The 115,343-nt window shown below is 71.9% G+C and carries 100 protein-coding genes and 2 tRNA genes (2 of these 102 running past the window's edge); 48 read left to right on the top strand and 54 right to left on the bottom strand.

The window, feature by feature from the left end:
* On the bottom strand, nt 1–2,088 hold the 5' portion of the coding sequence (mfd, locus tag P0L94_02370; GenBank protein WES64927.1) for a transcription-repair coupling factor. The gene continues 1,551 nt to the left of window position 1, outside the view; 2,088 of the gene's 3,639 nt are visible here — the first part of the coding sequence; the start codon lies at nt 2,086–2,088; its stop codon lies beyond the left edge, outside the window.
* Between the two features lie 109 nt (nt 2,089–2,197).
* Here mfd and P0L94_02365 point away from each other — a divergent pair, with 109 nt between their 5' ends.
* From P0L94_02365 to P0L94_02355, 3 genes are all read left to right on the top strand, one after another.
* Nucleotides 2,198–2,800, top strand: a complete 603-nt coding sequence (locus P0L94_02365; GenBank protein WES64926.1) for a hypothetical protein — start codon at nt 2,198–2,200, stop codon at nt 2,798–2,800.
* 207 nt (nt 2,801–3,007) lie between these two features.
* Nucleotides 3,008–3,862: a hypothetical protein gene (locus P0L94_02360; protein WES64925.1), complete on the top strand. Its 855-nt coding sequence runs from the start codon at nt 3,008–3,010 to the stop codon at nt 3,860–3,862.
* 24 nt (nt 3,863–3,886) lie between these two features.
* A complete protein-coding gene (locus tag P0L94_02355) occupies nt 3,887–4,471 on the top strand; it encodes a hypothetical protein (GenBank protein WES64924.1) in 585 nt (194 codons plus the stop codon).
* Nucleotides 4,472–4,606: 135 nt separating this feature from the next.
* Here the strand turns inward: P0L94_02355 and pth are convergent, their stop codons facing one another.
* Nucleotides 4,607–5,191 carry an aminoacyl-tRNA hydrolase gene (pth, locus tag P0L94_02350; GenBank protein ID WES64923.1) on the bottom strand — a complete coding sequence of 195 codons (585 nt, stop codon included), beginning with the start codon at nt 5,189–5,191 and terminating at the stop codon, nt 4,607–4,609.
* Between the two features lie 96 nt (nt 5,192–5,287).
* Nucleotides 5,288–5,908 carry a 50S ribosomal protein L25/general stress protein Ctc gene (locus tag P0L94_02345; protein ID WES64922.1) on the bottom strand — a complete coding sequence of 207 codons (621 nt, stop codon included), beginning with the start codon at nt 5,906–5,908 and terminating at the stop codon, nt 5,288–5,290.
* Between the two features lie 247 nt (nt 5,909–6,155).
* Between P0L94_02345 and P0L94_02340 the strand changes: the two genes are divergently transcribed.
* From P0L94_02340 to P0L94_02330, 3 genes are all read left to right on the top strand, one after another.
* Nucleotides 6,156–6,278, top strand: a complete 123-nt coding sequence (locus P0L94_02340; GenBank protein WES64921.1) for a hypothetical protein — start codon at nt 6,156–6,158, stop codon at nt 6,276–6,278.
* A gap of 124 nt (nt 6,279–6,402) precedes the next feature.
* Complete coding sequence (gene gndA / locus P0L94_02335) at nt 6,403–7,851, top strand: NADP-dependent phosphogluconate dehydrogenase (protein WES64920.1); 1,449 nt, start codon at nt 6,403–6,405, stop codon at nt 7,849–7,851.
* 41 nt (nt 7,852–7,892) lie between these two features.
* Nucleotides 7,893–8,309, top strand: a complete 417-nt coding sequence (locus tag P0L94_02330) for a VanZ family protein (GenBank protein WES64919.1) — start codon at nt 7,893–7,895, stop codon at nt 8,307–8,309.
* A gap of 81 nt (nt 8,310–8,390) precedes the next feature.
* Here P0L94_02330 and P0L94_02325 read toward each other — a convergent pair whose 3' ends face one another.
* Together P0L94_02325 and P0L94_02320 are read right to left on the bottom strand one after the other, a co-directional pair.
* Entirely contained in the window at nt 8,391–9,113 is a 723-nt protein-coding gene (locus P0L94_02325) for an ABC transporter ATP-binding protein (GenBank protein ID WES64918.1), read from the bottom strand.
* Nucleotides 9,114–9,162: 49 nt separating this feature from the next.
* Complete coding sequence (locus P0L94_02320) at nt 9,163–10,635, bottom strand: ABC transporter permease (protein WES64917.1); 1,473 nt, start codon at nt 10,633–10,635, stop codon at nt 9,163–9,165.
* Between the two features lie 175 nt (nt 10,636–10,810).
* Between P0L94_02320 and P0L94_02315 the strand changes: the two genes are divergently transcribed.
* Nucleotides 10,811–11,545, top strand: a complete 735-nt coding sequence (locus P0L94_02315) for a response regulator transcription factor (GenBank protein ID WES64916.1) — start codon at nt 10,811–10,813, stop codon at nt 11,543–11,545.
* Nucleotides 11,542–13,104, top strand: coding sequence for a HAMP domain-containing sensor histidine kinase (locus P0L94_02310; protein WES64915.1), 1,563 nt, complete (start codon nt 11,542–11,544; stop codon nt 13,102–13,104). Before P0L94_02315 ends, P0L94_02310 begins: the two co-directional genes overlap by 4 nt.
* Here the strand turns inward: P0L94_02310 and P0L94_02305 are convergent.
* The 7 genes from P0L94_02305 to P0L94_02275 all read right to left on the bottom strand — a co-directional run bounded on the left by P0L94_02305 (nt 13,098) and on the right by P0L94_02275 (nt 21,397).
* Entirely contained in the window at nt 13,098–14,663 is a 1,566-nt protein-coding gene (locus tag P0L94_02305) for an FAD-dependent oxidoreductase (protein ID WES64914.1), read from the bottom strand. The two genes, P0L94_02310 and P0L94_02305, sit on opposite strands and share 7 nt — an antisense overlap.
* A gap of 44 nt (nt 14,664–14,707) precedes the next feature.
* Complete coding sequence (locus P0L94_02300) at nt 14,708–15,565, bottom strand: FAD:protein FMN transferase (GenBank protein ID WES64913.1); 858 nt, start codon at nt 15,563–15,565, stop codon at nt 14,708–14,710.
* A gap of 3 nt (nt 15,566–15,568) precedes the next feature.
* Nucleotides 15,569–16,051 carry a hypothetical protein gene (locus tag P0L94_02295; GenBank protein ID WES64912.1) on the bottom strand — a complete coding sequence of 161 codons (483 nt, stop codon included), beginning with the start codon at nt 16,049–16,051 and terminating at the stop codon, nt 15,569–15,571.
* Between the two features lie 75 nt (nt 16,052–16,126).
* The gene (locus P0L94_02290) at nt 16,127–18,823 is read right to left on the bottom strand and encodes an HAD-IC family P-type ATPase (protein WES64911.1); all 2,697 of its coding nucleotides are present in this window, start codon (nt 18,821–18,823) and stop codon (nt 16,127–16,129) included.
* A gap of 22 nt (nt 18,824–18,845) precedes the next feature.
* Nucleotides 18,846–19,880 (bottom strand): ribose-phosphate diphosphokinase, encoded by a 1,035-nt coding sequence (locus P0L94_02285; GenBank protein ID WES64910.1) that lies wholly within the window; start codon nt 19,878–19,880, stop codon nt 18,846–18,848.
* Nucleotides 19,855–21,324 (bottom strand): bifunctional UDP-N-acetylglucosamine diphosphorylase/glucosamine-1-phosphate N-acetyltransferase GlmU, encoded by a 1,470-nt coding sequence (glmU, locus tag P0L94_02280; protein WES64909.1) that lies wholly within the window; start codon nt 21,322–21,324, stop codon nt 19,855–19,857. Before glmU ends, P0L94_02285 begins: the two co-directional genes overlap by 26 nt.
* A gap of 1 nt (nt 21,325) precedes the next feature.
* Nucleotides 21,326–21,397 (bottom strand) — tRNA-Gln (locus P0L94_02275).
* Nucleotides 21,398–21,502: 105 nt separating this feature from the next.
* Here P0L94_02275 and P0L94_02270 point away from each other — a divergent pair.
* Nucleotides 21,503–22,036: a MarR family winged helix-turn-helix transcriptional regulator gene (locus P0L94_02270; GenBank protein WES64908.1), complete on the top strand. Its 534-nt coding sequence runs from the start codon at nt 21,503–21,505 to the stop codon at nt 22,034–22,036.
* A 33-nt stretch (nt 22,037–22,069) separates the two neighbouring features.
* Here P0L94_02270 and P0L94_02265 read toward each other — a convergent pair whose 3' ends face one another.
* Nucleotides 22,070–23,869, bottom strand: a complete 1,800-nt coding sequence (locus P0L94_02265; protein WES64907.1) for an ABC-F family ATP-binding cassette domain-containing protein — start codon at nt 23,867–23,869, stop codon at nt 22,070–22,072.
* A gap of 130 nt (nt 23,870–23,999) precedes the next feature.
* On the opposite strand from P0L94_02265, the gene P0L94_02260 reads away from it, so the two are divergent.
* Both P0L94_02260 and P0L94_02255 read left to right on the top strand, forming a co-directional pair.
* Complete coding sequence (locus tag P0L94_02260; protein WES64906.1) at nt 24,000–25,685, top strand: FAD-dependent oxidoreductase; 1,686 nt, start codon at nt 24,000–24,002, stop codon at nt 25,683–25,685.
* Nucleotides 25,682–25,975, top strand: a complete 294-nt coding sequence (locus P0L94_02255) for a metal-sensitive transcriptional regulator (protein WES64905.1) — start codon at nt 25,682–25,684, stop codon at nt 25,973–25,975. The genes P0L94_02260 and P0L94_02255 overlap by 4 nt, the downstream gene beginning before the upstream one ends.
* Before the next feature lie 224 nt (nt 25,976–26,199).
* Here the strand turns inward: P0L94_02255 and P0L94_02250 are convergent, their stop codons facing one another.
* The 7 genes from P0L94_02250 to mgrA all read right to left on the bottom strand — a co-directional run bounded on the left by P0L94_02250 (nt 26,200) and on the right by mgrA (nt 32,889).
* Nucleotides 26,200–27,120 (bottom strand): ABC transporter substrate-binding protein, encoded by a 921-nt coding sequence (locus P0L94_02250; GenBank protein WES64904.1) that lies wholly within the window; start codon nt 27,118–27,120, stop codon nt 26,200–26,202.
* Nucleotides 27,117–27,863, bottom strand: a complete 747-nt coding sequence (locus tag P0L94_02245) for an ABC transporter permease subunit (protein ID WES64903.1) — start codon at nt 27,861–27,863, stop codon at nt 27,117–27,119. The genes P0L94_02250 and P0L94_02245 overlap by 4 nt, the downstream gene beginning before the upstream one ends.
* Entirely contained in the window at nt 27,860–28,555 is a 696-nt protein-coding gene (locus P0L94_02240; protein ID WES64902.1) for an ABC transporter permease, read from the bottom strand. The genes P0L94_02245 and P0L94_02240 overlap by 4 nt, the downstream gene beginning before the upstream one ends.
* Nucleotides 28,552–29,379 carry an ATP-binding cassette domain-containing protein gene (locus P0L94_02235; GenBank protein WES64901.1) on the bottom strand — a complete coding sequence of 276 codons (828 nt, stop codon included), beginning with the start codon at nt 29,377–29,379 and terminating at the stop codon, nt 28,552–28,554. Before P0L94_02235 ends, P0L94_02240 begins: the two co-directional genes overlap by 4 nt.
* A gap of 152 nt (nt 29,380–29,531) precedes the next feature.
* Nucleotides 29,532–30,866, bottom strand: a complete 1,335-nt coding sequence (locus tag P0L94_02230; protein ID WES64900.1) for a GNAT family N-acetyltransferase — start codon at nt 30,864–30,866, stop codon at nt 29,532–29,534.
* 29 nt (nt 30,867–30,895) lie between these two features.
* Complete coding sequence (locus tag P0L94_02225) at nt 30,896–31,825, bottom strand: 4-(cytidine 5'-diphospho)-2-C-methyl-D-erythritol kinase (protein ID WES64899.1); 930 nt, start codon at nt 31,823–31,825, stop codon at nt 30,896–30,898.
* Nucleotides 31,822–32,889: an L-glyceraldehyde 3-phosphate reductase gene (gene mgrA, locus P0L94_02220; protein WES64898.1), complete on the bottom strand. Its 1,068-nt coding sequence runs from the start codon at nt 32,887–32,889 to the stop codon at nt 31,822–31,824. Before mgrA ends, P0L94_02225 begins: the two co-directional genes overlap by 4 nt.
* A gap of 96 nt (nt 32,890–32,985) precedes the next feature.
* On the opposite strand from mgrA, the gene P0L94_02215 reads away from it, so the two are divergent.
* Nucleotides 32,986–34,572: a stealth conserved region 3 domain-containing protein gene (locus tag P0L94_02215; protein ID WES64897.1), complete on the top strand. Its 1,587-nt coding sequence runs from the start codon at nt 32,986–32,988 to the stop codon at nt 34,570–34,572.
* Here P0L94_02215 and P0L94_02210 read toward each other — a convergent pair.
* The 5 genes from P0L94_02210 to rsmI form a co-directional block, all read right to left on the bottom strand.
* Nucleotides 34,520–35,437, bottom strand: coding sequence for a phosphodiesterase (locus P0L94_02210; GenBank protein WES64896.1), 918 nt, complete (start codon nt 35,435–35,437; stop codon nt 34,520–34,522). The genes P0L94_02215 and P0L94_02210 overlap by 53 nt on opposite strands.
* 139 nt (nt 35,438–35,576) lie before the next feature.
* Nucleotides 35,577–36,422, bottom strand: a complete 846-nt coding sequence (rsmA, locus tag P0L94_02205; GenBank protein ID WES64895.1) for a 16S rRNA (adenine(1518)-N(6)/adenine(1519)-N(6))-dimethyltransferase RsmA — start codon at nt 36,420–36,422, stop codon at nt 35,577–35,579.
* Nucleotides 36,423–36,470: 48 nt separating this feature from the next.
* On the bottom strand, nt 36,471–37,364 hold the full coding sequence (locus P0L94_02200) for a TatD family hydrolase (GenBank protein WES64894.1): 894 nt from the start codon (nt 37,362–37,364) through the stop codon (nt 36,471–36,473).
* A 202-nt stretch (nt 37,365–37,566) separates the two neighbouring features.
* Nucleotides 37,567–39,144, bottom strand: coding sequence for a methionine--tRNA ligase (gene metG, locus P0L94_02195; protein ID WES64893.1), 1,578 nt, complete (start codon nt 39,142–39,144; stop codon nt 37,567–37,569).
* Between the two features lie 89 nt (nt 39,145–39,233).
* Nucleotides 39,234–40,058: a 16S rRNA (cytidine(1402)-2'-O)-methyltransferase gene (rsmI, locus tag P0L94_02190; protein ID WES64892.1), complete on the bottom strand. Its 825-nt coding sequence runs from the start codon at nt 40,056–40,058 to the stop codon at nt 39,234–39,236.
* A 49-nt stretch (nt 40,059–40,107) separates the two neighbouring features.
* On the opposite strand from rsmI, the gene P0L94_02185 reads away from it, so the two are divergent.
* Nucleotides 40,108–41,700: a phospholipid carrier-dependent glycosyltransferase gene (locus tag P0L94_02185; GenBank protein WES64891.1), complete on the top strand. Its 1,593-nt coding sequence runs from the start codon at nt 40,108–40,110 to the stop codon at nt 41,698–41,700.
* 19 nt (nt 41,701–41,719) lie between these two features.
* Here P0L94_02185 and P0L94_02180 read toward each other — a convergent pair whose 3' ends face one another.
* The 6 genes from P0L94_02180 to hemE are packed head-to-tail and all read right to left on the bottom strand — an operon-like array spanning nt 41,720 to nt 47,976.
* Nucleotides 41,720–43,063 (bottom strand): glutamate-1-semialdehyde 2,1-aminomutase, encoded by a 1,344-nt coding sequence (locus P0L94_02180; protein WES64890.1) that lies wholly within the window; start codon nt 43,061–43,063, stop codon nt 41,720–41,722.
* Complete coding sequence (gene hemB, locus P0L94_02175) at nt 43,060–44,046, bottom strand: porphobilinogen synthase (GenBank protein ID WES64889.1); 987 nt, start codon at nt 44,044–44,046, stop codon at nt 43,060–43,062. The genes P0L94_02180 and hemB overlap by 4 nt, the downstream gene beginning before the upstream one ends.
* Nucleotides 44,046–44,972: a hydroxymethylbilane synthase gene (gene hemC, locus P0L94_02170; protein WES64888.1), complete on the bottom strand. Its 927-nt coding sequence runs from the start codon at nt 44,970–44,972 to the stop codon at nt 44,046–44,048. Before hemC ends, hemB begins: the two co-directional genes overlap by 1 nt.
* Nucleotides 44,969–45,640: a chlorite dismutase family protein gene (locus P0L94_02165; protein ID WES64887.1), complete on the bottom strand. Its 672-nt coding sequence runs from the start codon at nt 45,638–45,640 to the stop codon at nt 44,969–44,971. Before P0L94_02165 ends, hemC begins: the two co-directional genes overlap by 4 nt.
* Before the next feature lie 4 nt (nt 45,641–45,644).
* The gene (locus P0L94_02160) at nt 45,645–46,916 is read right to left on the bottom strand and encodes an FAD-dependent oxidoreductase (GenBank protein ID WES64886.1); all 1,272 of its coding nucleotides are present in this window, start codon (nt 46,914–46,916) and stop codon (nt 45,645–45,647) included.
* Nucleotides 46,906–47,976 carry a uroporphyrinogen decarboxylase gene (gene hemE / locus P0L94_02155; GenBank protein WES64885.1) on the bottom strand — a complete coding sequence of 357 codons (1,071 nt, stop codon included), beginning with the start codon at nt 47,974–47,976 and terminating at the stop codon, nt 46,906–46,908. The genes P0L94_02160 and hemE overlap by 11 nt, the downstream gene beginning before the upstream one ends.
* A gap of 61 nt (nt 47,977–48,037) precedes the next feature.
* Here hemE and P0L94_02150 point away from each other — a divergent pair, with 61 nt between their 5' ends.
* Nucleotides 48,038–49,279 (top strand): glutamyl-tRNA reductase, encoded by a 1,242-nt coding sequence (locus P0L94_02150; GenBank protein ID WES64884.1) that lies wholly within the window; start codon nt 48,038–48,040, stop codon nt 49,277–49,279.
* 33 nt (nt 49,280–49,312) lie between these two features.
* Here the strand turns inward: P0L94_02150 and P0L94_02145 are convergent, their stop codons facing one another.
* Nucleotides 49,313–50,149 carry an aldo/keto reductase gene (locus tag P0L94_02145; protein WES64883.1) on the bottom strand — a complete coding sequence of 279 codons (837 nt, stop codon included), beginning with the start codon at nt 50,147–50,149 and terminating at the stop codon, nt 49,313–49,315.
* 64 nt (nt 50,150–50,213) lie between these two features.
* Here P0L94_02145 and hrpA point away from each other — a divergent pair, with 64 nt between their 5' ends.
* Nucleotides 50,214–54,200 (top strand): ATP-dependent RNA helicase HrpA, encoded by a 3,987-nt coding sequence (hrpA, locus tag P0L94_02140; GenBank protein ID WES64882.1) that lies wholly within the window; start codon nt 50,214–50,216, stop codon nt 54,198–54,200.
* 29 nt (nt 54,201–54,229) lie between these two features.
* On the top strand, nt 54,230–55,174 hold the full coding sequence (locus P0L94_02135) for an NADP-dependent oxidoreductase (protein ID WES64881.1): 945 nt from the start codon (nt 54,230–54,232) through the stop codon (nt 55,172–55,174).
* A 36-nt stretch (nt 55,175–55,210) separates the two neighbouring features.
* On the opposite strand, the gene P0L94_02130 is transcribed toward P0L94_02135, so the two are convergent.
* Nucleotides 55,211–56,065 (bottom strand): sulfurtransferase, encoded by an 855-nt coding sequence (locus tag P0L94_02130; GenBank protein WES64880.1) that lies wholly within the window; start codon nt 56,063–56,065, stop codon nt 55,211–55,213.
* Nucleotides 56,066–56,154: 89 nt separating this feature from the next.
* On the opposite strand from P0L94_02130, the gene P0L94_02125 reads away from it, so the two are divergent.
* A complete protein-coding gene (locus P0L94_02125) occupies nt 56,155–57,465 on the top strand; it encodes a PLP-dependent transferase (protein ID WES64879.1) in 1,311 nt (436 codons plus the stop codon).
* A 21-nt stretch (nt 57,466–57,486) separates the two neighbouring features.
* On the opposite strand, the gene P0L94_02120 is transcribed toward P0L94_02125, so the two are convergent.
* On the bottom strand, nt 57,487–58,815 hold the full coding sequence (locus P0L94_02120) for a M20/M25/M40 family metallo-hydrolase (protein WES64878.1): 1,329 nt from the start codon (nt 58,813–58,815) through the stop codon (nt 57,487–57,489).
* A 64-nt stretch (nt 58,816–58,879) separates the two neighbouring features.
* On the opposite strand from P0L94_02120, the gene P0L94_02115 reads away from it, so the two are divergent.
* The 9 genes from P0L94_02115 (at nt 58,880) to P0L94_02075 (ending at nt 68,709) form a co-directional block, all read left to right on the top strand.
* Nucleotides 58,880–59,863, top strand: a complete 984-nt coding sequence (locus tag P0L94_02115; protein WES64877.1) for a Gfo/Idh/MocA family oxidoreductase — start codon at nt 58,880–58,882, stop codon at nt 59,861–59,863.
* A 1-nt stretch (nt 59,864) separates the two neighbouring features.
* The gene (locus P0L94_02110) at nt 59,865–60,722 is read left to right on the top strand and encodes an NYN domain-containing protein (GenBank protein WES64876.1); all 858 of its coding nucleotides are present in this window, start codon (nt 59,865–59,867) and stop codon (nt 60,720–60,722) included.
* A gap of 43 nt (nt 60,723–60,765) precedes the next feature.
* Nucleotides 60,766–61,953, top strand: coding sequence for an ROK family transcriptional regulator (locus tag P0L94_02105; GenBank protein ID WES64875.1), 1,188 nt, complete (start codon nt 60,766–60,768; stop codon nt 61,951–61,953).
* Between the two features lie 29 nt (nt 61,954–61,982).
* On the top strand, nt 61,983–63,032 hold the full coding sequence (locus tag P0L94_02100; GenBank protein WES64874.1) for a substrate-binding domain-containing protein: 1,050 nt from the start codon (nt 61,983–61,985) through the stop codon (nt 63,030–63,032).
* Nucleotides 63,033–63,107: 75 nt separating this feature from the next.
* Nucleotides 63,108–63,992, top strand: a complete 885-nt coding sequence (locus P0L94_02095) for an ATP-binding cassette domain-containing protein (GenBank protein WES64873.1) — start codon at nt 63,108–63,110, stop codon at nt 63,990–63,992.
* The gene (locus tag P0L94_02090; protein WES64872.1) at nt 63,989–65,233 is read left to right on the top strand and encodes a hypothetical protein; all 1,245 of its coding nucleotides are present in this window, start codon (nt 63,989–63,991) and stop codon (nt 65,231–65,233) included. The genes P0L94_02095 and P0L94_02090 overlap by 4 nt, the downstream gene beginning before the upstream one ends.
* Before the next feature lie 247 nt (nt 65,234–65,480).
* The gene (locus tag P0L94_02085; GenBank protein ID WES64871.1) at nt 65,481–66,557 is read left to right on the top strand and encodes a substrate-binding domain-containing protein; all 1,077 of its coding nucleotides are present in this window, start codon (nt 65,481–65,483) and stop codon (nt 66,555–66,557) included.
* Between the two features lie 77 nt (nt 66,558–66,634).
* Nucleotides 66,635–67,441, top strand: a complete 807-nt coding sequence (locus P0L94_02080; protein WES64870.1) for an ATP-binding cassette domain-containing protein — start codon at nt 66,635–66,637, stop codon at nt 67,439–67,441.
* On the top strand, nt 67,438–68,709 hold the full coding sequence (locus tag P0L94_02075) for a hypothetical protein (protein ID WES64869.1): 1,272 nt from the start codon (nt 67,438–67,440) through the stop codon (nt 68,707–68,709). Before P0L94_02080 ends, P0L94_02075 begins: the two co-directional genes overlap by 4 nt.
* Before the next feature lie 48 nt (nt 68,710–68,757).
* Here the strand turns inward: P0L94_02075 and P0L94_02070 are convergent, their stop codons facing one another.
* Both P0L94_02070 and P0L94_02065 read right to left on the bottom strand, forming a co-directional pair.
* Nucleotides 68,758–69,453 carry an NAD-dependent deacylase gene (locus P0L94_02070; protein WES64868.1) on the bottom strand — a complete coding sequence of 232 codons (696 nt, stop codon included), beginning with the start codon at nt 69,451–69,453 and terminating at the stop codon, nt 68,758–68,760.
* Nucleotides 69,454–69,484: 31 nt separating this feature from the next.
* Nucleotides 69,485–71,017, bottom strand: coding sequence for an ATP-dependent DNA ligase (locus P0L94_02065; GenBank protein ID WES64867.1), 1,533 nt, complete (start codon nt 71,015–71,017; stop codon nt 69,485–69,487).
* A 101-nt stretch (nt 71,018–71,118) separates the two neighbouring features.
* On the opposite strand from P0L94_02065, the gene P0L94_02060 reads away from it, so the two are divergent.
* Nucleotides 71,119–73,995 (top strand): aminotransferase, encoded by a 2,877-nt coding sequence (locus P0L94_02060; protein ID WES64866.1) that lies wholly within the window; start codon nt 71,119–71,121, stop codon nt 73,993–73,995.
* Here the strand turns inward: P0L94_02060 and nhaA are convergent, their stop codons facing one another.
* Together nhaA and P0L94_02050 are read right to left on the bottom strand one after the other, a co-directional pair.
* Nucleotides 73,996–75,852, bottom strand: coding sequence for a Na+/H+ antiporter NhaA (nhaA, locus tag P0L94_02055; protein ID WES64865.1), 1,857 nt, complete (start codon nt 75,850–75,852; stop codon nt 73,996–73,998).
* Between the two features lie 90 nt (nt 75,853–75,942).
* On the bottom strand, nt 75,943–76,407 hold the full coding sequence (locus tag P0L94_02050) for a DUF3817 domain-containing protein (protein WES64864.1): 465 nt from the start codon (nt 76,405–76,407) through the stop codon (nt 75,943–75,945).
* 80 nt (nt 76,408–76,487) lie between these two features.
* On the opposite strand from P0L94_02050, the gene P0L94_02045 reads away from it, so the two are divergent.
* Nucleotides 76,488–77,606 carry a methyltransferase gene (locus P0L94_02045; GenBank protein WES64863.1) on the top strand — a complete coding sequence of 373 codons (1,119 nt, stop codon included), beginning with the start codon at nt 76,488–76,490 and terminating at the stop codon, nt 77,604–77,606.
* Nucleotides 77,607–77,633: 27 nt separating this feature from the next.
* Here the strand turns inward: P0L94_02045 and P0L94_02040 are convergent, their stop codons facing one another.
* A complete protein-coding gene (locus tag P0L94_02040) occupies nt 77,634–78,017 on the bottom strand; it encodes a hypothetical protein (protein ID WES64862.1) in 384 nt (127 codons plus the stop codon).
* A 62-nt stretch (nt 78,018–78,079) separates the two neighbouring features.
* Between P0L94_02040 and P0L94_02035 the strand changes: the two genes are divergently transcribed.
* Nucleotides 78,080–78,379 (top strand): hypothetical protein, encoded by a 300-nt coding sequence (locus tag P0L94_02035; protein ID WES64861.1) that lies wholly within the window; start codon nt 78,080–78,082, stop codon nt 78,377–78,379.
* Between the two features lie 106 nt (nt 78,380–78,485).
* Nucleotides 78,486–79,667, top strand: a complete 1,182-nt coding sequence (locus tag P0L94_02030) for a TIR domain-containing protein (GenBank protein WES64860.1) — start codon at nt 78,486–78,488, stop codon at nt 79,665–79,667.
* Nucleotides 79,668–79,876: 209 nt separating this feature from the next.
* On the opposite strand, the gene nrdF is transcribed toward P0L94_02030, so the two are convergent.
* The 4 genes from nrdF to nrdH are packed head-to-tail and all read right to left on the bottom strand — an operon-like array spanning nt 79,877 to nt 83,728.
* Complete coding sequence (gene nrdF / locus P0L94_02025; GenBank protein ID WES64859.1) at nt 79,877–80,854, bottom strand: class 1b ribonucleoside-diphosphate reductase subunit beta; 978 nt, start codon at nt 80,852–80,854, stop codon at nt 79,877–79,879.
* 32 nt (nt 80,855–80,886) lie between these two features.
* Nucleotides 80,887–83,043 carry a class 1b ribonucleoside-diphosphate reductase subunit alpha gene (gene nrdE / locus P0L94_02020; GenBank protein WES64858.1) on the bottom strand — a complete coding sequence of 719 codons (2,157 nt, stop codon included), beginning with the start codon at nt 83,041–83,043 and terminating at the stop codon, nt 80,887–80,889.
* Nucleotides 83,025–83,489, bottom strand: a complete 465-nt coding sequence (gene nrdI / locus P0L94_02015; GenBank protein ID WES64857.1) for a class Ib ribonucleoside-diphosphate reductase assembly flavoprotein NrdI — start codon at nt 83,487–83,489, stop codon at nt 83,025–83,027. The genes nrdE and nrdI overlap by 19 nt, the downstream gene beginning before the upstream one ends.
* Before the next feature lie 5 nt (nt 83,490–83,494).
* Entirely contained in the window at nt 83,495–83,728 is a 234-nt protein-coding gene (gene nrdH, locus P0L94_02010) for a glutaredoxin-like protein NrdH (GenBank protein WES64856.1), read from the bottom strand.
* Between the two features lie 371 nt (nt 83,729–84,099).
* Between nrdH and P0L94_02005 the strand changes: the two genes are divergently transcribed.
* On the top strand, nt 84,100–85,305 hold the full coding sequence (locus P0L94_02005; GenBank protein ID WES64855.1) for an MFS transporter: 1,206 nt from the start codon (nt 84,100–84,102) through the stop codon (nt 85,303–85,305).
* A 16-nt stretch (nt 85,306–85,321) separates the two neighbouring features.
* Here P0L94_02005 and P0L94_02000 read toward each other — a convergent pair whose 3' ends face one another.
* Together P0L94_02000 and P0L94_01995 are read right to left on the bottom strand one after the other, a co-directional pair.
* On the bottom strand, nt 85,322–85,741 hold the full coding sequence (locus P0L94_02000; protein ID WES64854.1) for a hypothetical protein: 420 nt from the start codon (nt 85,739–85,741) through the stop codon (nt 85,322–85,324).
* A gap of 58 nt (nt 85,742–85,799) precedes the next feature.
* Entirely contained in the window at nt 85,800–86,810 is a 1,011-nt protein-coding gene (locus P0L94_01995) for a TIGR00341 family protein (protein WES64853.1), read from the bottom strand.
* A 103-nt stretch (nt 86,811–86,913) separates the two neighbouring features.
* Between P0L94_01995 and P0L94_01990 the strand changes: the two genes are divergently transcribed.
* The 3 genes from P0L94_01990 (at nt 86,914) to P0L94_01980 (ending at nt 89,895) form a co-directional block, all read left to right on the top strand.
* Entirely contained in the window at nt 86,914–88,080 is a 1,167-nt protein-coding gene (locus P0L94_01990; GenBank protein WES64852.1) for an acyl-CoA/acyl-ACP dehydrogenase, read from the top strand.
* The gene (locus P0L94_01985) at nt 88,077–89,348 is read left to right on the top strand and encodes a DUF445 domain-containing protein (protein ID WES64851.1); all 1,272 of its coding nucleotides are present in this window, start codon (nt 88,077–88,079) and stop codon (nt 89,346–89,348) included. Before P0L94_01990 ends, P0L94_01985 begins: the two co-directional genes overlap by 4 nt.
* Before the next feature lie 76 nt (nt 89,349–89,424).
* Nucleotides 89,425–89,895 (top strand): histidine phosphatase family protein, encoded by a 471-nt coding sequence (locus P0L94_01980; protein WES64850.1) that lies wholly within the window; start codon nt 89,425–89,427, stop codon nt 89,893–89,895.
* 9 nt (nt 89,896–89,904) lie between these two features.
* Here P0L94_01980 and P0L94_01975 read toward each other — a convergent pair whose 3' ends face one another.
* Nucleotides 89,905–90,876: a hypothetical protein gene (locus P0L94_01975; protein ID WES64849.1), complete on the bottom strand. Its 972-nt coding sequence runs from the start codon at nt 90,874–90,876 to the stop codon at nt 89,905–89,907.
* Between the two features lie 154 nt (nt 90,877–91,030).
* Here P0L94_01975 and P0L94_01970 point away from each other — a divergent pair, with 154 nt between their 5' ends.
* Nucleotides 91,031–95,071, top strand: a complete 4,041-nt coding sequence (locus P0L94_01970) for a S8 family serine peptidase (protein ID WES64848.1) — start codon at nt 91,031–91,033, stop codon at nt 95,069–95,071.
* A 63-nt stretch (nt 95,072–95,134) separates the two neighbouring features.
* Here the strand turns inward: P0L94_01970 and P0L94_01965 are convergent, their stop codons facing one another.
* On the bottom strand, nt 95,135–95,611 hold the full coding sequence (locus tag P0L94_01965) for a YbaK/EbsC family protein (protein ID WES64847.1): 477 nt from the start codon (nt 95,609–95,611) through the stop codon (nt 95,135–95,137).
* Nucleotides 95,612–95,678: 67 nt separating this feature from the next.
* On the opposite strand from P0L94_01965, the gene P0L94_01960 reads away from it, so the two are divergent.
* Complete coding sequence (locus P0L94_01960) at nt 95,679–97,586, top strand: heavy metal translocating P-type ATPase (protein ID WES64846.1); 1,908 nt, start codon at nt 95,679–95,681, stop codon at nt 97,584–97,586.
* Nucleotide 97,587: 1 nt separating this feature from the next.
* Here P0L94_01960 and P0L94_01955 read toward each other — a convergent pair whose 3' ends face one another.
* Nucleotides 97,588–97,968: a hypothetical protein gene (locus tag P0L94_01955; protein WES64845.1), complete on the bottom strand. Its 381-nt coding sequence runs from the start codon at nt 97,966–97,968 to the stop codon at nt 97,588–97,590.
* A gap of 201 nt (nt 97,969–98,169) precedes the next feature.
* On the opposite strand from P0L94_01955, the gene P0L94_01950 reads away from it, so the two are divergent.
* From P0L94_01950 to P0L94_01910, 9 genes are all read left to right on the top strand, one after another.
* The gene (locus P0L94_01950) at nt 98,170–99,246 is read left to right on the top strand and encodes a Glu/Leu/Phe/Val dehydrogenase dimerization domain-containing protein (GenBank protein WES64844.1); all 1,077 of its coding nucleotides are present in this window, start codon (nt 98,170–98,172) and stop codon (nt 99,244–99,246) included.
* Nucleotides 99,247–99,342: 96 nt separating this feature from the next.
* Complete coding sequence (locus P0L94_01945) at nt 99,343–101,889, top strand: multicopper oxidase domain-containing protein (protein WES64843.1); 2,547 nt, start codon at nt 99,343–99,345, stop codon at nt 101,887–101,889.
* 122 nt (nt 101,890–102,011) lie between these two features.
* Nucleotides 102,012–104,153 carry an RNA polymerase recycling motor ATPase HelR gene (gene helR, locus P0L94_01940; protein WES64842.1) on the top strand — a complete coding sequence of 714 codons (2,142 nt, stop codon included), beginning with the start codon at nt 102,012–102,014 and terminating at the stop codon, nt 104,151–104,153.
* A 15-nt stretch (nt 104,154–104,168) separates the two neighbouring features.
* Nucleotides 104,169–104,585 (top strand): FdtA/QdtA family cupin domain-containing protein, encoded by a 417-nt coding sequence (locus tag P0L94_01935; GenBank protein WES64841.1) that lies wholly within the window; start codon nt 104,169–104,171, stop codon nt 104,583–104,585.
* Nucleotides 104,480–105,796 (top strand): FAD-dependent oxidoreductase, encoded by a 1,317-nt coding sequence (locus tag P0L94_01930; protein WES64840.1) that lies wholly within the window; start codon nt 104,480–104,482, stop codon nt 105,794–105,796. The genes P0L94_01935 and P0L94_01930 overlap by 106 nt, the downstream gene beginning before the upstream one ends.
* Nucleotides 105,793–106,641, top strand: coding sequence for a glycosyltransferase family 2 protein (locus P0L94_01925; GenBank protein WES64839.1), 849 nt, complete (start codon nt 105,793–105,795; stop codon nt 106,639–106,641). The genes P0L94_01930 and P0L94_01925 overlap by 4 nt, the downstream gene beginning before the upstream one ends.
* A 10-nt stretch (nt 106,642–106,651) precedes the next feature.
* Nucleotides 106,652–107,839 (top strand): cation:proton antiporter, encoded by a 1,188-nt coding sequence (locus tag P0L94_01920; protein ID WES64838.1) that lies wholly within the window; start codon nt 106,652–106,654, stop codon nt 107,837–107,839.
* A 16-nt stretch (nt 107,840–107,855) separates the two neighbouring features.
* Nucleotides 107,856–108,635, top strand: coding sequence for an alpha/beta fold hydrolase (locus P0L94_01915; GenBank protein WES64837.1), 780 nt, complete (start codon nt 107,856–107,858; stop codon nt 108,633–108,635).
* A 123-nt stretch (nt 108,636–108,758) separates the two neighbouring features.
* Nucleotides 108,759–109,940, top strand: coding sequence for an IS481 family transposase (locus P0L94_01910; GenBank protein WES64836.1), 1,182 nt, complete (start codon nt 108,759–108,761; stop codon nt 109,938–109,940).
* Between the two features lie 53 nt (nt 109,941–109,993).
* Here P0L94_01910 and P0L94_01905 read toward each other — a convergent pair.
* The 4 genes from P0L94_01905 to galU all read right to left on the bottom strand — a co-directional run bounded on the left by P0L94_01905 (nt 109,994) and on the right by galU (nt 112,621).
* Nucleotides 109,994–110,066: transfer RNA gene (locus tag P0L94_01905), tRNA-Ala, on the bottom strand.
* A 66-nt stretch (nt 110,067–110,132) separates the two neighbouring features.
* The gene (locus P0L94_01900; protein ID WES64835.1) at nt 110,133–111,023 is read right to left on the bottom strand and encodes a hypothetical protein; all 891 of its coding nucleotides are present in this window, start codon (nt 111,021–111,023) and stop codon (nt 110,133–110,135) included.
* A gap of 56 nt (nt 111,024–111,079) precedes the next feature.
* Nucleotides 111,080–111,709, bottom strand: coding sequence for a GNAT family protein (locus P0L94_01895; GenBank protein ID WES64834.1), 630 nt, complete (start codon nt 111,707–111,709; stop codon nt 111,080–111,082).
* A gap of 24 nt (nt 111,710–111,733) precedes the next feature.
* Nucleotides 111,734–112,621, bottom strand: coding sequence for a UTP--glucose-1-phosphate uridylyltransferase GalU (gene galU / locus P0L94_01890; protein WES64833.1), 888 nt, complete (start codon nt 112,619–112,621; stop codon nt 111,734–111,736).
* Nucleotides 112,622–112,666: 45 nt separating this feature from the next.
* Between galU and P0L94_01885 the strand changes: the two genes are divergently transcribed.
* The 3 genes from P0L94_01885 to mscL are packed head-to-tail and all read left to right on the top strand — an operon-like array spanning nt 112,667 to nt 114,017.
* Nucleotides 112,667–113,263, top strand: a complete 597-nt coding sequence (locus P0L94_01885; GenBank protein ID WES64832.1) for a 5-formyltetrahydrofolate cyclo-ligase — start codon at nt 112,667–112,669, stop codon at nt 113,261–113,263.
* 14 nt (nt 113,264–113,277) lie between these two features.
* On the top strand, nt 113,278–113,562 hold the full coding sequence (locus tag P0L94_01880) for a zinc ribbon domain-containing protein (protein ID WES64831.1): 285 nt from the start codon (nt 113,278–113,280) through the stop codon (nt 113,560–113,562).
* Between the two features lie 26 nt (nt 113,563–113,588).
* The gene (mscL, locus tag P0L94_01875) at nt 113,589–114,017 is read left to right on the top strand and encodes a large conductance mechanosensitive channel protein MscL (GenBank protein WES64830.1); all 429 of its coding nucleotides are present in this window, start codon (nt 113,589–113,591) and stop codon (nt 114,015–114,017) included.
* A 28-nt stretch (nt 114,018–114,045) separates the two neighbouring features.
* Here mscL and P0L94_01870 read toward each other — a convergent pair whose 3' ends face one another.
* Both P0L94_01870 and P0L94_01865 read right to left on the bottom strand, forming a co-directional pair.
* The gene (locus P0L94_01870) at nt 114,046–114,237 is read right to left on the bottom strand and encodes a hypothetical protein (GenBank protein WES64829.1); all 192 of its coding nucleotides are present in this window, start codon (nt 114,235–114,237) and stop codon (nt 114,046–114,048) included.
* Nucleotides 114,224–115,343, bottom strand: partial view of a hypothetical protein gene (locus tag P0L94_01865; GenBank protein WES64828.1) — the 3' portion only. 2,603 nt of this gene lie beyond the right edge of the window; 1,120 of the gene's 3,723 nt are visible here — the last part of the coding sequence; its start codon lies off the right edge, out of view; its stop codon occupies nt 114,224–114,226. Before P0L94_01865 ends, P0L94_01870 begins: the two co-directional genes overlap by 14 nt.

The following is a 115,343-nucleotide window of genomic DNA, read 5'->3' as shown; positions in this document are numbered from 1 at the left end:
CGCCCGCACCGCGACCTCGGTCTTGCCGAAGCCGACATCGCCGGACAGCAGCCGGTCCATGGGGATCGACTTCTCCATGTCGGCCTTGATCTCGTCGATCGTCTGAAGCTGGTCGGGCGTCTCGGCGAACGGGAAGGCCTCTTCGAGCTCGCGCTGCCAGGGCGTGTCGGGGCCGAAGGCGTGCCCCTTGGCCGCCACGCGCGCCGAGTACAGCTTCACCAGCTCCACGGCGATATCGCGCACCGCCTTGCGCGCCTTGCTCTTGGCCTGCGACCAGTCGCTGCCGCCCATCTTGGACAGAGCGGGGGCCTCGCCGCCGACGTAGCGTGAGAGCTGGTCGAGCTGGTCGGTCGGGACGAAGAGCTTGTCGCCCGGGTATCCGCGCTTGGCCGGGGCGTACTCCAGCACGAGGTACTCGCGCTGGGTCTTGACGGCGTTGCGGCCTCCCGAGGACACCTCGCGCTGGATGAGCTCGACGAACTTGCCGATGCCGTGCGTCGCGTGCACCACGAAGTCGCCGGGCTTGAGCTGCAGCGGGTCGACGACGTTGCGGCGGCGCGACGCGAGTTTCTTGACGACCCGCTGGTCGCCGCCGATCGTACGCCCGTAGAACTCCGATTCCGTCAGCACGGCGAACTTCGTCTCGGCGGACTCGAATCCGCTCTCGAGCGCGGCGACGGCCAGATGCACGACGCCGGGCTCGGGGACGCCGTCGAGATCCTCCACGCGCCGTGCGCCGATGCCGCGATCGGCCAGAACGTCGGCCGCGCGCTCGACCAGGCCCGTTCCTCCGGCGACGACGGCGACGCGCCAGCCGTCCGCCAGCAGCGCCCCGACGTGGTCGATCGCGCCGTCGACGCTGCCGTGGAACGACGGGACGGGTGCGGCTGCGACGCGGGTCATGGCCGCGTGCTCGAGGGCGGTGTCGACGTCGATGAGACCCTCGGCGGCGGCATCCGCCGCTCCGGAGTCGAAGGCGCTGAGGGTCCACCACGCGCCGCCGCGCTCTCGGGCGACCTCGCGCAGCACGGGCAGCGCGACGAAGTCGCCCGAGGACAGCCCCGTCCCGAGCACCGCAGAGGTGTCCACGGGGGTCTCGGCTCCGGCCGTGGCGGCGCTCCACGCCGCGTCGAGGAACTCGCGGTTCGTCTCGCCGAGCGTGATCGCCCGCGTGACGCAGCGTTCGGGGTCCACGACGGCGACCCCCGAGCGCTCGGGCATCGCGTGCACGAGCGTGACGAGGCCGTCCAGGACGGCGGGCATGAGCGATTCCATGCCCTCGACGGGGATGCCCTCGCCCATCTTCTCGAGCATCGCGCCCAGCCCCGGCAGCCGGTCTCGCAGCCTGCGGGCGCGCTCGCGGACGTCATCGGTCAGCAGCAGTTCGCGCGCGGCGAGCAGGACGACGTCGTCGACGTCACCGGGCAGGGATCGCTGATCGGCGACCGAGAAGGCTCGGATCTGGTCGACCTCGTCGCCGAAGAACTCCACACGGTAAGGGTGCGCGGCCGTGGGCGGGAAGACGTCGAGGATGCCGCCGCGGACCGCGAACTCGCCGCGGCGCGACACCATGTCGACGCGGTGGTACGCGAGCTCGACCAGCTGCACGACGACGTCGGAGAGCTCGGTCCCGCGACCGCCGACGCGCAGGTGCAGCGGTTCGGTCTCACCGAGTCCAGGGGCGATCGGCTGGATCGCCGCCCGCACCGATGCGGTCACCACCAGCGGCGACGAGCCGTCCCAGCGGGCGATCTCGTGAAGGATCTCGAGGCGCCGCCCCACCGTCTCGGCGGACGGGCTCAGCCGCTCGTGCGGCAGCGTCTCCCATGCCGGGAAGTGCAGCACGCGGGCGCCGGGGAGCACCGATTCCAGCGCCGGCCCGAGTGACTCGGCGCGGCGTCCGGTGGGGGCGACGACCAGCACGGCCTGCGGGCGGTCGGTGCCCGCGCGATGCTCGACGAGTGCGGCGAGGAGCGGGGCGTCCAGGCCTTCGACCAGCGAGAAGTCGGCGTCCGTGGACGCCGCGGTCACCGCGTCCCGAAACGATTCTGCCTGCTCGAGGGCGCGCACGATCCCGGGAACTGTCACCACAGAAGTCTACGGCGCACGCAACCCGCACGCCCACTCGGCGGACGCACCGCCGGCACGGCGTGCCGACGCGTCCTCGCGCGTGCGCCGCCCTCCTATGATGAGGGTCGTGACCGACCCCGCGCAGCCCTCGTCGCCTCCGCCCGGCTGGACGCCGCCGGCCGCGCCCCCGTTCGGCGGCCCGGTCGGTCCCGCCGCGGGCCCGCCCGCACCCCAGCCGGGACAGCCGGGTCGGCCGCCGTACGGTCCTCCCTCCGGCCCGCCGGGCGCACGCTATGCGCCGCCCGTGTACGGCGGATCGCCCGCGAAGCCGCCGGGCGTGCCGCGCCGGTCGCCCGTCGTCGGCGTCGTCGCGCTGATCGCGGGCCTGGTCGCGACGCTCGGCGCCTCCATGGCGGGCGCGATCGCCGCGTACCGCATCGGATTCGGCACCGGCACGGCGATGCTGACGCAGCCGTTCGCGGGCGACTTCGACTGGTCGCTGCTCTCTCCTGTGCGCGACGCCGTGCTCATGGGCGAGGTGTCGTTCTGGATCGGCACCGCACTGGGGATCTGGGCGCTCGTCCAGGGGGCGGTCGCGATCGTCCGCGGCACCGGACGCGGCTTCGGGATCGCCGCCGTGCTGGTGGCGGCCCTCGGACCCATCGCGTTCTTCACCGCGGTGCAGATAGCGCTCGCGTTCGGGCGGGCGACGAGCGGTTTCACGGGCTGAGCCCGGCCGTCGCAGCGGCGCCCGCGACGTCATCCATCGGGTGGGAGAACGTCGCCCCGGACATGCCTGTCCGGAGGGACCTTCGACCTTCCGATGCGTCTGCCCTGAAGCGTGGACTGGGTACAGAAACATCCAGGAGACGGCGCGGTCTCCGCCCGTAGCAACACCTACTCGAACCCGCGTCGTCCGATCCGAAGGAGATTGGACATGAACACCACAGCACGCGGATGGGCCCGCATGGGACTCTCGCTGGTCGCAGCAGGAGTCGCCGCCCTGATGGTCGCCTCACCCGCCTTCGCAGCGAAGGGCGGCGAACCTGGGGCCCCGTCCGGCGAGACCTTGGGCAACAACCTTTCGATCCCCGCGATCTTCGTCGGGGACATGACCGCAGCGCCCGCTCTGCGCATCCCCTGCGCCGAGGCGGCGGCGGCGGTCGCCCCGACCGGCCCGCAATCCACCGTCTACCCCGGCTACTACCTGCAGAAGACGGAAGCCATCTGGAGCGCGACATGCTCGACCGCCACGGGCGACGTCCACGTCCTCGCGGACTGGGGCGACAACCTCACCAACGATGAGGTGGGCGTCAAGGCCGGCAAGACCATCCGTGTCGAGATGGCGCTGATGGACAACAGCGGCACCTCGACGACCGGGTACTCGGTCGTCAAGCTGGAACCCGAGATGCTCGACCGGCTGTCGCCCTACGGCACCCTGGGCAACCCCGAGGCGATGACCGCCCGCGCATGGGACAGCGGAGCGCGCCTGGAGATCAAGACCGCCGACGGCGTGACGATCTACGAAGCCGCGGCGACCGCCGAGATCAACTCGACCGGCGGCGTGGTCTACGGCTACAACTGGGGCCAGAAGGGAGCCTTCCCGCCCCCCGGTGACTACGTGATCACGTTCACCGTGTCGGGAGGCACCACGTTCGACGGGACGATCGACACCACTGACCGCGCCGACGCGTCGGGCCAGACCGCGACCCTCGCCGTGACGCTGCTCCCCAAGAGCGGCGGTGCGGGTAATTCGGGCAACTCCGGCAACCACGGCAACCCGAACAAGTGAGCCACGCCCGAACGGAGCAGTGACATGAAGAGGAAGCTCCCCGCCGTCGCCGCGGCCCTGGCGCTCGCGGTGACGGCGCTGATCGCCCCGACCTCGGCGGCGCTCGCCGCGGACCACGAAGGCGGGATGTGCGCCGGCCCGAGCACGATGAGCATGGGCGTCAACGCCCACGCGAACGGCGCGGGCACGGACGTCCCGAAGTACATCCTCAACGTCTCGACCGACGAGTACGGCACCGAGTCCGGTGCCCTCGTCCTCGGTCAGGGCGGCGATCGCCTGCAGGTGACCGACTGGTGCCGGGTGTGGATGCACATCCCCGGCGAGAGCGGTCCGGGTGAGGAAGGCCTCGCGGAGGGCGGCGCGACCGTCGCCCACGCAGCCGGATTCACCTGGCAGGGTGATGGCACGCACGTGCTCGTGCGCACCGACGTCCGCGAGACCGGAAACGGCATGTCCTTCCGGGTGCGGTACCGCGCATGGCCGCCGGGAGGCGACCACGAGTCGCTCGAGGCGACGATGGAGGAAGAGGAGGGCTGGACGAAAGTTCCCGTCGAGGGGTGGTATCCCCTCACACAGCTGATCGTCCACGCGCCCGTCACCGCGGGGTGACCTGCGGCGACGCACACGAATAGAAGGCGGTCGCGCGGGAGGCGCGGCCGCCTTCGCTGTGTCCGAGGTCCCTGCACGTCGCGGGGATGAGACGTCGCGGGGATGAGACGTCGCGGGGATGAGACGTCGCGGCCCTCAGGCGCGCGGCGCGTGGTGCTTCTGCTGCGCGGCGAGCAGCCCCTCGTCGACGAGCTTCTCGACCGCGTCGGCTGCGTCCGACAGCAGGATCGGCAGGTTCTGACGCTCCGCGCCCCCGAACGGGTCGAGCACCCAGTCCGCGGCGTCCTGACGACCCGGCGGACGCCCGATGCCGACGCGCACGCGGGGGAAGTCCGGCGTGCCGAGCGCCTTGGCGACGTCCCGTACGCCGTTGTGGCCGCCGTGACCGCCGCCGGTCTTCAGCTTGATCGTGTCGAACGGGATGTCCAGCTCGTCGTGGACGATCACGACCTGCTCGGGCTCCACGCCGTAGAACCGGGCGAGGTTCGCCACCGGCCCGCCCGAGACGTTCATGAACGAATTCGGCTTGGCGAGGATCATCTTCGCGCCGCCCGGGCGCAGCCACGTCTCGGCCACGCGCGCGTTCGCCTTGTGCGCGCGGAAGGACTCGCCGCGTCGCGAGGCGATCTCGTCGAGCACCATCTGCCCGACGTTGTGCCGCGTCGCCTCATAACGCGGACCGGGGTTCCCCAGTCCGACGACCAGCCATGTCTGCGCCATGACGTCATTCTCCTCGGTTCGCGCGGCGCACGACGGCGTCGCAAGACGAAGCGAGGGGGCGCGGCATCCGCACCCCCTCGCTGAAAGTCCGTCCGATTACTCGGCGGCGGCCTCCTCGGCCTCCGCCACCGGAGCCTCGGCCTCGACCTCCTCGGTCTCCTCGGCGGCGGCCGCGGCCGGGGTCGAGATGGCGACGACCAGCAGGTCGGGCTCGGCGAGCAGGGTCGCGCCCTTCGGGAGCTTCAGCTCGCCGGCGGTGATGTGCGCGCCCTCCTCCAGGCCCTCGACGTCGACCTCGACGTGCTCGGGGATGTGCGTCGCCTCGACCTCGAGCGAGATCGTCGTGGCGTCGAGGTTGACGATCGTCCCGGCGAAGGGCTCGCCCACGACGGTCACGGGGACCTCGACGTGGACCTTCTCGCCCTTCTTGACCACCAGCAGGTCGATGTGCTCGATGACCTGGTGCACCGGGTCCTTCTGAACGTCCTTGACCAGCGCGAGCTGCTCCTTGCCATCGATGACCAGCTCGAGCAGCGCGTTGGCCCGGCGGATGAGCAGGGCGGTCTGGTGACCGGGCAGCGCGATGTGCACGGGGTCGGTGCCGTGACCGTAGATGACGGCGGGGATCTGACCTGCCGCACGCAGACGGCGGGCGAAGCCCTTGCCGAAGCTGGTGCGGACCTCAGCGGTGACCTTGGTGTCGACGTCCTGGGACATTGTGTTCTCCTCACGGGCATGCGGGCCCGTATTCCGACGGGCCCGGGGCCCGGATATTCATGGTCTGGATTCGACTCGAACGCGAGCGCGTGAGGAAGCCGTGAGCCTGCACACCCCCGTCGATCACGGATGCCGCCGCCGGCCGTCGGGCCGGCGCGGCGCATCCCTCGCCGAAGTACAGTCGCTCAGTCTACCAGCGAGACCGCTACGATGAGGAACGCCCTGCTACCGCCGACGGAGGATCTCCATGGAATACGGCTTCTTCTCGCACGTCCTGCTCTGGACCATCGGTGTCATCTCGGTCCTCGGAGTCGTCGGGACGGCGGCCGCGTTCTGGTCGATGGGCCGCCAGGCGTACCGCAAGGACTGATCCTCCCCGCGTCGCCGCCGGGACCTCACGGCCGCGACAGCGCGATGTGAGCAGGCCGCCACATCGGCGTCACACGAACGCGCCAGACTCTAGGCTGGAAGCGATCGGATGACAGGAGTTCTACGTGACCGAGGCAGCAGCGAACATCGGTGTGGTGGGTCTTGCGGTGATGGGGTCCAACCTCGCCCGCAATCTCGCCAGCCGTGAGGGCAACACCGTGGCGGTCTACAACCGCAGCCGTTCCAAGACGGACGAGCTGGTGGCAGACCACCCCGAGGCGGAGTTCGTCCCCGCGTTCTCGTACGAGGAGTTCGCGGCGTCGCTGACGGTGCCGCGCACCGCGGTGATCATGGTCAAGGCGGGCCGCGCGACGGATGCCGTCATCGACGCGCTCGTGGAGGTCTTCGAGCCGGGCGACATCATCGTCGACGGCGGCAACGCGCTGTTCAGCGACACGATCCGCCGCGAGAAGGCGGTCCGCGAGACCGGCATCAACTTCGTCGGCATGGGCGTCTCCGGCGGCGAGGAGGGCGCCCTCCTCGGGCCATCGCTCATGCCCGGCGGCTCGGACGAGTCCTGGGTCACCCTCGGCCCGATCCTCCGCTCGATCGCGGCGATCGCCGAGGGCGAGCCGTGCGTGACCCACATCGGCCACGACGGTGCCGGGCACTTCGTGAAGATGGTGCACAACGGCATCGAGTACGCCGACATGCAGCTGATCGCCGAGGCGTACGACCTGATCCGCCGTGGCACCGGCAAGACCCCGGCCGAGATCGCCGACGTGTTCGCCGAGTGGAACCGCGGCGAGCTGGACTCGTACCTGATCGAGATCACCTCCGAGGTGCTCCGCCAGATCGACGCCGACACCGGCAAGCCCCTCGTGGACGTGATCCTCGATCAGGCCGGTGCCAAGGGCACGGGCGCCTGGACGGTGCAGACCGCCCTCTCGCTGGGCGTCCCGGTCTCGGGCATCGCCGAGGCCACCTTCGCCCGGTCGCTGTCGAGCCACCCCGAGCAGCGCGCCGTGTCGCGCGACCTTCCCGGCCCCGTCGAAGGCCTGACCGTGGAGGACGCCGACGCGTTCATCGAGCAGGTGCGTCTGGCGCTGTACGCGTCGAAGATCGTCGCCTACAGCCAGGGCTTCGACGAGATCCGCGCCGGCGCCGCCGAGTACGGCTGGTCGATCGACCTCGGCGCGGTTTCAAAGATCTGGCGCGGCGGATGCATCATCCGCGCCCAGTTCCTCAACCGCATCGCCGACGCCTACGACGAGACCGCCGACCTTCCGGTGCTGCTGACCGCGCCGTACTTCGTCGAGGCCCTCGGCCGTGCACAGGACGCGTGGCGGCACATCGTGCAGCAGGCCGCCGCGGCCGGCATCCCCGCGCCGGCGTTCTCGTCGTCGCTGGCGTACTACGACGGCCTGCGCGCCGAGCGCCTGCCCGCGGCCCTCATCCAGGGCCAGCGCGACTTCTTCGGCGCCCACACCTACAAGCGCATCGACAAGGACGGCACCTTCCACACCCTGTGGTCGGCAGACCGCACCGAGGTCGAAGCGGAAGACACGCACTGACCACCGGTCTGCGATCGGTCCGTGGCCGCGGTGGCACCCTGGTGCTCGCCGCGGCCACGGCCGTCTACGTCGCGGTCGTGGCGTCGCTGACGCTCGGCCCGCAGCCCGAGGCGGCCGGCGGCGGTCTCGAGGCGATCGCGGCGTGGCTGGGCCGGTTCTCGGTGACCGCGTGGGTCACGTTCCCGGTGCTCGAGTTCGCCGCGAACGTCGTGCTGTTCCTGCCGGCGGGGGTTATCTGGGTGCTGTGGGCGGGCGGGCGCCGCTGGTGGCTGGCGGCGCTGGCCGGCCTCGCCCTGAGCACCGGCATCGAACTCACCCAGGCAGTGGCGCTCGCGGACCGCGTGCCCGACGCGCGCGACCTCGTCGCCAACACGCTCGGGGCGCTCGCCGGCGCGGGGGCCGTCGCAGGGACGGCCGCGCGGGCCGCATCACCGCGGGCGGCCGAAGCCACCCGCTGATCGCGCGCACAGGCACGAGCGCGCGCCGCGGCATCCGTCCCTTGCACGTCCGGATGCCGCGGCGCGGCACTTCGCCCCCGGTCAGATCTCGGTGACGACGCCCTTCGCCAGCCGCACCCGGCGCCCCGCGCGCTTGGCGACGGCGGAGTCGTGCGTGACGACGATCAGCGTGAGACCCTCGGCGTTCAGAGTCTGCAGAACCGCAAGGATCTCGTCGCGCATGCTCTCATCGAGATTGCCGGTGGGTTCGTCGGCCAGCAGCACGCGCGGGCGCTTGACGATCGCGCGTGCGATAGCGACGCGCTGCTGCTGCCCGCCCGACAGCTCGCCCGGCCGGTGGTCGCCGCGATCGGCCAGGCCGACGTGCGCGAGCGCCTCGGTGACGCGCGCGGTCCTCTCGGCGCTGCGCAGCCCCAGCGGCTCGAGCGCCATGTCGACATTCTCGTGGGCGGTGAGGGTGGGGATGAGGTTGAAGCCCTGGAACACGAACCCGATCTCATGGGCGCGCAGCCGCTGGAGGTCGGCGCCCGAGGCCGTCGCGAGATCATGGCCCGCGACCCGGACCTCTCCGGAGGTGGGTCGGTCCAGCGCGCCCAGCAGCTGCAGGAGCGTCGACTTGCCGCCGCCGGTGGGGCCCTGGATGGTGAGGAAGTCGCCGGGGCGGATCTCGAGATCCACTCCGGTGAGTGCCTTCACGACGCGATTCTTCTGCTGGTAGGTGCGGGTGACGCCCGCGAGCCGGATGATCGGCTCCGGGGTTTCCGTGGCCGGATTCTGCACGGCCGGTTCGGTGACGGTGGTCATGGCGTGTCCTCTCGTGTCGATGCGTGGATGTCGGTGTGCGGGCAGGGGGTCACGACACTGAGCGCAGCGCCTCGGCGGGGGCGAGGCGCGCTGCGCGCCAGCCGCCGAACACGCCCGCGACGAGGCCGCCGAGCACGGCGATGCCGACCGCCGCCGCGACCACGGAGATCGTGATGGGCGCGTTCAGGACGATGTCCGCGGTCTGTGTCGCGAACTGGCCGCTGCCGAAGCCGCCGGGCACGCCCTGCCCGCCGGGACCGGCCTGCGCCGTGGCCTCGGGTGCCGCCGAGATGGTCGGCGAGATGATGTTGATCACCACGATGCCGGCGAGGCCGACGACGAGGCCGATCGCACCGCCGATGAGGCCCTGCACCATCGACTCGCCCGCGACCTGGCCGACGACGCGGCCGTTCTTCCAGCCGATCGCCTTCAGCGTGCCGAATTCCCGGGTGCGGCGCGTGACCCCCGAGATCGTGAACAGCACCGCGAGCACGAGAGCCACGGCCAGCACGATGACCGACAGCCACGTGCCGAGGTTCGTGATGAGCGCCGAGGCGCTGGACAGCGACCCCGACACGGTCGAGGCGAGGTCCGACTGCGAGCTGACCTCGGCGTCGGGGAGCTCGTCCTGCACGGCGCTCTGCACTGCCGCGATGGAATCGGCGGAGTCTGCCTGCACGTACACGGTCGACACGACATCACCCACGCCCGCGAGCTCCTGCGCGACGTCCAGCGGAAGGTACACGTCGGCCGCGGTGTCGGCCGAGGATGACGACGAGACGATCCCGATGATCTCCATGTCGGCGCCGCCCACCTCGATGGTGTCGCCGACGGCGAGCTCCTCGGTGGTGGCGTAGGTCGCATCCACGACCGCGATGTCCTCGCCCGCGTCCGCGGACGTCAGGGCGGTGCCATCGTCGAGGGTGACCGCCGAGAGCGGCCCGACGCCGAGGGCATCGAGATCGACGCCCAGCACGCTGAACGAGTTCACATCGAACGAACCTCCACCGAAGCCACCGCCCTGGGCATCGTCCGCCGGCGCCCCGCCCCCGGGCATCTGGCCGCCCTCGGCCGCGCTCGAATCGTCGGTGGGACGCTCGGGCAGCTCGCCGGAGAAGGTCGAGTTCGTCAGGCTCAGCGCGCCGGCCGCGGCCGCGACACCGTCCACGCCGGCGACCGTGTCGACCGTCGTCCCCTCGAGAGTCGAGCGCATGCGCTCGGTCTGCAGCCGCGACTGGCTGAGCGAGGTCGTGCCGTCGTCGTCGGTCGAGCCGCCCTCCTCGTCGAACTCGAAGCTCGGTCCGCCGCCGCCCTCACCAGGCTCGGCCGCGGCGCCGGTGACGGTCAGGTCGGTGCCGACGCCGTACACCGACTCCAGCGCCTGGGCCTGCGCGTCGCGCACGCCCGCCGACAGCGAGTTCACGATGATCACGAGCGCGATCGCGAGCGCGAGGCCCGCCGCGACGATGACCGTCTGCTTCGTGCGACCGGCCAGTTCCCGCCGCAGATAGGTCCAGTACATGGGTCTCCTCCTGACCGGCCCGGATCGGCCCGTCTCCGCGAGAAGGCTAGGAATCGCGGTCAAGCGCGGCACATGAGCACGCTATGAATCCCTGATGATCGCTCGCGCCCGCTTTCACAGCAGGCGCATAGGCTACGCCATAGGAAAGGCATAGGAACGGGTACACAATGGGTCCATGACCGCAGCCAACACCGCCCCCGACCTCAAGCGCCTGGACGGGAACCCACCCCGGGTCCTCGTCGTCGACGACGAGCAGATGCTCACCGACCTGCTGTCGATGGCCCTGCGCATGGAGGGGTGGCAGGTGCGCACCGCGGCCTCGGGATTCGAAGCGCTGCAGGCGGCCCGCGAATTCGCGCCCGACGCGCTCGTCCTCGACATCATGATGCCCGACCTCGACGGCATGGCCGTGCTGCAGCGCCTGCGGCAGGCCGGCGACGACGTCCCCGTGCTCTTCCTCACCGCCAAGGACTCCGTGGGCGACCGCGTGGCCGGCCTCACCGCCGGCGGCGACGACTACGTCACCAAGCCCTTCAGCCTCGAGGAGGTCGTCGCGCGGCTGCGGGGCCTCATGCGCCGCGCGGGCACCGCGCAGGTCGCCGGAGCCGAGCCGATCCTGCGCGTGGGCGACCTGTCGCTGAACGAGGACAGCCACGAGGTCGAGCGCGGCGGCGACCAGATCGAGCTGACCGCGACCGAGTTCGAGTTGCTGAGATTCCTCCTGCGCAACCAGCGCCGTGTGGTCTCGAAGGCCCAGATCCTCGACCGCGTCTGGAACTACGACTTCGGCGGGCGCTCGAGCGTCGTCGAACTCTACATCTCATACCTGCGCAAGAAGATCGACGCCGGCCGCGAGCCGCTCATCCACACCGTGCGCGGCGTCGGCTACATGATCAAGGCACCTCAGTGACCGAGTCCCCCGGCACGGGCCCCACGGCGACCCGGACACCCCGGCCGTCGCGGTGGAGTCTGCAGTCCCGGCTCATGGTGACCGTCATCGGCATGGTCGCCCTGATCCTCGCGCTGGTCGCGATCGCCACCAGCGCGCTGCTGGGCAACATCCTCGACACGAACCTCAACGCACGCCTCGTCGCCGCGGGCAACTCGCTGCGCGGCGGGCCGACGGCCGCCGACGTGCTCGACGCGGGACGCCAGCCCCAGGGATTCCTGTTCGTCATGCAGAACAGCGAGGGACTCTCCGGCGCGTACGTCGCCAGCGACGGAGTCGTCGTCGCGCTCACCGACGGACAGCTCGAGGACCTCGTCGCCCAGATCGAGCACCCGGGGAGTGCGACCGTCGACGTCGACGATCTCGGGCGCTACCGCGTCATCGTCGACAGCTCGCCCGGCGGCAACGCCGCGCTCGTCGGGCTGCCCACGAGCGATGTCAGCTCGACGCTCGGCCAGATCCTCACCACGGTCGCGCTGGTGACCGCCGGCGGGCTTCTGCTGCTCGGGATCGCGATCGCGATCGTGATCCGCGCGAGCCTGCGGCCTCTGCGGGCCGTCGCCGACACCGCCACGCGCGTCGCCGCCGTGCCAATGGTCGAGGGTGACGTCACGATCAGCGAGCGCGTGCCCGGCGCCTACACCGACGACCGCACCGAGATCGGCCAGGTGGGTTCGGCCCTGAACACGCTGCTCGACCATGTCGACGAGTCCCTGTCGGCCCGGCAGCGCAACGAGGAGCTCATGCGGCGTTTCGTCGCCGACGCGAGCCACGAGCTGCGCACCCCGCTCGCGTCGATCCGCGGCTACTCCGAGCTGTCGCTGCGCGCCCTCCGGCGCGGCGCCACTCCCGAGGTCGCCGAGACCACCGAGTCGGCGCTCGAGCGCATTCAGACCCAGTCCCTGCGGATGACGACCCTCGTGGAGGATCTGCTGCTGCTGGCGCGCCTGGACGAGGGGCAGGAGCTCGTCTTCGGCAGCGTCGACCTCACGGCACTCGCGGTGGAGTCCGTCGCCGACGCGCAGGTGGCCGGTCCCGGACACCGGTGGCTGATCGACGTGGAGGATCGCCCCGTCGTCGTCGCCGGCGACACCGCGCGCCTGCACCAGGTCGTGGCGAACCTTCTGGCGAACGCCCGCACGCACACCCCCGAGGGGACGAGCGTGACCGTGAGCGTGCGCCACGAACGGGACGACGCGGTGATCGCCGTCCACGACGACGGCCCGGGCATCGACGACGCCATCAAGGACGACCTGTTCGTGCGCTTCACGAGAGCCGACCGCTCGCGCGCCCGCAAGACGGGCGGCACCGGCCTCGGGCTCTCGATCGCGCGCGCGATCGTCGAGGCCCACGGCGGCACGATCGTCGCCGAGAGCGGACCGGGCGACACCACCTTCACCGTGCGGCTGCCGGCCGCGCGACCGGACGATCCCGCACCGGCCGATGACGTACCCGTCACCGCCGTGCTCGAGCCCGAGGCGGTCGCGCCCGAACGCGAGCACGGGAAGAGCGCTCAGTAGCCCGAGAACGCGTCCGTCGTGATGGAGCGCGCCCGCTCGAGCGCCGGGGAGAGCTCGGCGATGAGTCCGGGAGGCCCCGAGATGTACGCGTGGCGGGCCGCGATGTCGGGGACGACCTGCAGCAGGCCGTCCGCGTCCAGCCGCACGCCCCGCGCCCACTGCCAGTGCGGGGGAAGAGCCTGCGGCTCGGTGCGGGTGAACACGACCACCCGGATGCCGGACGCCTCGATCTCGTCGCGGTAGACCAGCTCCTCGGGTTCGGAGGCGACGTAGACGAGGACGATGTCCCGGTCCTCGCCCGCGAGCCGGGCGTGACGCAGCTGCGACACGAACGGCGTGACGCCGATGCCGGCGGCGACCATGAGCACCGGCGCTCCCGCCCGCGTGGGCAGCAGGAAGTCGCCCCACACGCCCGTGACAGCCAGCGCGGTGCCCTCGGTGACCTGCGCTAGCGCCTTCTTGTACGAACTGAGAGGCGCTCTGCTCGTCGATTCGCGGAACGCCACCGAGACCAGCGGCAGGTCCTCGGGCGCCGAGGCGATGCTGAACTCCCGCCGGGTGCCGCGCGCGTCGGGGTGCCGATGCGGCACATCGAGCTCGAGGTACTGCCCGGGCGTGAAGGCGAAGCGGCGACGGGCCCGGAAGGTCAGGCGGCGCACGGTCGGGGACAGCTCGTCGCGCTCCACCAGGGTCAGCCGCACCGCCGTGCGGACCGCGAACGCGAAGGCGACCAGGTTTCCGATCAGCAGCGCCCGCTCCTGCCCGAGGCTGATCGCCCCGACCGGGATCGGCCAGCCCGCGAGCACGCCGACGACCGCGGCCACCGTCAGCTGCTGCCAGCGGCGAGGCGGCAGGGTCAGGGGCTCCGAGAGCATGAACGCGCCGAGGAACAGGAACGGCCCCGACCACAGCAGGGGCCAGAGGATGTCGGCGAGGCCGATCTCGACGCCCGCGGCCTGGTACTGCGCCGAGGTCCGCAGCACGCCCACGCCGATCGCGATCACCACGAACACCGCGACCACGCGGATCTTCTCGGTGCGCCACAGCACCGCCAGGCCGAGCACGATGACCGGAGCGGCCATCGCGGGGGTTCCCACCCACCATGACGAGCCGCCGAGCGCCGGGAACACCGCGCCCAGCAGCGTCAGGACGGTGGCGCCGACGGCCGCCGGGTTGAAGATGTGGCGGCCGCGCCACGCGAGCACGTACTTCGACAGCGACGCCACGGCGGCGCCGATGGCGATCCCCGCCAGGGCGAGCGGGTCCAGCGACGGGCGCAGCACGAACAGCAGGATCGACGCGGTGATGATCGACGACTCGATGTGCAGGTTCAGGTGCAGGACGCGGTGCGCCGCGACGTCCACGGCGACGCACACCGCCGCGAGGACCGCGGCGGTCGCGACGAGCTCGAGGGGGCCGGGGGCCACCAGATCGAACAGCGACAGCACGAACGCGATGACGGTGAGCGATGTCAGCGACAGGAAGACGAGCCGGTACATCGACACGCGGCCGAGCAGGCCGAACACGCGGGTCCAGGCGGCCGTCAGCGAACTCAGCACGCGTACTCCGGGGCGAGGGCGAGGGCAGCGGTCACCCGTCCACGCTATCGCGCCGTGAACAGCTCGGCATCGCAGCCGGGCGACCACTCGACGCGCCCGTCGGTCAGCATGCGCACCCACGCGACACCCCAGCGGGCCGCCAGGCCGGGGCCGCCGTCGAAGAACAGCGCCGTGGCCGCCGCGTCGGCATGCATGGCGTCCGGCGCCAAGGCCCACGTCGCCGCGATCGTCCGCACCGGCTCCCCCGTGCGCGCATCGAGGACGTGGTGCAGCCCCGCGCCCCACGCACGCCGGTTGACCGCCGATGCGCACAGCGCGGCATCCGTCACCGTCCACACCCCGATCGCGCGGCGCGGATCGTACGGGTGCTCCAGTCCGATCCGCTCGGAGCCGCCGCGCACCGCGATGTCGCCGCTGGCGTCGACGGTCGCGGCGCCCCGCTCGGGCGGGAGTGCCGCGAGCACGAGATCGACCAGGCGCCCCTTGCCGAGCGCGCCGACGTCGATCAGCGCGGGCGGATCGACCTCGAGCATTCCGCCGACGATCCGGACCGAGGCCTGCGGGGGCGCGGCGCGCGCGCCGCGATCGACGAGGGAGAGGGATCGGTCGTATCCGCGCGACTCGAGCGACTCCCCCACGAGCGGGTCCACCGCGCCGTGGGTCGCGGCACCGAGTTCGGCGTACGCGGCGAGCATCGCTTCGGCGTCGCGGGGCGCGGGGACCCCGGCCGCGCCGCGGGCCAGCGCCGACACGGCCGAATCCTCGCGGAACCGCGACCATGCGCGATCGAAGTCCGTCACGAGCGTCGTGACGCGCGCGCGGTCATCGGCCGTCAGCGGGACCGCCGTGTCGATCGACCACGGCACGCCGATCGCATCGAACCGCCAGGCCCCGCCGGCCACGGCTCAGCTCGCCGCTTCGGCCTTGATCGCGTCGATGGCCTCGTTGAACCCCTGGCTGGTCAGCGACGAGCCGGCCACGCGCGACACCGAGATCTCATCGATGTCCTGGCCGACGACCTCGGCGGAGATCCCGCCGATGAACTCGCCCTGATAGCGCTCCGTCTCGGCGGTCTGCGGGTCACCGCTGACCTCGACGGCCGTGATCACGTCCGCCTCGAGGGTGACCGTGACCGACACCGACTCCACCGTCTCGGGGGTCAGGTACGTCCCCTCGGCGGTGTACGTGCCGTCGGCGTACGCGCCGCTGCCGGCGTCGGCGGCATCGGTCGTCGCGCCGTCCGAGGTCGTGCCGCCCGACGTGCCGGCGTCGGGCTCGGCGGCCGTCTCGGTGCCGGCGCCGCAGCCGGCGAGCAGGAGGACGCCGGCCGCGCCGGCGATCGCGGCGCCCAGGCGGACGGGTCGCGGAGACAGGGTGAGCGGGGACATCGTGCTCCTCGGCTGGGTCGCGGGCTCTGACCCCCAACGCTAGCGGGGACGCGGGCAGTCCACGCGCGCCCGGGCCTATGAATCCGCCGCGAACCGGCGCCGAACCCACTTCATGCCCTCGATCACGAGGAACACGCCGACCGACAGCACGACGGGAGCCAGCCACGAGGCCGGGGCCAGAGGCCGCGACCCGAACAGGTCGTTCATGAACGGCAGGTAGGTGTAGCCCAGCTGCAGCACGATCAGGGCGAGCGCGGACCACCACACCACGGGATTGCCGGTGAGCACGTCGCGCGTGAGGCTCGACCGATCGAGGAAGCGGCTGTTGAACAGGAACGCGAGCTGCCCGAGGGCGAGCATCGTGATGGCCTCGGTGCGCGCGTAGTCAAGCGTGGCCCCGTACGCCAGGGCGCCGTAGAAGACCCCGAGGCTCGCCCCGCCGATGACGACGGACACCAGCAGCACGAATCCCAGCTCGCCGCCCGAGATGATCGAACGCCTCGGCGCGCGCGGCGGTCGGCGCATGATGCCGCGTTCGACGGGCTCATACGCCAGCGCGAGGGTCAGCGTGATCGCCACGACCATGTTGATCCACAGCACCTGGACCGGCGTCAGCGGCAGCGCGAGCCCGAACACGACCGCGAAGAGGATCACGAGGGACTGCGCGCCGTTGGTCGGGAGGATGAAGACGATCGACTTGCGCAGATTGTCGTAGATGCGCCGGCCCTCGCGGATGGCCGAGCGGATGGTGGCGAAGTTGTCGTCGGCGAGGACGATCTCGGCGGCCTCCTTCGTCGCCTCCGTGCCCTTGATGCCCATCGCGACACCCACGTCCGCGCGCGTGAGCGCCGGGGCGTCGTTGACGCCGTCACCGGTCATCGCCACGACCTCGTCGTGCGACTGCAGCGCGCGGACGATGCGGATCTTGTGCTCGGGGCTCGTGCGCGCGTAGACGTCGACGTCGCGCACGAGCGCCTGCAGCTGGTCCTGGCTGAGCGCCTCGAGCTCCGACCCGGTGAGGACGCGCGGCTCGTCGTCGGCGACGATGCCCATCTCCCGCGCGATCGCCACCGCGGTGCCCGCGTGGTCGCCCGTGATCATCTTCACCCGGACGCCCGCGGTATGGCAGTCGTCGATCGCCGTGATCGCCTCGGGCCTGGGCGGGTCCACGATGCCCCAGACGCCGAGGAACTCCAGGTCGTCGACGTCGTCCATGTCCACGGCGGCGGTCCCGGGCCCGACCTGGCGGCGGGCGGCGGCGAGCACGCGCAGACCCTCGCCGGAGAGCTCGTCGACGATCCGCATCCACCGGTCCGGGTCGACCGCCTCGGGGCCGTCGTCGCCGCGCTGCGACGTGCTGCGCGCGAGCAGGCGGTCGGGGGCGCCCTTGACGAGCACGGCGCGCGCGCCGTCGGCGCTCGCATTGAGGGTCGCCATGAACTTGTGCTCGGAGTCGAACGGCAGCACCGCGACGCGGCGGCTCCCGTCCGACGAGACGCCGCCCTTGGCGGCGACGACCTTGAGGGCGCCCTCCGTCGGCTCGCCGACGAGACGGTGGTGCTCGCCCTCGAGCACGATGTGCGCGTCGTTGCAGAGCGTCCCGACCGCGAGCACCGCGGCGACGTCCGGCCCGGGGACGGCGCCGTCCGTGCCGGTGATCGCACCGGACGGCGCGTAGCCGAGGCCGGTGACCTCGTAGCCGCCGAGCGGGGTGACGATGCGGCGGACGGTCATCTCGTTCTTCGTCAGCGTGCCGGTCTTGTCCGAGCACACCGTCGTCACCGCGCCCAGGGTCTCGACGGCCGTCAGCTTGCGGGTGATGGCCTTGCGGCGCGCCATCTGCTGCACGCCGATCGCGAGGGTGATCGTGACCAGCGCCGGCAGCCCCTCGGGGATGGCCGCGACGGCGAAGCCGATCGCCGCGGAAACGAGGTCGTCGAACGGCATCGCATGGATGAACCGGCCGACCGCCATCATGAGCACGGCCATGCCGAGGATCACGAGCGTGAGCACCTTGGCGAACGCGTCCAGCTGGCGCGTGAGCGGCGTCGCGAGCGACCCCGCTCCCGAGACGAGCGACTGGATGCGCCCGATCTCGGTGAACGCCCCCGTGGCGGTGACGATGCCGCGCGCCTGGCCCGACGCGACGATCGTCCCGGAGAAGGCCATCGAGCGGCGATCGCCGACGCCCGCGTCGACCTCGACCGCCTCGACGTCCTTGGCGGACGGCACCGACTCCCCCGTCAGCGCCGCCTCGTCGATGCGCAGCCGGTGCGCTTCGAACAGGCGCACATCCGCGGGGACCTTGTCGCCGGGGGCCAGTCGGACGACGTCGCCCGGCACGAGCTCGTCGGCCGGGACCGACCGCCACGCGCCGTCGCGTCGCACGGACGCGTCGGGCGAGAGCATGTCACGGATGCCGGCGAGCGCGCGCTCCGCTCGCCCCTCCTGCAGGAAGCCCACGAGCGCGTTGATGACCGTCACCCCGATGATGACCCAGAAGTCCAGCCAGTCCGCCATCAGCGCCTTGATCGCCGCGGCGGCGAGCAGGATGTAGATGAGCGTGTCGTTGAAGTGGGCGAGGAACCGCAGCACGGCGGGCCTGCGCGGCGCCTCGGGAAGCTGGTTGGGACCGGCGATCGCGATGCGGCGCCCGGCCTCGGCGGTGGTCAGGCCTGCGAGATCGGTGTCGAGTGCGCCGGCGACGTCGACGGCGGGGGTGGCGTGGGGTCGTGCGACGGTCAGTTCGGCTTCGGTGATCTGCTCGGGCATCCCGCTCCCTCGGTCGGCGGCGCTAGGCGGCGCCGTCGAACATGCTCGTGACCGATCCGTCCTGGAACACCTCGTGGATGGCCCGGGCCAGCAGCGGCGCGATCGGCAGCACCGTCAGCGACGGGAACCGCTTCTCGTCGGGCAGCGGGACCGAGTCGGTGACGACGACGTCGTCGATCGCCTCGCTCTGCAGGCGGTCGGTGGCCGGTGCGCTGAAGACGGCGTGCGTGGCGGCCACGATGACCTTCTGCGCGCCGTTGGCCTTGAGCGCTTCGGCGGCCTTGACGATGGTGCCGCCGGTGTCGATCATGTCGTCCACGAGCAGGCACACGCGGCCCTCGACCTCGCCGACGATCTCGTTGACGGTGACCTGGTTGGCGACGTTCGGGTCCCGCCGCTTGTGGATGATCGCCAGCGGTGCCCCGAGGCTGTCCGACCACGTGTCGGCGACCCGCACGCGGCCGGTGTCGGGCGAGACGACCGTCAGCTTCTCGCGGTCGGCGTCCGACAGCGTGCGCTCGAAGTACTCCAGCAGCACGGGCTTCGCGAACAGGTGGTCGACGGGGCCGTCGAAGAAGCCCTGGATCTGCGCCGCGTGGAGGTCGACGCTCATGACGCGGTCTGCGCCCGCCGTCTTCAGCAGGTCGGCGACCAGGCGCGCGCTGATCGGCTCGCGGCCGCGGCCCTTCTTGTCCTGACGCGAGTACGGGAAGTACGGGGCCACGACCGTGATGCGCTTGGCCGACGCGCGCTTGGCGGCGTCGAGCATGATCAGCAGCTCCATGATCCACTCGTTCACCGGCGGGCCGAACGTCTGGACCAGGAACATGTCGCAGCCGCGGATGGACACCTGGAAGCGCGTCAGGATCTCGCCGGAGGCGAAGGTGCGGTACTCGGTCGGCACGAGCTGCGTGCCGAGCTCCGCGGCGACCTCGGCCGCCAGCCCCGGGTGCGAGCGACCGGCAGCGACGACGAGTCGCTTCTTGGTCTTCGCGACGAGCCCGGGGGCGATGTCGTTCGCCTGGTCGAGATCAACCTTCTTGTTCTTGCGCGCCATCGTCCGCCTTCTGTGCGGACCGGGCCGCAGCGGCCGCCTGCGCCGCCGGAGTGCCCGGTCTGTTCTTCTCGACCCATCCCTCGACGTTGCGCTGGGGGGCCACGGTCAGTGCCAGGGCACCGGCGGGGACATCCTTGCGGATGACCGCCCCCGCCCCGGTCTTCGCGCCGTCTCCGATCCTAACGGGAGCGACGAAGACGTTGTGGGATCCGGAATGCACCTCGTCGCCGATCTCGGTGCGGTGCTTGGTCAGATCGTCGTAGTTGGCGGTGATGGCGCCGGCGCCGAGGTTCACGCCGCGGCCGATGTCGGTGTCGCCGACGTACGACAGGTGGGGGACCTTGCTGCCCGCGCCGATCGTGGAGTTCTTCGTCTCCACGAACGTGCCGATCTTGCCGTCCGCGCCCAGCCGGGTTCCCGCGCGCAGGTACGACCACGGACCGACCGTGGCGCCCGCGCCGATGACGGCGAGCGTGGCGTCGGTGCGCTTGACCGTGGCGCCCTCGCCGACCTCGCAGTCGACCAGGGTCGTGTCGGGGCCGATCACGGCGCCGGTCGCGACGGCCGTGGCGCCGAGGACGTGGGTGTTCGGCAGCACGGTGACATCGGGCGCGAGGGTGGCGTCGACGTCGATCCACGTCGTGGCGGGATCGACGATCGTCGCCCCCGCCAGCTGCCAGGCCCGCACCGTGCGCGCGTTGAGGATCCGCCCCGCCTCCGACAGCTGGACGCGGTCGTTCACGCCCAGCGCCGCGGCGGCGTCGGGGGCGCGCTCCGCCGCCACCGCCCGGCCGGCGGTCCGCAGCAGCCCGATGACGTCGGTGAGGTACTTCTCGCCCTGGGCGTTGTCGGTGCCGACCCGGACGAGCTGCTCGCGCAGCTCCGGGGCGCGGAAGACGTACACACCCGCGTTGATCTCGCCGATCGCGGCCTCGTCGGCGGTGGCGTCCTTCTGCTCCACGATGCGCGCGACGGCACCGCCGGCGTCCCGCACGACACGCCCGTAGCCCGTCGCGTCGTCGAGGACCGCGCTCAGCAGCGTCGCCGCGGCGTCCGCTGCGCGGTGCTGCGCCACCAGCGCCGAGAGCGTGTCGGCCTCCAGCAGCGGCACATCGCCGCTGAGGACCAGGATGTCGCCGCTGAAGTCGCCGATCGCCTCGAGGGCGACCTCGACCGCGCGGCCGGTCCCGGGGATGTCGTCCTGGTCAACCACGACCGCGCCGGGCGCCGCGGCGGCGATGGCGGCGGCCACCCGATCGCGCTCATGCCGGACGACGGCGACGACGCGCGCGGGCGCCAGCGCGTCCGCCGTGCCGAGCACGTGGCCGACGAGCTCGCGACCGCCGATGCGGTGGAGCACCTTCGGCAGCGAGGACTTCATCCGCGTGCCGGCGCCTGCGGCGAGGACGATGACGGCGAGGCCGGTGTCGGTGGTGTCGCTCATGCTCCGCCGCCAGGATTCGAACCTGGACCTCACAGCTCCAAAGGCTGTCGTGCTGCCGTTACACCACGGCGGACCGCGGCGCCGGACGGGGCGCCGCGGATCAAGTCTGCCAGGCCCGGACGCCCGTCATGGGCCGGTGCTCCCAGCATCCGCCCACCCGCGCCCGATAATGGACGGTGTGGAGCAGCAGTCGGACGAAGTCGACCGGATCGTGCAGGCGTGGGTCGCGCAGCGACCCGATCTGGACTTCTCGCCCCTCGAAGTGCTGTCGAGGGTCGACCGGCTCTCGCGCCATCTCGACCGCGCTCGCCGCGACGCGTTCCGCCGCAGCGAGCTCGAGCCGTGGGAGTGGGACGTGCTGTCGGCCCTGCGCCGCGCCGGCGAGCCGTTCCAGCTCAGTCCGAAGCAGCTGCTGACGCAGACGCTCGTCTCGTCCGGCACGATGACCAATCGGATCGACCGGCTCGTCGGGCGCCGGCTGGTGCGTCGCGAAGCGGACCCCGCGGACGGCCGCAGCGTCCTGGTCACCCTGACCGACGACGGACGCACGCGGGTGGATGCCGCCATCACCCGGCTCGTCGACGCCGAGGCCGTGCTGCTGGAGGGGCTGTCGCGGGCCGACCGCGAGCGGATCGCCGGCCTGCTGCGCAAGCTCAGCCTGGGTTTCGACGCCATGCCCCAGACGCCCGCGACGGTGCCGCCGGCGTCGTGAGCGGGGCGCGGCGACCCGCATCCGACGCGGGTGTCAGCCCATGCGCTCGGTGAGCTCGAACCACGACTCCTCCACCTCGTCGCGCTCTGCTTCGAGCCCGGTGATGCGGGTCATCTCGGCGCCGAGGCCGACGTAGTCGGACTGGTCGTGGTCGGCCAGCGCCGTGCGGGCCCGGTCGATCTGCGCCTGCAGCTTCTCGAGCCGGCGCTCCAGCGCGGCGAGCTCCTTCTGCGCGGCCCGCAGCTCGGCGCCGCTGAGACCCGGGGCCGGCTCGGCGGAGCTCGAAGCGGATGCCGGGGTCCGAGGCTCCTCGTCCTCCTCGCGTGCGCGCAGGCGCAGGTACTCGTCGACACCGCCGGGGAGGTGCCGCAGCCGGCCGCCGAGGATCGCGTACTGCTGGTCGGTGACCCTCTCGATGAAGTACCGGTCGTGCGAGACCACCAGGAGCGTCCCCGGCCACGAGTCCAGCAGGTCCTCGATCGCGGCGAGCATGTCGGTGTCGAGGTCGTTGGTGGGCTCGTCGAGGATCAGCACGTTCGGCTGCTCGAGGAGGATCAGCAGCAGCTGCAGACGGCGCTTCTGCCCGCCGGAGAGGTCCTTGACCGGCGTGGACAGCTGGGCGCTCGAGAAGCCCATGCGCTCGAGGAGCTGGCCGGGGGTCAGCTCCTGCGCCTTCGAACCGGCCCCGAAGGTGTAGGTCGTCCGGAGCCCCCCGATGACGACGCGCACGGGATCGTCCAGGTGCTCCTCGAGCTCGTCGAGGCGCTGCGTCAGCGAGGCGACCTTGACCGTCTTGCCGCGCTTGACGCGACCCCCGGTGGGCTGGACCGTCCCCGCGACCAGGCCCAGGAGCGTCGACTTGCCCGCGCCGTTGACGCCCAGCAGTCCGGTGCGCTCCCCCGGGGCGATGCGCCATTCGACCTCGCGCAGGATGTCGCGGTCGCCGTAGGAGACCGAGGCGTCGAGAAGATCCACGACGTCCTTGCCCAGCCGCGTCACCGCCAGCGACTGCAGCGCCACGCGGTCGCGGATCTCGGGGACGTCCGAGATGAGCGCGTTCGCGGCGTCGATGCGGAACTTCGGCTTGGACGTGCGCGCGGGCGCGCCGCGGCGCAGCCAGGCGAGCTCCTTGCGGGCGAGGTTCTGACGCCGCGCCTCGATCGCCGCCGCCTGACGATCGCGTTCGACGCGCTGCAGGATGTACGCCGCGTACCCGCCCTCGAACGGCTCCACGATGCGGTCGTGGACCTCCCACGTGGTGTTGCACACCTCGTCGAGGAACCAGCGGTCGTGCGTGACGACGAGGAGCCCGCCGGCGTTCGCCGCCCACCGGCGCTTGAGGTGCGACGCGAGCCACGCGATCGCCTCGACGTCGAGGTGGTTGGTCGGCTCGTCGAGGAACAGCACGTCGTGGTCGCCGCTGAGCAGCCCTGCCAGCGCCACGCGCCGGCGCTGCCCGCCCGACAGATCCCGCACCGGAGCATCCCACGCGATGCCGCCGAGGAGCCCGGCGATGACGTCTCGCGTGCGCGGATCGCCCGCCCACTCGTGCTCCGGCCGGTCGCCCACGACGATCTCGGCGACCGTGTGGGCGTCGTCGAGGACGTCGGCCTGATCCAGCACGCCGACGCGCACCCCGCCGCGGACCGTCACGCGGCCCGCGTCCGGGGCGAGACGCCCGGCCAGCATCGCCAGCAGGCTCGACTTGCCGTCGCCGTTGCGTCCGACGACGCCGATGCGGTCGCCCTCGTCGATTCCGAGCGAGACGCCGTCGAAGACGACGCGGGTCGGGAACTCCAGGTGCAGGGCCTCGGCCCCGAGAAGATGTGCCATCGGTTCCAGGCTAGGCGAGGCGATCGGCCGGTCGTGCGCCGGGACCAGGGACGACTTGACGTCGGTATACCCCCAGGGGTATTCTTGATCCCGATCAGATCATACCCTGCAGGGTATCAGGAAGGACACGATGCGCATCATCATCGTTGGCGGCGTCGCCGCCGGAATGAGTGCAGCCGCCCGCGCGCGCCGACACGACGAGAACGCCGAGATCATCGTCCTCGAGCGCGGTCCGGAGGTCTCCTTCGCCAACTGCGGACTCCCCTACCACGTCAGCGGAGAGATCGCCGACGCCGACTCCCTGCTCGTCCAGACCCCGGAGTCGCTGCGCGCCGCGCTGAACCTCGACGTGCGCATCCACCACGAGGTCACCGCCATCGACACCGCGGCGCGCACTGTGAGCGTCTCCTCCCCCGCAGGCGACGCCGAGCTCTCCTATGACGCCCTCGTGCTCGCACCCGGCGCCTCCGCCCTCGTCCCGCCGCTGCCGGGCATCGACTCGCCGCGCGTGCGGACGCTGCGCACGGTCGGCGACGCCGTCGCCCTGCGCGAGCGCGTCACCGCCGGCGCACGCCGGGCCGTCGTCCTCGGCGCGGGCTTCATCGGGCTCGAGGCCGCCGAGGCGCTGCGCCACGCGGGGCTCGACGTCGCGGTCGTCGAACTCGCCCCCCACGTCCTCCCGCCGCTCGAGCAGGAGCTCGCGACCCTCGTGACCGAGGAGCTGCAGGCCCTCGGCATCCGGGTGATCGACGGGATCGGCGCCGCATCCGTCGACCACGCCGACGACGCCGACACCGTGGTGCTGACCGACGGCACCCGCCTTCCCGCCGACATCATCGTCATGTCCGTGGGCGTCCGCCCCGACACCGCCTTCATCGCCGCCGCCGGCATCGAGACCGCGCGCGGCGCCATCGTCGTCGACGACCGCGGCCGCACCTCCGCCGACGCCGTGTGGGCCGCGGGCGACGCGACCGCGTCGGTCGACGCGATCACCGGCGCCGTCCGCCCCGTCGCACTGGCGGGCCCCGCCAACCGCGCCGGGCGCCTCATCGCCGACGACATCTTCGGCATGGACGCCGCCCGCCGCATCACGCAGCCGCTCGGGACCGCGATCGTGCGCGTCGGCGACCTGACCGCGGCGATGACCGGCGCCAACCGCATGGCGCTCGACGCCGCCGGCATCGAATACCGCACGCTGCACCTGCACCCGAACCAGCACGCGGGGTACTTCCCCGGCGCATCGGCCATCCACCTCGTCGTGCACATCGCGGCCGAGGACGGACGCCTCCTGGGTGCGCAGGGCGTCGGCACCGATGGCGTCGACAAGCGCATCGACGTGATCGCCACGGCGATGCGCGCCGGATTCGCCGCGACCGACCTCATCGACCTCGACCTGGCGTACTCGCCGCCCTACGGCAACGCCAAGGACGCGGTGAACCTCGTCGGCATGGTCGCCGAGAACGTCATGAACGGCCGCCTGTCGCTGTGGTACGCCGCCGAGGCCGAGACGATCGGCGAGACCGCGCTGATCCTCGACGTGCGCACGCCCGCCGAGTTCGCCACCGGCCACCTGCCCGGGGCCCTCAACATCGCGCACACCGAGCTGCGCGAGCGGATCGACGAGGTGCGCGAGGCCGCCGCGGGCCGCCCCGTGCGGGTGCTGTGCGCCGCCGGCGTCCGCGCGAACATCGCGCACCGCATCCTCGTCGGGAACGGCTTCGACTCCGCCTCCCTGTCGGGCGGCATCCAGACCCTGCGGCACTGGTTCGGTGCCGACATCGAACGCGTGCTGACCAGCGAAGGAGCCTACGCATGATGATGAACACCGGCACTCCCGAAGAGCAGGCCGCGGCGACGAAGAAGATCGTCAACCGCCTCCGTCGCGCGCAGGGCCAGCTGGCCGGCGTGATCACCGCCGTCGAGAACGGCGGATCGTGCCGCGACGTCGTCACCCAGCTCGCCGCGGTCACCAGCGCCCTGGACCGCGCGGGCTTCGCGATCATCTCGACCGCCATGCGCGACTGCGTCGTCGACCCCGAGGGGACGAAGTCGGCGGAGGGCCTGACCCAGGAGGATCTCGAGAAGCTCTTCCTCTCGCTCGCCTGAGCAACCCCACCACCACCCACCACATCTCGAAGGAGAACACCATGTGCCAGCGAATCACCTGCAACGTCTGCGGCAAGCCCACGTGGGCGGGCTGCGGCCAGCACGTCGAGCTCGCCCTCGCGGGCGTCGCCGAGAAGGACCGCTGCCAGGGCCACTGACCCGCGGCCTGCGCGACACGAAGCCCCCGTATCCGACGCCGGACACGGGGGCTTCGTCGATCAGGTTCAGATCAGCCCGTTCTCCTGCAGCCACTGCGTCGCGATGTCGGCCGAGGACATCTGGTCCTGCGTGCTCTGCACGTTCATCGCCACGAGCCCCTCGGGGGTCAGCGCCGCACTGATCGGGTCGATCACGTCGGCGATCTCGGCGGCGATCTCGGCGCCCGCCAGCGGGACGACGTTCGACGCGAGGAAGAGACCCTCGGGGTCGGCGAGGACCACGAGGTCCTCGGTCTGGATGCGGGGATCCGCGGTGTAGATGTTCGCGACCTGCACGGTGCCGGCAACGAGGTCCTCGAACGTCGTGTCGCCGGTCGCCGAGAACTCCACGTCGACGCCGTAGACCTCCGACAGGCCGGTGGGACCGTACGGGCGCTCGGCCAGCTCGGGGGCGCCCCCGAGCGTCAGGGTGCCGTCCACGTTCGCCAGGTCGCCGATCTCGACGAGGTCCCACTCCTGGGCGAAGGCGGACGTGACGGTGTACGAGTCCTGGTCGGTCGCCGACGCCTGGTCGAGGACGGTCAGGCCCTCGGGCAGCGCATCGGGCAGCGCGGCGTAGACGTCGTCGGCGGTGCGCGCAGGCGTCTCGGGGTCGAAGTACTGCAGCAGGTTGCCGGTGTACTCGGGCATCAGATCGACCTCGCCGGACTCGAGCGCCGGGATGTAGGCGTCGCGCTGGCCGATCTGGAACTGACGTTCCACCTCGAACCCGGCGCCCTCGAGGGCCTGGGCGTAGATCTCGGCGATGATCTCGTTCGAGTAGTACGCCTGCGAGCCGACGACGATCGTCTCCGCCGACGACGTCTCGCCGTCGTCGGCGGAGCCGGAGTCCAGCGGATCGCTCGAGGAGCAGCCCGCGAGGGTCAAGGACGCCGCGGCCGCGAGCGCGGCGGCGGCCAGGAAGCGGGGTCGGTGCGCTGTCATCATGCTGCGATTCTCTCTTCTGTGGTGGTGGTGCGGTCGGTATTGCGGGACGACGGGGTTCGGCGGCCGCTCGGGGCGGAGGCGCGCAGCGCGCGCGGGACCGCCGCGTGCTGCGCCCACGCCAGGAGGGCATCCAGCACGAGCGCCAGCACCGCGACGAGGATCGCGCCTCCGAGCACCTGGTCGAAGCGTCCGAGCGGGATGCCCTGGATGATCGGGAAGCCGAGACCGCCGAGATTGACGTAGGCGGCGATCGTGACGGTCGCCACGACCTGCAGCACAGACGAGCGCAGGCCGCCGATCAGGAGCGGCAGCCCCAGCGGGACCTCGACCTTGAACAGGATCTGCCACTCGGTCATGCCCATCGCGCGGGCGGCGTCGATCACGCGGCGGTCGATGGCCTCGAAACCGGTGTAGGCGCCGGCCAGCAGGGACGGGATCGCCAGGATCACGAACGTGACCACCGCGGCCTCGGGGCGGTGCAGGACGCCGAAGACGAGCACCAGGAGCACCAGGAGGCCGAACGACGGGATCGCGCGCGCGGCACCTGCCACGGCCACGGCGACTTCGCGGCCCCGACCGGTGTGCCCGATCAGCCATCCGGCGGGAACGGCGATCACGGCGGCGATCAGGACCGACACCGCGGTGTACCACAGCTGCTGCGCCAGCAGCACCGGGAGCGCGTACTGCCCCTCGAGGCGGTCCGGCGAGAAGATCCACGCGATGGCGTCCAGGAAGAGGTTCATGCGGCCGCCTCAACTGCCGCCTGGCGGCGGCCGGACCGCGACGGGACGCCGGAGACGACCGACCGCCGCGTCCAGGGCATGATGACGCGTCCGGCAAGGACCAGGAGGCCGTCGATGACGAGGGCGAGGACCATGACCGCGACGACGCCCGCGAGCACCTCGGGGATGATGCGGCGCTGGAGTCCGTTCGTGAACAGGTAGCCGAGGTTCGTCACGCCCACCAGGATGCCGACGGTCGCCAGCGAGATCGTGCTGACCGCCGTCACGCGCAGGCCGGCCAGGATCACCGGACCCGCCAGCGGCAGCTCGACCTGGAAGAAGCGGCGCGCCCCGGAGAAGCCCACCGCGGTGGCCGAGCGACGCACGTCCTCGTCGACGGAGTCGAGGCCGTCGGTGACCGAGCGGACCATGATCGCCACCGCGTAGATCGTCAGCGCGACGATCAGGTTCGTCTCGCTCAGGGCGCTGTAGGCGAAGACCGTCGGCAGCAGGATGAGCAGCGCCAGCGACGGGATCGTGTACAGCAGGCCCGTGATCGTGATCACCCAGCCTCGGAGCAGGCGATAGCGCCACGCGACCCAGCCCAGCGGCAGCGACGCGATCAGGCCCAGGGCGATCGCGATGGCGCTCTGACGCAGGTGGACCACGGTCAGCTCTCCGATGAGCCCGAGGTTGTCCAGCACCCAGCTCACGTCGGCGGATCCCCGTCGACAAGGGCGCCCTGCGCGCGCCCTTCGGCATCGACCACGACCGTGCCGGTCGGGGTGCGCCGCAGGGTCAGAGCGCGCTTGCCGCGCTCGGCGCCGATGAACGTCGAGACGAAGTCGTTCGCGGGGTCGGCGATGATGTCGTCGGGCGCCCCGATCTGCGCGATGTGCGCCTGGCGCTCGAGGATGACGACCTGGTCGCCGAGCAGGAAAGCCTCATCGATGTCGTGCGTGACGAACACGATCGTCTTGCCGATCTCGCGTTGCAGGCGCAGCAGCTCCTGCTGCAGCTCCGACCGGACGATCGGGTCCACCGCGCCGAATGGCTCGTCCATCAGGAGGATGTTCGGGTCGGCGGCGAGACCGCGAGCGACGCCGACGCGCTGCTGCTGGCCGCCCGAGAGCTGCCCCGGGTAGCGGTTCGCCATCGCGCGGTCCAGCCCCACTGTGTCCATCAGCTCGAGGGCGCGGGTCCGGGCCGCGCGCCGCGTCTGGCCGCTGAGCACCGGCACGGCGGCGATGTTGTCGACGACGGAGAAGTGCGGCAGCAGCCCGGAGTTCTGCATCACGTAGCCGATCGAGCGGCGCAGCCGCACCGGGTCGCGCCCCGCGACGTCCTCGCCGTCGATCTCGACCCGGCCGGACGAGGGGTCCACCATGCGGTTGACCATGCGCAGCAGCGTGGTCTTGCCCGATCCGGACGACCCCACCAGCACGGTCGTGCGATGCGGCGGCATCACCACGCTGAACCCGTCGACGGCGACGGTGCCGTCCGGGAACGTCTTGGACACCTCGACGAACTCGATCACGCGCTCTCCTCGTCGGCTCCCACTCGCCTGTCTCGGGTCATCCACGCTATCGGACACCGGGGACGCAGGGCCGATCCGCACCCGGGCGTTGCCGGACCGTCACATCTGCCGTAGTGTTCCGCAGCGCACACGGCGGTGACGCCCACGCAGCGTCAGTACCAGAAGCTCAGGCGCGGCTCGCGATGCCATCCGAAGACCCGTGATGCGGCCGTGACGTCCGAGCAGCGGAGGCGGCCGGCCGCGGCGAGGACGGCGACCGACACACCGCCGAGATGGATCGCGGCGAGCTCCGAGATCCCCAGGGCCAGGGTCACGGCTCCCTCAGGCGCGGCGCCCCGGCGCACGCTCCCGCGACCGCCCGGATCGGCCTCGAGCACGTAGTCGCCGCCGGCGATCCCGAGGGGATCGTCCACGGCGAGCGCGACGGTGCCGGCTGCGCCGTAGGCGCGCGCCTCGAGCGCGCGCGGCACGTCCAGCACGCGCACGTAGTGGTGGTCCGAGACGGTGACGGTGGCGGCGCGCTGATCGGAGATCATCCACAGCAGAGGCTCGTCGACGGCCAGCTCCGTCGCCGTGACCTCGCCGATCAGATCCAGCTCGACCACGTAGCGCCACAGCGCCGCGTAGGCATCGTCCGTCGCGGCGACGAGGTATCGCACGGCCGCCGACGAAGCCGCGTAGTCGTCCGCGTTCTCGCGCACGGTGTACATCGCCACGCCCTGGACGTCGCCGGCGGCGTCCTGGTAGCGGATCGCGCGCACGCGCCCGGGGTCCTTGGCGTCGGGGCGCGTGCCGGCGAGCGTGTCCCACAGCGCGGCGGGCACCCGCACCTCGCCCGCCGTGCGCAGCCGCACGCGCTCGTGGACGGCTTCGGCGAGCTCGCGCGCGTCCGACCGCGGGATGAAGTCGACACGCCCGTCCGGCGTCGGGCCGGTCCACGTCGCCCGCTTGGTGTCGAGGCGCCACGACGCGCTCGCCGCCGCGGGCGCGAAGCCGAACCGCCCGTAGATCGTCGACTCGCTCACGGTGAGCGATGCCACGGGGACGCCGCGTCCGGCGGCCTCGCGCAGCTCGCCCTCGAGCATCGCGCGCGCGATGCCGCGGCGACGGTGGGTCGGCGCGACCGTGACCGCCGAGATCGCGCACGAGGGCACCGTGCGATCCCCCGGGACGGTCAGGGGCGTGATCCAGGATCCGATCGTGCCGACGGGGACCTCGGGCATGGCGCCCGTGACGTCGTAGACCCCCGAAACGCGGCGGTGGCCGGCGCGCTCGCGCGCCGCGTCGATCTGCGCCTCCGTGCGCTCGTCGTCCAGGAATCCGCGCGAGGCCGCCTGCAGCCACGCCGCGTAGGCGGCGCGGTCATCGGGATCCACTCGTCTGAGCTCGAGGTCGCGTGCGGCGAGCGCGGCCTGCGTCGGCGGGTCGGGCGGCGCGTCCAGCCATGCGCGCGCCAGCGGGTCGTCGGCGGCTTTCGAGGTCGTCATGCGGGACTCTCCTGTCTCCGGGTGCCCGGTCAGCGGGCGAGGACGCGCGCGCCCGCGACGGGACCGTGCACGTGCAGGGCGACGTGGCCGGCGGCCGAGAGCGTCACCTGAAGATCGAGCGCCGCAGCCGCGTCCGCCGCCAGCAGGGCGACGGTGGGCCCCGAACCCGACACGAGGCCGACGAGCGCACCCGCCTTCGCACCGGCGTCGAGGATGTCGCCCAGGTCGGGCCTGAGGCTCAGGGCCGCCGGCTGGAGGTCGTTGCGCGTGCGCGCGGCGAGGGCTGCCGGGTCGCCTGCCCGCAGCGCCTGCAGGACCTCCGGGTCGACGGCGGGGACCGCACGCGCCGGGACGATGTCGGGACGGGCGCGCAGGCTGTCGAGATGGCCGTACACCTCGGGGGTCGACAGCCCGACGTCGCTGGTGACCAGCACCCACTCGAACCGCCCCTGGGCCAGCGCGGGGCTCAGCTGGTCGCCGCGGCCGGTGCCGATGGCGGTGCCGCCCATGAGCGCGAACGGGACGTCGGCGCCGAGCCGGGCCGCGAGCCGCAGCAGCTCGGCGGAGCCCAGCTGCCCGCCCCACAGGGCGTCGCACGCGACGAGCGCGGCGGCGGCGTCCGCCGATCCGCCGCCCATGCCGCCGGCGACGGGCACATGCTTGACGATGTCGAGGTGCACGCCCCCGTCGTATCCGATGCGCTGGGCGACCAGGCGCGCGGCCCGCAGCGCCAGGTTGCGGTCGTCGGCCGGCACGAGCGAGACGTCGACGGTGCCTGACACCGCGAGCGTGAAGTCGTCGGCGGGCTCGGCCCACACGTCCTCGTAGAGCGACACGGCCTGATAGGCCGAGGCGACGTCGTGGTAGCCGTCCTCCTGAACGTCCCCGACCTCGAAGAAGACGTTGAGCTTCCCCGGCGCCCGCACGTGGACGCGCTCGGAGGCGACGGGCAGGGTCACAGCGTCGCCGAATCCGCCCACAGATCGACGTCGATGCCGTCGGACAGGCCGTCGATCTGCTCGATCTCCTCGGTGGTGAAGGCGGGGCCGTCGAGGGCGGCCAGGTTCTCGTCCAGCTGCTCCGGGCGCGACGCGCCGATGAGCGCGGAGGCCACCACGGGCTCGCGCAGCACCCACTGGATGGCCATCTGCGCGAGCGACTGGCCGCGCTCGGTCGCGATGACGTTCAGCGCCCGCAGCGTCGCCCTGCCCTTGTCGCTGAGCTCGGCGTCCGGCAGCGACCGGCGCTTCTGGGCGCGCTCGGCGGGCCCGTCACCGAGGTACTTGCCGGTCAGCAGTCCCTGCGCGAGCGGCGTGAACGCGATCGCGCCCATCCCCTCCTTGTCGAGCACGCCGGTCAGCCCGTCCTCGATCCAGCGGTTGAGGATCGAGTAGGCCGGCTGGTGGATCACCAGGGGGGTCCCGAGGGATCGGGCCACGGCGGCGGCGATCGCGGTGCGCTCGGCGCTGTACGACGAGATCCCGACGTACAGGGCCTTGCCCTGGCGCACGAGCGTGTCCAGCGCCCCGACCGTCTCCTCGATGGGGGTCACCGGGTCGACCCGGTGGGAGTAGAAGATGTCGACGTAGTCCAGCCCCATGCGACCCAGCGACTGGTCGGCGCTGGCGAGGATGTACTTGCGCGACCCGAGGTCGCCGTAGGGACCCGGCCACATGTCCCACCCGGCCTTCGACGAGATGATGAGCTCGTCCCGGTAGGGCGCGAAGTCCTCGCGCATCATGCGGCCGAAGTTCGTCTCGGCTGAGCCGTAGGGCGGGCCGTAGTTGTTGGCGAGGTCGAAGTGGTTGATGCCGCTGTCGAAGGCGTGGCGCAGCAGCGCCCGCTGGTTGTCGAACGGGATGTTGTCGCCGAAGTTCCACCACAGGCCCAGCGAGATCGGCGGCAGGTACAGCCCCGAGGTGCCCACCTGGCGATAGCCGGTCGTCGCGTATCGCTCGGGTGCCGCCGTGTAGGGACGGTGGATGTCGGCCAGGTCGGAGCGGAAGCGCGGAGCATCGGTCATGCACCGAGGCTATCGTCCGGGAAACGTCGCCGTAATAGAGCGCGCCTAGTGTGTGGCCACCGGCCACGTGCGCCCCCGGCCGGGGAGGAGGATGCCATGCCCGCGCTGTCTGCGCTCCCGCCGCTGCCGTCGCCGGCCACACGACTGCTCGATCGCGAGGACATCGTGCTCGAGCGCGGAATGATGCACCTCGTGCACGACTCGACGACCCCGGCCGACGCGCGCATCGCGGATCTGCTGCTGGTCGCCGCCGCGCTCGAGGAGGCGGGGATCGAGCCGCTGCTGATCCGGCAGAACCGGACGCTCCCGGCGCTCGTGGTCGACCTGGCCGCCGCCGAGGCCGCGATGACGGCGATCGCCGCCGTGGCAGCGCGCGAGCCGCTGTACGCCAAGACGAAGAACCGGCCGGCGGTGCTCGCGCAGGACACTCGCGCGCCGGCAGCCGAGCCGACGACGATCCGCTTCTTCCGACCGCGGATCACGGCGTCGGGCGGACGGCGGTACGGCGCCTCCGTCGGCGCCCGTGTGGAGTTCTGGCGCTTCGGCGACGAGACCGTCGACGCCCCCGCGGCCAACGCGCTGCTGCGCAAGGTCACGCCGGCGGAGGACGTCGCCTTCGACCGCGTCGAGCGGTACGGCCGCTCGTGGCGCACGGTCGCGGGCATGTTCGACCCGCAGCCCGACGAGTTCACCGGCGAGGTCGACCTCGTCTTCTCGTGGGTCGACGGCTCGTCGAGCGACTTCCAGCGCCAGCGCGCCGCGCAGATGGCCGAGTACGTGGTGGGTGAGGGCGACGAGGGACCCGCCCGCTACCGGCACGTCGACGAGCTGCGCTACGCCCTGCGCAGCGTCCACATGCACGCGCCGTGGGTGAGGCGGATCTTCATCGCGACCGACTCCCCCGCACCGGCGTGGCTGGCCGAGCACCCGAAGGTGACGATCGTGCGCAGCGAGGAGTTCTTCGCCGACCCGAGCGTGCTGCCGACCCACAACTCGCACGCGGTCGAGGCTCAGCTGCACCGCATCCCCGGCATCGCCGAGCACTTCCTGTATTCCAACGACGACATGTTCTTCGGCCGCGCCGTCGAGCCCGAGCTGTTCTTCTCGTCGGCGGGTGTGACGAAGTTCGTCGAGTGCGGCGTGCGGATCGGCCCCGGAGCGCCCGACGTGCACCGCAGCGGACACGACAACGGCCTGCGCGTGAACAGGGCCCTGCTGCGCGAGCGCTTCGGACGCACGATCGTGCGCGACCTGGAGCACTGCGCCACGCCCCTGCGGCGCAGCGTCATGGCCGAGCTCGAGGAGACCTTCGCGGAGGACTTCGCGCGCACCGCGGCATCGCGCTTCCGCAGCGCCACCGACATCTCGGTGACCAACAGCCTGTACCACTACTACGCGCTCATGACCGGTCGCGCCGTCTCGACGCGGCGCCCCCGCGTCGAGTACGTCCAGACCACGCTCGCGAACTCGCTGCGGCGCATGGACCGGCTCGCGGAGCGCACCGACGTGGACATGTTCTGCCTGAACGACGGCGGCAGCAGCGAAGTCCCCGAGGAGCTGCGCGTGCCGGCGCTGCGCGCCGCGCTGGAGCGGATGTTCCCCGTGCGCGCCCCGTGGGAGAAGACCGAGATCAGCGAAGAAGAGCGCGCGGCTCGATCGGCGCATCCCGCCGGGCGGGGCTGATCGGGGCGATCCCGGCGTCCCGCAGGCGTCGCCGGGCCTCGTCGGGGTCGATGTACTCGAGCGTCTGAGGCGCGTCGACGGGCACGACCGAGTGCACGACGGTGTCGTCGTACAGGTGCACGAGGTTGAACGCCTGCGCGCCGTCCTGCGGGCGCGTGCCACCCGTCGGGACCGTGAGGTCCTGCGCGTAGCAGGTCGACGAGGCGACGGAGACGGGGATGCCCGCGAACGTCGCGAAGGTCGAATAGTGCAGGTGGCCGGCGATGATGGCGCGCACGTCGGTGCCGCGCAGCACGCGCGCGAGACTCCGCTGGTCGCGGAGCTCGACGGTGGCGGCCAGCGGCAGCACGCTCGGCACCGGCGGGTGGTGCATCGCCAGGATCGTGCCGAGCGGCGCGGGGGTCGCCAGCTCGTCGGCGAGCCACTCCAGCTGCTCGTCGCGCAGCTGTCCGTGGTGCGCGCCGGGGACGGTCGAGTCGAGCGTGATCAGGCGCAGCCCGTCCAGCTCGAAGGCGCGGTCGACCGGACGCATGTCGGCCGAGGCGTCGTCGAGCAGCGCGGCGCGGAACGCCGCCCGGTCGTCGTGGTTGCCCATGACCCAGAAGACGCGCGTGCCGAGTCGCTCGACGAACGGCTCGACGAGCCCCCGCAGGTCGGCGTACGCGCGCTCCTCGCCGAGATCGGCGAGGTCGCCGGTGAAGACCACGGCGTCGGGACGGATGCCGGTCCCCTCGATCGCCCGCAGCGCCCGCTCCAGGCGCTCTGCGCCGTCGACGAGGTCGAACAGGCGCGAGTCCGCGCGCAGGTGGGTGTCGCTGATGTGCAGCAGCACGCGCTCGGGGTCGGGGTACTCGGCGGTCCGCATCCGATCTTCTCCTCCGCCCCGCGGATGGAACGAGGCTCCGGGGAATGTTACAGGCATGTTTCGTACCTGCGGGCCACCGCCGCGTGAACACTCGGCGAATTCGCCGTGCCGGAGGTGCCGGCGGCGTCGGCCGGCGGCGTCAGCCGGCGGCCAGGGCGATGCGCACGAAGTCCTCGATCGCCAGCTCTTCGCCGCGCGCGGTGGGGGCGACCCCCGCCCGCTCGAGCAGCTCGGACGCCTGCGCTGCGCTGCCGCCCAGCCTCGACGCGAGCGCCTGACGGAGCATCTTGCGCCGCTGCTGGAACGCGGCGTCGACGATCGCGAACGTGCGACGCCGGAGCTCCTCGTCGCCGCGGGGCTCGTCGTCGCGCTCGAACGCGACCAGCACGCTGTCGACGTTGGGGACCGGCCAGAAGACCTGGCGGGACACCGAGCCCGCCAGCCGCCACGGGCCGTACCACGCGGCCTTGACGCTGGGAGCCCCGTACACCTTCGATCCCGGCGGCGCCGCGAGGCGCTCGCCCACCTCGGACTGCACCATCACGACGCCACGCCGGAGTCCGGGGAACGTCTCGAGGAAGTGCAGCAGCACCGGAACGCTGACGTTGTAGGGAAGATTCGCCACGAGCACGCTCGGGTCCCCCGGCAGGTCGGTCACCCGCAGGGCGTCGGCGTCGACCACGGTCAGCGCGCCGGCGGACACGCCGTGGGCGGCGGCGGTGGCGGGCAGCCGCTCGGCGAGGCGGTGGTCGATCTCGACCGCGGTCACGCTCGCTCCGGTCTCGAGGATCGCCAGCGTCAGCGAGCCCAGGCCCGGACCGACTTCGACGACCCGCTCGCCGTCGCGCACGTCCGCCACGTGCACGATCTTGCGCACCGTGTTCGCGTCGACGACGAAGTTCTGCCCCAGCTTCTTGGTCGGGGTGACGTCGAGCTCGGCGGCGAGGGAGCGGATCTCGGCGGCACCGAGGAGAGACACGGACATGCGTTCACCCTACCCAGCGGCGGGTGCCGTCCCCGGGCGCGACGGGCGTCACACCGGCTCGAACGGTCCGTAGACCTCGAGCGTGTTCGCCGCGATCTGCGCCGCCAGCGCCTCGGCGTCCATCCCGAGCTCCGCCGCCATGAACCGCACGGTGACCGGGATGAGGTACGGCGCGTTCGGACGGCCCCGGTGCGGCGTGGGCGTGAGGAACGGGGCGTCGGTCTCGACGAGGATCCGCTCGCGCGGCGTCACGGCGAGGGCGTCGCGCAGGTTCTGCGCGTTCTTGAACGTCACATTGCCGGCGAACGACAGGTAGTAGCCGCGATCGGCGGCGATGCGCGCCATCTCCTCGTCGCCCGAGAAGCAGTGGAACACCGTGCGGTCGGGCGCTCCGACCCGCTCGAGCGTCTCGAGGACGGCATCGTGGGCGTCGCGGTCATGGATCTGCATCGCGATCCCGTGCTTCTTCGCCAGTGCGATGTGCGCCTCGAAGCTCGTGAACTGCGCGGGGAGCCCCGCCTCGTCGGTGCGGAAGAAGTCCAGCCCCGTCTCGCCGATCGCCCGCACGCGCGGCTGCGCGGCGAGCTCGTCGACGACGGCGATCGCCTCGTCGAGGCGCCCGGCATCGGCGTAGGCGGGGGCTTCGTTCGGGTGGATCGCGACGGCCGCGAGGACGCGCGGGTGCGACGCCGCCGCCCACGCCGACCAGCGGCTGGACTCGATGTCGCCGCCGGCCTGCACGACGCCGATGACGCCGACCTCACCGGCGCGCGCCAGCTGCTCGTCGAGCGTGAGACCGCCGTCCGGTCCATCGGCGATCTCGAGGTGGGCGTGGTTGTCGTAGGTCGGGATGCCGAGGGGTTCGGGCGCCGCCGGGTAGCTGACGTCGCGCGAACCCTTCTCGCGCTCGCGCACGTACTGGCTCGGGTCGGGCTGGCTCATGCGTTGTTCCTCTCCGGCGGCATCCGTCGTCCCCGGCATCCGTGTCCCCATTCTGGTCGCCTGGCGCCGGCTCGAGCGACCAGAAGTGGGACACGCTCCATCCGGCTCGGGCCGGCACCGGGGGCCGTGTCCCGAATCTGGTCGCGCCGGCGGCTCGCATGCGGCCAGAAGTGGGACACGGATGCCCCGGCGCGCGGCGACGTCAGGCGTGCTGCTCGACGCGCGGGAACAGCGGCGAGAGCCCGTTCACGCTCGTGCCGGGCGTGAGCACGCCCCACGCGCCCGCCTCGCGGATCGGCTGGTCCTGCAGCCGGCCGAGCATCTCGGCCGCACCGAGCGCGACCCACAGCTTCTCGGTCGCCGCCGGCATCACCGGCGACAGGAGCGTCGCGAGGGCGCGCAGACCCTCGGCGCACGTGTAGAGCACCGTCCCCAGGCGCGACCGCTGGGCGTCGTCCTTCGCGAGCGCCCACGGCTCGTTGTCGGTGATGTAGCCGTTGAGCTCGTCCACGATCGTCCAGATCGCCGAGATCGCCTCGTCGATGCGGAACCGGTCGATCGCGGCGTCCGCCGCCGCGGCGGCATCCGCCACGGTCCTCTGGATCCCGAGGTCCGCCTCGGTGTACCCGTCCGGCGGCGGGACGATGCCTTCGTAGTACCGCTCGATCATCGCGACGGTGCGCGATGCGAGGTTGCCGAAGCCGTTGGCGAGCTCGGCCTGGTACCGCGCCGACAGGTCCTCCCACGAGAACGAGCCGTCCTGGCCGAAGGCGATGGCCGACAGGAAGTAGAAGCGGTACGCGTCGGAGCCGAACACGTCGGTGATCTCGGCGGGCGCGATGCCGGTGAGCTTCGACTTCGACATCTTCTCGCCGCCGACCAGCAGCCAGCCGTGCGCGAACACGCCGCGCGGCACCTCGACACCGGCGGCCATCAGCATGGCCGGCCAGATCACCGCGTGGAAGCGCAGGATGTCCTTGCCGACGATGTGGTACGCCGGCCAGCGCCGCGCGAACTGCTCGGGATCGGTGCCGAAGCCGACGGCCGTGGCGTAGTTCAGCAGCGCGTCCACCCACACGTAGATGACGTGCGACTCGTCCCACGGCACCTTGATGCCCCAGTCGAACGTCGAGCGCGAGATCGACAGGTCCTTCAGTCCGCTCTTGACGAAGGAGACGACCTCGTTGCGGGCCGACTCGGGGCGGATGAAGTCCGGTACGGTCCTGTACAGCTCCAGCAGCCGGTCCTGGAACTCGCTGAGCTTGAAGAAGTAGTTCTTCTCCTGCAGCAGCTCCAGCGGCTTGGAGTGGATCGCGCACACCTTCAGGCCCTCGAACGCGCCGGTGCCGTCGAGGATCTCGGCCTCGGTCTTGAACTCCTCGCAGCCCACGCAGTACAGGGCCTCGAACTCGCCGGCGTAGATGTAGCCGCGGTCGTAGATCGCCTGCACGAACTCGCGCACGCGCTCCTCGTGGCGCGGCTGGGTGGTGCGGATGAAGTCGTCGTTGGCGACGTCGAGGGTCTCCAGCAGCGGATACCAGGACTCGGCGACGAGCCGGTCGACCCACTCCTGCGGCGTCGCGCCGTTGGCGGCGGCGGCGCGCATCATCTTCTGGCCGTGCTCGTCGGTGCCCGTGAGCATCCAGGTGTCGTCGCCGGCCTGGCGGTGCCAGCGGGCGAGCGCGTCCACCGCCACGGTCGTGTAGCCGTGGCCGATGTGCGGCACGTCGCTCGGGTAGTAGATCGGCGTCGTGGCATAGAAGGATCGGCCGGAGGTCACCAGAAGAGTCTAGTTCGCCCCTGCGCGTCCCCCCGACGCCTGTGACGATCGGGCCCGCGGACCGGCGCCGGAACAGGCCCGTCGTCACATTACGACGACCCGCGAGCGGCCAGCGTCGCCTGGTACAGCTCGCGCGACGAGTGCCCCGTCGCACGCGACACCTCGGACGCAGCCTCCTTGAGCCGCGTACCGGCGGCGACGAGCTCGGCGACCTGGGCCACGGCGTCGGCGAAGACGACAGCCCGACGCTCGGCCCCGGCGACGACCACGACGATCTCGCCGCGCACTCCGCGATCGGCCCACGCGGCCAGGTCCGCCAGCGGCCCCCGCACGATCTCTTCGTGGAGCTTGGTGAGCTCGCGGCACACCGCCGCGCGGCGATCCGCGCCGAACGCGCCGGCCATGTCGGCCAGGCTCTGGGCGAGACGCGACGGCGCCTCGAAGAACACCAGGGTTCGCGGCTCGGCCGCCAGCTCCGCCAGCTGCGTCCGCCGCTCCCCCGCCTTGCGCGGCAGGAACCCCTCGAACGCGAAGCGGTCCGTCGCCAGCCCCGACACCGCGAGCGCCGTGATGACGGCGGACGGCCCCGGCAGGGCCGTCACCGGCACGTCCGCCGCGGCGGCCGCCGCCACGACGGCGAATCCCGGGTCGCTCACGGTCGGCATCCCGGCGTCGCTCAGCAGCAGCACGTCCTCGGTGCGGGCGGTCTCGACCAGGTCGGCGGCGCGCTCCTTCTCGTTGTGGTCGTGGAGGGCGATCAGCCGCGGCCGGTTCTCGATGCCGAGCGCGGCCAGCAGCCGCTGCGTCGTGCGGGTGTCCTCGGCGGCGACCACGGTCGCGGCCTGGAGCGCCTCGACCAGGCGCCGGGAGGCGTCGCCCAGATTGCCGATGGGAGTGGCCGCGAGGATCAGCACCCCGCCAGCCTAGACCGGGCCCGCGCCGGCCGCGCCTTAGGCTGTTCGGGTGACGACGACCGCCGAGCCGCTGCTGCCCGCGCGTCGATCGCTGCTGGACCGCTGGCACGACCTGCTGGCCTCGGATCCCCGCGTGCAGCTGCTCTACGACCGGCTCGCCCCTGTGCTCGTGGTGCTGCTGGCGGCCGCCCTGCGCTTTTGGAACCTCGCGAATCCGCACGACGCGATGAACCAGTTCGACGAGACCTACTACGTCAAGGACGGCTGGACGCTCACGCAGCTCGGCTACGAGGGGTCGTGGCCCGACGGGAACGACGCGTTCCTCGCCGGCGACGCGAACTCGTTCTCGTCCGATCCCGGGTTCGTCATCCATCCGCCGCTGGGCAAGTGGCTGATCGGCCTCGGCATGCTCGCCCTCGGCCCCGAGACCGGCTGGGGCTGGCGGTTCACCACGGCGCTGGCCGGCACGGCATCCGTCCTCGTGCTCATGCTGATCGCGCGGCGGATGACCGGATCCACCACGGTCGCCGTCCTCGCCGGATTCTTCCTCGCGATCGACGGGCTCTCGATCGCGATGAGCCGCCTGGCGCTGCTGGACGGCACGCTGACGTTCTTCGTGCTGCTGGCGGTGCTGTTCGTCGTGATCGACCGCCAGCGCACGATGGAGCGCATCGCGACGACCGTCGGGGCGCGTTTCGAGGGAGACGTGGGCCCGGTGTGGGGCCCGATCCTGTGGAACCGGCCCTGGATCGTCGCCGCCGGGGCGGCGCTGGGGGCGGCGACGGCGGTGAAGTGGTCGGGTGTGTGGGTGCTCGCGGGCCTCGGCGTGTACCTGGTGGTCACCGACGCGCTCGCGCGCCGACACGCGGGCGTGCTGCTGTGGCCGACGGATGCCGTGCGCCAGGGCGTCGTGACGTTCGTGCTGCTCGTCCCCGTGGCCGTCGCGGTCTATGTGGCGTCGTGGACCGGGTGGCTCGTCACGGACGGCGGCTACGACCGCCACGTGGCCGACGGCGACCCCGCGACGGGGCTCTTGTCGTGGGTGCCTCTGCCTCTGCAGAGCCTGTGGCGGCATCACATCACGATGTTCAACTCCGCCTCCAACATCGTCGGGGGCCACCCGTACTCCAGCCCCGCGTGGCAGTGGCCGCTCCTGCTGCGCCCGACCGGCATGTACTACCGGTTCGTCGCCGAGGGCGAGAACGGGTGCGACGTCGCCTCGGGGTGCTCGCAGTCGATCTCGAGCATGCCCAACCCGCTGCTGTGGTGGGCGGGCGTGGCGGCGGTCCTGTACCTCGTCTACCGGTTCGTCGTGCGGCGGGACTGGCGCGACGCCCTCGTGCTCACCGCGATCGGGGTCACGTACGGGCCGTGGCTGCTGTACCCCGATCGCACGATCTTCCAGTTCTACACGGTGCTGATGATGCCGTTCATGATGCTCGCCCTCGTGTTCGCGCTGCGCGACATCGCCGGTCCGCGTGACGCCGACGACTACCGGCGGCTGACCGGGCAGCGGCTGGTGTGGGTGTTCCTGTGGGTCGTCGTGGCGCTGTCGGTGTTCTGGTATCCGCTGGTGTCGGCGATGCAGATCACGTACGACTACTGGTTCATCCACACGTGGATGCCCGGCTGGGGCGCGTGAACGATGTCCCCCGGGGGCCTCATTCCGGGGCGCGCGCGGATGCCGCGGCCTTCGCCGCCGCCGGGAGGGCGTCGATGATCGCCGACAGCGCGTCGTCGTCGTGCGCCGCCGTGAGGAACCACGCCTCGAACACGCTCGGCGGCAGCGCCACGCCCTGATCGAGCATGGCGTGGAAGAACGGCGCGTAGCGCCACGACTCCTGCGCGCGGGCGTCGTCGTAGTCGCGCACCGAGCGGTCGCGGAACGCGACCGAGAACAGGCTCCCGGCTCGCGAGATCACGTGGGCGACGCCCTCGGCGGCGAGCGCGTCGTGGAGCGCCGCCTGCAGACGGATCGACGCCGTGTCGACGTGCGCGTAGACATCCGCGTCGGCCAGCCGCAGCGTGGCCAGGCCCGCGGCGACCGCGAGCGGATTGCCGCTCAGGGTGCCGGCCTGGTACACGGGCCCGAGCGGGGCGAGCAGCTCCATGAGGTCCGTGCGCCCGCCGACTCCGGCCAGCGGCATGCCGCCGCCGATGACCTTGCCGAAGGTGACGAGGTCCGGCGCGAACGGCTGCGCGCCGTTCTGCTCGAGGCCCCACCAGCCGGCCGGGCCGACGCGGAAGCCGGTGAGCACCTCGTCGAGGATCAGCAGCGCCCCGTGCGCGTGGGCGGTGTCGGCGAGGAACCGGTTGAAGCCGGACTCGGGGACGAGGACGCCCGCGTTGGCGCCGGCGGCCTCGGTGATGATCGCGGCGATGCGGCCCTCGTGCGCGGCGAACGCGGCCTCGACGGCGGCGCGGTCGTTGTAGGGCAGCACGAGCGTGAGCGCGGCGATGTCGGCCGGGACGCCGGCCGAGCCGGGCAGCCCGAGCGTCGCCACCCCGGAGCCGGATTCGGCGAGCAGCCCGTCGGAGTGACCGTGGTAGTGGCCGGCGAACTTGATGATGACGTCGCGTCCGGTCGCGCCGCGCGCGATGCGGATCGCGGTCATGGTCGCCTCGGTTCCGGTGGAGACCAGGCGCAGCCGGTCGATGCCGCGCACACCCCCGATCGTGAGCCGGTCGACGACGAGTTCGGCGAGCTCGGTCTCACCCGGCGTCGACGCGCCGAACGACAGTCCCCGCGCCGCCGCCCGCTGCACGGCGTCGACGACCTCGGGATGAGCGTGTCCGAGCAGGGCCGGTCCCCAGGACGCGACGAGGTCGACGTACGAACGCCCGGTCACGTCGGTGATGCGGGGGCCTTCGGCCGACACGACGGACAGCGGCGTGCCGCCCACCGAGCCGAACGCGCGCACGGGCGAGTTCACGCCGCCCGGGATGACGGCGCGGGCCCGAGCCGCGGCGGTGTCGTTGGTCAGGGTCTGCGCGGGAGTGCTCATGCGCGGGAGATCCTTTCGGCGACCTCGATCGCCCAGTAGGTGAGGACGGCGTCGGCGCCGGCGCGGAAGATGCTGACGATCGATTCGTCGATCGAGCGCTCTCGGTCGATCCAGCCGTGCGCGGCGGCGGCCTCGATCATGGCGTACTCGCCGCTGATCTGGTACGCCCACACCGGCACGGGACTGGACGCGGCGGCATCCGCCAGCACGTCGAGGTAGCTCATGGCGGGCTTGACCATCACGATGTCGGCGCCCTCGGCGACGTCGAGCGCCACCTCGCGAGCACCCTCGCGGCGGTTGCCGGGGTCGAGCTGGTAGGTGCGGCGGTCGCCGTCGAGCGAGGACTGCACCGCCTCGCGGAACGGGCCGTAGAACGCCGAGGCGTACTTGGCGGCGTAGGCCAGGAGCGCGACGTCGGCGTACCCGGCGTCGTCGAGCGCGGCGCGCACGACGCCGGTCTGGCCGTCCATCATGCCGGACAGGCCCAGCAGGTGGGAGCCGGATGCCGCCTGCGCGAGCGCCATGTCGGCGTAGCGCTCGAGGCTCGCGTCGTTGTCGACGCGTCCGTGCGCGTCGAGCACGCCGCAGTGACCGTGGTCGGTGAACTCGTCCAGGCACAGGTCGGTCTGGATCACGAGGGCGTCGCCGACCTCGGCGGCGGCGACCTCGGTGGCGACGTTGAGGATGCCGTCGGCGGCGGTCGCCCCCGAGCCCGTGGCGTCCTTGTGCTCGGGCACGCCGAAGATCATCACGCCCGACAGCCCGGCGTCGGCGGCGCGGTGAAGCTCCGCCTTGAGGGAGTCCAGGGAGTGCTGCACGATGCCGGGCATCGACGAGATCGGCACCGGCGCGTCGGCGCCTTCGCGCACGAACACCGGGAGCACGAGCTTGGCGGGGTCGATGCGGGTCTCGGACACCAGGCGCCGCCACGCAGGGCTCTGGCGCAGACGCCGGGGACGGACGGCGGGGAACGACTCGGACATCAGTCCTCCTGTGATGCGGGCTGTGCGCCCAGCGGCGCGAGATCGGCGGCGCCGAGCCCCAGCAGTTCGGCGGCGACGCGCTCGGCCAGCTCGTCCTCGACGCCGGCGTCGAGGACGGTCGCGTGCGAGCTGGTCAGGTGCGCCGATCCGTCGAGGCGGTAGACGCGGGCGGTGAGGAAGAGCATGTCGTCCTCGACGAAGGCGCGTGCGCCCACGGGCGCGGCGCATCCGGCCTCGAGCCGCGCGAGCACACCGCGCTCGGCGGCCGCCGCACGGCGCGTCGGGCGGTGGTCGATGCGCGCCGCGAGCTTCTCGTCGCCGGAGCGCGTCTCGATCGCGAGGGCGCCCTGCGCGGGGGCGGTCGGCCACGCGTCGAGGTCGAACAGCTCGGTGACCGCGGACGATCGCCCGACGCGCTCGAGGCCGGCGGCGGCGAGCACGACGGCGTCCAGGCGCCGCTCGGGCTCGTCGGAGCCGACGCGTCCCAGGCGCGTGTCGACGTTGCCGCGGATGTCGACGAGCTCGATGTCGGGCCGGCGCGCGGCCACCTGCGCACGACGGCGCGGCGACCCGGTTCCGACGCGGGCTCCCTCGGGGAGCCGATCGAGCGTCAGGCCGTCCCGCGCGCACAGCGCGTCGCGCGCGTCGGCGCGGCGCGGCACCGCGGCGACCGACAGTCCCGCGATCGGCGCCGTCGGCAGGTCCTTGTACGAGTGGACGACGGCATCCACCTCGCCTGCGAGCAGCGCCTCGCGCAGCGCCGCGGCGAAGACCCCCGCCCCGCCGAGCGAGGCGAGCGACTGCGTGCTCACGTCGCCCTCGGACTGGATGACGATCAGCTCGCCGCCCAGCGCGTCGGCGATCGTGCCGGCCTGCGCGAGCGCCAGGGCGCTGCCGCGCGTGCCGATGCGCAGGCGTCCGCTCACGCGAGCACCTCGGCGACGTCGGCCGCGGCGATGAGGCGGCCGGTGAAGAACGGGATCTCCTCGCGCACGTGGCGGCGGGCGTCCGTGGCGCGCAGGTGCCGCATCATGTCGACGAGGTCGACGACGTCGTCGGACTCCATCGGCAGCAGCCACTCGTAGTCGCCGAGCGCGAAGCTGGCCACGGTGTTGGCCTGCACCTGCGGGAAGTCGCGGCCGAGCAGGCCGTGCTCGCGCAGCATCGCGCCGCGCTCGGCGTCGGGCAGCAGGTACCACTCGTAGCTGCGCACGAAGGGATACACCGTCAGCCACTGCTTGGGCGCGAGCCCGCGCGCGTAGGCGGGAACGTGGTCGCGCGCGAACTCGGCGGTGCGGTGCACGCCCATCGCGTTCCACGTCGGCAGCAGCACGCCGAGCTCGCGGGAGCGGCGCAGGGCGCGCAGGTCGGCCTGGAGACCGTCGGCGGTGTGGCCGGTGAGCCACAGCATGACGTCGGCGTCGGCGCGCAGCCCCGACACGTCGTAGACACCGCGCACGCTGTCGACACCGTCGACGACGTCGGCGAGCAGGGGGGCGTCCGCGTCGGCGGAGACGGGGTGCGGGTCGCGGCGGAACACCGCGAACAGCGTGTAGTGCAGCGTCTCGGCGGGAGCGTCGGTCTCGGGGGTCACGGTTCTATCCTCCCTGCCCGGCCGCGGCCGGGCGAATGTGTGTCGTCTCGAGAAGGCGCGCCGCGACCGCCTCGGCGTGCGCGACGACGGCGGCCAGGCCCGTGCCGGAGGCGGTCTCCCCGACGACCGGGGTCGGTCCCTCGGGCGCGCGCTCGCCGCGCCGCCACGTGATCGCGGTGGCGTCCTCGACCTCGACGATCGGGGCTCCGAGCAGGATGCCGACGTCATGCGTCGCGATCGCCGGCGCATCGTCGGGCACGCCGTCGTACGACAGCCGCACCGCGTGGCGGCCGTCGAAGGCCTCGGCGACCCACGACCACTTCGCGGTGAGATGCGTCAGCGCCCGGGCCCGCACGCCGGGTGCGTCGGGGGCGATCAGCAGGCCCGTCCCGCGCGGTGCGCGGTCGAGCGCCGGCGCGTCGAGCACCAGGGTCACGAGCGTCAGCGCCCGGTGCCCCGGGTCCGCCGCCGGATCCGGCATCGCCCGCACGACCTCGCCCGGCATGCGGCGGCCGTCGACGACGAGCGCATCGGGCTCGACGGCGTCGACCCGCGCTCCGGTGACGATCTCGACGCCGCGCGCTGCCGCGTCCGCGGCCAGCGCCGTCGGCAGGCGGTGCATGCCGCCGCGGATGCCCGCGACCTGGCTGCCCGCCGGCGCCGCCGCGCGCAGATCCGCGATAGCCGCCGCCAGGGAGCCGTGCTCGCGCACGCGCTCGCGCAGCGCCGGGTGCGCGGTCTCGACCGGGATGGCGTCGGGCTCACGCGAGTGCACGCCGCGCACGACCGGGCCCACGAGCCCGTCGACGACGCCGGAGCCCATGCGGGCGCGCACGAGGTCGCCGAGGGTCTCGGCATCCGCTCCGACCGACGCGGGCAGCATGGCGTCCAGCTGGGCGCGCAGCGCCGCACGGCGGCCGATGACGCGCACGACGTCGGCGGCGCGCGGATCGGCCGGGATGCCGAGCAGACCCGCCGCCGGCAGCGGCACGGCGGTGCCGTCGGCGCGGTGCAGCCACGCCGCAGACGGGTTCGGCGTCACGACGTCGCCGGCCAGCCCGAGCTCGTCGAGCAGACCCGCCACGATGCCGCCGCGCGTCGCGAACGACTCCGCCGCCGCGTCCAGCTCGACCCCGCCGACGCGGATCGGCACGACCTGACCGCCGACGCGGTCGGCCGCCTCGAAGACGCGCACGCGGCGTCCGCCCACGGCCAGCCGCCGCGCGACCACGAGAGCGCCGACGCCGCCGCCGGCGACGAGGACGTCAGAGCTCATGCACGAGCTCCACGATGCGGGTCAGGACGTCGGGGTCGGTCTCGGGCGGCACGCCGTGGCCCAGGTTGACGATATGGGCGGGCGCCTCGGCACCGCGCTGCACGACGTCGCGCACGTGGCGCTCCACGAGCGCGAAGGGCGCGCCGAGGAACGCGGCGTCGATGTTGCCCTGCAGCGGCACCGAGCCGCCCAGACGACGGTTGGCCTCGTCCAGCGGGAGCCGCCAGTCGACGCCCACGACGTCGGCGCCGAGCCCGGGGAGCACGTCGAGCATCTCGCCCATGCCGAGGCCGAAGTGGATCCGGGGCACCTCGAGGCCGCGAAGAGCCTGGAAGGCGCGCTTGGAGTGCGGCGACACGCGGCGCACGTAGTCGTCGCGCGAGAGGGATCCCGCCCACGAGTCGAACAGCTGCACGACACTGGCGCCGGCGAGCACCTGCGCGCGCAGGAACTCGCCGGTGACGTCGGCGGCCCAGTTCAGCAGCGCCGACCACGCGTGCGGGTCGGTGCGCATGAGCGCGCGCGTGCGCAGCTGGTCCTTGGACGGTCCGCCCTCGACGAGGTAGCTGGCGAGCGTGTAGGGCGCGCCGCCGAATCCGATCAGCGGTGTGCCGCCGAGCTCGTCGACCACGATCGCCGCCGCCGCCGCGATCGGGGCGAGGGCCTCGGGCTCGAGCGGACGCAGGCGCAGGATGTCGGATGCCGAGCGCACCGGCTCGGCGATCACCGGGCCGCGGCCCGGGACGATCGTGACGTCGACGCCGGCGAGGAGCACGGGGACGACGATGTCGCTGAAGAACACCGCGGCGTCGACGCCGTGCCGGCGCACCGGCTGCAGCGTGATCTCGGCCGCGAGCTCGGGGTCGAGGCACGCATCGAGCATCTCGACGCCGGCGCGGCTGGCCCGGTACTCGGGCAGAGAGCGGCCGGCCTGCCGCATGAACCACACCGGGAGGGTGCCCGGGCGGTCCGCACGGGCGGCGCGCACCAGAGGCGCGCTCGCGGTGCGGCCGTCGATCAGCGGGTGGGCGGCGGGGAGGGATGTGACGACGGATGACACCCGACAAGGGTACGTGGCTTGTCTCCGTGCGGCGCACGGCTGCGCCCGGTAGAATCCCCCGGTGCTCTTCTGTCTGTCGGCGAACCATCGGAACACGGCCTTCGATCTGCTCGATCGCCTGTCCCGTGTCGCCGACGAGTCAGCCGCCGCGGCGATCACCGGCAACGACCAGGTCCGCGGCGCCGTCGTGCTCGCCACGTGCAACCGCTTCGAGGCGTATCTCGACGTCGACGACGCCGCGGCCGAGACCGGAAGCCTCCGGGACGCGGTGCTGGCGGCGCTGCCGGACCTCACCGAAGCGGATGCGGACGGCCTGCGCGCGGGCGTCGCCACCCTCACCGGCGATGCCGTCGTGCGGCACCTGTTCGCCGTCAGCTCGGGCCTGGAGTCGATGGTGCTCGGCGAGGACCAGATCACCGGTCAGGTCCAGCGCTCGCTGCTGTCGGCCCGCGAGGCGGGCACCGCGACGCCGTCGCTCGAGCAGGTGTTCCAGCGCGCCGCGCACGCCACGCGCGAGGTGCGCGCCCAGGGCGATCTCGGCGCGGCCGGGCGCTCGCTCGCGCGCGTCGCCCTCGACATGGTCGAGACGCGTCTGACCGACTGGTCGGCCACGCGCGTCCTCGTCGTCGGCACCGGGCAGTACGCCGCGACCACCGTCGCCGCGCTGCGGTCGCGCGGCGCCGACGACATCACGGTGTTCTCGGCATCCGGTCGCGCGCCGCAGTTCGCCGCGCGCTATGCCCTCGAGGCGCGCCACGACCTGCCCGCAGCCATCGCCGAAGCCGACGTCGTCATCACGTGCACCGCCACGGACGCCGTCGGCGCCGAGCACGTCACCGCCGGCCGCGCCCGCATGATCGTCGACCTCGGCCTGCCTCGCAACGTCGATCCCGCCGTGGGCGACATCGACGGCGTCGATCTGCTCGACCTCGAGCTCATCGGGCGCCACGCCGTCCTGCCCGAGCTCGCCGAGTCGGGGGCGCACGAGGTCGTCGGCTCGCATGCGCTGCGCTTCACGTCGGAGCGCGATGCGGCGCCCGCCGTCGTCGCGGTGAGGGCGCACATCCAGGAGGCCGTCGACGCCGAGCTCGCGCGACTGCGCCCCGAGGATCCTGCGACCCCGGCGATCGCAGCGTCGCTGCGGCATCTGGCGGGCGTGCTGTCGCACACACCGTCGGTGCGGGCCCGCGAGCACGCCGCGGCCGGTCGGCTCGAGGAGTTCGAGGCCGCCCTCGCAACGGTGTTCGGCGTGCAGGTCGCGCCCGCCGTCGCCGACGAACGCGACGAGCGCGCCGCCGGCTGAGGCCGGCCCGGAGGATCCGGACCGGCCCGGGTCTCAGTTGACCTCGGCCGGGTCCGCGCTCACGCGTCCCGAGTCGTCGCCCGGGTCCATCGCGTCGATCGCCGCGACCTCGGCGTCGGTGAGCGCGAAGTCGAACACGTCGAGGTTCTCGGCGAGGCGCTCGCGGCGCACCGACTTCGGGAACAGCACGAAGCCGTGCTGCAGGTGCCAGCGGATGACGACCTGCGCGGGCGTCCTCCCGTGCGCGGCGGCCGCGGCGGCGACCGGTTCGGCGCCGAAGAGGTCGTACTTGCCCTGGCCGAGCGGCCCCCACGATTCGATCACGACGCCGTTCGCCGCGGCCCAGTCGGTGATGGCGCGCTGCGGGTGCGCGGGGTGCAGCTCGATCTGGTTGACGGCCGGCACGACGCCGGTCGCCTCGACGATCTTCTCGAGGTGCGGCACGAGGTGGTTTGAGACGCCGATCGAGCGGGCCTTTCCGGCGTCACGGATCTCGATCATCTTCTGCCATGCGTGCACGTAGTTCTCGCGCGCCGGCGTCGGCCAGTGCACGAGGTACAGGTCGACGTGCTCCAGGCCGAGCTTCGCCAGGCTCTCGGCGATCGCCGCGTGCGGCTCCTCGCCGTCGTGGCGGTCGTTCCACAGCTTCGTCGTGATGAACAGCTCGTCGCGCGGGATGCCGGAGGCCGCGATCGCGGCCCCCACGCCCTCCTCGTTGCCGTAGATCGCGGCGGTGTCGATGTGACGGTAGCCGAGCTCGAGCGCCTCGCTCACCGTCCGCTCGGTGTCTGCCGGCGGCACCTTGAAGACGCCGTAGCCGAGCTGGGGGATGGTGTGTCCGTCGTTGAGGGAGACGTGGGGAATGCTCATGCCACCACCCTAGGAGCGGCGGCCGGGAGCCGGCTCCGGGGATGCCGGTTTACGATGGAGGGCTGTGTCTGCGCCCACTCCCGTCCTCGCCTACCCGCCCGAGCTGCCCGTCAGCGCCGCGCGGGACGAGATCGCGCGCGCCATCGCGGACCATCAGGTCGTCATCGTCGCCGGGGCCACCGGCTCGGGCAAGACCACGCAGCTGCCGAAGATCTGCCTCGAACTCGGCCGCACGAGGATCGCGCACACGCAGCCGCGACGCATCGCCGCGCGCAGCATCGCCGAGCGCGTCGCGGAAGAGCTGCAGGTGCCCCTCGGCTCCACCGTCGGCTACAGGGTGCGCTTCACCGACAAGGTGTCGGAGGACACCGCCATCGCGCTCATGACCGACGGCATCCTCCTCAACGAGATCCACCGCGACCGGCTGCTGCGTCGCTACGACACGATCATCGTCGACGAGGCCCACGAGCGATCGCTGAACGTGGACTTCCTGCTCGGCTACCTCCGCCGGATCCTGCCCAAGCGGCCGGATCTGAAGGTGATCATCACCAGCGCCACGATCGACCCCGAGAGCTTCGCCCGGCACTTCGCGCTGCCGACGCGGCGCGGCGGCGAACCCGAGCCCGCGCCGATCATCGAGGTGTCCGGACGCACCTACCCGGTCGAGATCCGCTACCGGCCGCCCGCCGGCACCGAGGGCGCGGCGGATGCCCGGTCCGACGGATCGGGGGACGACGTCGACGCGCTGCTGGCGGCGCTGCGGGAGCTCGATCGCGAGCCCGCGGGGGATGTGCTGGTGTTCCTCCCGGGCGAAGCCGAGATCCGGGATGCGATGGATGCCGTCCGCGGCATGTACGCCAAGGACGCCGCACCCACAGAGGTGCTGCCGCTGTACGGCCGGCTGTCGGCCGCCGAGCAGCACCGCGTGTTCGAGCGCTCCCGCGTCGCCGGCGTGCGCCGGCGCGTGATCCTGGCGACGAACGTCGCCGAGACGAGCCTGACGGTGCCCGGCATCCGCTACGTCGTCGACGCCGGCACCGCGCGCATCTCGCGATGGTCGGCGCGCAGCAAGATCCAGCGGCTGCCGATCGAGGCCATCTCGCAGGCATCGGCCCAGCAGCGGTCCGGTCGCGCCGGCCGCACGGCCCCGGGGATCGCGATCCGGCTGTATGCCGAAGACGACTTCACCGCGCGCGACGAATTCACCGAGCCCGAGATCCTGCGGACCTCGCTCGCCTCGGTGATCCTGCAGATGCTCGCCCTCGGCTTCGGCGACATCTCGGCCTTCCCCTTCCTCACTCCCCCGGACTCGCGCGGCGTGCGGGCGGCGTTCGACCTGCTCCTCGAGCTCGGCGCGGTCTCGGATGCCCGCACGGGCGGCCGCGGCGAGCGCCGCGAGACGACGGACGACCGCCGCGGGCCCCGTCTCACGGCCATCGGCCGCGACATCGCGCGCCTGCCGATCGACCCCCGCTTCGCGCGCATGCTCATCGAGGCGCAGCGCAGCGGGGTCCTGCGCGAGATGCTGGCGATCGTGGCGGGACTGTCGATCCAGGACGTCCGCGAGCGCCCCGAGGAGCGCCGCGAGGAGGCGGACCGGCTCCACGCGCGCTTCACGGACCCCACCAGCGACTTCCTGAGCCTGCTGAACCTGTGGAACCACCTGCAGGAGAAGCAGGCCGAGCTCGGCTCCAGCGCCTTCCGCCGCATGTGCCGCTCCGAGCACCTCAACTACGTGCGCGTGCGGGAGTGGTCCGACGTCCATCGGCAGCTGAGCACGCTCATGCGCACGTCGAAGGACACCCGCACCCGCAGCGCCTCCGTCGACGCGGCCGATCCGGATGCCGTGCACCGGGCGATCCTGTCGGGGCTGCTGTCGCACATCGGCATCCTGGACGAGCGCACGACGTCGTCGCGCGGGGACAACCGGTCGCCGCGGCGCGACGACCGCCGCGGCGCGGAGTACCTCGGCGCGCGGGGCACGCGCTTCGCGATCTTCCCGGGCTCGGGCCTGAAGAAGAAGCGCCCGCAGGCCGTCATGGCCGCCGAGCTGGTGGAGACCAGCCGCCTGTTCGCCCGAACGGTCGCGGCCATCGACCCCGAGTGGGCGGAGTCGCTGGCCGGCGATCTGGTCAAGCGCAGCATGAGCGAGCCGCACTGGTCGAAGTCGGCGGGGGCGGCATCCGCCTACGAGAAGCTCACGCTGTTCGGCGTCGACATCGTCCCCCGCCGGCGCGTGCAGCTGGCGCGCTTCGACCGGCCGCTCGCGCGCGAGCTGTTCCTGCGCCACGCGCTGGTCGAGGGCGAGTGGGAGTCGGCCCACCTCGACAAGCGGCTCACGGCGTTCGAGCGGCGCAATCTGGAGCTGCGCCGCCGCCTCGAGAAGGTCGAGGAGCGGGAGCGGCGCCGTGACATCCTCGTCGGCGACGAAGCGGTGTACGCCTTCTACGACGCCCGCATCCCGCGCGAGGTGTTCGACGTCCGCTCGTTCGAGACGTGGTGGCGCGACACGATCGGGCGCACGCCGCGTCTGCTCGACATGACCGAGGCGGACCTCGTCGACGAGGCGTCGCGCGGCGATGAGCGGGACTTCCCGGCGCGCTGGCAGCAGGGCGACCAGGTGCTGTCCCTCGCGTACCGGTTCGAGCCGGGAGCCGCCGACGACGGCGTCACCGCGGTCGTGCCGCTGCCGCTGCTGGCCCAGCTGCGGCCCGACGGCTTCGACTGGCAGGTGCCCGGCATGCGCGCCGAGCTCATCGCCGCCCTCATCCGGTCGCTGCCCAAGGCGATCCGGCGCACGGTCGTGCCCGCCGCGGACTGGGCCGCGCGCTTCTCGGACGAACTGCACGGCGCGGGCCCCGAGTCCCACGACGGGCTCCCACCGGTGGCCCTGACCGACGCCCTGGCTGCGCGCATCCAGCGGGTCGCCAACCAGCCCGTGACGGCCGCCGACTTCGACCTCGACCGCGTGCCGGGCCACTTGCGGCTGTCGTTCCGCGCCGTCGACGCGCGCGGTCGCGCCGTCGGCTCGGACCGCGACCTCGCGGCCCTGCAGGCGCGGCTGGCCGACCGCGCCCGCCAGTCGGTCGCGAGCTCCATCGAGCGCGCCGCGACCCGCCCGTCCGGGCCCCGCGCGCCCTCGCCCCGCGATCCCGCCTCGGCGGGCACGCCCGCCGGAGACGGCTTCGCCGAGCGGTCGGGGCTCACCGCGTGGTCCTTCGGCGACCTGCCCGAGGTGGTCGACACGAAGGTCGCCGGCGGTGTCGTGCGGGGCTACCCCGCCCTCGTCGACGAGGGCGCGTCGATCGCGCTGCGCCTGGAGTCCACGCCCGAGGCCGCCGCCGCGGCCACGGGCGGCGGCGTGCGCCGGCTCATGCTGCTCGCCGTGCCCTCGCCGGCGCCCTACGTCCTCGAGCACCTCACCAGCGCGGAGAAGCTCGCGCTCGCGGCGTCGCCGTACCCGTCGGCGAAGGCGCTCATCGAGGACTGCCGTGTCGCCGTCGCCGATGCCGTGCGCGACCGGACGGCACCCGGCGACATCCGCTCGGCGCAGGAGTTCGCCGCGGTCCGCGACGCCTTCTCGCAGGCGGTCGTCGACGAGCTGTTCCAGACCGTGTCGCTGACCGCGCGCATCCTCACGCTCGCCCGCGAGGTCGAGCGTGCCATGCGCGACGCGAATTCGCTGACCCTGCTCGGCGCCCTCGGCGACGTCAAGGCGCAGCTGTCGGGTCTCGTCTTCCCGGGATTCGCCTCGCGCACCGGCCCGGCGCAGCTGGCCCACCTGCCCCGCTACCTGCAGGCGGCCGCCGACCGCGTGCGGGCGCTGCCGGACAATCCGGGGCGCGACCGCCAGCGCATGAGCGAGTTCGAGCGGGCGGCCGCCGCGTACGCGGACGCCGGCGGCACGATCCCGCCCGCCGCCGACGCGCCGGCGGCACTCGTGCGAACGCGCTGGCTGCTCGAGGAGTATCGCGTGAGCCTGTTCGCACAGCAGCGCGGCACCGCCGAGCCGGTCTCGCTGCAGCGCATCCAGAAGTCGCTGCGGGAATAGCTGCGACGGCGCCCATGGTTCGACCCGACATGCCCCACGCGATCGTCTACACCGAGTTCGGCAGCCCCGACGTGCTGCGCCTGTCCGACATCGACCCCGTCGCACCGGATGCGGGCGAGGTCGCGATCCGGGTCGAGGCGGCGGGGGTGAACCCCATCGACGCCAAGCTGCGCGCCGGGATGCGTCCGTCCGGTCCGATCCGCACGCCGCGACGCGTGGGCGCCGACGGCGCGGGCGTCGTCACGGCGGTCGGCGACGGCGTGGAGGGTCTGCGCGCCGGCGAGCCGGTGGTGTTCTTCGGAGCCGCCGGGGCGTACGCCGACGAGATCACGCTGGCCGCCGACCGCGTCGTGCCCCGACCGGCGTCGGTGAGCGCCGAGGACGGCGCCGGCGTCGGCATCCCGGCCGGCACCGCCTATCAGGTGCTGCGCTCGCTCGCCGTCGGCGACGGCGACACGCTGCTCCTGCACGGCGGCTCCGGGGCCGTCGGGCAGGCCGCCGTCCAGTTCGCCGTGATGTGGGGCGCTCGGGTCATCGCGACGAGCTCGCCGGCCCGTGCCGACAGCGTCGCCGCCCTCGGCGCCGAGCCCGTGGCCTACGGCGACGGCCTGGCCGACCGCGTGCGCGCTCTCGCGCCCGGCGGCGTGACCGTCGCCCTCGACGCCGCGGGGACCGACGAGGCCCTCGCGGTCTCGCGCGATCTCGTGATCGACCCGGCGCGCGCCGCGACGATCGTCCGAGGGCGAGACGCCGCCGGCTACGGCCTGCGCGCCTTCGGAGGTGGCAGCCCCGATCCGCTGTCGCAGCGCGCGCTGGCGTGGCGCGTCGAGGCGGTCCCCGTCACGCTGGCCCTGCTGGCGGCAGGCGGCTTCACGGTCGAGCACGGACCGTCGCTGCCGCTGGCGTCCGCCGCCGAGGCCCACCGCCTCGTCGAGGCGGGCACCGCGGGCAAGATCACCCTGCGCCCGGCATGAGGGGCCGGTGCGTCCGGCGGTGACAGCCGGCGGCGCTCAGTCGGGCTCGACGCGACCCGACGGCGTCGGGCCCGTCGCCACGGCGCGCCCGCGCGTGTTCGACCACTGACTCCACGAGCCCGCGTACACCGTGACGTCGACCCCGGCAAGCGCACCGGCGAGCGCCGTGTGCGCGGCCGTGACACCCGATCCGCAGTAGGCCGCGACGGCGGCGCCCGGCAGGGCGCCGGCCGCCGCGAACGACGCCGCGATCACGGCCGGATCGCGGAACAGCCCGCCGTCCAGGTGGAGCGTCGTGGGCAGGTTCACGGCGCCGGGGATATGCCCGGCGCGCGGATCCATCGGCTCGGTGTCGCCGCGGTACCGCTCGGCGGCGCGGACGTCCAGCAGCACGCCCTCATCCGGCCACGCGGCCGCGGCGTCGATGCCGATCGATCCGTCGGAGATGTCGCGCAGTCGGACATCCCCCGGCCGCTGACGCACATCGCCGGTCTCGACGGGCAGGCCCGCCGCCGTCCACGCGCGCAGGCCGCCGTCGAGCACCCGCACATCGGCGACGCCCGACCGCGACAGGAGCCACCACGCGCGTGCCGCGGCCACCGACCGCACGTCGTCGTAGGCGACCACGATGTCGCCGTCGTTCACCCCCCAGCGCTGGGCCGCCGCCTCGAGATCGGCGCGCTCCGGCAGCGGGTGGCGCCCGTCCTGCGGCTCGCCCCGCCGCGACAGCTCGCGATCCAGATCGACGTACACGGCCCCCGGCAGATGGCCGGAGACGTAGTCGGGACGACCCTCGGGACGATCCAGACGCCACCGCACGTCCAGCAGCCGCACCGGCGCCCCGGCGGCGAGCAGGGCTTCGAGTTCTGACGGGGCGATCAGCAGAGACATCCCTCCATCGTGCACGCTGATGACGGGCCGGGCGCAACAGTTCGACACACGGTGCGGGCGCCTCGGCCGCCCCTGGCGAGAATGGGATCATGCCCGACTCCGGTCCCCCGCGCGCGTTCGCGACCACCCAGGTGCAGGCGGGTCACGCCCCGACCGCACCGCACAGCCCGGCGGTGCCGGCGATCTATCAGTCGAACGCGTTCGAGTTCCCATCGCTGAGCGACGCGCGCGATCGCTTCGCGCTGCGGCAGGAGGGCGACATCTACAGCCGTGCGGCCAATCCCACCGTCGCGGTGTTCGAGGAGCGCATGGCGGCGCTCGAGGGCGGTGTCGCGGCGGCGGGCGTGGCGTCGGGCCAGGCGGCCGTCGCCCTCGCTCTGCTCGCGCTCGCACGCGCGGGCGACCACATCGTGGCGGCCTCGCAGCTGTACGGCGGCACCGTGGACCTGCTCGGCGACACATTCGCCGGCTGGGGCATCGACGTCACCTTCGTGGACCAGGACGACCCGGAGGCATGGTCGGGCGCGGCCCGGCCCGAGACGAAGGCGTTCTTCGCAGAGTCCGTCACCAATCCCCTCGCGCAGGTGCTCGACACCCGGGCCGTCGCCGACCGCGCACACGCCGCCGGCGTCCCGCTGGTCATCGACAACACCGTGGCGACGCCGTATCTGCAGCGCGTGAAGGACCACGGCGCCGACATCGCCGTGCACTCGGCGACGAAGTTCGTCGGTGGCCACGGCTCGGCCCTCGGCGGCGCGGTGGTGGACCTCGGCACGTTCGACTTCGCCGCGGATCCCGCCAGGTGGCCGCAGCTGTCCGAGCCCTACGCGCGCGTGCCCGGCGGGGGGCTCCTGGAGCGCTTCGGGTCCAAGGCCTACATCACGCTGGTCAAGACCAAGTACTCCCACGACCTCGGCCCGTCGCTGTCCGCCCTCGGCGCCTTCCAGCTGCTGCAGGGGCTCGAGACGCTCGATCTGCGCATGGCCCGCCACAGCGCCTCGGCCGCCGCCGTCGCCGCCTTCCTCGACGCCGATCCCCGCGTCGCGCGCGTGCACCACCCGAGCCTGCCCACGAGCCCGTGGCACGCGAACGCGGAGCGCTACCTGCCGCGCGGCGGCGCGTCGGTCTTCTCGTTCGACCTGCCCGCGACCGCCGATCCCGAGAGCGACTTCGCGCGCGCGGAGCGGTTCATCGCGGCTCTGAACGTCGTGCGCCTGGTCGCCAACATCGGCGACGCCCGCAGTCTCATCGCCCACCCCGCCTCCATGACGCACAGCCACATGACACCCGAGCAGCTCGCCGATTCCGGCATCGCGTGGACGACGCTGCGCCTGTCGATCGGCCTCGAGGACCCCGCCGACCTCATCGCCGACCTCGACGCCGCCCTGGGCGTGCTCTGAGCGGCGTCGGCCCCGAGCGGCTCAGCTGGCCTCGATGAAGGCGCGGTAGAAGGCGATGCCGCGCAGCCACGACCCCACCCGGATCCGCTCGTCGTGGGCGTGCAGCGCATCGCGCTCGGCCCGCGTGAGATGGAACGGCGTGAAGCGGTAGACGCTGGCGCAGATGCCGGCGAACCAGCGGCTGTCGCTGGCGCCGAGCTGGAGGTAGGGCAGGGTCGCGATGTCCTCGCCCAGGGCGCCCGCCACGGCGGTCGCGACCCTCCGCCATGCCGCGCCGCGCCACGGCGAGACCGGCGACGGATCGGATGCGCGGTGAACCCCGACCTCGATGGCGTCGTCGGCGATGACGCGCCGCACGCGCCGCACCGCGGCGTCGACGGTGTCGCCGGTGAGGAGGCGGATGTTCACCGCCGCCGTCGCCGTCGCCGCCAGGACATTCTCGCCGGGTGCTCCCGACAGTCGCGTGGCCACCGCGGTCGTGCGCACCGAGGCGTTCGTCTCGGGTCCGAGCGCGGCGAGCGCCCGAGCGACGAGGGGGCCGGTGACCGACAGGTGCTCGAAGACCCAGCGCAGCGGCTGAGGTGCGTGCGGCGCCACGCTGGCGAGCATCGCGCGCACCGCGGGCGAGATGCGCACGGGGAACGGCCGCCGCTGCAGCCGGTCGATCGCGCGGGCCAGTCGCGCCGTGGCCGGCATCGGCGGCGGTGTCGAGGCATGACCGCCGCTCTCGCGCGCGGTGAGGACGAGTGTCATGATCCCGCGCTCGGCGACACCCACCATCGCGGTGGGGATCGATACCCCGGGGATCACCCCGTCCACGACCGCGCCTCCCTCGTCGAGCACGACGGCCGGCTCCACGCCGCGCTCCCGCAGCGTCTCGGCGATCGTCCGGGCGCCCCCGCCCGCGGTCTCCTCGTTGTGTCCGAACGCGAGGTAGACGTCGTGCGCAGGTGCGAATCCGTCGCTCGCGAGCTCCTCGACGGCCTCGAGGATCGCCACGAGCGACCCCTTGTCGTCGATCGCGCCGCGCGCGTGGATCTCGGCGTCCTCGCCTTCTCCGGTCACCTCGGCCCCGAACGGCGGATGCCGCCAGTCCTCCTCGACCACCGGGACGACGTCCATGTGCGCCATCAGGACCGTGGGGCGCCCGGCGGCCGCGCCGGGCCAGCGATACAGCAGCGAGTGCCCGTCGACGACCTCGCGCTCCAGCGTCGCGTGCAGGACGGGGTAGAGGCGCTCGAGCGCCCGGTGGAACTCGTCGAACCGCGCCCACTCCACCCGCGCCTCATCGGCGTGGGAGACGGTCGGGATGCGCAGCAGCTCGCGCAGGCGCTCGACGGAAGAGGTCATCCTTCGAGCCTAGCCGCGGCGCGCGCAGGCCCCGGTCCGCTCCCGCGGTCGCTACGCTCGAAGGGTGACCGGACTCAGATGGGGCATCCTCGCCACCGGCGGCATCGCACACATGTTCACGCGCGACCTGCGCACCGCCGGACTCGACATCGCCGCCGTCGGCTCGCGTCGCGAAGAAGCCTCCCGCGCCTTCGCCGACGAGTTCGGCATGCCCCGCGCCCACGGCTCGTACGACGCGCTCGTGGCCGATCCCGACGTCGACATCCTCTACGTCGCGACGCCGCACCCGATGCACGCCGAGAACGCCCTGCTCGCCCTCGACGCCGGCAAGCACGTGCTCGTGGAGAAGCCCTTCACGCTCACCGGCGCCGAGGCCGAACGCATCCGTGACGCCGCGCGATCGCGCGGACTGCTGGCGATGGAGGCGATGTGGACGCGGTACCTGCCGCATATGCGGCGCATCCGCGAGATCGTCGCGTCCGGCGCGCTGGGCGAGGTGCGCGCGGTGTTCGCCGACCACACGCAGCGGATCTCGAGCGACCCCGCGCATCGGCTCAACAGCCTCGCCCTCGGCGGCGGCGCGCTGCTGGACCTCGGGGTGTACCCGATCTCGTTCGCGTGGGACATCCTCGGCGCGCCCGAGACGATCACCGCCCGCGCGCGCCTGGGTGAGACGGGTGCCGACGCCGAGGTGGCCACGATCCTCACCCATGCCGGCGGAGCAGTGTCGACCTCGCTGTCGTCGTCGCGGGCCGCGGGGCCCAACACCGCACACATCGTCGGCACCGAGGCCCGCATCGACATCGACCGCGTCTGGTACAACGCAACCTCGTTCCGGCTCACCGCTCCCGACGGCACGATCCTCGAGGAGTACCGCTCGGACATCGCCGGACGCGGCATGCAGTTCCAGGCGCTGGCCGCTGAGGAGGCCGTCGCCTCGGGCCGGTTCGACAGCGCGGAGCTGCCCCTCGACGAGACGGTGGCGATCATGGGGACCCTCGACGAGATCCGCCGGCAGATCGGCGTCGTGTACCCCGGAGAGGACTGACGTGCCCGACCTCCAGGACCCGCGTGTGGCGGTCTACCTCGACTTCGACAACATCGTCATGAGCTGGTACGACCGCGTCCACGGCAAGAGCAGCTACATGCGCGACCGGCAGAAGAAGTCCGACGAGGAGTTCGCCGATGCGCTCGCGGCGGCGCGCGTCGACGTCGGCGCGATCATCGACTACGCCGCGTCGTTCGGGACCCTCGTGCTCACCCGCGCCTACGCCGACTGGTCGTCTCCGGTGAACGCGAAGTACCGCGATCAGCTCGTGGGCCGCGCCGTCGACCTGGTGCAGCTGTTCCCCGCCGCGGCCTACGCCAAGAACGGCGCCGACATCCGCCTCGCCGTGGATGCCGTCGAGGACATGTTCCGCCTCCCCGACCTGACGCACGTCGTCATCGTCGCCGGGGATTCCGACTACGTCCCTCTCGCGCAGCGATGCAAGCGCCTGGGGCGCGTCGTCGTGGGCGTGGGCGTCGCCGGCTCCACCGCGAAGTCGCTCGCGGCGGCGTGCGATCAGTTCGACACCTACGACTCCCTGCCCGGCGTGGCGGCCCCGCCCGCCGCCGCGCCCGCCAAGGACTCCTCCTCGCGCGGATCGCGCAAGAAGACCGCCAAGGCCGACCCGGCCGCCGACCTGCTCGAGCGGGCCCTGCGGCTGGAGACCGAGCGCACCGACGACGAGTGGGTGCACGCGTCGGCCCTCAAGAGCCTGCTGCGGCGCATGGACCCCTCGTTCAGCGAGAAGTCCCTCGGCCACAAGAGCTTCACCGACTACATCGCCGCCCATCCGAAGGTCGCCGAGGTCAAGGAGGACGGCAACGTGCGGCTGATCCGCCTGGCGGCCGAGCGCCGCTGAGCGGGTCCGACTGAGCCGGAAGGCCGTCCGGTACAGTGAGCGTGTGGCACGCCGTGGAGTCCCGCCCGGCTCGCAGTCGTCTCTGCGAGAGGCCAATCGCGCCCGAGTGGTGGAGTCCCTCAAACGCCACGGGCGTCTGACGCAGGTCGAGCTCGCCGGCAGCACCGGGCTCTCCCCCGCCACGGTGTCCAACATCGTCAAGGAGCTCGCCGCCTCGGGGATCCTGCACACGTCGGTCACCTCGCGCAGCGGGCGACGCGCGACATTGGTCTCGCTCGCCCGGCAGGTGGGCCTCGTCGCTGGCGTCCATTTCAGCTCCCGGCACCTGCGCATCGCCATCGCCGACGCGACCCGCACGATCGTCAGCCAGTCGACGCTGCCGCTGGCTCTCGACCACCGCGCCGACGCCGAACTCGAGCGGCTCACGCTCCTGCTGAGCGACATGATGGAGTCGCTGGGCGGAAGCGTCGCGGATCTGCACGCGATCGGGCTCGCCGTGCCCGCACCCGTGGATCCCCACACCGGCATGGTGTCCACCGTGGGCCTGCTGCGCGGGTGGGAGGGCGTGGACATCGCCAAGAGCCTCACGCTGCGCATCGGCCGCCCGGTCTACGTCGACAGCGAGGCGAACCTCGGCGGTCTCGCGGAGGCCCGCGAGGGCGCCGCGCGCGAAGCCGCCTCCTCGGTCTTCATCCGCGCGGGCCACACCATCAGCGCGGGACTCGTCGTCGGCGGCGATCTCTTCCACGGAGTCAACGGCAAGGCCGGCCAGATCGGTCACGTCACCCTCGACGAGAACGGCCCCATCTGCCGCTGCAGCAACCGCGGCTGCCTCGAGACGTTCGCCGGCGGTCCGGCTCTGCTGTCGCTGTTCCCCCCGGGAGAGGGCATGCAGCGGCTGAGCGATCTGCTCAGCGCCGCGGAGGCCGGCGACAGCCGCTCGCGCCGCGTCATCGCCGACGCGGGCCGGCACATCGGGATCGCCGCGGCGAGCCTGTGCAACCTTCTCGATCCCGCCCTGATCGTCATGGGCGGCGAGCTGGCGCAGGCGGGCGAGATCCTCATGGCCCCCATGCGGCACTCCCTCGAGCGCACGGCCCTGCCCTCGACCGCGGGGCTTCCCGAGATCGTGGCGACGAGCTTCGGCGAGTGGGCGGAGGTGCGCGGTGCGATCGCCGTCGCCCTCGACCATGTCAGCGTCGACGCCGGCGCCGTGCCCATCACGGCGTGATGACGCGGTCCTGGCGAAGCCCGGGCCGTGTGGCGGCACGCGTCGGCCTGGCGATCACTGCGGTGCTCGCGGTGACCGGCCTCGCCGGCTGCGGCGCCGGGAGCGACGACGGCGATGAAGGCACGATCGCCCTCCTGCTCCCCGACGTCAAGACCGCCCGCTACGAGACGTTCGACCGGCCGCTGTTCGAGGCGCGGGTCGCCGAGCTGGGCGACTTCGCGGTGCTGTACTCGAACGCGGATCAGGACGCCGCCGAGCAGCAGCGTCAGGCGGAGTCTGCCCTGGCCGCCGGCACGGACGTGCTCGTGCTCGACCCGGTCGACGGTCGCGCATCGATCAGCATCGTCGCCATGGCCAATGCCCAGGGGGTTCCCGTGATCGCCTACGACCGCCTGGTCCAGGGCGGCGAGCTGGCGTACTACGTTTCGTTCGACAACGAGAAGGTGGGCGTTCTGCAGGCCGAGGAATTCGTCGCCGCCGTCGAGACCGAATACGGCGAGGGCGCCGGCGTCCTCATGGTCAACGGCTCGCCCACCGACGGCAATGCGGCCCTGTTCCGCTCCGGCGCGCACAGCGTCATCGACGCGAGCGGTCTGCGCATCCTCGCCGAGTACAGCACGCCGGACTGGAGCCCGGACAAGGCGCAGGACTGGGTGGCGGGACAGATCGCGCAGTTCGGCGACGACATCTCGGGGGTATACGCCGCGAACGACGGCACCGCCAGCGGTGCCGTCGCCGCGCTGAAGGCGGCCAACGCGTCCCCGTGGCCGGTCATCACGGGCCAGGACGCCGAGCTGACCGCGATCCAGCGAATCCTGACCGGCGACCAGCACATGACCGTCTACAAGGCGATCGGACGGCAGGCCGAGCGCGCCGCCGATGTCGCCGTCGCGCTCATCCGGGGCGAGGAGGTGACCGCGCCGCTCGAGGTCGACGGGACCCCGACGACGCTTCTCGAGCCGGTCGCCGTGACGATCGACAACATCATGGAGACCGTCGTGGCCGACGGCTTCTGGAGCGTCGACGACATCTGCACGGACGAGTATGCACAGGCGTGCGCGGCGGCGGGAGTCGGCTGATAACGTTGTGCGCCCCGACGGCGCACGCCGATCGCCGGGCGCCGGAACCGGCTCGGGAGGGCGGGAAGGATGACGATGGAGTCGCCAGCGGGCCTGCGGGGTCGACGGACGCGCGAACCCGTGCTGTCGATGCGAGGCATCTCGAAGCGCTTCGGCGCCGTCAGGGCGCTCAGCGACGTCGATTTCTGGGTCGACGAGGGAGAGGTCGTCGCCCTCGTCGGCGACAACGGCGCCGGCAAGTCCACCCTCGTGAAGATCCTCGCGGGCGTGCATCCGCCCGATGCCGGGGTCATCGAGTTCGACGGCGAGCGCATTCACATCGACGACCCCGCCGACGCGCAGGATCTCGGGATCGCCACCGTCTTCCAGGACCTCGCCCTGTGCGACAACCTCGATGTCGTGGGCAACCTGTGGCTGGGACAGGAGCTGCGCACCGGGGGGCGGCTCGACGAGGTCGAGATGGAGCAGCGGACGTGGATGCTGCTGCGGGAGCTGTCGGCGAAGGTCCCGTCGGTGCGCGTGCCGGTCGCGTCGCTGTCGGGCGGGCAGCGGCAGACCGTCGCCATCGCAAGAAGCCTCGTGGGCGATCCGCGCATCGTCATCCTCGACGAGCCGACGGCGGCCCTCGGCGTCGCTCAGACCGCCGAGGTGCTCAGTCTCATCGAGCGTCTGCGCGAGCGGGGTCACGGCGTGGTGCTGATCAGCCACAACATGACCGACGTCATGGCCGTCGCCGATCGCGTCGTCGTGCTCCGGCTGGGACGCAACAACGGCGTGTTCAACGTCGTCGACGTCACCAGCGAGACGCTCATCGCCGCCATCACGGGGGCCGTCGACCACGGCGCCGCCGCCCGGGCCCGCGAGCATGCCACCCCCGAGGCGCGCGCGTCCGGCGTCATCCCCCTCCCCCGCTCGGGTGAGCGCCGGTCGGGGACGCCACGGCCGAAGGACCGGTCATGACCCGCAGCACCGGGACGACCACCGCCGATCTGCCCGAGGACGCCCTGCTCTCGGCGGGCGGCGTGCGACGGACCGCCCGCGCGTTCGTGGACCGCGTGCGCGGCGGCGACCTCGGCTCGCTCCCGGTCGTGGTGGGACTCGCCCTGATCTGGACCGTCTTCCAGACGCTGAACCCGGTGTTCCTCTCGAGCACGAACCTGGTCAACCTCACCATGCAGTGCGCGGCCATCGGCACGATCGCGCTCGGCGTCGTGCTGGTGCTCCTGGTCGGCGAGATCGACCTGTCCGTCGGCTCGGTCTCGGGGCTGGCGGCGGCCGTGCTCGCGGTCTCGTTCGTCCAGCTCGGCTGGAATCCGGTGCTCGCCCTGCTCGCCGCGATCGGGTCGGGAGCCGTCGCGGGCGCCTGCTACGGCTGGCTGTACACCCGCTTCGGCGTGCCGAGCTTCGTCATCACACTCGCGGGGCTCCTGGGCTTCCTCGGCGTTCAGCTGTGGGTCCTCGGGGACACCGGGTCGATCAATCTGCCGTTCGACTCATGGTTGGTCCGGTTCGCCCAGCAGATGTTCCTGCCCGCGTGGGCGTCGTATGCGATCGCGGCGGCCACGGTCGCCGCCTACGCCTGGACGCGCACGGCGCATGCCCGCCGTCGCGCGGCCGCCAACCTGGTCAGCCGCGGGTACGGCGAGATCGCGCTGCGGACGGGCGCCCTGGCCGTCGTCCTCTTCGTGGCCGCGTGGTACCTCAACCTCTCGCGCGGCGTCGGCGTGATGTTCCTGTTCTTCCTCGCCCTCGTGGTGGGCCTCGATTTCGCGCTGACCCGGACGCGCTGGGGCCGCGCCGTGTACGCCGTCGGAGGCTCGGTCGAGGCGACCAGGCGCGCCGGCATCCGGGTCGACCGGATCTACATGTCGGTCTTCGTCATGTGCTCCACGCTCGCCGCCGTCGGCGGCGTGCTGGCGGCGTCGCGGCTGGCGGCGGCGAATCAGAGCTCCGGCGCCGCCGATACCAATCTCAACGCGATCGCGGCCGCCGTCATCGGCGGCGCGAGTCTGTTCGGCGGCCGCGGAACGGCATATTCGGCGTTCCTCGGCATCCTCGTGATCCAGTCGATCTCGTCGGGTCTGACGCTCCTCAACCTCGATTCGTCGGTGCGGTACATGGTCACGGGCGTCGTTCTGGCTCTCGCCGTCATCGTCGATTCCCTGTCGCGCCGCACGCGCACCGCGACCGGGCGGGCATGAGTCCGTGGTTTCCGGTAACAAGTCGTGAACGAATGAGCATTCTGCTTATTGTTTCGGCCTCCATTGCTCTGATCTGCTGATTCTAACCTCGGTTATCACAGGCCTGAGGCGTGATCAATCCCCTCTTCCGGCGTTGCACAAGCGTTACATTCACGTCTTGACTTCAAGATGTGAACTCGGGAGTATCGCATTTGAAGAGGCCGTAACGGAACGGCCTGACATTTCCTTCAACGACGAAAGGCGAATGATGAAGAAGTCTTCACTCCTCGCTGCGCTCGCCCTCGGCGGGGCGGCCGCAGTCATGCTCGCGGGCTGTGCCGGCGGCGGCAGCGGCGACACGCCCAGCGACGGCGGCTCCGGCGAGGCCGCCGGGCTCGCGTGTGTGATCCTCCCCGACGCGGCATCGTCCCCGCGCTGGGAGAACTTCGACCGCAAGTACCTGCAGGAAGGTCTCGAGGCCGCCGGCTTCGACACCGACATCCAGAACGCGCAGGGCGATGTCAACAAGTACGCCACGATCGCCGACCAGCAGCTCACCAAGGGCTGCGGCGTCATGCTCCTGGTCGACTACCAGGGCGCCGCCGAGGCGGTCGCCGAGAAGGCCAGCGCCGAGGGCATCCCCGTGATCGCCTACGACCGTCCCTTCGCGGGCGCCGACTACTACGTGTCCTTCGACAACGTCGAGGTCGGCCGGCTCGAGGGCCAGACCGTCCTGGACGGCCTCGACGCCGCAGGTGTCGCACCCGCCGACGCGATCGTCGTCTACATGGGCGGCGACCCGACCGACGGCAACGCGGCGATGTTCAAGCAGGGCGCCGTCGAGGTCATGGAGGGCGCCGGCATCGCTCCGGCCGCCGAGCCTCCGGGGGTGTGGGACCAGGCGAAGTCCCAGACCAACTTCGAGCAGGCGCTGACGTCCCTGGACGGCAAGGTCGACGGCGTGTGGGTCGCCAACGACACCAACGCCGCCGGCGTCATCAAGGTGCTGCAGGACAACAACCTCACCGGCGTGGCGGTCTCGGGTCAGGACGCCAACGTCGCGGGTCTGCAGAACATCCTGCTGGGCTGGCAGACCGCGACGGTCTACAAGCCGGTGGCCGACGAGGCCGCGGCCGCGGTGGACACCGCCGTCTCGCTGCTCAACGGCGAAACCGTCTCGACGGATGCCGCCCTGGACGACGGCACGCCGTACGTGCAGGTGACCCCGGTGCTCGTCGGGCCGAACGAGGTCAAGGACGTCGTTGCGGCCGGCGACGCCGCGTACGACGATGTCTGCACGGCCGACGTGATGGCTGCCTGCGACGAGTACGGCGTCACCCCGTAACACCCCGTCGCGAGGACGCCGCGCCGACCAGGCGCGGCGTCCTCCGCGCACCCGACACATATCGCAAGGAAGCGAGCATGCCAGAAGCGACCGCCACTGCAGAGCCGATCATCGAACTGGTCGGCGTCAAGAAGGCCTTCGGTCCGGTCACCGTCCTCAAGGGCGTCGACCTCCAGGTCTATCCCGGCAAGGTGACCGCCCTCGTGGGCGACAACGGAGCCGGCAAGTCCACACTCATCAAAGGTCTCGCGGGAGTGCAGCCCTACGACGCGGGCGAGGTCCGCATCGACGGACGTCACCGCGACCTGCACACCCCCCGCGATGCCGGGCACCAGGGCATCGAGGTCGTCTACCAGGACCTCGCACTGTGCGACAACCTCGACATCGTCCAGAACATGTTCCTCGGGCGCGAAGAGCTCTCGTCGGGCACGTTCGACGAGGGACGCATGGAGAAGGAGGCGTCCGACACGCTGCGCTCCCTGTCGGTGCGCACCGTGAAGTCCGTCAGGCAGAAGGTCTCGAGCCTGTCGGGCGGCCAGCGTCAGACCGTCGCCATCGCCCGCGCAGTGCTGAAGAAGGCCCGCGTGGTGATCCTCGACGAGCCCACCGCCGCGCTCGGCGTCGCCCAGACCGAGCAGGTGCTGAACCTCGTCCGGCGCCTCGCCGACTCCGGCGTCGCCGTGATCCTCATCAGCCACAACCTCGCCGACGTCTTCGCCGTCGCGGACGACATCGCGGTGCTGTACCTCGGCCAGATGGTCGCCCAGATCCCGACGTCGACCACCACGCGCGACGACGTCGTCGGATACATCACCGGGACCAAGACGCCCGAGGGCGTGGAGCACTTCGGCACCACCACGATCGTGACGGGAGACGCCTCGTGAGCACCGAGACCCGAACCAAGGCCGCTCCCGACCCCGTCGCCTCCGACCTCATCGGCAGCGGCACCGAGGGCGGACTCCTCGACCAGGTGCAGGCCTGGTGGCAGCGTGTGCGCTCCGGCGACATGGGGGCACTCCCCGCGATCGGCGGTCTGGTCGTGCTGGGCATCCTCTTCACGGTGCTGAGCCCGTACTTCCTCACCGAACGCAACTTCGCCAATCTGCTGAACCAGGCGGCGACCCTCGTCATGCTCGGCATGGCGCTGGTCTTCGTGCTGCTGCTGGGCGAGATCGACCTGTCGGCGGGCGTGACCGGCGGCGTCGCGATGGCACTCTTCGTCGTCCTCAACGCCGTCTTCGGGATCAACTGGGTCATCGCGCTCCTGATCGGCTTCGGCGTCGGCTTCGGAACCGGTGCGCTCATCGGGTTCTTCGTCGCGAGAGTGGGGATACCCTCGTTCGTGGTCACGCTGGGTCTGTTCCTGGGATACCAGGGCCTCGCGCTCCTGGTCATCGGCGAGGGCGGGCTGTACCGTCTGCAGGTGCCCGAGCTCATCGCGATCCAGAACGGCAACATGCCCGTGTGGGCCGGATGGACGATGCTCGCCGTCATGCTCGCGGTCTCGGCGGGCACGTCGTTCTGGGACCGCGCGCGGCGCACGCGAGCCGGCGTCCCCAACCGCACGATCACGCTGGTGTGGGCCAAACTCGCCGTCATCGCGGCCCTGGGCGGCACCGTCGTGTACGTCCTCAACCTCAACCGCGGCGTCGGCGTCAACACCGTCGAGGGCGTCCCGGTGATCCTGCCGATCGTGCTGGTGATCCTGTGGGTGGGCACGTTCGTGCTGGACCGCACGAAGTTCGGCCGCTACATCTACGCCATCGGCGGCAACGCCGAGGCGGCCCGCCGCTCGGGCGTCAAGGTCCGCTGGATCAAGTGGTGGGCGTTCGTCATCTGCTCGATGCTCGCGGTGCTCTCGGCGCTGTTCAGCGTCACCCGCGTGGGTTCGGTGGATGCGACGGTCGGACGCGACATCGTGCTCAGCGGCGTCGCGGCGGCCGTCGTCGGCGGCGTGAGCCTGTTCGGCGGCAAGGGGCGGCTCGTCCACGCCGCCATCGGCGCGCTCGTGATCGCCGTCATCACCAACGGTCTGGGGCTGCTGGGCCTGCCGGCGGGCATCAACCTGCTGGTGACCGGCTCGGTGCTGATCCTCGCGGCGACCGTCGACGCCCTGTCGCGGCTGCGGTCGGGCGGAGGCGTGCGGATCTGACGCACCGCGGTGCCGGGAGGGGCGCGCACGCGCTCCCCCGGCACCGCGTCACGTGCGGTCGGCCAGCACTTCCTCCACCCAAGCCGGCACCAGTGCGCCGGCCGGACCCGTGCGGGCGTCGTCGAACGGCACGAGCCCGTCGCTGGGCTCGAGGTTGAGCTCGACGGTGCGCGCTCCGAACGCCGAGGCCAGCGCGGCGTAGCCGGCGGCCGGGTACACCGAACCGGACGTGCCGATCGACACGAAGACGTCGCACGCCACGACGGCCTGTTCGATGCGGTCCAGCTCGTAGGGCAGCTCGCCGAACCACACGACGTCGGGGCGCAGGCTCGCCGCGCCGCATTCCGGACAGGGCGGCGCGCCGACGAGATCCTCCCGCCACTCCGGGCGCCGACCGCACGACGTGCACAGCGCCCGCAGGAGCTCGCCGTGCATGTGCACGAGGCGTCGGGTCCCGGCCCGCTCGTGGAGATCGTCGATGTTCTGCGTCACGATCAGCAGGTCCTCGCCGATCGCGCTCTCCAGCCGCGCGAGCGCGAGGTGCGCCGCGTTCGGACGGGTCGCCGCCACGGCGCGGCGGCGCGCGTCGTAGAACCGCTGCACCGTGTCGGGGTCGGCCTCGAACGCCTCGGGCGTCGCCACCTCCTCGACCCGGTGCCCCTCCCACAGCCCGCCGGCATCGCGGAAGGTGGCCACACCGCTCTCGGCCGAGATTCCGGCACCGGTCAGGACGACGACGCGCATACCGTCATCCTGGTGCCTGCGGCGGCATCCGTCACTCCTGTCCGGGCAGGAGCGCGCGAAGGGCGTCGATCGTGTCGGCCTCCTGCGCTGACTTGTCGGGCCGGTACCCGCGCACGCGCGCGAACCGCAGGGCCACGCCGCCGGGGTACCGCGTGGACCGCTGCACGCCGTCGATCGCGATCTCGACCACGGTCTCGGGCCGCACGTGCACGGCATGACGCGTCGCGCGGGTCTGCATGAGCGGGAAGTGCTCGGTCTGCCATGCCAGGAGCTCGTCGGTGAGGCCCTTGAAGGTCTTGCCCACCATGACGAATCCGCCCGGATCGCCGAAGCGGCCGTCGGCGTCGCGGGCGCCGAGGTGCAGGTTCGACAGCATGCCCGTGCGGCGCCCCGAGCCCCACTCCGCGGCGAGCACGACAAGGTCGAAGGTCAGCACCGGCTTCACCTTGAGCCACGCCTTCCCGCGCCGCCCGGCCGCATATGCCGACGCGGCATCCTTGACCATGACGCCCTCGTGCCCGGCGGCGAGCGCGCGTCGGGCGAAGGCTTCGGCAGCGACGGGATCGTCGGTGAGGATGCCGGGGACCAGCGCCTCCGGAGCGATGCGCTCCAGCACGGCGCGGCGCACGAGGAGTGGCTCGTCGATCAGGTCATCGCCGTCGAGGTGGAGCACGTCGAAGAACCACGGCCTGAGCGCGACCGCCGCCGCGTGCTCGGAGCCGAAGCGCGCCATCGTGTCCTGGAAGGCGCGGGGCGCGCCGGATTCGTCGAGAGCGAGCGTCTCGCCGTCGAGGATCACGTGCCGCGCGGGGAGGCCCCGCACCGCCTCGACGATCTCGGGCACCCGCACCGTGACGTCCGCGAGACTGCGCGTGTAGACCGTCACGTCGTCGTCCCGGCGGTGCACCTGGACGCGGGCGCCATCGAGCTTGACCTCGACGGAGGCCCGCCCGCCGACCGCCGAGAGCGCGTCGGTCGCCGACGACGCCGTCGAGGCGAGCATGGGCAGCACCGGCGTTCCCACCGCGAGCCCCACGGCGTCGAGGGCGTCGGGGTCGCCACCCAGCGCGATCAGCGCAGTGCCGCCCAGGTCGCCGGACAGCATCGCCGCGCGGCGCACCGTCGCGACGGGCCGCCCGGCGGCGGCCGCCACCGCGTCCAGGAGCACGCCCTCGACCGCTCCCGTCCGCAGCTCCCCCAGGATCACCCGCCGCAGCAGTCCCCACTCCCCGGCCGTCGCGCGCGCGGCCAGCCCGCGCAGCGCGTCGCGGCGCAGCGCCCCCGAGCCCGGACCGGCGGCCGCGGCCAGTGCAGTGAACGCTGCGTCGACGTCGCCGAGCGTCAGCGAGGGCGCCGCGGCATGCGTGACCTCGAGCGCATCCAGACCCCGCCAACCGACACCGAGTCGTCCCTGCCGCGGCCGCGCGAGGAGCAGGCCGACGGCCACGGGGACGTCGGCGGGCGCGAGAGCGCGCATGAACTCCGCGAGCGCCGCGACCTTCTCACGTCGCGCCGCGGTTGCGGCGACCGACTGCGTCGTCGCCAGAAGCCGGTGCAGCAGCATGGCACGATCATCGCACCGACCTCGGACGATCCGTCCGGCGCGGCCGCGCCGCGGTCGGGATACCCTCATCCCAGCACCCGACGAGAGGCCCCGGTTCGATCATGTCCACCCCGCCGAATGCCGGCCTCGTTCCGGCGGCACCCCCCGCCGTCGACGTCGCGGCCGCGGCGCGCATCGCCCGGGACGGCTGGGGCGTCCAGGGGACGCCGCGGCCGCTCGGCAGCAACCAGGATCGGAACTTCCTGCTCGAGCGGGCCGACGAGCCGCCGCTCCTGCTCAAGATCGCGAACCCGAGCACGACGGTCGCCGAGCTCGAGGCGCAGTCCGCCGCGGCCGACATGATCGCCGCGCGGGCGGGTGTCCGCGCGCCGCGCGCGCGGCGGCGGCAGCCCGGCGGCACGACCTACCCCGTCGCGCTCGAGGGCGTCGTGATGCATGCGCGGCTGCTGGAGTTCCTGCCCGGCCAGACGCTGTCCGGCTACCTGTCGCCCACCGTGATCGACACACTCGGCGCGCTGGCGGCGCGCGTCGCCGTCGCGCTGGGCGAGCTGACGCTGCCCGGGGCCGAGCGCACGCATCAGTGGGATCTGCGCCGGGCACCCGCCGTGCTCGCCGAGCTCCTCCCGGGAGTGCCCGATGCGGCGGCGCGCACACGGCTCGCGCAGGCCGCCGACGCCGCCGGACGGGCGCTGTCACCCGTCGCCGATGCGCTCGCCGTGCAGGTCATCCACGGCGACCTCACCGACGACAACGTCGTCACGTCCGACCCCCGCACGCGCGTCCCCGACGGCGTCATCGACCTGGGCGATCTCGGCCGCTCGTGGGCGGTGGCCGAGCTCGCCATAACGGTGTCGTCGCTGCTGCACCACGACGGCGTCGACCTGCCCGCGGCCATGCGCGCGGTGACGGCCTATCACCGGGAGCGGCCGCTGTCGGACGCCGAGCAGAGTGCCCTGTGGCCGCTCGTCGTCCAGCGCGGCGCCGTCCTCGTCGCGAGCGCCCACCAGGTGCTGTCCGGCGACCCGGGCAATCGGTACGCCGCGGAGAACCTCGCCCACGAGCAGGCCATCTTCGCCGAAGCCGTCTCTGTCCCGCTCGAGGTGGCGACCGCACTCGTGCGCGAGGCCGCCGGATCCGCCGCCGTCGGGCTGCCCCTTCCGGCATCCGCGGCCCTGACCGACGGGCAGCCGCACATCGTCGACCTCTCGCCCACCAGCGCTCTGCTCGACGACGGCCGGTGGCTGAGCTCCGCAGCCGAGGACGTCGCCTTCGCCTCGGCGCCGGCGGGCGCATCGGCGGCGGCGCGGTTCGCCGAGGCGCGGCTGACCCGCGCCGTCCCCGCCGATCCGGACCCGCCGCGCAACGTCGCGCTCGGCGTCGAGTTCGCGCCGGCGTCCGCCACGACGCTCCGGGCGCCGTGGGCGGGAGCCGTCACGGCGACCTCGGCCGGGCTGGTCCTCACCGGCGATGGCGTGCAGCTGCACCTCGAGGGCGTCCGCGCGCGGCACCGCGACGGGACGACGGTGGCCGCGGGCGACGCCCTGGCCGAGTCCGCGGGCCGCGTGTGGATCCAGGTGACGCGCACCGGGATCGATGCGCCGCGCTTCACGACGCGCGGCCTGGCCGCCGCGTGGCGCGCCGTCGTCGCCGACCCGTCGCCGCTCCTCCCCCGGCTCGCCCCGGCCGCTTCGCCGATCGACGCCGCGGGGCTCCTGGAGCGCCGGGACGCGGTGTTCGCCGAGGTCCAGGAGCACTACTACACCGCGCCGCCGGTCATGGTGCGCGGATGGCGCGAGCATCTGATCGACGCCGACGGGCGCGTCTACCTCGACACCCTCAACAACGTCACCGCCGTCGGCCACGCCCATCCGCGGCTGGCGGACGCCGTCGCGCGCCAGTGGCGGCTGCTGAACACGAACTCGCGGTTCCACTACCCGTCGGTCGTGGAGTTCTCGGAGCGCCTGGCCGAGCTCGTCCCCGACCCGCTCGACACCGTGTTCCTGGTCAACAGCGGGTCCGAAGCGGTCGACCTGGCGCTGCGGCTGGCCCGCACCTGGTCGGGCCGACCCGATGTCCTGGCGGTCGCCGAGGCGTACCACGGGTGGACCTACCTCACGGATGCCGTCTCGACGTCGGTCGCCGACAACCCGGCGGCGCTGCAGACCCGCCCGGCATGGGTGCACACCGTCCCCTCACCGCATCCCTTCCGCGGCGTCCACGCCGACGACCCGGATCGCTACGCGTCCGAGGCCGCGGAGAAGATCGCCCGGTTGGGCGAAGCGGGCAGGCCCGTCGGCGCGTTCGTGGCCGAGACGGCGTTCGGCAACGGCGGCGGCATGTTCCTCCCCGACGGCTATCTCGCCGAGGTCTACGACGCGGTGCGGGCGGCCGGCGGCCTCGCGGTCGCCGACGAGGTGCAGGTCGGCTACGGCCGGCTGGGCGAGTGGTTCTGGGGGTTCGAGCAGCAGGGGGTCGTGCCCGACATCGTCGCCGTGGCGAAGTCGATGGGCAGCGGCCATCCGCTGGGCGCCGTCATCACGACGCGCGAGATCGCGGCGCGGTATCGCTCGGGCGGCTACTTCTTCTCGTCCGCCGGCGGCAGCCCGGTCTCGAGCGTCGTCGGGCTGACCGTGCTCGACATCATGCGCGACGAGGACCTCGTGGGCAACGCACGGCGGGTCGGCGGCCGACTGCGCGCGAAGCTCCTGGAGCTGGGCGAGCGGCATCCGATCCTGGCGGCCGTCCACGGCGCCGGGCTCTACCTCGGCCCCGAATTCGTGCGGGATCGTGCGACGTGGGAGCCGGCCACCGACGAGACGGCGGCGATCTGCCGCCGGCTGCGCGAGCTCGGCGTCATCGCCCAGCCGACCGGCGACCACCAGAACATCCTGAAGATCAAGCCGCCCCTGTGCTTCGACGACGACAGCGCCGATGCCCTCGTCGCGGCGCTCGACCACATCCTCACCGACGGCTGGTGATCACTCCGGAGGCGGAGCCGGTCGCGCCGCCTCCAGCGCGCGAATGAGGCTCGCCGAATCGTACGGGCCGATGTGCCGAACGCCGTTGATGAAGAACGTCGGCGTGGAGTGCAGATCCATGACCTCGGCGTCCAGTCGGTCGTCCTGCACGCGCCGCAGCACGTCGGGCGAGGTCAGATCGTCGGCGAATCGGTCGAGATCCAGCCCCAGCTGCTCGGCGTACCCGAACAGATCCGTGCGCTCCAGGCGATCCTGGTTCGCGAACATCAGGCGCGCCATCTCGTAGAAGCGGCCCTGCAGGCCCGCCGCCTCGGCGGCCTGCGCCGCCTCCTGCGCGTGCGGATGCGGCTGGTCGAGGGGAAGGTGACGCCACACCCATCGCACATCCGAGCCGAAGTGGGCCAGGACCGCATCGACCGAGCCGGTCGCCCGACTGCAGAACGGGCACTCGAAGTCCCCGTACTCGACGATCTCGCACGTCGCCGCGCTCGAGCCGAAGACGTGATCGCGCTCGGGGTCGACGGGACGGGCGAGCTTCGCACCGACGGGCTGCGGCGGGCGCAGCCGGTCGCCCACCGAGATGATCGCCCAGCCGAGCAGGAACGCCATGACCGATGCGGTGAGCACGCCCACGCGGGCGAGATCCTGCAGTTCGGGGTCCTCGATCGCGATCGGGACGATGAACAGCGAGATCGTGAACCCGATGCCCGACAGAGCGGCCCCTCCGGCGACGCGGTGCATGGCGAGCCCCGGGGCGAGCTGTCCCTTGCCCGACGCGCGCACGAGCGCCGTCGCCCCCGTGATGCCGACGAACTTTCCGACCACGAGCCCCAGAATGATGCCCCACGTCAGCGGCGACGTGAACGCGTCGCGGAAGACCTCCGGCCCGAGGTGGACACCGGCGTTCGCGAGGGCGAACAGCGGGAGCACGCCGTACGCGACATAGGGCCGCCAGGCCATGTCGATGCGCTCGTTGATCGACAGCGACTGGCGGATGCTTCGCGTGAGCGCCGCGGCGTACTGCGGGTTCGGCGACTCGCGGAACGCCTGCGTGAGCGCCGCGGCCTGCTCGACGTCGGCACGACGGGGCGAGAAGACGGGGATGAGCAGCGCGACGGCGACGCCGGCGAGCGTGGGGTGGATGCCCGCGGCGAGCACCGCGACCCACAGGGCGACGCCGAGGATCGCGTACAGCAGGCCCCGGCCGACGGGGGCGAATCGCACGAGCGCGATGAGCCCCATGAGCACCGCGGCGGTCACCAGCGGCACCGGCGAGAGCACGCCGCTGTAGAAGATGCCGATGACGGCGAGGGCTCCGATGTCGTCGACGACGGCGAGCGTCAGCAGGAACGTGCGCAGCCGCTTCGGGAAGGCCGGACCGATGAGCGCGAGCGCGCCCAGCAGGAAGGCCGTGTCCATCGAGATGACGATCCCCCAGGCATCCGCCTCGCCGACCATCGCGCCCAGGGGCACGAAGAGCGCCGCGGGCACGATGAGCCCCGCGATCGCGGCGACGATCGGCACGATCGCCCGGGACCGGTCGGTGAGTTCGCCGATCGTGAGCTCGCGCTTGACCTCGAGACCCACGAGGAAGAAGAAGAACGTCATGAGCATGTCGTTGACGACTTCGTGCAGCGTCGCCTCCACGTGGAGGTCGCCGAGCGAGAGGCCGACGTGCATGTCCCAGAACTCGTGGTACGTCGCGCCCCACGGCGAGTTGGCCCACAGCAGGGCGATCGCCGTGCCCAGCAGCATCAGTCCGGCCGACAGCCGGTCCCCGGACGGGTGCTTCTTCTTGTGCGGGCGCTTCGCAGGCGCGCGCGGGACGGTGTCGGTGCTCACACGCGCGTCGGCCACGGTCCCATCATGGCGTGGAACGGCGCGGCGTGCGCACACGTGTGGATACCGGAATCACCGGCGGATGTCGGATGCGCCGTCGCCCGCGCGTCAGTCGCGGCCGCCGGGCGGACCGACGAGCAGCAGCGTGACGTACAGCGCGACCACGGCCAGGGCGATGAGGGCGCCCAGCAGCCACGGTCGCCGCAGGAACCAGCGCATCGGCCCGTCGTACCAGACGCGGTCGGCAGGATCGGCGGCTTCCTCGAGCCGCCACTGCCCTTCCAGGCGGCCGGAGCGGTGCAGCCAGATCTCGACCGGGACGGTCGCGTACGGGATCACCGCGCTCACGACGGCCACGATCGCGGGGCCCGGCTTCCAGCGCTGGTTCATCGACACCAGCACCGCCGTCGCCCCGTACGAGAGGAAGACGAAGCCGTGGATCGCGCCGCCGACGGTCACCGCGATGGCGAGGTCTGCGGTGGCGCGCAGCACGAGGCCGGCGATCAGCAGGGTCCACGAGATCGCCTCGGCGATCGCGAGGGCACGGAACAGGCTCAGGGGCGTGCGGAACACAGGTCTCCTCGGGTCGGACCGATCCAGCCTAGGCGCCCGCGGGAGCGCTGCCGAACCCGGGGCCCGGGTAGCGTGATCGCGTGGAGTTCTCGTGGGACGACCTGCGTCGCTGGCCGGATGTCGAAGCCGACGACCTGGTCGCGGTCGACGCCGCCGACCGGCTGATCCTCGACGAGTCGGCCGGGGCCCGCGCGGACGCCGGGCGTGCGGCCACCGCCGTGATCGGCGATGCGTACGGCGCGCTGGCGCTGGGAGCCGCCGCCGACACGGCCGGGGAATCGGCGCACGTGCGCGTCCACCAGGACGCGCTGACCGGCGAGCGCGCGCTGGCGGCCAATGCCGTGCGCCTCGGGCTCGCGGGCGACACCGCGTCGCTGCCGCTGTCGGGGGAGGTGGTCCGCGACGCGCGCGTGGTCCTGCTGCGCCTCCCGCGTTCGCTCGACGCGCTGCGCGACATCGCGGGCCTGATCGCCGCCCACGCCGCCCCTGACGTGCGCGTGTTCGCGGGCGGGCGCATCAAGCACATGAGCACGGCGATGAACGAGGTGCTGCGGGAGTTCTTCGGCCGCGTCGACGTGACGCACGCCCGCCAGAAGTCACGCGTGCTCGTGGCCTCGGACCCGCACGACGGCCGGGATCCGCAGCCGCGCTGCATCGAAACCGACGGCGTGGTGGTGTGCGCGTACGGCGGCGCGTTCGCGGGGGCGGCGGTCGACATCGGCACGCGCTTCCTGCTCGAGCACGTGCCGGACCGGATTCCCGACGACGCCGCTGCGATCGATCTGGCATGCGGCACCGGCGTCGTCGCGGCGACGCTGGCGCTGCGCCATCCCGGTCTGCGGCTCTACGCGTGCGACCAGTCCGCCGTCGCCGTCGCTTCAGCGCGGGCCACGGCCGCCGCGAACGGCGTCGCAGACCGGATCGAGGTGGTCCGCGACGATGGACTGGGTGCGCGCGAGGACGCATCGGCCGGTGTGATCCTGCTGAACCCGCCGTTCCACTCCGGCGCGGCCGTCCACGAGGGCATCGCGCCGCGCCTGTTCGCGGACGCGGCCCGCGTGCTTCGGCCCGGCGGTCGGCTGTGGACGGTGTGGAACTCCCACCTTCGCTACCGTCCGGTCCTCGAGCGCATCGTCGGTCCGACGCAGCAGATCGCGCGCAACGCGAAGTTCACTGTGACGGTGTCGACCAGACGCTGACCCCACGGTCGGCCGCGCCGCCCCCGCTCAGCGCGTGCGCGTGGACCACCACGCCCACGCCACGAGCACGGGCTGGAAGAACAGGCGGACGAGGCGCTTGCGGTCGGTGTCGAGCCCGAACCCGTCGCGGCGCTGGGTGTACTGCTCGATGTTGCCGGGGAAGACGGCGATGAAGAACGCGGCCAGGATCGCCCCGACGCGGCTGCGCGACGCGGGAAGCGCCACGAGGGCGCCGCCGAGCATCACCTCGACCACGCCCGAGGCGACGACCACCGCGTCCTTTCCGAGTCCGGTCTTCTCGGCCGCCCAGTCCGGGACCTGCGCCTGGAATTCGCGCCGGGCCCAGAACAGATGGCTGACGCCGGCGAAGACCATCGCGAGACCGAGCACCCATCGTGCGACATTCCTCATGCGCCCCAGCAAACCACGTCCGGGAGCACGCGGGGCCGTCGCGCACCGATAGCGTGGAGGATGTGGACGGAGCAGACGACATCGCACGCGCCCTGCAGCGGCTGACCGCCGATCCCCTCGCGGATGCGGTCGCCGGCACCGTCCTCGTGGTGTCGGTTTCGGAGCCGGCGCCGCGGGGCCGCTACCAGGAGTGCCGTCTCGAACTCGTCGCCGAGGCGCCCGGCGTCCCGCCCACCACGATCGCCACGAGCGTCGTGACGCGGCCGAAGCATTGGCCGCGTCCGGGGATGCGGCTGCCCGCGCAGATCTCGGCTTCCCGCCCGTCGATCGTCGACGTGGACTGGGATGCTCTCGCCCGCTGACGGGCCTCATGCGCCGTGACGGTTGAGATGACCGCCCGCGCGTGACACGATCGGGCCAGCGCGGCGACACGGGCGGCTCGCCGACGACTCAGGACGGAGGCGACCGGTGACGTACTCCGTCTTCGTGAGCTACCGGCGCAGCAACGCCTCCGGCGCCGCCGGGCGCATCTACGACGCCCTCACCGCCCGCTTCGGCGAGGACGCGGTCTTCATGGACGTCGACGGCATCGAGCCGGGCGCCGACTTCGAGCAGGTGCTGGACGAGACGCTGCGCGACTGCCGCGCCGTGGTGGTGGTGATCGATCCGCACTGGACCGACGTCGTCGACGCCGACGGCGCGCGGCGGCTGGACGATCCCGACGACTTCGTCCGGCTCGAGGTCGAGAGCGCACTGAAGCGCGACGTCAAGGTGCTCCCCGTGCTCGTGGACGGCGCGCGCATGCCGGCCCGCGCGGATCTGCCCGAGTCGCTCGGGGGCCTGGCCACGAGACAGGGCCTCGAGGTGACGTCGTCGCGCTTCAAGTACGACGTCGGCGTGCTCGCGGCGGCGATCGAGCCGCTGCTGCCGACGCGCAAGCGCGGTTACGCGCTGGCGGGTGCGGGAGCCGAAGGCGCGAGGCGGCGCTGGCTGCCGGCGGTCATCGCGGTGGGCGCCGTCGCTCTCGTCGCAGGCGGGGTCGCGGTCGTGCTCTCGCTGCTGCCGGGCACGGCGGACGCGCCCCTCGCGGACGTGTCGTCCGCCGGGACACCCACCCCGACCGCGGCGACGCCGACCCCGACGCCCACGCCGACCACGCTCTTCGACACCGTCGAGATCGAGGCCGAGGACGGCCGGCTCGTCGCCACGATCGCCGCCCACTCCGACCCGCAGGCGTCGGGCGGGGCCTACATCTCGGCGGCGGAGTCCGAGAGCGGCACGGCCCGGTACGAGTTCGATGTCGCCACCGCCGGCACGTACCGCATCTGGGCGCGCGTCAGCCAGCCGGAGTCGGAGGACCCGGCACGGACAGACCTGAACGACACCTACATCCTGTCTCTCGACTCCTCGGCACCCGACATCTGGGACTTCCACGAAGGCGAGTCGACGGTCTATCTCGACTGGACGTGGGAGCTGATCAGCCTGCGGTGCGACGGGGACTTCGCGCACCACAACTGCGACCCCTTCGAGGCAGAGCTCGATGCCGGACCGCACGTGCTCGTCCTCACCGCCCGCGAGGTCGATGCGCGGCTGGACGCATTGGTCGTCTCGAGCGACCCGGACTTCCGCCCCGAGGGCCGGCTGAACTGACCCGCTTGCGGGATCCCCGGCGCCCGCATCGATCGCGGACGCCGAGGAAGCCTGGCCCACGTGGGTTTCGGCTGTTGGCCGGGGGGCGTTACTCAGACGGCAGGACGCGTGGGTTGCCCGTGACGCTAGCGCGCGGGAGCGCGTTCGCGCCACGGGCGGGGCGGCGTATCAGGCGGTCGCGCACGAGAATTTACGACCGCGTAACACCGCTAGAAGTCCCAGTCCTCGTCCTCGGTGGCGACGGCCTTGCCGATGACGTACGACGAGCCGGACCCCGAGAAGAAGTCGTGGTTCTCGTCGGCGTTCGGCGACAGCGCCGACAGGATCGCCGGGCTGACGTTCGTCACGGTCGAGGGGAACATCGCCTCGTAGCCCAGATTCATGAGGGCCTTGTTGGCGTTGTAGTGGAGGAACTTCTTGACCTCCTCGGTCAGTCCCACGCCGTCGTACAGGTCCTGCGTGTACTGCACCTCGTTGTCGTAGAGCTCGTACAGCAGCGAGAACGTGTAGTCCTTGATGTCGGCGCGCTCGGCCTCCGAGACCTTCTCGAGGCCCTTCTGGAACTTGTAGCCGATGTAGTAGCCGTGCACGGCCTCGTCGCGGATGATGAGACGGATGATGTCGGCCGTGTTGGTGAGCTTCGCCTTGCTCGACCAGTACAGCGGCAGGTAGAAGCCCGAGTAGAACAGGAACGACTCGAGCAGGGTCGACGCGACCTTGCGCTTGAGGGGCTCGTCGCCGCGGTAGTACTCCATGATGATGTGAGCCTTCTTCTGAAGGTTCTCGTTCTCGACCGACCAGCGGAACGCGTCGTCGATCTCGGGCGTCGAGCACAGCGTCGAGAAGATCGACGAGTAGCTCTTGGCGTGCACCGACTCCATGAAGGCGATGTTGGTGTACACCGCCTCTTCGTGCGGAGTGATCGCATCGGGGATGAGCGACACCGCCCCGACGGTGCCCTGGATGGTGTCCAGCAGCGTCAGTCCGGTGAACACGCGCATCGTGAGCGTCTGCTCGGCGGGCGAGAGCGTGTTCCAGGACTGGATGTCGTTGGACAGCGGCACCTTCTCGGGCAGCCAGAAGTTGTTCACGAGGCGGTTCCACACCTCGAGGTCCTTGTCGTCCTGGATGCGGTTCCAGTTGATCGCCTGGACGTGGTCGATGAGCTTGAGCGGCTCGGGAGTCATTTCTTCTCCGTAGTTGGGTCCTGGTCAGCGCATCAGAGCATGCAGCTGACGCACTCCTGAAGGTTGGTTCCCTCGAGCGCCATCTGACGCAGGCGGATGTAGTAGATCGTCTTGATGCCCTTGCGCCACGCGTAGATCTGGGCGCGGTTGATATCGCGCGTCGTGGCGGTGTCCTTGAAGAACAGCGTCAGCGACAGTCCCTGGTCGACGTGCTGCGTCGCGGCGGCGTACGTGTCGATGACCTTCTCGTAGCCGATCTCGTAGGCGTCCTGGTAGTACTCCAGGTTCTCGTTCGTCATGAACGCGGCCGGGTAGTAGACGCGCCCGAGCTTGCCCTCCTTGCGGATCTCGACGCGCGAGGCGATCGGGTGGATCGAGCTGGTGGAGTTGTTGATGTACGAGATCGAACCGGTCGGCGGCACCGCCTGCAGGTTCTGGTTGTAGATGCCGTGCTCCTGGATGCTCGCCTTGAGCGCCCGCCAGTCGTCCTGCGTCGGGATGTGGATGCCCGCGAACAGCTCCTTCACCTTCTCGGTCTCGGGCTCCCACGCGCGGTCGATGTACTTGTCGAAGAACTCGCCCGACGCGTACGTCGAGTCGGCGAAGCCCTCGAACGCATGGCGGCGCTCGATCGCGAGCTTGTTCGAGGCCTGCAGCGCGTGGAAGAGCACCGAGTAGAAGTAGATGTTCGTGAAGTCGATGCCCTCTTCGGAGCCGTAGTGGACGTGCTCGCGCGCGAGGTAGCCGTGGAGGTTCATCTGGCCGAGGCCGATCGCGTGCGAGCGGTCGTTGCCGTCCTCGATCGAGCGGACCGACGAGATGTGGCTCTGGTCGCTCACCGCGGTGAGCGCGCGGATCGCGGTCTCGACGGTCTTGCCCAGGTCCTTGCCGTCCATCGCCAGCGCGATGTTCATCGAGCCCAGGTTGCACGAGATGTCCTTGCCGATGTCCGCGTACGACAGGTCCTCGTTGTACGTCGTCGGGGTGTTGACCTGGAGGATCTCGGAGCACAGGTTCGACATGTTGATCCGGCCCTTGATCGGGTTGGCCTTGTTCACCGTGTCCTCGAACATGATGTACGGGTAGCCCGACTCGAACTGGATCTCGGCGAGGGTCTGGAAGAACTCGCGCGCGTTGATCTTCGTCTTCTTGATGCGCGCGTCGTCGACCATCTCGCGGTACTTCTCGCTGATCGCGATGTCGCCGAACGGCACGCCGTACACGCGCTCGACGTCGTACGGCGAGAAGAGGTACATGTCCTCGCCGTTCTTGGCCAGCTCGAACGTGATGTCGGGCACCACGACGCCCAGCGACAGCGTCTTGATGCGGATCTTCTCGTCCGCATTCTCGCGCTTGGTGTCGAGGAACTTCATGATGTCGGGGTGGTGCGCGTTGAGGTACACCGCGCCCGCGCCCTGACGCGCGCCCAGCTGGTTGGCGTAGCTGAAGGAGTCCTCGAGGAGCTTCATGACCGGGATGATGCCGCTGGACTGGTTCTCGATCTGCTTGATCGGGGCACCGGCCTCGCGGATGTTCGACAGAAGCAGCGCGACGCCGCCGCCGCGCTTGGACAGCTGGAGCGCGGAGTTGATGCCTCGCGCGATCGACTCCATGTTGTCCTCGATGCGCAGCAGGAAGCACGAGACGAGCTCGCCGCGCTGCGCCTTGCCGGTGTTGAGGAACGTCGGGGTGGCCGGCTGGAAGCGGCCGGCGATGATCTCCTCGACGAGCTCGACCGCGAGGTCCTGGTCGCCGTCGGCGAGGCCGAGCGCGGTCATCACCACGCGGTCCTCGAAGCGCTCGAGGTAGCGCTTGCCGTCGAAGGTCTTCAGCGTGTAGCTGGTGTAGTACTTGAACGCGCCGAGGAACGTCTCGAAGCGGAACTTCTTCGCGTACGCCAGGTCGTTGAGCTTCTGGATGAACTCGAAGGGGTACTTCTCGAGCACGGCGCCCTCGTAGTACTGCTTCTCGACGAGGTAGTCCAGGCGCTCGCGGAGCGAGTGGAAGAACACCGTGTTCTGGTTCACGTGCTGCAGGAAGTACTCGCGCGCCGCCCGCTTGTCGGCGTCGAACTGGATCTTCCCGTCCGCGTCGTACAGGTTCAGCATCGCGTTGAGGGCGTGGTAATCCATCCCCTCGAATCGCGCGTCCGTCTTGAACCCGCGCTCGGTCACTGCTGATTCCACCATCGTTCCAATCCGTCGCCTACGCGATCCACGTCTTCCGGCGTGCCGAAGAGTTCGAGCCGATACAAGTGCGGCACGCGGCACTTGCGGCTGATGACGTCACCGGCGAAGCAGAAGTGCTCGCCGAAGTTGGTGTTCCCCGCCGAGATCACGCCGCGGATGAGACCGCGGTTGTGGTCGTCGTTGAGGAAGCGGATGACCTGCTTGGGCACAGCGCCCTTCTCGACTCCGCGCCCCTGGCCTCCGCCGTAGGTGGGGGTGATGAGGACATAGGGCTCGTCGACTTCGAGCCGGGGCTCCGTGGAGTGCAGCGGGATGCGCAACGCGCGCAGTCCGAGCTTGTCGACGAAGCGGGCGGTGTTCCCGGAGGTGCTGGAGAAGTAGACCAGGAGCGGAACCGCGGCCGCCCCGTCGGCAACCGCGCTGCGTCCTGCGACCGCGGTTGCCACGTGGGTCACACCAGACGAGTCGCGAGCTCGTCGATCTTGTCGGGACGGAAGCCCGACCAGTGATCCTCGTCGGTGACCACGACCGGCGCCTGCAGGTAGCCGAGCGACTTCACGCGCTCGAGTGCCGCCGGGTCCTCCGACAGGTCGTGGATCTCGTATTCGATGCCCTTCGAGTCGAGCGCGCGATACGTCGCGTTGCACTGGACACAGGCCGGCTTCGTGTAGACCGTGATCGACATATGGATCCGTCTCTCCCCTCATTACGTCCGGCAGACCCCCCGCCGGGACACCAATACTACATATGGGTACAGACATTGGGGGGCACCACAAGGGGTAGTAGTTACATCCGTGTAGTTTTCCACCGTTATCCGCAGCCTCACCACAGGTTCTCCACCACTTCATCCACAGCCGAGCGGGTCGTGGGACCCGTTCGGAATCGCGTGATCACGGCCCTTAAGCGACCGCCGCTGGAAGTTGTCCACAGATGGGGAGGCTAGAGCCGGCCACCGACATCGATTCGCCTGTGGAAAGCGCCGTCGGCGTGTCGCGCGCGCGTCGGCGGGGTGTCACGGCGCGCACCGAGGGGATCGCCGACCGGTAACGTTGATCCGTGACGGGCTATCGGGACCTTCTGCGCACGCCGGGCGTCGGACGCATCATCGCCGCGCAGCTGACGGCGCGCTTCCCCGGAGGGATGCTCAGCCTCGCGGTGCTCCTCCACATCGAGCGCGTCACCGGGTCGTACGCCGCCGCGGGGATCGTCCTGGCGGCGACGTCCATCGGCCAGGCCGTGGCGGGCCCGGTCACCAGCCGCTGGATGGGCCTGTGGGGCATGCGCAAGGTCCTGACGGTGACGCTCGTGGTGTGCGCGGCGGCGATCACCGCGATGGCGCTGGTCGAGATGGTCGTCCCCGCATACGCCGCCCTCGGCCTCATCGCGGGGCTCTCGACGCCGCCGGTGCAGTCGGCGGCCCGCACGATCTACCCCAAGCTGGTCAACTCGTCGCAGCTGACCCCGCTGTTCTCGCTGGACGCGTCGCTGCAGGAGCTGATCTGGGTCGCCGCCCCCGTGCTGGTGACGTTCGTCGGCACCCAGATCGGCACCGTCGAGGCGCTCCTGATGGTCGTGGCCGTCCTGATCGGCGGCGGAGCCTGGTTCATCCTCTCCCCCGAGGTCGGACGCGTGCGCATCCCGCGCAGCCGACGGCGGCTGGGCCGTGTGCTGCTGAAGCCACCGGTGGTGCTCGCGACGGTCGTCGGCTTCCTGCTGATCGGCGCGTGCGCCGCGGTCGAGGCCGGTGTGGTCGCGACGTTCGGCCATGGGGGCTACGAGGCCGGCGTCGTGCTGGCGCTGTTCGCCGTCGGCAGCCTCGCCGGGGGGCTCACGTTCGGGCATCTGCCCATGGGCCCGTGGGCGATGGCGCGGCGCATGGCGATCGTGGCGGCGGGCCTGGCGCTGACGATGGTGTCGCTGAACGCGTGGTGGCTGGGCGGAACGCTCCTGATCGCGGGCATCGGCATCGCGCCCGCGTTCGCCGTGATGTTCACGATGACGTCGGTGAGCGTGAAGTTCAGCGACACCGCCGAGGCGTACGGCTGGATCAACACCGGCCAACTCATCGGCGCGGCCGCGGGCTCGGCCGTCGCCGGATTCCTCATCGACGGCGTCGGCCCGAGCGGCGCCTACGTCGCCGCGACGGCGTTCTGCGTCGCCGGCGTCCTGGTCTCGATCGTGTTCGTACGCGGCTTCCCCGACCTGCGCGGTCGCGACGCCAGCCCCATCCCCGACACCGAGCCGGTCGACCTGGTCACGTGAGACCGATCGCGGCGCGTCAGGCGATGCGCCGCAGCAGCTCGCGGACCGCGAGGGCATAGGCGTCCGCCGGCTCGGGATGCTCGAACACGAGCACCTCCTCGGCCGCGGTCCCCCGCCCCAGCACGATCTCGACCTCGTGGGTGTCGGGCAGCCGCCGCAGCGCCTGGAAGCTGCCCCGCAGGAGTTCGCGCAGCTGATGCTCGTGGGGCAGCCACAGCGCATCCTCGAGCGCGACGGAGTCCAGCGCCCACTCGGTCGTGCCGTTGAAGGCGAGGATGCGGCCCGTCGAGTACTCCCGCGGCTCGATCGTCATCTCGCTCACGGTGAAGACGTCGGCTTCGAACTCGGGCTCGTCGAGCTGGAAGCGGTCGCCCGAGCGCGGGTGCCAGATCAGGCCCGCCTCCCGCAGGGCGAGCGCCAGCTCGGTCGAGATCATGACTCCATCTTGACCCGGATGCCGCCCCGCCGGGGCCGCGGAGCGCGGTCGCCCGCGGTCAGGACCCGCCGTAGACGACGTGGGTGGTCGCCGGTGTGACGTGGATGGTCACCGTGACCCAGTCGGGCACGCTGTCGGCCAGCGACGACTCGAGCGTGGACTGGTCCCCCAGCGAGCCGTCCTCGGTGAAGAGCTCGACGTTGGCGGTGCGGTTCGTCCAGGTGATGCCGTTGATGGTGTAGTCGATGTCGGCGTCGTCGAGCCAGGCCCCCGTCGCCTGGTGGATGGCATAAGTCGTGCGCGCGTAGAACAGCGTCACGACGCTGTTGGCCGCGAGCGGCAGGGCGATGAGGATCGACAGCACCGCGACGATCGAGTACGCACGTCGGCGGTTCGTCGTGGGCGAGGCGTTGGGATTGCGCGCGTAGCCGGCCATCGTGAACACGATGCTGCCGGCGATCACGAGCGCGACCACGTTGCACAGGAACAGGATGAGGGCGCCGAGGGCCTCGCTCCACGCCCCCTGGCCGGCGCATACGCCGACCACCCCGAGCGGGGGCACGAGCGAGATCGCGATGGCGACGCCGGGCAGCACGGCGCTGAGGTCCTTGCGGCTCATCGCGAACGCGCCCGCCATGCCGGTGGCGAGGGCCGCCACGAGGTCCACGATCCTCGGCGAGGTGCGTCCGGTGATCTGACCGTTGGTGGTGAGCACGGCGGGGTCGGCGACGCCGAACGACAGCACCGCGCCGATGACGACGACGACGCCCAGCCCGAACACGACCCACAGCACCGAGCGCGCGACCAGGCCCGGGTGGCCGGTGACGATGCCGGCCGCGATGCCCAGGATGGGGGTTCCCAGCGGCGCGATGATCATGGCGCCGATCACCGTCGCGGTGGAGTCGGCCAGCACGCCCGCCACCGCGATGATCCCCGACAGCACGAGCATGATCGTGAAGCCGGTGCGTTTGCTCCTCGCGTCGCCGTGCGACAGGTCGAGCAGGTCGAGCAGCCCCGGGATCGTGTACCGCTGCGAGGGCGGGATCAGCGTGCGCGTCAGCTTTGACATGCGCACATTCTCGTGACGCCGGACGCGCGCCGCCAGGACCTTGGCCCCGCGACCGTCCGCGCGCGCCGGAGCCCGCCACGGCCCGGACGGGGAGAATGGGCGTGTGACCGCATCATCGTTCGACCCCGGCGCCCACCTCCCCGAGGACCTCCTGGATCGCGTCCGCGCCCGCGCCGCCGGATACGACCGCGACAACACCTTCCCGCAGGCCGACCTCGATGAGCTTCGGTCGGCGGGCTATCTGGCGATCCTCGTTCCCGAGGAGCTCGGCGGAGCCGGCCTCACGCTGGCCCAGGCCGCGGACCTGCAGCAGCGCCTCGCTGGAGCCGCGCCCGCGACGGCCCTCGCCGTCAACATGCATCTGGTGTGGACGGGCGTGGCCAAGGTCCTCGCCGACCGCGGCATCGACACGCTGCGGTTCGTGCAGTCCGGCGCCGCCGACGGCGAGGTGTTCGCGTTCGGCATCAGCGAGGCGGGGAACGACCTCGTCCTGTTCGGCTGCGACACGGATGCCGCGCCGCGCGACGACGGCGGCTACGCGTTCACCGGCACCAAGATCTTCACGTCGCTCGCACCGGTGTGGACGCAGCTGGGCCTGCACGGCCTGGACACCACCAGCCCCGACGCCCCGCAGATGGTGTACGCGTTCGTGCCGCGCTCGGAAGACGTGCGCACGCGCGACGACTGGGACACCCTGGGCATGCGGGGCACGCAGTCGCGCACGACCGAGCTCCACGGCGCGATCGCACCGCCGGACCGGGTCGTGCGCCGCATCGCACCCGGCCCCAACCCGGATCCGATCGTGTTCGGCATCTTCAGCGTCTTCGAGATCCTGCTCGCCTCGGTCTACACCGGCATCGCTCGACGCGCGCTCGACCTCGCCGTCGAGACGGCCGGCCGCCGCACGTCCAAGCGCAGCGGCAAGGCCTACAGCCAGGATCCCGACATCCGCTGGCGCGTGGCCGACATGGCCCTCGCCTACGACGCACTGCCGCCGCAGATCACCGCACTCGCGCGCGACGTCGACGAGCGCGCCGACCACGGCCCCCGATGGTTCTCGCTGCTGAGCGGTCTGAAGCACCGCGCCGTGTCGAGCGCGAAGCTCATCGTCGACGAGGCGATGCTCGTCGCGGGCGGATCGTCGTACTTCGCCTCGAGCGAACTCAGTCGTCTGTATCGCGACGTTCTGGCCGGACAGTTCCATCCCTCCGACCCCGAGTCGGCGCACTCCACCGTCGCCACCGCGTGGCTCGGACCGATCGAGCCATGACGCGCACACCCCCGGCTCTGCTCAGCCCCGCCGACCGCGAGCGCCTGCGCGGCCTGCGCGTCATGAAGGCCGTGGCCCTCGGTGCCCTCGTGGGGATGGCGATCGTGTTCGCCGTCGCTTTCGCCTTCGAGCGCAGCGTCCCCTGGCTGGGGTATGTGCGCGCGGCCGCCGAGGGCGGCATGGTGGGCGCCCTGGCGGACTGGTTCGCCGTGACCGCGCTGTTCCGGCATCCGTTCGGCATCCCCATCCCCCACACCGCGATCATCCCGCGCCGCAAGGACGAGATCGGGCAGACGCTGGGCGAGTTCGTCGAGACCGAGTTCCTGCGTGGCGACGTCGTGCGCCGACGCCTGGAGGCGACGGCGATCGCCGCGCGTCTGGGCGAGTGGCTCGGCGAGCCCGACCACGCCGAGCGCGTCGTCACCGAGGGCTCGGCGGTCGCGGCGGGCGTGCTGCGCGCGCTCAGCGACGACGACGTCCAGGGCGTCATCGAGCAGCTCGCCCGCGAGCACCTGATCGCGCCCGAGTGGGGGCCGCCGCTGGGCGAGTGGCTCGCGCGCATCCTGGACTCGGGGGCCCACCACGAGGCGGTCGATCTGGGAGTCGACACGATCGCGGTGTGGCTCACCGCCAACCGCGCAGCCTTCGCGGGGCTCGTGTCGCGGCGGCTGCCCGCGTGGGTGCCCTCGATCGCCGCGCGGCTGGTCGACGAGACCGTCTACACCGAGGCGGTGCGCTTCGTCGCGGCGGTGCAGGCCGACCGCCGGCACCCCGCCCGCATCGCCCTCGACGGCTATCTCGAGCGTCTCGCGGCGAACCTGCAGCACGACCCGGCGACGATCGGTCGGTTCGAGGACGCCAAGGAGTCGGTGTTCGACAGCCCCCGCGTGCGCGAACTCGCCGCCGAGGCGTGGAACACCGCGAAGTCCGGGCTGCTGTCGGCGCTCGAGGACCCGGACAGCGCCCTGCGGGCGCGGGCGGCGAGCGCCGTGATCGACCTCGGCGCCCGTCTGACGACCGATGTCGCCGCGCAGCGCCGCGTGGATGCGTGGGTCGTGGACGCGGCGGTGTTCCTCGTCGAGCGGTACCGGCACGACATCGCCTCGCTCATCACCGACACCGTCGAGCGGTGGGATCCCGACGAGACGACGGAGAAGATCGAGCTCATGGTCGGCCGGGACCTGCAGTACATCCGCCTCAACGGCACGATCGTCGGCGCGCTGGCGGGCGTCGCGATCTTCTCGATCGCGCACGCGCTGCTGGTCTGAGACGCGGCCGAGACCCGGCACCCGCACCGGCGCGGTACCGTCGGATCATGACCCTTCTTCCCGTCGCGGCGGCGTCGTGATCCGCCTGGCACTGGTCCGCCATGCGAAGTCGGATTGGGGCGATCCGCACCTGGACGACCACGACCGGCCCCTCAACGAACGCGGGCGCCGGGACGCACCGCGGATGGCCCGGATGCTGGCCGACACCGGCTTCCGACCCGAGACGATCCTCTCGAGCACGGCGCTGCGTGCGCGCACCACCGCCGAGGCGTTCTCGGACGCCCTCGCGACGCCGGTGGTCGAGGCCGCCGGCCTGTACGGCGCGAGCGCGAAGACGCTGCTGGCGTATGCCGCCGAGAGCGGGCACCGGTCGGTGCTGCTGGTCGCGCACGATCCGGGGATGACGGTGCTGGCCGGTCACCTCTCGCGCGAGGGCATCGGCCGCATGCCGACCTGCGCCGTCGCGACCTTCACCTGGGATGCCGACGACTGGGCGATCGTCGACGCCGTGGATCCGCTCGACTGGACGTTCGACACCCCGCGCTGACGCGCGGGATCAGAGCCAGCCGCGGCGGACGGCAGCCACTCCCAGCTGCAGGCGCGTATCGACGTCGGCGCGGTCCATGAGATCGCGCACGCGCCGCTGCACGGTGCGCACCGACATGCCGGTGCGCAGGCCGATGGCGCGGTCGGTGAGACCTGCGTCCAGCAGCGCGAGCACCTCGCGCTCCTCCTCGTCGAGCTCGACCTCGTCGAGCGCTCCGTCGCCGGCGGCGACCAGGTGCGATGCCGAGGCCCACGTGCGCTCGAACAGGCTGAGCGCCAGGTCCACCAGGCCGCCGGCGTGCAGCAGCAGCGCGCCCGAGGACTGGTCCTCGCCCCCGGTGGCCAGCGGAACCATCGCCACGGTGCGATCGACGATGAGCATGCGCGTGGGCAGTTCGCCGGCGACCCTGACCTCGAGGCCGGACTCGATCGCCTCGCGCGCCGCGTCGATGACGCCGGGGGCCTCCAGCCGTGCGCGCTCCAGGATGTAGCGGTACCGGATGCCGCGGGCGATCGCGACCTCCTCCTCGACGTTCTCGTCGCGGTCGACCGCGACGGCGTCGCCCTTGACGAAGAGGAGCACCTCGTGGCGCGCGCCGCGCTGAAGCTGGTTGAAGCGGTGGCGCACCGCCTCGGTGCCGCGCACGACGTCGACGACATCGGCTTCGCCAGAGCCGGCATCGCGATAGAGGCGCTCGAGCAGCAGCATCTCGGACTCCGCCTGCCGCAGACGGTCCTCGTGCTGCAGGATGAGGGCGCCGAGAGCGACGTCCGGGGGCGCGGCGACCAGGCGCTCGGCGTCGACGCCGTCGCGCGCGACGAGCCCCAGCGCCGTGAGCTCGGCGATCGCGGCGCCGACATCGGTGGAGCGCAGCCCGAGATCGGCCGCGAGCCGGTCCGCCGGCGTCGCCCGATGGCGCACCAGGTGCTCGTACACCCGGTGCTCGACCACGCCGAGTCCGAGCACGTCCAGTCCCATCACGTCCTCCACTCTCTCCGGGCGCGCGGGCCGATTCCGACCGATTCCGCGACGAGAAGTAGTCATGTCGTCTTTACGTCAGCGTACCCTCGGGTGGCTTTTGGCACTGTTATGCCAGCACCACCGTCTCACCCGTCTCAACACGAAGGCCCCAGACATGTCCTCAGCTCCATCCCCGCGCCGCGCGGGCCGTCGGGCGGCCGTCTGCACGGCGGTCGCCGCCACGCTGGTCGGCACGCTGCTCGTGCCGGCACCCGCGCTGGCCGCGCAGCCGGTCGACGCCGCCGACGTCCTGGCCGGCACCACCGCCGCCGAGCGCCAGGCCCTCGCCGCCGCGATCGACCTGACCGCGCCCGACGAGGTCCGCGTCGCCGCGGGCGTCGACATCGCATCGGACTCGGCGCAGGACGTCATCGTCGTGCTGCGCCAGCCGGTCGCCGCGACCGCGCGCGCCATCGCCGCCGTCCGGGGCGAGACGCTGTCGGCGTCAGATGCGAAGCGGGCCGTGACCGCGTCGCAGGCCCGCTTCGAGAAGTTCGCCGAGGCGAAGGGCCTGGCCACGGGCATCCAGAAGCGCTTCAGCGGCTCGATCAACGCCATGGCGATGACGGTCACCGGCGCCGACGTCACGACGCTGCTGGACTCCCCCGACGTCGCCGCGGTGTGGCCTGACGAGGTCGTCGAGCTCACCGAGCCCGCCACCGGCGAGGACGCCCCGCTGACCGGCGGCGGCGTCACGTACGACGAGGTCGCCGCCCTCCACGCGGCCGGCATCACCGGCGACGGCGTCAAGGTCGGCGTCCTCGACACCGGCATCGACTACAACCACCCCGCGCTCGCGGACGTCTACGCCGGCGGCTACGACGCGGTCGACGGCGACGACGACCCGATGGAGACCACGTACGCGGACTGGAAGGCCAGCGGCCAGCCCGAGAAGTTCTCCGGCGCGACGTACTACACCAGCCACGGCACGCATGTGGCGGGGATCATCGCCGGACAGGACGAGTTCGGCGGCCCCGCGGCCTGGGGCGTCGCGCCCGAGGCCGACATCTACGGCTACCGCGTGCTCGGTCCGTACGGGTCCGGGTTCACCGAGGACATCCTCGAGGGCATGGAGCACGCGCTCGCCGACGGCATGGACGTCGTGAACATGTCGCTCGGCGGGTCGTACAACGACCACCGGTCGCCCCTGAGCATCGCGGCCGACAACCTCACGCTCGCGGGCGTGACGACCGTCATCGCCGCGGGCAACGACGGCGACGGCGGGGCCGCGACGCTGGGCTCCCCCGGCACGTCCGCCCTGGCGATCACCGTCGGCGCCAACGACAGCCCGCTCGAGCTCGCCGCGACCGAGGCGACCGTGGGCGACGCGACCGCCGACCTGCGCCTTCTCGCGCAGAAGCGCGACGACGCCTCGGTCACCGACCTCGCCGGCGCCACGTTCCCGCTCGTCGATGTGGGTGACGGTACGTGGCGCGGCTACAGCGGCAAGAACCCGCGCGACGCGATCGTCGTCATCGAGCGCGGCGCCGTCACCTTCACCGAGATGATCTCGTACGCCCGCCAGCGCGGCGCGATCGGCGCGCTCGTGGTCAACAACCGCCCCGAGGGACACATCCAGTACTACCTGGGTGAGGACGACCTGTACGTCCCCGCCTTCAGCGTCAGCGCCGCCGACGGCGCCGCGCTGCGCGAGGCGATGGCCGCGGGCGCCGCAGAGGTCGCGTTCGGCGACTTCGTCACGGCGACCACCGAAGCCGACACGCTCGCGAGCTTCAGCTCGCGGGGCCCCGCCAACGGCACCACCGACATCAAGCCCGAGATCACCGCCCCCGGCGTCTCGGTGATGTCGAGCGTGCCGACGTGGGAGATCGACCCGAAGGCCGACATCCCCTACGACGAGGCGTACGCGCGCATGTCGGGCACCTCCATGGCCACGCCGTTCGTGGCGGGGCTCGCGGCGCTCATGCTCGAGCACGAGCCCGCGCTCGAACCGGCCGACGTCAAGACGCGCCTGATGAACACCGCCGACGACCTGCGCGACGACTCCGGCGTCTTCGAGTCCGGCGCCGGCCAGGTCGACCCGCGCCAGGCCGTCCACGGCACCGTCGACGCCCAGGTGATGGACGAGCTGTGGGTCGCCGAGACCCGCGGGCAGAGCACGCACGTCGACGACGTCACCGGCGCGCTGTCGATGGGGATGCTCCCCACCACCGAGACCACGACGGTCACCAAGACCATCGAGATCACCAACCGGGCCAAGAGATCGGCGACCTACGCGCTGTCGGTCGACACCGAGCACGGCGCGGCGACCGGCGACTTCGTCGCATCCGGCGCCTCCGTCGACATGCCGGGAACGGTCAAGGTCTCCCCGGGCTCGACGAAGAAGGTCAAGGTCACCCTGACCGTGCCCGCCGGGACCGCCCAGGGCACGTACGGCGCCTTCGTACTCGTCGAGCACCCTGACGAGGAGGCCCTGCGCCTGCCGCTCGGCTTCCGCGTCGACGACGCCGCGATCTCGGACTTCACGATGATCAAGCCCGTGATGTCGACGGGGACCGACACCTACGACCCCGCGCTGAAGTTCTCGCTCGGCGTCGCCACGCCCTCACGCACGCTCGACCTGTTCCTCGTGGACGCCGAGTCCGGCGAGGACATCGGGTACCTCGGCGGGATCGACGCCACCCTCATGAAGGACGGCCTGCGCTACGGCCCGTTCGCGTGGTACGGCGACTACCTGCCGCTGACCGGTGACAAGGACTTCCCGATCGGCCACAAGGCGAAGACCGTCGAGCCGGGCCTGTACGCGCTGCGCGCCGTCGGCTCGGACGACGCCGGGACGACGTTCTCGTCGCCCGCCGAGCGCCTCTTCGTCGACAACACCGCTCCGGTGTTCGAGACGAGCCTGGGCGAGTCCAGCGTCAACGAGTTCGCGAACGGCCAGTCGAGCTTCGCGCTGTCGGGCACGCTCGTGGACGGCGAGGTGGACGCGATCCGCGCCGCCGGCATCGACATCTCGCAGGCCGACAACCTGGTGCAGTTCTTCTCGTTCTCGCTCACGCCCTACATGGCCGTGAACACCGACGAGAGCGGCGCCTTCGGCGCCGACGTCCCGCTCAACTGGAGCGCGGTGCAGTCGCACCGCTTCCTCGGGCTGGATGCCGCCGGCAACATCGGCGGCCGCGTCGAGTCCATGTGGTTCAAGGACAACCAGGCATACGTCCTCGGCGACGCCAGCTCCACCTCGGCGCGCGTCGGCGACACCGTCACGATGTCGTTCTCGACCAACAACGCCACGTCGTTCGGCGAGATGACGCTGCAGGCGTACTTCAACCCGCGCGACACGACCAACATCCGCGCCGTCGCACAGGACGCGTTCGCGGAGTACGGCCGGATCGCCGGTGAGATGACCATCACGCAGACGAGCGCATCGGCCTCGCGACTGGACGTGCCGATCGTCTTCGACGGCGAGAAGGAGTACACCGGCGACGACCTCCCGCTGATCGATCTCGTGTTCGACGTGCCCGAGACGGTCGCCGCCGAGACCACCGGGTTCCTCACGGTCAGCACGTACGTGAAGAACACCGACGGCCGCGGCGTGATGATGCAGCGCGCGTACGACCAGGTCTACGCGCTCGCCTCGACCAGCCAGGTCTTCGGCGGCTTCTTCGCGCAGGGCCTGCTCACCGACGCGGGCCGGCCCGACGCCGACCTCGACCACTCCGCGGTCGGCGCGGCGGCGACGATCACCGCACCCGACGGGACCGTCGTCGACATGCCCGCCGATGAGACCGGCGCGATGTGGGCGGGCGGCCTGGAGGTCTTCGCCGACGCGTGGGACATCGAGGTGTCGCTGCCCGGTCACCTGACCTGGCACGCCCCGATCACCCTCTCGACGCCGGGCCCCGACGGGCAGCCGGCCGGAGCCGTGGGGACGTTCATGGCGGAGCTGGCCGCCGGCGACGTCAACGGCGACGACGTGGTCGACATCCTCGACGCGATCGCGATCCGCGACGCGAAGGGCACCGACGACCGCGCCGGCGACATCAACGCCGACGGGACCGTCGACGCCGCCGACCTGGCGTTCGTGGAGTTGAACTTCCTCGTGCGCAACCCGACGGCCGACACGGTGCCGACGCCCCAGGTCAAGCACAAGGGCGTCACGCTGGACCAGGTGCTGGCTGCCTTCGCGGGCTGACGCGCTGCTCCTCTTCGAAGGGCTCGGGCACCACGCCCGGGCCCTTCGTCGCGCGCGGACGTGTCAGTCGACCTTCGCGACCGTCCCGCCGGTGACGGCGACCAGCTCGTCGAAGGTGAGGGGGAACACGGTGTGGGGCGTGCCGCCGGCGGCCCAGATCTCGTCGAAGCCGGCGAGGTCCTCGTCGACGATCGTCGTCAGCGGCGAGGGATGGCCCGTGGGCGCGACACCGCCGATCGCCTGCCCCGTCGCATCGCGCACCTGATCCGGCGTCGCGCGCTTGATGCTCTGCCGCCCCACGCGAGCGGCGAGCGCGGCGGTGTCCACACGATGCGCGCCGCTGGTCATCACCAGGAGCGGCTCGCCGTCGGAGAAGAACACCAGGCTGTTCGCGATCGCCCCGACGGGCACCCCGAGCGCCTCGGCGGCAAGAGCCGCCGTGGACGCGGCGTCGGGGAGCACGACGATGTCGCCGGAGATCCCGGCGGCGCGGAGCGAGTCGTGGACGAGGCGGCTGCGGGCGGGAAGATGCGCGGTCACGCGACAACGATATCGGCGGGACCTTCGCCGGTTGGCACGTCGGGATCCGCGCGAGAGTCTGGAGCACGTGAGCAGCATCCTCCGCGCCGTCGCACGTTATCCCGTGATCCCCGCCACCGTCGCCGTCGGCATCGTCGTGTTCGCCCTGCAGGCGGCCGGCATGCAGACCACGAGCATGTGGCTCGCGGTCGTGTACGTGTCGGGCTTCGTCGTGTGGACGCTGGTCGGCATGGTGCGCGACGTCCTGCGCGGACACGTCGGGCTGGACGTGCTGGCCGTCATCGCGATGGTGTCGACGCTGGCCGTCGGCGAGTACATCGCGTCGCTCATCATCGTGCTCATGCTCTCGGGAGGCGAGGCGCTGGAGGACTACGCGGGGCGGCGCGCCAAGCGAGAGCTCACGGCGCTGCTGGACCGCTCGCCGCGCATCGCCCACGTCATCGAGCACCCCGACGCGGCGAACTCCGACGGTGTGCGCGACGTCCCGGCGGACGACGTCGCGGTCGGCGATGTGCTGCTCGTGCGGCCCGCCGAGATCGTTCCGGTCGACGCCGAACTGCTGACGGAGGCGGGCACGTTCGACGAGTCGTCGATCACCGGCGAGAGCATGCCTGTCACACGGTCCGCCGGCGACGAGGTGCTCTCGGGCGCCGTCAACGGCCAGCGGGCGGTGCGCGTGCGCGCGGTGCGCCGCAGCGCCGACAGCCAGTACCAGCAGATCGTCGCCCTCGTGCGCGAGGCCGAGGAGTCCCGCGCGCCCGTGGTGCGGCTCGCGGATCGCTTCGCCGTGCCGTTCACCGCGGTATCGCTGGCGATCGCCGGCGCCGCGTGGGGGATCTCGGGCGACCCGGTGCGGTTCGCCGAGGTGCTCGTGCTCGCCACGCCCTGCCCGCTTCTCATCGCCGCCCCCGTAGCCTTCCTCGGCGGGCTGTCACGGGCCGCCAAGGCCGGCGTCATCATCAAGGGCGGGGCGGTCATCGAGCAGCTCGCGCGCGTCCGGTCCGCCGCGTTCGACAAGACCGGGACGCTCACCGCGGGCCATCCGGAACTGGTCGAGGTGCGCACCGCCGACGGCATCGCGCCCGACGAGCTGCTCGGTCTCGCGGCGGCGGCCGAGCAGTACTCCAGCCATGTGCTGGCCGAGGGCATCCGCCGCGCCGCCGCCGAGCGCGGCATCCCGGTCTCGTCGGCGACCGAGGCGCGAGAGGCGGCCACCAACGGCGTGACCGCCGTGATCGGAGGCCGCACCGTCGTGGTCGGGAAGCCCGCGTACGTCGCCGCCCTCGCCCCCGACACCCGGCGCGAGGAGCTGCAGCCCGGCCAGGCCGCCGCCTACGTCGCCGTCGACGGGCGCTATGCCGGCGCGCTCATCCTCGCCGACGACCCCCGCCCCGAGACGGCCGCGGTCGTGGCGTGGCTGCGTGAGAACGGCGTCGAACGCGTCACGATGCTCACCGGCGACGCGCGCCCGACCGCCGAAGCCGTCGCGCACGCGGTCGGCATCGACGACGTGCGCGCCGAGCTGCTGCCGGGTCAGAAGGTGGACCTCGCCGCCGGGATGACCCCGCGTCCGGTCCTGATGGTCGGCGACGGGGTCAACGACGCGCCGGTGCTGGCGGCCGCGGATGTCGGGATCGCGATGGGCGCCAAGGGCGCCACCGCGGCCGGGGACGCCGCGTCGGCCGTCATCCTGCAGGACTCGCTGGCGAAGGTGGCCGACGCCGTCTCGATCGGCCGTCACACGCTGCGGGTCGCCTTCGCGGCCATCTGGATCGGCATCGGACTGAGCATCGGACTCATGCTCGTCGCGGCGGTGGGGCTGATCCCCGCCGTCGCGGGAGCGCTGACGCAGGAGTTCGTCGACCTCGCGGCGATCCTCTACGCCCTGCGGGCACTGACCGGACCGCGCGTCGAACTCCCGCCGATCGCCGGGGCGGCCCGGACCGCCGCGGCGACGGCGAGTGCGTCGAGCTGACTCAACGCCGCTCGACCAGCGCGAGGACGTTGCCCTCCGTGTCGGAGAACCACGCAGAGCGCCCGGCTTCGAGCTCGGCGACGCCGTTCACGGTCGTCAGCTCTGCGAAGTCGAACTCCGCGAAGGTGACGCCCTTCTCGCGCAGCGCGGCCATATCGCGATCGAGATCGGGGGTTCCGAACCCGAAGACGGTGTTCTGCGCGGTTCCGGCGAAGCTCGTCTCGTAGACGAGCAGCGGGGTTCCCCCGACGTCGTAGACCACACTGCCGTCGCCGGGCTGCTCCTCGGTCTGTGCGAGCCCCAGCACGCCCTCGTAGAATCCTCGCGCGCGCGCCAGGTCCGAGGCTGCGATGATGGCCCAGCCCTGTGCTCCTTCGAACATGACTGCCTCCCTTGTCTGTCCCCCCTCCACGGCTGACGGTACTCCGCGCGAACGCGCCGCGGCAGGGGGGTCGGCGACCGCTGGGCCGGCGCCGATCGCGGACCGTGCGGGGCGCGGTGAGGCACAATGGTGAACGGAGGCCGCACAGCCGCGGCGTCCGTCGAGCGCACAGCCCACAAGGCCGGCCGAAGGAAGATCGCAATGACGCAAACCCTGCCCCTGCCCGATTTCACCCACGAGCGCGTGGAGGTGATCACGGGTCGCCGCAGCGGTCTGTTCATCACCGTCGCCCTGCACTCCTCCGTGCTCGGGTCCGCCCTCGGCGGCGCCCGCCTGTGGACGTACCCCCACTGGAGCGACGCCCTCGGCGACGCCCTGCGCCTGTCGGCGGCCATGACGCTGAAGAACGCCGCGGCGGGACTGGACGCCGGCGGCGGCAAGTCGGTCATCGCGCTCACGCCGGGCGACCTCCTGGACGCCGAGCGACGGCGCGCGGCCTTCCTCGACCTCGGCGACGCCGTGCAGAGCATGCACGGCCTGTATCGCACCGCCGAGGACGTCGGCTCGACCACCGAGGACATGCTCGTCGTGAGCGAGCGCACCGAGCACGTCGTTGGTCTCCCCGACGCCGTCGGCGGCTCGGGCGAGCCCGCCGGGCCCACGAGCCTCGGCGTCTACGAGTCGCTGCGCGCGACCCTCGAACGCACCACGGGTTCGCCCGATGTCGCGGGACGCCGCATCACGATCTCCGGTCTCGGGCAGGTCGGCAGCCGCCTCGCGGTGCGGCTCGCCGCCGAGGGTGCGCACCTGACGGTGACCGACGTGAACGCGCTCAAGCGCGACCTCGCGCTCGAGCTCGGCGCCGAATGGGCGCTGCCGGGCACCGAGCACCTGTCGCCGTCGGACGTCTTCGTCCCCGCCGGCATCGGCGGACTCCTCACCGACGCCGTCATCGACGCGCTCGACACCCGCGCGGTGTGCGGACCGGCCAACAATCCGCTCGCCGACCACGCGGGCGCGCAGCGGCTCGCCGATCGCGGCATCCTCTACGCCCCCGACTTCGTCGTCAATGCGGGCGGCGTGATCTACCTCGACCTCGAGGCCAAGCATCTCGGCACGCGCAGCGACATCATGGCGCGCGTGGGCGCGATCGGCGACACCCTGCGACGCATCTACGACGAGTCCGAGCGGCGCGGCGTCACGCCGCTCGCCGCCGCCGAGGAGCTCGCCGCCGAGCGCCTGTCGGCCGGAGAGCATCAGGGCGCGCTCGCCGGCTGAGCATCCCCGTGGACCGAGTTTCATCGACTGTGAAACTCGGTCCCAGCGTGGCATGATGGACGGCGACCGGCGGCGCTGCCGGTCGCACGACACACGATGCTGCTCAACCTGGCGCTGCAGCGCCGCGCGAGCATGGTGACGATGCCGAAGTTCGACCTGGTCGAGTTCCTGCGGCTGATCCAGACGCACCAGTGCACCTACATCTACATCTACATCGCCCCGCCGATCGCCGTGGCCCTCGCCAAGCATCCGATCGTGGACGAATTCGACATCTCGAGCGTGCGGACCCTGTTCTCGGGCGCCGCGCCGCTGGACCGGCGAGACCGCCGACGCGGCGGCTTCGCCACGCCCTGTCCTCGACGTCCCCCGCCTGCGTGCGCCGTACCGGGTGCACGCAGCCGGGGGGTTCCGGACGCCCCTTCGCGGTGCGAGAATGTCGCCGTAGCCGCCCGTCGCTGGGGCGGGCGTCGGCCTCCGGGCGACGGTGCCCGGGCTGGGGAAGTGATCATGGGTACTCGAATCCAGATATCACGGAGAGACTTCCTGCGCGTAGCGACGGTCGCGGGCGCCGGGCTGGTCCTTGTCGGGCAGATCCGCGGGCGACCTTTCCGCATCCCGGTCTCCCATATGACCGTCCCGGGCGGCACGCTCGCTCCGGGCGACATCCCCAAGTACGTCACGCCGCTGCTCATCCCGCCCGTCATGCCGCGCGCGGGGACGATCCGGATGCCGGGAGGCAAGCCGGCGGACTACTACGAGATCTCGATGCGGCAGTTCGACCAGCAGGTCCTGCCGTCCTCGCTTCCCGCGACGACGCTGTGGGGGTACGGAGCCGTGGCGGCGGAGAAGAAGAACGGGCTCCTCGTGCACAACGCACCGTCGCTCACGATCGAGGCCTCGTACGACCGCCCCGTGCGCGTGAGGTGGATCAACGACCTCGTCGACACGAACGGCGCCGCGCTCCCCCACCTGCTGCCCGTCGACCCGACGCTCCACTGGGCCAACCCCCCGGGCGGCGAAGACGACCGCGACACGCGCCCGCACTTCGAAGAGACGCCGCCCGCGTACACCGGCCCCGTCCCCATCGTGACCCACGTGCACGGGGCAATCGGGGTCGGCGACGAGAGCGACGGCTACACCGAGGCCTGGTACCTCCCGGACGCGACGACCGGCATCCCCGCCGACTACGCGACCGAGGGCACCTGGTACGGCTTCTTCAGGGGCAAGGCCGAGGCGAAATTCAACGACGGCGACTACGACTGGGGCACCGGCTACGCCGTCTTCGAGTACCCGAACCTCGGTCGCGCGTCGACCGACTGGTACCACGACCATGCGCTCGGGATGACGCGGCTGAACGTGTACGCCGGGCCGGCGGGCTTTTACATCATCCGCGGCGGACCGCACGGCGACAAGGCCGTGACCGACGGCCGCGACGGCAGCGTGGCGGTCCTGCCCGGACCCGCGCCCCGCGAGAACGACAAGTTCCCGCCGAACAAGCCGTACCGTGAGATCGCCCTCGCGATCCAGGACCGCTCGTTCAACGCCGACGGCAGCCTCTTCTACCCCGACACGCGCGCGTTCTTCGACGACATCACGGGTCCGTACATCGGCGACGCCGAAGAGGACGAGGAGGCGTTCTCGCCGATCTGGAACCCCGAGTTCTTCGGGAACACCCTCATCGTCAACGGCAACACGTGGCCGTACCTGGACGTCGAGCAGCGGCGCTACCGGTTCCGCGTCCTCAACGGCTGCCAGTCGCGCTTCCTCATCCTCGACTTCGCTCAGATCCCCGGGGTGACGGTGTGGGCGATCGGCAACGAGGGAGGGTTCCTCTCCGAACCCGTGAACCTCACCGACGACCACGGCAACCGTCTCCTGATGGGGCTCGCCGAGCGCGCCGACCTGATCGTCGACTTCACGGCCGTCCCCACCGGCGACTACGTGCTCGGCAACGTCGGCCCGGACGAGCCGTTCGGCGGAGGAGAACCGGGCGCCGACTTCGAGCCCTCGGACCCGGCGGATACCGGTCAGGTCATGCAGTTCCGCGTCGGACCCGCCACCGGATTCGACGACACGACGCCGCCCGAGCACCTCGTGCTGCCACCGCTCGCCCCGCTCCCGATTGCGACCACCACCCGCAAGCTCGCCCTGATCGAGCGGGCGGGCGAGGGCGAAACCGACATCGGGGAGACCGAAGGGCCTCTCGAGGCGCTCCTGGGCATCGTCGACGACCCGTCGGGGGAATGGCACGTGAAGAAGTGGGCCGACCAGGTCACCGAGAACCCCCAGGTCGGCGACACCGAGGTGTGGGAGCTGTACAACACGACCGGCGACGCCCACCCGATGCACATCCACGAGGTCGCCTTCGAGGTCGTGTCGCGTCAGGACGTCCTGGTCGACGAGGATGCGCACACCGTTCAGGTCGCCCCCGGCGCTCTCCCCGTCGGGCCCGAGCCGTGGGAGACGGGCGTCAAGGACACCGTGATCGCCTACCCCGGCCAGGTGACGCGGGTGAAGGCGACCTTCGATCAGCCCGGGCAGTTCGTGTGGCACTGCCACATCGTCGAGCACGAGGACAACGAGATGATGCGCCCGTTCCGGATCGGCGGGACGCAGCCGGGGCAGCCGCAGAGCGTCGACTGATCTCCCCTTCCATTATCCCGGAGGGAGGGGGGCTTGCGGCAAGACCCCAGGTGGGGTGAATAATCGCTGGTCGCGAAGCGAATCGCGCACGCCGCGGCATCGCGTGACAAGACCGGAGACGAATGACCCCCACCGTATTCGAGTTGCCCCCGGAGCAGACGGCGAAGGCGGCCCCGACCATGATCGAGGCCGATGCACGGCGGTTCGCCGCGATCGCCGACGCGCTGGACCGTCAGTCCGACGCACTCGCGGCGCGACTGGACGCCCTCCGGCGCGCGCCGGGCGGTGCGGGGCAGCACGCGCTGGAGCGCGACCTCGAGATCCATCAGCTGTCGGCGAGACTGCGGATGCTGCGCAGATTCGGACTCGACCTGTGCCTGGGGCGGATCGTGCCCGACATCGGCGAACCGCTGTACATCGGCCGGTTCGGCCTGACCGACGACGAAGGCGGGCAGCTCCTCGTCGACTGGCGAACGCCCGCGGCGGAGCCGTACTTCGCCGCGACCTACTCGAACCCGATGGGGCTGCTCAGCCGCCGCCGCTACCGCTGGAGCGGCGGGCGCGTCCGCGACTACTGGGACGAGGTCTTCACCGCCGAGGGGCTCGAGACCGACGCCGCGCTCGACGCCGAGTCCGCCTTCATCGCGAGCCTCGGGGCGAGCCGGTCGGCGCGCATGCGAGACGTGCTGAGCACCATCCAGGCCGATCAGGACGCCATCGTCCGCGCGGGCTCGGACGGCGCCCTCGTCGTCGAGGGCGGACCCGGAACCGGCAAGACGGTGGTGGCGCTCCACCGCGCCGCCTATCTTCTGTACGCCGATCCGCATCTGGCCGCAGGCCGCGGCGGAGTCCTGTTCGTGGGGCCGCACGAGCCGTACCTCGCCTATGTCGCGGACGTCCTGCCGAGTCTCGGCGAGGAGGGCGTGCGCACGTGCACCGTGCGCGACCTCGTCGCCGAGGGCCGCGGCGCGGTTCCGGAGCGGGATGCCGACACCGCTCGCCTGAAGGCGGACGCGCGCATGGTCGATGCGATCGAGCCGGCCGTCGCCCTCTACGAGGAGCCCCCCACACACGCCCTCGTGCTCGACAGCGGCTGGGGAGAGGTCGTGCTCACACCCGACGACTGGGACGAGGCGTTCGGGTCGGCCGAACCGGGCATGTCGCACAACGAAGCGCGCGACCAGGTGTGGGAACGCATCCTCGAGATCCTGCTCGACCAGGTCGACGACGACGCGCCGCTGCACCAGGTACGGCGCGCGCTCGCGCGCGACGAGGAGCTCACGCGCACCTTCACGCGCGCGTGGCCGCTCGTGGAGGCATCCGTCCTCGTCGCGGACCTGTGGGCCGTCCCGGCCTACCTGCGCCGCTGCGCCCCGTGGCTCGGCCCGGACGACGTGCAGCGGCTGCGGCGCGCCGAGGGCTCGGCGTGGACAGACGCGGATCTGCCGCTGCTGGACGCCGCGCGCCGCCGTCTGGGCGACCCCGCGGCGTCGGCCCGCCGCCGTCGCCGGGAGGCCGCGCTGGCCGCCGAGCGCGCCTACATGGGAGACGTCGTCGAGCAGCTCAGCCGGTCGGTGGCCGTGCTGCGGTGGATGGACGGCGATGATCTGCGCAACAGCCTGGTGGACGAGGCCGTCGTGCCCGATGCCGACGCCGATCCGCTCGAGGGCCCGTTCGCCCACGTGATCGTCGACGAGGCGCAGGAGCTCACCGACGCGCAATGGCGCATGCTCGTCGCACGATGCCCGTCGCGCAGCTTCACGATCGTCGGGGACCGCGCACAGGCTCGACACGGCTTCACCGAGTCCTGGCCGGCACGACTGGGACGTGTGGGGCTCTCGCACGTGCGCGAGTCGACGCTTCGGGTGAACTATCGGACACCCACCGAGATCATGGACGCCGCGGCCCCCGTCATCCGGGCGGCGATCCCCGACGCCAGCGTCCCCCGATCGATCCGCTCCGGCGGGGTGCCGGTGCGGTGCGGCGCCCGCGAGGATCGAGACGCGGTGCTCGAGGCGTGGCTGCGCGACCACCCCGACGGGCTCGCGTGCGTCATCGGGGACGACGCGTTCGCCGGACTGCCGCGCGTGCGCTCGCTCACGCCCGTGACGGCGAAGGGCCTCGAGTTCGATCTGGTCGTGCTGGTCGATCCGGACGCCTTCGGGGCGGGCGTCGGCGGCACCGTGGACAGGTACGTGTCGATGACGCGCGCGACGCAGGAGCTGGTGATCCTGACCTCCGCTGCCGACCGGAAGCACCGCTGACGGTAGGCTCGCGCCATGCATGTCCCGGATGCGACCGCCGACGGCCCCTGTGAGGAATGCGTCCGGATCATCGACGTGCCGACCTTCCTGGACGACCGCGGCGCACTGACCAGCGCGGAGGCGCGCGACGTCGGCTTCGACATCGCGCGCGTGTTCGTCGTCGCCGGAGAGCCCGGTGCCGAGCGCGGCGGGCACGCCCACGTTCGGGGGCGGCAGGTGCTGATGCTCGCGAGCGGTCGCGTCGCGGTCGACGTCGTGACCCACGGACGCGCGGCGAGCGTGACGCTGCCCGACGACGGGCGGGCTCTCGCGCTGGAGCCGGGCGTGTGGGCACGCCAGCGATACCTGGGACCGGGCAGCGCGCTGGCGGTGCTGTGCGACGGTCCGTACGACCCGACCGACTACACGCTCGACCCCGAGCCCGCGCCGTGAGCGCGACGGGAACCCGGCGCGTCGCGGTTCTCGGGGCGGGGATCACCGGCTCCTGTCTCGCCGTCGAGCTCGCGCGACGCGGCGCGGACGTGACCGTGATCGATCGGCGCCCGTCGCCGATGGCGGAGGCGAGCCGCTTCAACGAGGGCAAGATCCACTTGGGCTACCTCTACGGCGCCGACCCGACGCTGCGCACCGCGCGGCACGTCCTTCCCGGGGGGCTGGCCTTCGCGCCGATCATGTCGGACCTTCTCGACGCCGACCTCGAGCCGCACATCACGCCGGCGGACGACCTGTATCTGATCGACCGCGACTCCGTCGTCGCCGCCGACGCCGTCGGCGCCCACTTCGACGCGGTGAGCGCGCTCGTGCGGCAGCATCCGGACGCCCGTCGGTACCTCGTGGACGCGTCGGCCGCGCGCAGCGAGCGGCTCGGCCCGGCCGAGCTCGCCGCCGTCGCCTCCTCGCGCATCACGGCGGGATTCCGCGTCCCCGAGCGCTCGGTGGACACCGGCTGGATCGCCGATCGCCTCGCCGACCGCGTGCTGGCGGACGACGCCGTCGCCTTCGTCCCCGGGGTCACCGTGTCCGGCGTCGACATCGACGATGACGGCGGCAGGGCGACGGTCCGGGGCGACGGCTTCGCCGAGCGCTTCGACGTCGTCGTCAACGCGCTGTGGGGCGGCCGTCTCGCCGTCGACCAGGACGCCGGTCTCGCGTTGCCGCCGACCTGGACCCATCGTGTGCGCTGGTCGCTGTTCGCACGGACCTCGGCGCCGCTGGACACGCCGAGCGCCGTCGTCGCGATCGGCCCCTTCGGCGACGTGAAGAACTACGACGGCACATCCTTCTACCTGTCGTGGTACACGGCGGGCCTCGTCGCCCAGGGATTCGACGTGGCGCTCGCCGAGCCGGCCCTGCCGGTCGGACCGGCGCGCGACGCTTTCATCGACGAGGTGCGGGCCGGACTCGAGACGGTGCTGCCCTGGATCGGCGACGTCATCGACTCCGCCGAGGAGATCCGCGTCGGCGGCGGTCACGTGTTCGCCGAGGGCGTCGGCTCCCTCGCCGACCCCCGGTCTGGCCTGCACCGTCGCGACCGGTACGGCGTCGCGCGCCGGGGACCGTACTGGTCGGTGGACACCGGCAAGTACTCGACCGCGCCCTGGACGGCCCGCCGGCTCGCCGACGAGATCATGGAGCTGAGATGACGACGCCCGAGCCCGCCGGTGCGACGCATCCGCTCGTGACCGCGATCGTCCCCACCTACAACGGCGCCGAGACCGTCGGGCGCACGCTCGAGAGCCTCGCAGCCCAGACATGGCCCGCGCTGGAGATCCTCATCGGCGACGATGGCTCCACGGATGCCACGCCGCAGATCATCGAGGACTTCGCCGCCGAGCGGGACGATGTCCGGATCGTGCGCCGGAGCGCGAATCTGGGGTGGCTCGGCAACTCGAACGATCTGATGAGCCGCGCGACGGGGACCTTCAGCTTCTTCGCGTTCCACGACGACGTCGTCGATCCGACGTACGTCGAACGGCTCGCCGACGCGCTCATCGCCGACGAATCGGCGATCCTGTCGTTCAGCGACATGACGGTGACCGATGTCGACGGAACCGTCGAGACGCGGGCCTTCGACGAGCTGGAGGGGATGTCGTCGGCTGCCGATCGGGGCATCGTGATGGCGCGCCGCCCCTACGACTGGTGGGTGCCCAACCGCGGCCTGTTCCGCACGTCGGCCTACGAGCGGACCGGCGGCATCCACCGCAACCGCAGCGGCGAGTACTCGGCCGACTGGACGTGGCTGCTTCACCTGTCCCTGCTGGGCGGTTTCGTGCGCGTCCCCGAGGTGCTGTGCCACAAGCACTACACGAAGCGCAGCCTCAGCAAGAGCTGGCCCCACGACCCCGTGCAGCGGGCGAACCTGCTGAGGTCCGGGATCGACGAGGTGCTCGGCAGCTCCGCGTCGCCGCGGACGAAAGCCGCCGTCGCCGGACGGCTGATCGTGCGCATCCTGCGCGCGAAGGCGCGGAGGGCGCGCCGGGCGCGCTAGTGTCGCGACCGTGACCATCGCGTTCGGCGCCGTCCTGCTGCTGGCGATCCTCATCTCGGGGATCGCGCACCGGACGGTGCTCTCGACGGCGGTGCTCTTCCTCCTCGCCGGCTTCATCCTCGGCAGCGGCGTCACCGACGTGATCCCGATCTCTGCGGGCGATTCCTCGGTGAGCCTCATCGCGGAGCTCGCGCTGTTCGTGGTGCTCTTCACCGACGGCCAGCGCATCGCGGTGCGCGACCTCACGCGCGCGTGGCGTCTGCCGGGACGCGCGCTCCTGCTCGGGATGCCGCTGACGTTCGCGATCACGGCCGTCCTCGGCGTCGTGCTGCTGCAGCTGTCCTGGCCTCAGGCCCTGCTGATCGCGGCCGTGCTGGCGCCGACCGACCCCGTCCTCTCGAGCGCCATCGTGGGACGCGGCGAGATCCCCGGTCGCGTCCGGCACCTGCTCAGCGTCGAATCCGGCCTCAACGACGGCCTGGCGCTGCCGATCGTGCTGGTCTTCCTCACGATCCTCAGCGGCGAGCAGACGGACTTCGGCGTGCTCGCCCTCGAACTGGTCGGCGGCATCGTCCTGGGCATCGGCATCCCGCTGCTGGTCGCGATGCTCGTCCGCATCCGCTTCCTCCCGTCCACTCCGCTCTACGCGGCGCTGACGCCCGTGGCGATCGGATGCCTCATCTACGGCATCGCGCACCTCACCGGCGCGAACCCGTACCTCGCCGCCTTCTCGGCGGGCATGACGATCGCGAGCACGATGCCCGCGGTGCGGGACGCGTTCATCGAGTTCGGCGACTACGTGGCCGAGATCGTGAAGCTCCTGGCGCTGTTCGTCTTCGGCGCTGTCATCTCGCCCGCCGTCCTCGCGGACGTCCCGGCGCTGGGCTACGTCTACGCCGTCCTCGCGCTCGTGCTCGCGCGACCGCTCGCGGTGTGGATCGCGCTGCTGGGCAGCAAGCTCCCCTGGGAGGAGAAGGCCACCGCCGCGTGGTTCGGACCCAAGGGGTTCGCGTCGGTGCTGTACGGCCTGCTCGTGCTCGAGAGCGGCATCGTGGACGCCGAGCACCTCTTCCACATCATCGTGGTCGTGATCTCGCTGTCGATCATCGCCCACTCGTCCACCGACGTGCCCATCGCCCGCTGGTTCGCCCGCATGGAGCAGCGCGACCGCGAAGCCGAGCACGCCGACACCCGCTGACATCCAGGAGGACACGATGACCGACCGACACGTCGTCTCCGCATCGGGACGCCGACTGGGCGTCACGGTGCTCGGCGATCCCGCGGCGCCGCGCACGATCGCCCTGTTCACGCCGATGCCCGGCGCCGCGGGCTTCGACCCGGATCCGCTCGAAACCCGCCGCTCGGGCGTGCGGATCGTCACCGTGGACCGCCCCGGCTACGGCGGATCCGAGCCGATCGCGCTGGGCGAACTGGCGACCTTCGGCCGTCACGCGGACGACGTCGCCCGGCATCTGCGGCGCGCCGTCGGAGCCGGCGCGACGGTCGGCGTCGTGGGGTGGGGCGTCGGGGGGCACGCGGCCGCCGCCCTGGCGGGGCGGCATCCGGACCTCGTCGATCGCCTCGCGCTCGTCGACACCCCGGCGAGCATCCGCCCCGGCGACGTCGCGACACCGTACGACCCCGCGGACCTGTGCATCCGACCGGACGAGCCGTCGCTGTCGGTGAACGCCGGACTCGGTCGTCGCGTCGAGCGGATGCTCGCCGACGCCGCGCTCGGCCACGGCGCAGGCTTCTCGTTCGACCGCAGCGCGTTGCGCAGCCGCGACTGGGCCCAGACCCTGCGGCGGATCGACGCCGACACGGTGCTGCTGTACGGCAGCGGTCATCCGCTGGTGTCGGCAGCGGTCGACGGCGCACGCCTGCGACGGCGCATCCGCGGCGCTCGCGTGGTGCGCGTGCCCGATGCCGCCGGGCTCGCGATCGGCGCAGTGTGGCCGCGCATCCTCGACCACGTGGCGCCGGCGAGCGCCTGAGAATGCACGAGGCCCCCGGCGAACCGGGGGCCTCTTCGGTGGACCTGAGGGTGTGTGGGTTCATGACATAGGTGACGGGTGATGGGTGACACGTGAGTCGCGTCATCGGCGACAGTCACGTGCATGTCGAAGCATCGGGTCGTGGTGTTGAAGGTCGTCTCGGGCGAGCTGTCGGTCTCGGCCGCGGCCGCGGAGTACGGGATGAGCCGTCAGCATCTGCACCGTCTGCTCGTCCGCTACCGGGAGGGCGGGCTCGATGCGCTCGAGCCGCGGTCGCGGGCCCCGCTGTCCAGCCCGCATCGCACGACCGACCGGGTGCGGGAACGCATCATCGTGCTGCGGCTGAGCCTGTCGGCATCCGGGCTGGATGCCGGACCGGTCACCATCGCCTGGCACCTCACCCAGGAAGGACTGCGGGCACCATCGACCTCCACGATCCGGCGGATCCTGACCGACGCGAACCTGATCACCCCCGAACCACGCAAACGCCCCCGGTCCTCCTACATCCGGTTCGAAGCCGCGCAGCCGAACGAGACCTGGCAATCCGACTTCACACACTGGCGACTCGCGGACGGCACCGACGTCGAGATCCTGAACTGGCTCGACGACCACTCCCGCTGCCTGCTGTCCTGCACCGCGCACATCCCGGTCACCGGCGATGATGTCGTCCACACCTTCCTCACCACCATCGACGTCCACGGCATCCCCGCCTCGACCCTCACCGACAACGGCCGCGTCTACACCGCCCGCTCCGGTGGCGGCCGCAACGCGTTCGAATACGTCCTCCCCGTCCTCGGCGTCCGGCAGAAGAACGGCTCCCCGAACCACCCGCAGACCCAGGGGAAGATCGAACGCTTCCACCAGACCCTGAAACGCTGGCTCGCCCGGCAGCCCGCCCCCACCACGCTCCCCGACCTGCAGCACCAGCTCGACCGGTTCCGCGAGTACTACAACCACCACCGGCCGCACCGCGCCCTCGACGGACACACCCCCGCGACCGCCTACAACGCCACACCGAAAGCCGTTCCCGCCGGCTCCCGAAACCCGGTCCACTACCGGCTCCGCTACGACAAAGTCGGCGACGGCGGCAAGATCAGCTTCCGACGCGCCGGCCGCATGCACCACCTCGGCATCGGAACCAGCCACGCCGGCAAACGCGTCCTCGCCCTCGCCGACGACCACACCATCACCGTCGTCCACCTCGACACCGGCGAGATCATCGCGACCAACACCATCGACCCCACACGCGGCTACTGGCGCAACACACAAAAAGAGCCCGGCCGATGGCCGGGCTCTCTCACTTGATGTCTCCCATGTCGCGACTCAGATGTCATCTATGTCGCGACTCATCACATCGGTGGACCTGAGGGGAATCGAACCCCTGACCTTCTCATTGCGAACGAGACGCGCTACCAACTGCGCCACAGGCCCGTGAACCTCCGTTACATTACCACGCTCACGGAGTGGCCCCGAATCCGGGCGGTCGGCCCGGGCGCGTCACTGACCGGCGGCCCGGCGGGTGAGGAGCCGGCGCACGTGAGCCTCGATCTCGGCGTCGTCGACGTACCCCATGCGGGCGAAATCCGCCCCCTCGCGCGCGGCGCGCGCGGTGTCGATCGACGGCGGACGCTGGGCCTCGGCGCGCTGACGCATCGCCTCGTCGAGCGCCGCCTGGCGCACGGCGTCCTGCGCGGCCGTCGCGTCGAGCACGGCGGCGGCGCGCGACCCGGCCGACGCCGTGAGGGGCTTGGGCAGCTCGCGCGGCTCCCACGCGCGCTCGCCGGTGGTCAGCTCGACGTCCTGCACGGCGGTCGCGGTCGCCGGACGCGAGACGGGCTCGGCCGACGCGCGAGAGCGCACGGCCTCTCGTGCCCCGACGGCCGCCATGCGCCGCAGCAGCAGCGCCGCGACGACCACGAGGATGCCCCCGCTCCACAGCGCCAGCTGCGAGCCGGTGACGGTCAGGTCCCACACGCCCCACGCCGCGATCCCGATGCCCGCGACACCCGACAGCGTGATGGTGAAGCGCGTGCGACGTCGCGCCCGGGCGCGACGGGTCTCGGGGTGCGAGCGCACGGCGGCGCGTTCGGCACGCGCCCGCTCGAGGTCGACGCGCGCCTGCTCGAGCGCCGCGTGCTCACGCTCGGCAAGAGCCTGACGGGCGAGGCGCTGCTGCGCCATCGCGGTGCGGGCCGAGAGCTCCAGCCGCACCTCCTCGGGCGTCTCGCTCGTCTCGGCGAGGACGCGGAGCGCCTGGTTGAGGCGGACGGCGTTTCGCTCCGCCGCGTCGTACTGGCGCCGGCTGTGCACGCTCGGCAGCAGGTACACCAGCCACAGCAGCGTCGCCACGAGGACGATCACCCCGCCGCCCAGCACCTGCCCGCCCATGTGGACAACGGTAGGGGACGAGCCGGTCCTCCCCCGTCAGCCGGGCGCGTGTCGTCCTACGCGTGCAGCCGGTCGGCCGGCGGCACCGTCGCGGCATCCTGCGGCGCCCGCCCCGCCAGCCACCGCTGCAGGACACCGTCGGGCACGTCTTCGCGCACGAGCGCGAAGCAGTAGTGGTCGCGCCAATCGCCGTCGATGTGGATGTAACGGCGCCGCAGCCCCTCGTAGCGGAACCCCAGCTTGGCGACGACACGGAGGCTCGCACTGTTCTCGGGACGGATGCAGATCTCCATGCGATGCAGCCCCATCTCGGCGAAGCACAGGTCGGTCGCCATGGCCACGGCGGTCGGCGTGATCCCCCGGCCCGCGAAGCGCTCGCTGACCCAGTACCCGATCGTCGCCGACGCCAGCGAACCCCGCGCGATGCCCCACACGTTCAGCTGACCGGCGATCTCGTCGTCGTACTCCATCACGAACGGCACGCCGACGCCGTCGCGGTACTGCTGCAGCAGCCGGCGCACGCCGATGCGCATGTCGAACGACACCGGCCCGTCGGGGCTCGTCGCCTCCCACGGCCGCAGCCAGGCGCGGTTCTCGAGCAGCTCGTTCTGCAGCGTGCGCGCATCGCGCTGACGCACCAGCCGGATCGACACCGGCCCGTGCCGACGCGGAGACGTCGCGTCCACGTCGACCCCCTCGAACGGGCGGCGCTACAGGGTCGCCGCGTACTCCTTGAACCAGGGACGCAGCTCGGGACCGAGGTCCTCGCGGTCGGCCGCGAGCTGCACGATGGCCTTGATGTAGTCCACCTTATCGCCGGTGTCGTACCGGCGCCCGCGGAAGATCACGCCGTACACGCCGGGCCCCTCCGGGTCCGCCGCCTGCTCCTCCATGGCGTCGGTGAGCTGGATCTCGCCGCCCTTGCCGGGCTCGGTGTGCTCGAGCACGTCGAAGATCGAAGGGTCGAGGACGTAGCGGCCGATGATCGCCAGGTTGGAGGGCGCGTCCTCCTTCTTGGGCTTCTCGACCAGGCCCGTGATCTTCACCACGTCGTCGGAGTCGGTCGCCTCGACCGTCGCGACGCCGTACATGTGGATGTGCTCGGGGTCGACCTCCATGAGCGCGACGATCGTGGCGCCGCGCTTGTCGTACTCCGAGAGCATCTTCGTCAGCAGGTTGTCGCGCTCGTCGATCAGATCGTCGCCGAGCATCACGGCGAACGGGTGGTCGCCCACGTGGGCCCGCGAGCGCAGCACCGCGTGCCCGAGTCCCCGGGGCTCGCCCTGACGCACGAAGTGGATGTCGGCGAGGTCGCTCGAGTGCTGGACCTTCGCGAGCTTGGCGTCGTCGCCCTTGTTGCGCAGATTCTGCTCGAGCTCCGGCACGGAGTCGAAGTGGTTGGAGAGGTTGTTCTTGTTGCGCCCGATGATGATCAGCACGTCCTCGATGCCGGCGGCCGTCGCCTCCTCGACGACGTACTGGATCGCGGGCTTGTCGACGACGGGAAGCATCTCCTTCGGCATCGCCTTCGTGGCGGGGAGGAAGCGGGTTCCGAGTCCGGCTGCGGGAATGACGGCCTTGAATGGCTTGTGAGGCATGCCCGACAGTCTAACGATGGCCCGACGACGCCTAGAATCGAGGTCATGTCCGACGAGATCGCCGATGCCAAGCGGGCGCTGCGCGCCGAGCTGCGCGAAAGGCGCCAGCAGCGCTCGGAGCGCGCACGCGTCGAAGCGGCTGCCGGCATCCGCGCCCGCCTGGACCAGCTCGTCGACGAACACGGGGCCCGCGCCATCTCGTGCTTCCTGTCGACGCCGACCGAGCCCGGGACGCACGAGTTCGTCGAAGAGGCCGTGGCTCGCGGCATCCGGGTCCTCCTCCCCATCACACGGGCCGACGGCCTGCTGGACTGGGCGGTGGCCGCGCCCGGCGCCGACATCGCCGAGGGCCTGTTCGGCATTCCCGAGCCGGTGGGCGATGTGCTGGGACCCATCGCCCTCAACGACGTCGACCTGCTGATCATCCCCGCCGCCGCCGTCGCAGCCGACGGCATGCGCCTGGGCTGGGGCCGCGGCTACTTCGACAAGACGCTCGGCTCGATGGAGAACCGCCCGCCGGTGTACGCCGTCGTGTTCGACTCCGAGATCGTCGACGACGTGCCCCGCGACCTGCACGACCAGCCCGTGACCGGAGTCGTCACGCCCACTCAGACCCGAACCTTCGCGCCCGCGGCGCGCTGAAACCGAGAGAGCCCATGCCCACCTACGCATACGCCTGCAAGCAGTGCGGACACCGTTTCGACGCCGTCCAGTCCTTCGCCGAGCCCGCGCTCACCGAGTGCCCCGAATGCGGCGGCGTGCTGCGCAAGGAGTACGGGTCGATCGGCGTGACCTTCAACGGGTCGGGCTTCTACCGCACCGACTCCCGGGCCTCGAGCGGCTCCTCGGGCGGGTCGAGTGGCGGCGACTCGGGTTCTTCGCCATCATCGACCTCCGGGACGAAGGCATCGTCCACGTCATCGAGTCCGGCCTCGTCGTAACGCCAGGCCAGGGGGGAAGCACGCGAATGGTCCAGGGTTTCAAGGAGTTCATCCTCCGCGGGAACGTCATCGAGCTCGCCGTCGCGGTCGTCATCGGCGCCGCGTTCACGGGGATCGTCAATGTGATCGTGTCGGGTCTGGTCAATCCCCTCATCGGGGTGCTGTTCCAGACCGGCAGCCTCGACACCGCCCTGGTGTGGAGCGTTCCGACCCTCTCCGGCGGCACGAGCGACTTCACCTTCGGGGCGATCCTCGGGGCCGTCATCAACTTCGTGGCCGTCGCGCTCGTGGTCTACTTCGTCTTCGTCGTGCCCATGAACAAGGCCAAGGAGCGCGCCGAGGCCAAGGCGGGCGTCGACAAGCCGACCGAGGAGCCGGGGCTGCCCACCGAGCAGCAGCTGCTGGTCGAGATCCGCGACCTGCTGGCGCAGCGCCAGGACGCGCCGAAGGCCTGAGCCGAGCGGCCCCGACGTCCCGCCCCGCTCACCAGTGGGGCGGGACGTCGCGTCTGAGCCGCTCGTCGTTCGGCCCGGCGGTCTGATCCGACGCGTCAGCGCCGGCATCCGCTCCGCTCTCGTCCTCGGGCACCGGTTCGGGCTGCGTTCCGGGCGCGGGGGTGAGCTTGGCGCGGCGCGACCCCGGCACCTTCTCGACGCGCTGCCTATTCGCCGACATCGATCGGCTGCGTGTCGCCGTCGGCGGTCACCGCCTCGGCGGACACGCCCAGGAGGCCCGCGATCCGCGCGGCGACGCCCGCCGGGTCGCTGTACAGGTCGAAGGAGTGCACGCGCACGTAGTGCCACCCGAGGCGCCGCAGGATCTGGGGCCGCAGCCGCAGCGATTCGCGCAGCGACTCGCCGACCGTCTCGGGATCGCTCTCGACCACGACCGCCCTGCCTCCCGACTGCGCCACCAGCGGCAGCAGCCCGCGGTAATGCACGTCGACCGAGACGCCGAGCCGGCGCAGTTCGCGGGCGAGCGCCAGCGTGAGCGGGTCTGCCAGGTCCTCCAGCCGGGCCTCGCGCGCACGCGCCGCGAGCGAGCCGAGGATCGACATCAGGGTCGCGGCGCCGTACTCGAGGCGTCCGTCGTCGAACGCGGACGGCCGGATCGAGGACACGATCACCATCGATCGACGCGCACGCGTCATGCCGACCGTCAGGAGCCGCTCGCCGTCGGGCGTCGACAGGTCCCCGAAGTCGCTCAGCACGCGCCCGTGTCGCGTCAGCCCGTAGCCGAGCGAGAACACCACGCGGTCGCGGCTCTCGGCCACCGACTCCTCGAGGGTCAGCACCGCGAACGGCTCGGCCGTGGCGCGCGAGACGAAGTCGGCGACGTCGGAGCGGCCCGCGAACGCGGACTCGACCGCGGCACGGATGCGGTGCGCGTGGCGCTCGCTCGCCGTGACGACCATGAGCGACTCCGACCCGCGGTTGACGGCGTGCTCGACCACGAGCGTCACCACGCGGGCGACCTCGGCGTCGGGGCTCTCGACCGCCCCCGTGACGGCGTCGGGCACGCCGGTTCCGCCTTCGACGTAGTCGACGCTGAGGCTGCCGCGCCTCAGGTACGATCCCGCCCACGGCAGCGACACCAGTTCGCCGCCGTAGAAGGCCTCGTTGACGAGCTCGGCGAGGTCCTCTCCCCCGGCGCGGTAGCTGCGGGTGAGCGTCTCGACCGGCAGCAGCTCCGCGAGTCGCTCGAAGACGCTGGTGGTGTCGAACGGCACCTCGTCGTCCTGCGCGGCCCGCATGCTCGGCCGTCCGGGCGCGACGGTGAAC

The sequence above is a fragment of the Microbacter sp. GSS18 genome (assembly GCA_029319145.1).
Taxonomy (GTDB): Bacteria; Actinomycetota; Actinomycetes; order Actinomycetales; family Microbacteriaceae; genus Microbacterium.
This window is presented reverse-complemented; position numbering and strand designations above follow the sequence as displayed.

Bases quoted from the DNA above. Each gene is read 5' to 3' on its own strand.
- P0L94_01950 (WES64844.1), top strand. From the start codon at position 98,170: ATGACGCAAACCCTGCCCCTGCCCGATTTCACCCACGAGCGCGTGGAG.
- P0L94_01885 (WES64832.1), top strand. From the start codon at position 112,667: ATGTCCGACGAGATCGCCGATGCCAAGCGGGCGCTGCGCGCCGAGCTG.
- nrdE (WES64858.1), bottom strand. From the start codon at position 83,043: ATGGTGGAATCAGCAGTGACCGAGCGCGGGTTCAAGACGGACGCGCGA.
- P0L94_02245 (WES64903.1), bottom strand. From the start codon at position 27,863: ATGAACCTCTTCCTGGACGCCATCGCGTGGATCTTCTCGCCGGACCGC.
- P0L94_02355 (WES64924.1), top strand. From the start codon at position 3,887: ATGAAGAGGAAGCTCCCCGCCGTCGCCGCGGCCCTGGCGCTCGCGGTG.
- P0L94_02145 (WES64883.1), bottom strand. From the start codon at position 50,149: ATGAGCATTCCCCACGTCTCCCTCAACGACGGACACACCATCCCCCAG.
- P0L94_01945 (WES64843.1), top strand. From the start codon at position 99,343: ATGCTGCTCAACCTGGCGCTGCAGCGCCGCGCGAGCATGGTGACGATG.
- P0L94_02070 (WES64868.1), bottom strand. From the start codon at position 69,453: ATGCGCGTCGTCGTCCTGACCGGTGCCGGAATCTCGGCCGAGAGCGGT.
- P0L94_02320 (WES64917.1), bottom strand. From the start codon at position 10,635: ATGTACTGGACCTATCTGCGGCGGGAACTGGCCGGTCGCACGAAGCAG.
- P0L94_02230 (WES64900.1), bottom strand. From the start codon at position 30,866: ATGACGACCTCGAAAGCCGCCGACGACCCGCTGGCGCGCGCATGGCTG.
- P0L94_01955 (WES64845.1), bottom strand. From the start codon at position 97,968: ATGTTCGAAGGAGCACAGGGCTGGGCCATCATCGCAGCCTCGGACCTG.
- P0L94_02315 (WES64916.1), top strand. From the start codon at position 10,811: ATGACCGCAGCCAACACCGCCCCCGACCTCAAGCGCCTGGACGGGAAC.
- P0L94_02085 (WES64871.1), top strand. From the start codon at position 65,481: ATGAAGAAGTCTTCACTCCTCGCTGCGCTCGCCCTCGGCGGGGCGGCC.
- rsmA (WES64895.1), bottom strand. From the start codon at position 36,422: ATGTCCGTGTCTCTCCTCGGTGCCGCCGAGATCCGCTCCCTCGCCGCC.
- P0L94_02095 (WES64873.1), top strand. From the start codon at position 63,108: ATGGAGTCGCCAGCGGGCCTGCGGGGTCGACGGACGCGCGAACCCGTG.
- P0L94_01970 (WES64848.1), top strand. From the start codon at position 91,031: ATGTCCTCAGCTCCATCCCCGCGCCGCGCGGGCCGTCGGGCGGCCGTC.
- P0L94_02340 (WES64921.1), top strand. From the start codon at position 6,156: ATGGAATACGGCTTCTTCTCGCACGTCCTGCTCTGGACCATCGGTGTC.
- P0L94_02200 (WES64894.1), bottom strand. From the start codon at position 37,364: ATGAGCCAGCCCGACCCGAGCCAGTACGTGCGCGAGCGCGAGAAGGGT.
- P0L94_02125 (WES64879.1), top strand. From the start codon at position 56,155: ATGCCCGACTCCGGTCCCCCGCGCGCGTTCGCGACCACCCAGGTGCAG.
- P0L94_02360 (WES64925.1), top strand. From the start codon at position 3,008: ATGAACACCACAGCACGCGGATGGGCCCGCATGGGACTCTCGCTGGTC.
- galU (WES64833.1), bottom strand. From the start codon at position 112,621: ATGCCTCACAAGCCATTCAAGGCCGTCATTCCCGCAGCCGGACTCGGA.
- P0L94_01985 (WES64851.1), top strand. From the start codon at position 88,077: ATGACGCGCACACCCCCGGCTCTGCTCAGCCCCGCCGACCGCGAGCGC.
- P0L94_02080 (WES64870.1), top strand. From the start codon at position 66,635: ATGCCAGAAGCGACCGCCACTGCAGAGCCGATCATCGAACTGGTCGGC.
- P0L94_02090 (WES64872.1), top strand. From the start codon at position 63,989: ATGACCCGCAGCACCGGGACGACCACCGCCGATCTGCCCGAGGACGCC.
- P0L94_02040 (WES64862.1), bottom strand. From the start codon at position 78,017: ATGAGGAATGTCGCACGATGGGTGCTCGGTCTCGCGATGGTCTTCGCC.
- P0L94_01910 (WES64836.1), top strand. From the start codon at position 108,759: ATGTCGAAGCATCGGGTCGTGGTGTTGAAGGTCGTCTCGGGCGAGCTG.
- P0L94_02065 (WES64867.1), bottom strand. From the start codon at position 71,017: ATGCTGCTGCACCGGCTTCTGGCGACGACGCAGTCGGTCGCCGCAACC.
- P0L94_02210 (WES64896.1), bottom strand. From the start codon at position 35,437: ATGCGGACCGCCGAGTACCCCGACCCCGAGCGCGTGCTGCTGCACATC.
- P0L94_01925 (WES64839.1), top strand. From the start codon at position 105,793: ATGACGACGCCCGAGCCCGCCGGTGCGACGCATCCGCTCGTGACCGCG.
- P0L94_01915 (WES64837.1), top strand. From the start codon at position 107,856: ATGACCGACCGACACGTCGTCTCCGCATCGGGACGCCGACTGGGCGTC.
- P0L94_01935 (WES64841.1), top strand. From the start codon at position 104,169: ATGCATGTCCCGGATGCGACCGCCGACGGCCCCTGTGAGGAATGCGTC.
- P0L94_02135 (WES64881.1), top strand. From the start codon at position 54,230: ATGCCCCACGCGATCGTCTACACCGAGTTCGGCAGCCCCGACGTGCTG.
- P0L94_02295 (WES64912.1), bottom strand. From the start codon at position 16,051: ATGTCCCCGCTCACCCTGTCTCCGCGACCCGTCCGCCTGGGCGCCGCG.
- nrdF (WES64859.1), bottom strand. From the start codon at position 80,854: ATGACTCCCGAGCCGCTCAAGCTCATCGACCACGTCCAGGCGATCAAC.
- P0L94_01995 (WES64853.1), bottom strand. From the start codon at position 86,810: ATGTCAAAGCTGACGCGCACGCTGATCCCGCCCTCGCAGCGGTACACG.
- P0L94_02345 (WES64922.1), bottom strand. From the start codon at position 5,908: ATGTCCCAGGACGTCGACACCAAGGTCACCGCTGAGGTCCGCACCAGC.
- glmU (WES64909.1), bottom strand. From the start codon at position 21,324: ATGAGCGACACCACCGACACCGGCCTCGCCGTCATCGTCCTCGCCGCA.
- P0L94_02060 (WES64866.1), top strand. From the start codon at position 71,119: ATGTCCACCCCGCCGAATGCCGGCCTCGTTCCGGCGGCACCCCCCGCC.
- mgrA (WES64898.1), bottom strand. From the start codon at position 32,889: ATGACCGATGCTCCGCGCTTCCGCTCCGACCTGGCCGACATCCACCGT.
- P0L94_02000 (WES64854.1), bottom strand. From the start codon at position 85,741: ATGATCTCGACCGAGCTGGCGCTCGCCCTGCGGGAGGCGGGCCTGATC.
- P0L94_02180 (WES64890.1), bottom strand. From the start codon at position 43,063: ATGAGCACTCCCGCGCAGACCCTGACCAACGACACCGCCGCGGCTCGG.
- nrdH (WES64856.1), bottom strand. From the start codon at position 83,728: ATGTCGATCACGGTCTACACGAAGCCGGCCTGTGTCCAGTGCAACGCG.
- helR (WES64842.1), top strand. From the start codon at position 102,012: ATGACCCCCACCGTATTCGAGTTGCCCCCGGAGCAGACGGCGAAGGCG.
- P0L94_02265 (WES64907.1), bottom strand. From the start codon at position 23,869: ATGGCACATCTTCTCGGGGCCGAGGCCCTGCACCTGGAGTTCCCGACC.
- hemB (WES64889.1), bottom strand. From the start codon at position 44,046: ATGTCCGAGTCGTTCCCCGCCGTCCGTCCCCGGCGTCTGCGCCAGAGC.
- P0L94_02325 (WES64918.1), bottom strand. From the start codon at position 9,113: ATGACCACCGTCACCGAACCGGCCGTGCAGAATCCGGCCACGGAAACC.
- P0L94_02130 (WES64880.1), bottom strand. From the start codon at position 56,065: ATGTCTCTGCTGATCGCCCCGTCAGAACTCGAAGCCCTGCTCGCCGCC.
- P0L94_02160 (WES64886.1), bottom strand. From the start codon at position 46,916: ATGAGCTCTGACGTCCTCGTCGCCGGCGGCGGCGTCGGCGCTCTCGTG.
- mscL (WES64830.1), top strand. From the start codon at position 113,589: ATGGTCCAGGGTTTCAAGGAGTTCATCCTCCGCGGGAACGTCATCGAG.
- P0L94_02250 (WES64904.1), bottom strand. From the start codon at position 27,120: ATGATGACAGCGCACCGACCCCGCTTCCTGGCCGCCGCCGCGCTCGCG.
- P0L94_01900 (WES64835.1), bottom strand. From the start codon at position 111,023: ATGGGCGGGCAGGTGCTGGGCGGCGGGGTGATCGTCCTCGTGGCGACG.
- P0L94_02285 (WES64910.1), bottom strand. From the start codon at position 19,880: ATGGCGCGCAAGAACAAGAAGGTTGATCTCGACCAGGCGAACGACATC.
- P0L94_02120 (WES64878.1), bottom strand. From the start codon at position 58,815: ATGACCTCTTCCGTCGAGCGCCTGCGCGAGCTGCTGCGCATCCCGACC.
- P0L94_02255 (WES64905.1), top strand. From the start codon at position 25,682: ATGATGATGAACACCGGCACTCCCGAAGAGCAGGCCGCGGCGACGAAG.
- P0L94_01880 (WES64831.1), top strand. From the start codon at position 113,278: ATGCCCACCTACGCATACGCCTGCAAGCAGTGCGGACACCGTTTCGAC.
- P0L94_02215 (WES64897.1), top strand. From the start codon at position 32,986: ATGCCCGCGCTGTCTGCGCTCCCGCCGCTGCCGTCGCCGGCCACACGA.
- P0L94_02290 (WES64911.1), bottom strand. From the start codon at position 18,823: ATGCCCGAGCAGATCACCGAAGCCGAACTGACCGTCGCACGACCCCAC.
- pth (WES64923.1), bottom strand. From the start codon at position 5,191: ATGGCGCAGACATGGCTGGTCGTCGGACTGGGGAACCCCGGTCCGCGT.
- P0L94_02260 (WES64906.1), top strand. From the start codon at position 24,000: ATGCGCATCATCATCGTTGGCGGCGTCGCCGCCGGAATGAGTGCAGCC.
- P0L94_01870 (WES64829.1), bottom strand. From the start codon at position 114,237: ATGTCGGCGAATAGGCAGCGCGTCGAGAAGGTGCCGGGGTCGCGCCGC.